General features: G+C 54.9%; 116 protein-coding genes, 6 tRNA genes and 1 other RNA gene. 74 read left to right on the forward strand and 49 right to left on the reverse strand.

What is annotated here, in order from left to right; translation table 11 throughout:
* The first annotated feature begins 353 nt into the window (after positions 1-353).
* The 6 genes from QZN75_RS05135 (at position 354) to QZN75_RS05160 (ending at position 9393) form a co-directional block, all read left to right on the forward strand.
* Positions 354-3539, forward strand: a complete 3186-nt coding sequence (locus QZN75_RS05135; RefSeq protein WP_292425637.1) for a DUF2341 domain-containing protein — start codon at positions 354-356, stop codon at positions 3537-3539.
* Positions 3540-3670: 131 nt separating this feature from the next.
* Entirely contained in the window at positions 3671-4246 is a 576-nt protein-coding gene (locus tag QZN75_RS05140) for a hypothetical protein (RefSeq protein WP_292425640.1), read from the forward strand.
* Positions 4247-4373: 127 nt separating this feature from the next.
* On the forward strand, positions 4374-5726 hold the full coding sequence (locus QZN75_RS05145) for a hypothetical protein (protein WP_292425642.1): 1353 nt from the start codon (positions 4374-4376) through the stop codon (positions 5724-5726).
* Between the two features lie 243 nt (positions 5727-5969).
* A complete protein-coding gene (locus QZN75_RS05150) occupies positions 5970-6539 on the forward strand; it encodes a hypothetical protein (protein WP_292425645.1) in 570 nt (189 codons plus the stop codon).
* Between the two features lie 125 nt (positions 6540-6664).
* A complete protein-coding gene (locus tag QZN75_RS05155; protein ID WP_292425648.1) occupies positions 6665-8017 on the forward strand; it encodes a hypothetical protein in 1353 nt (450 codons plus the stop codon).
* On the forward strand, positions 8014-9393 hold the full coding sequence (locus QZN75_RS05160) for a fibronectin type III domain-containing protein (RefSeq protein WP_292425651.1): 1380 nt from the start codon (positions 8014-8016) through the stop codon (positions 9391-9393). The genes QZN75_RS05155 and QZN75_RS05160 overlap by 4 nt, the downstream gene beginning before the upstream one ends.
* Positions 9394-9601: 208 nt before the next feature.
* On the opposite strand, the gene QZN75_RS05165 is transcribed toward QZN75_RS05160, so the two are convergent.
* Complete coding sequence (locus QZN75_RS05165) at positions 9602-10162, reverse strand: type IV pilin N-terminal domain-containing protein (protein WP_292425654.1); 561 nt, start codon at positions 10160-10162, stop codon at positions 9602-9604.
* A gap of 366 nt (positions 10163-10528) precedes the next feature.
* Positions 10529-11842 (reverse strand): PAS domain S-box protein, encoded by a 1314-nt coding sequence (locus tag QZN75_RS05170; protein ID WP_292425657.1) that lies wholly within the window; start codon positions 11840-11842, stop codon positions 10529-10531.
* A 403-nt stretch (positions 11843-12245) separates the two neighbouring features.
* Here QZN75_RS05170 and QZN75_RS05175 point away from each other — a divergent pair, with 403 nt between their 5' ends.
* Entirely contained in the window at positions 12246-14561 is a 2316-nt protein-coding gene (locus QZN75_RS05175; protein WP_292425659.1) for a PAS domain S-box protein, read from the forward strand.
* Between the two features lie 7 nt (positions 14562-14568).
* Here the strand turns inward: QZN75_RS05175 and QZN75_RS05180 are convergent, their stop codons facing one another.
* On the reverse strand, positions 14569-15438 hold the full coding sequence (locus tag QZN75_RS05180) for a site-specific DNA-methyltransferase (protein ID WP_292425661.1): 870 nt from the start codon (positions 15436-15438) through the stop codon (positions 14569-14571).
* On the opposite strand from QZN75_RS05180, the gene tsaA reads away from it, so the two are divergent.
* From tsaA to QZN75_RS05205, 5 genes are all read left to right on the forward strand, one after another.
* Positions 15437-15940 (forward strand): tRNA (N6-threonylcarbamoyladenosine(37)-N6)-methyltransferase TrmO, encoded by a 504-nt coding sequence (gene tsaA / locus QZN75_RS05185; protein WP_292425664.1) that lies wholly within the window; start codon positions 15437-15439, stop codon positions 15938-15940. The two genes, QZN75_RS05180 and tsaA, sit on opposite strands and share 2 nt — an antisense overlap.
* 72 nt (positions 15941-16012) lie before the next feature.
* Positions 16013-16498 carry a DUF2124 domain-containing protein gene (locus QZN75_RS05190; protein ID WP_292425667.1) on the forward strand — a complete coding sequence of 162 codons (486 nt, stop codon included), beginning with the start codon at positions 16013-16015 and terminating at the stop codon, positions 16496-16498.
* An 85-nt stretch (positions 16499-16583) separates the two neighbouring features.
* The gene (locus QZN75_RS05195; protein WP_292425670.1) at positions 16584-21182 is read left to right on the forward strand and encodes a PEGA domain-containing protein; all 4599 of its coding nucleotides are present in this window, start codon (positions 16584-16586) and stop codon (positions 21180-21182) included.
* A gap of 216 nt (positions 21183-21398) precedes the next feature.
* Positions 21399-24341 carry an AIR synthase-related protein gene (locus QZN75_RS05200; protein ID WP_292425672.1) on the forward strand — a complete coding sequence of 981 codons (2943 nt, stop codon included), beginning with the start codon at positions 21399-21401 and terminating at the stop codon, positions 24339-24341.
* A gap of 1 nt (position 24342) precedes the next feature.
* Positions 24343-25188 (forward strand): phosphoribosylformylglycinamidine synthase subunit PurQ, encoded by an 846-nt coding sequence (locus tag QZN75_RS05205; RefSeq protein ID WP_292425675.1) that lies wholly within the window; start codon positions 24343-24345, stop codon positions 25186-25188.
* A gap of 69 nt (positions 25189-25257) precedes the next feature.
* Here the strand turns inward: QZN75_RS05205 and QZN75_RS05210 are convergent, their stop codons facing one another.
* The 6 genes from QZN75_RS05210 to mptA all read right to left on the reverse strand — a co-directional run bounded on the left by QZN75_RS05210 (position 25258) and on the right by mptA (position 31649).
* Entirely contained in the window at positions 25258-25947 is a 690-nt protein-coding gene (locus QZN75_RS05210; protein ID WP_292425677.1) for a zinc ribbon domain-containing protein, read from the reverse strand.
* Between the two features lie 754 nt (positions 25948-26701).
* Positions 26702-27628 (reverse strand): coenzyme F420 hydrogenase subunit beta, encoded by a 927-nt coding sequence (gene frhB, locus QZN75_RS05215; RefSeq protein WP_292425680.1) that lies wholly within the window; start codon positions 27626-27628, stop codon positions 26702-26704.
* Positions 27629-27639: 11 nt separating this feature from the next.
* The gene (gene frhG, locus QZN75_RS05220) at positions 27640-28401 is read right to left on the reverse strand and encodes a coenzyme F420 hydrogenase subunit gamma (protein ID WP_292425683.1); all 762 of its coding nucleotides are present in this window, start codon (positions 28399-28401) and stop codon (positions 27640-27642) included.
* Between the two features lie 43 nt (positions 28402-28444).
* Entirely contained in the window at positions 28445-28987 is a 543-nt protein-coding gene (frhD, locus tag QZN75_RS05225; RefSeq protein WP_292425685.1) for a coenzyme F420-reducing hydrogenase, FrhD protein, read from the reverse strand.
* A gap of 11 nt (positions 28988-28998) precedes the next feature.
* On the reverse strand, positions 28999-30366 hold the full coding sequence (gene frhA, locus QZN75_RS05230; protein ID WP_292425688.1) for a coenzyme F420 hydrogenase subunit alpha: 1368 nt from the start codon (positions 30364-30366) through the stop codon (positions 28999-29001).
* Between the two features lie 302 nt (positions 30367-30668).
* Entirely contained in the window at positions 30669-31649 is a 981-nt protein-coding gene (gene mptA, locus QZN75_RS05235) for a GTP cyclohydrolase MptA (RefSeq protein WP_292425691.1), read from the reverse strand.
* 110 nt (positions 31650-31759) lie between these two features.
* Between mptA and ilvC the strand changes: the two genes are divergently transcribed.
* The 3 genes from ilvC to QZN75_RS05250 all read left to right on the forward strand — a co-directional run bounded on the left by ilvC (position 31760) and on the right by QZN75_RS05250 (position 34137).
* The gene (gene ilvC, locus QZN75_RS05240; protein ID WP_292425693.1) at positions 31760-32749 is read left to right on the forward strand and encodes a ketol-acid reductoisomerase; all 990 of its coding nucleotides are present in this window, start codon (positions 31760-31762) and stop codon (positions 32747-32749) included.
* Positions 32750-32853: 104 nt separating this feature from the next.
* On the forward strand, positions 32854-33345 hold the full coding sequence (locus tag QZN75_RS05245; RefSeq protein ID WP_292425694.1) for a flavodoxin: 492 nt from the start codon (positions 32854-32856) through the stop codon (positions 33343-33345).
* A gap of 177 nt (positions 33346-33522) precedes the next feature.
* Positions 33523-34137 carry a translation initiation factor IF-2 subunit beta gene (locus QZN75_RS05250; protein ID WP_292425696.1) on the forward strand — a complete coding sequence of 205 codons (615 nt, stop codon included), beginning with the start codon at positions 33523-33525 and terminating at the stop codon, positions 34135-34137.
* A 620-nt stretch (positions 34138-34757) separates the two neighbouring features.
* Here QZN75_RS05250 and QZN75_RS05255 read toward each other — a convergent pair.
* The 8 genes from QZN75_RS05255 to QZN75_RS05285 form a co-directional block, all read right to left on the reverse strand.
* Positions 34758-35162 (reverse strand): hypothetical protein, encoded by a 405-nt coding sequence (locus QZN75_RS05255; protein WP_292425699.1) that lies wholly within the window; start codon positions 35160-35162, stop codon positions 34758-34760.
* Positions 35163-35214: 52 nt separating this feature from the next.
* Positions 35215-36096: an Mrp/NBP35 family ATP-binding protein gene (locus QZN75_RS05260; protein WP_292425700.1), complete on the reverse strand. Its 882-nt coding sequence runs from the start codon at positions 36094-36096 to the stop codon at positions 35215-35217.
* A 43-nt stretch (positions 36097-36139) separates the two neighbouring features.
* Positions 36140-37735 carry a methyl coenzyme M reductase system, component A2 gene (gene atwA / locus QZN75_RS05265; protein WP_292425936.1) on the reverse strand — a complete coding sequence of 532 codons (1596 nt, stop codon included), beginning with the start codon at positions 37733-37735 and terminating at the stop codon, positions 36140-36142.
* A 23-nt stretch (positions 37736-37758) separates the two neighbouring features.
* Positions 37759-37905, reverse strand: a complete 147-nt coding sequence (locus QZN75_RS09965; RefSeq protein ID WP_366652800.1) for a DUF5320 family protein — start codon at positions 37903-37905, stop codon at positions 37759-37761.
* Between the two features lie 172 nt (positions 37906-38077).
* Positions 38078-38794, reverse strand: a complete 717-nt coding sequence (locus tag QZN75_RS05270; RefSeq protein ID WP_292425702.1) for a DUF169 domain-containing protein — start codon at positions 38792-38794, stop codon at positions 38078-38080.
* A 111-nt stretch (positions 38795-38905) separates the two neighbouring features.
* Entirely contained in the window at positions 38906-39265 is a 360-nt protein-coding gene (locus QZN75_RS05275) for a DUF134 domain-containing protein (RefSeq protein WP_292425939.1), read from the reverse strand.
* Positions 39266-39340: 75 nt separating this feature from the next.
* Positions 39341-39631 (reverse strand): hypothetical protein, encoded by a 291-nt coding sequence (locus QZN75_RS05280; protein ID WP_292425704.1) that lies wholly within the window; start codon positions 39629-39631, stop codon positions 39341-39343.
* A gap of 45 nt (positions 39632-39676) precedes the next feature.
* The gene (locus QZN75_RS05285) at positions 39677-39916 is read right to left on the reverse strand and encodes a hypothetical protein (protein WP_292425706.1); all 240 of its coding nucleotides are present in this window, start codon (positions 39914-39916) and stop codon (positions 39677-39679) included.
* Positions 39917-40092: 176 nt separating this feature from the next.
* Here QZN75_RS05285 and QZN75_RS05290 point away from each other — a divergent pair, with 176 nt between their 5' ends.
* On the forward strand, positions 40093-40947 hold the full coding sequence (locus QZN75_RS05290) for an MBL fold metallo-hydrolase (RefSeq protein WP_292425707.1): 855 nt from the start codon (positions 40093-40095) through the stop codon (positions 40945-40947).
* A 392-nt stretch (positions 40948-41339) separates the two neighbouring features.
* Here QZN75_RS05290 and QZN75_RS05295 read toward each other — a convergent pair whose 3' ends face one another.
* The 5 genes from QZN75_RS05295 to QZN75_RS05315 form a co-directional block, all read right to left on the reverse strand.
* A complete protein-coding gene (locus QZN75_RS05295) occupies positions 41340-41615 on the reverse strand; it encodes a DNA-directed RNA polymerase subunit L (RefSeq protein ID WP_292425711.1) in 276 nt (91 codons plus the stop codon).
* Positions 41616-41957: 342 nt separating this feature from the next.
* Positions 41958-42680, reverse strand: coding sequence for an MBL fold metallo-hydrolase (locus QZN75_RS05300; protein ID WP_292425714.1), 723 nt, complete (start codon positions 42678-42680; stop codon positions 41958-41960).
* Position 42681: 1 nt separating this feature from the next.
* On the reverse strand, positions 42682-43956 hold the full coding sequence (locus tag QZN75_RS05305; protein WP_292425717.1) for an ATP-binding protein: 1275 nt from the start codon (positions 43954-43956) through the stop codon (positions 42682-42684).
* Positions 43957-44003: 47 nt separating this feature from the next.
* The gene (gene map, locus QZN75_RS05310) at positions 44004-44879 is read right to left on the reverse strand and encodes a type II methionyl aminopeptidase (RefSeq protein ID WP_292425719.1); all 876 of its coding nucleotides are present in this window, start codon (positions 44877-44879) and stop codon (positions 44004-44006) included.
* On the reverse strand, positions 44876-46003 hold the full coding sequence (locus QZN75_RS05315) for a Xaa-Pro peptidase family protein (protein ID WP_292425721.1): 1128 nt from the start codon (positions 46001-46003) through the stop codon (positions 44876-44878). Before QZN75_RS05315 ends, map begins: the two co-directional genes overlap by 4 nt.
* Before the next feature lie 61 nt (positions 46004-46064).
* On the opposite strand from QZN75_RS05315, the gene QZN75_RS05320 reads away from it, so the two are divergent.
* The 7 genes from QZN75_RS05320 to QZN75_RS05350 all read left to right on the forward strand — a co-directional run bounded on the left by QZN75_RS05320 (position 46065) and on the right by QZN75_RS05350 (position 49776).
* Positions 46065-46289: a hypothetical protein gene (locus QZN75_RS05320; RefSeq protein ID WP_292425723.1), complete on the forward strand. Its 225-nt coding sequence runs from the start codon at positions 46065-46067 to the stop codon at positions 46287-46289.
* Positions 46290-46349: 60 nt separating this feature from the next.
* Positions 46350-46634 (forward strand): hypothetical protein, encoded by a 285-nt coding sequence (locus QZN75_RS05325; protein WP_292425725.1) that lies wholly within the window; start codon positions 46350-46352, stop codon positions 46632-46634.
* A gap of 134 nt (positions 46635-46768) precedes the next feature.
* Positions 46769-46841 (forward strand) — tRNA-Asn (locus tag QZN75_RS05330).
* A gap of 5 nt (positions 46842-46846) precedes the next feature.
* A tRNA-Ile gene (locus QZN75_RS05335) sits at positions 46847-46921 on the forward strand.
* Positions 46922-47312: 391 nt separating this feature from the next.
* Positions 47313-48344: a hypothetical protein gene (locus tag QZN75_RS05340; protein ID WP_292425727.1), complete on the forward strand. Its 1032-nt coding sequence runs from the start codon at positions 47313-47315 to the stop codon at positions 48342-48344.
* A gap of 99 nt (positions 48345-48443) precedes the next feature.
* Positions 48444-48755: signal recognition particle sRNA (gene ffs, locus QZN75_RS05345), an RNA gene on the forward strand.
* A gap of 13 nt (positions 48756-48768) precedes the next feature.
* The gene (locus QZN75_RS05350; protein ID WP_292425729.1) at positions 48769-49776 is read left to right on the forward strand and encodes a malate dehydrogenase; all 1008 of its coding nucleotides are present in this window, start codon (positions 48769-48771) and stop codon (positions 49774-49776) included.
* A 47-nt stretch (positions 49777-49823) separates the two neighbouring features.
* Here the strand turns inward: QZN75_RS05350 and QZN75_RS05355 are convergent, their stop codons facing one another.
* Genes QZN75_RS05355 through QZN75_RS05365 form a run of 3 tightly spaced genes read right to left on the reverse strand, consistent with a single transcriptional unit; the run spans position 49824 to position 50924 of the window.
* Positions 49824-50081 (reverse strand): elongation factor 1-beta, encoded by a 258-nt coding sequence (locus QZN75_RS05355; RefSeq protein WP_292425733.1) that lies wholly within the window; start codon positions 50079-50081, stop codon positions 49824-49826.
* Between the two features lie 3 nt (positions 50082-50084).
* The gene (locus tag QZN75_RS05360) at positions 50085-50246 is read right to left on the reverse strand and encodes a zinc finger domain-containing protein (protein ID WP_292425735.1); all 162 of its coding nucleotides are present in this window, start codon (positions 50244-50246) and stop codon (positions 50085-50087) included.
* 45 nt (positions 50247-50291) lie between these two features.
* Complete coding sequence (locus QZN75_RS05365) at positions 50292-50924, reverse strand: uridylate kinase (RefSeq protein WP_292425737.1); 633 nt, start codon at positions 50922-50924, stop codon at positions 50292-50294.
* 111 nt (positions 50925-51035) lie between these two features.
* Between QZN75_RS05365 and QZN75_RS05370 the strand changes: the two genes are divergently transcribed.
* Complete coding sequence (locus QZN75_RS05370) at positions 51036-52640, forward strand: phospholipase D-like domain-containing protein (RefSeq protein ID WP_292425740.1); 1605 nt, start codon at positions 51036-51038, stop codon at positions 52638-52640.
* A 108-nt stretch (positions 52641-52748) separates the two neighbouring features.
* On the opposite strand, the gene QZN75_RS05375 is transcribed toward QZN75_RS05370, so the two are convergent.
* Together QZN75_RS05375 and QZN75_RS05380 are read right to left on the reverse strand one after the other, a co-directional pair.
* Positions 52749-53057 carry a transcriptional regulator gene (locus QZN75_RS05375; protein ID WP_292425742.1) on the reverse strand — a complete coding sequence of 103 codons (309 nt, stop codon included), beginning with the start codon at positions 53055-53057 and terminating at the stop codon, positions 52749-52751.
* On the reverse strand, positions 53054-53299 hold the full coding sequence (locus QZN75_RS05380; RefSeq protein WP_292425744.1) for a helix-turn-helix domain-containing protein: 246 nt from the start codon (positions 53297-53299) through the stop codon (positions 53054-53056). The genes QZN75_RS05375 and QZN75_RS05380 overlap by 4 nt, the downstream gene beginning before the upstream one ends.
* A 70-nt stretch (positions 53300-53369) precedes the next feature.
* Between QZN75_RS05380 and QZN75_RS05385 the strand changes: the two genes are divergently transcribed.
* Entirely contained in the window at positions 53370-53735 is a 366-nt protein-coding gene (locus tag QZN75_RS05385) for a hypothetical protein (RefSeq protein ID WP_292425747.1), read from the forward strand.
* A 38-nt stretch (positions 53736-53773) separates the two neighbouring features.
* Here QZN75_RS05385 and QZN75_RS05390 read toward each other — a convergent pair whose 3' ends face one another.
* The 3 genes from QZN75_RS05390 to nadX form a co-directional block, all read right to left on the reverse strand.
* A complete protein-coding gene (locus QZN75_RS05390) occupies positions 53774-54364 on the reverse strand; it encodes a HEAT repeat domain-containing protein (protein WP_292425749.1) in 591 nt (196 codons plus the stop codon).
* A 347-nt stretch (positions 54365-54711) separates the two neighbouring features.
* A complete protein-coding gene (gene nadC, locus QZN75_RS05395; RefSeq protein WP_292425752.1) occupies positions 54712-55542 on the reverse strand; it encodes a carboxylating nicotinate-nucleotide diphosphorylase in 831 nt (276 codons plus the stop codon).
* Positions 55543-55562: 20 nt separating this feature from the next.
* A complete protein-coding gene (nadX, locus tag QZN75_RS05400; protein ID WP_292425754.1) occupies positions 55563-56321 on the reverse strand; it encodes an aspartate dehydrogenase in 759 nt (252 codons plus the stop codon).
* A 127-nt stretch (positions 56322-56448) separates the two neighbouring features.
* Here nadX and QZN75_RS05405 point away from each other — a divergent pair, with 127 nt between their 5' ends.
* Positions 56449-57711: a MiaB/RimO family radical SAM methylthiotransferase gene (locus tag QZN75_RS05405; RefSeq protein ID WP_292425758.1), complete on the forward strand. Its 1263-nt coding sequence runs from the start codon at positions 56449-56451 to the stop codon at positions 57709-57711.
* Between the two features lie 103 nt (positions 57712-57814).
* Positions 57815-58351 (forward strand): hypothetical protein, encoded by a 537-nt coding sequence (locus QZN75_RS05410; protein ID WP_292425761.1) that lies wholly within the window; start codon positions 57815-57817, stop codon positions 58349-58351.
* A 14-nt stretch (positions 58352-58365) separates the two neighbouring features.
* On the opposite strand, the gene QZN75_RS05415 is transcribed toward QZN75_RS05410, so the two are convergent.
* On the reverse strand, positions 58366-58821 hold the full coding sequence (locus QZN75_RS05415) for a hypothetical protein (protein ID WP_292425764.1): 456 nt from the start codon (positions 58819-58821) through the stop codon (positions 58366-58368).
* 41 nt (positions 58822-58862) lie between these two features.
* Positions 58863-58936 (reverse strand) — tRNA-Ile (locus QZN75_RS05420).
* 135 nt (positions 58937-59071) lie between these two features.
* On the opposite strand from QZN75_RS05420, the gene iorA reads away from it, so the two are divergent.
* From iorA to QZN75_RS05435, 3 genes are read left to right on the forward strand one after another with little or no spacing between them, the layout of a single operon-like run.
* Positions 59072-60844, forward strand: coding sequence for an indolepyruvate ferredoxin oxidoreductase subunit alpha (gene iorA, locus QZN75_RS05425; RefSeq protein WP_292425767.1), 1773 nt, complete (start codon positions 59072-59074; stop codon positions 60842-60844).
* Positions 60841-61425 carry an indolepyruvate oxidoreductase subunit beta gene (locus QZN75_RS05430; RefSeq protein WP_292425770.1) on the forward strand — a complete coding sequence of 195 codons (585 nt, stop codon included), beginning with the start codon at positions 60841-60843 and terminating at the stop codon, positions 61423-61425. The genes iorA and QZN75_RS05430 overlap by 4 nt, the downstream gene beginning before the upstream one ends.
* Positions 61425-62144 (forward strand): site-specific DNA-methyltransferase, encoded by a 720-nt coding sequence (locus QZN75_RS05435; RefSeq protein ID WP_292425773.1) that lies wholly within the window; start codon positions 61425-61427, stop codon positions 62142-62144. The genes QZN75_RS05430 and QZN75_RS05435 overlap by 1 nt, the downstream gene beginning before the upstream one ends.
* A 63-nt stretch (positions 62145-62207) precedes the next feature.
* On the opposite strand, the gene QZN75_RS05440 is transcribed toward QZN75_RS05435, so the two are convergent.
* The 3 genes from QZN75_RS05440 to QZN75_RS05450 form a co-directional block, all read right to left on the reverse strand.
* Positions 62208-62291, reverse strand: a tRNA-Ser gene (locus QZN75_RS05440).
* 57 nt (positions 62292-62348) lie between these two features.
* Positions 62349-63305 (reverse strand): RNA-guided pseudouridylation complex pseudouridine synthase subunit Cbf5, encoded by a 957-nt coding sequence (locus QZN75_RS05445; protein ID WP_292425776.1) that lies wholly within the window; start codon positions 63303-63305, stop codon positions 62349-62351.
* Positions 63302-63994, reverse strand: coding sequence for a uroporphyrinogen-III synthase (locus QZN75_RS05450; protein ID WP_292425778.1), 693 nt, complete (start codon positions 63992-63994; stop codon positions 63302-63304). Before QZN75_RS05450 ends, QZN75_RS05445 begins: the two co-directional genes overlap by 4 nt.
* A 78-nt stretch (positions 63995-64072) precedes the next feature.
* Between QZN75_RS05450 and QZN75_RS05455 the strand changes: the two genes are divergently transcribed.
* The 4 genes from QZN75_RS05455 (at position 64073) to QZN75_RS05470 (ending at position 67606) form a co-directional block, all read left to right on the forward strand.
* On the forward strand, positions 64073-65287 hold the full coding sequence (locus QZN75_RS05455; RefSeq protein WP_292425781.1) for a tripartite tricarboxylate transporter permease: 1215 nt from the start codon (positions 64073-64075) through the stop codon (positions 65285-65287).
* An 83-nt stretch (positions 65288-65370) separates the two neighbouring features.
* Positions 65371-66267: an NOP5/NOP56 family protein gene (locus QZN75_RS05460; protein ID WP_292425783.1), complete on the forward strand. Its 897-nt coding sequence runs from the start codon at positions 65371-65373 to the stop codon at positions 66265-66267.
* The gene (locus QZN75_RS05465) at positions 66264-66863 is read left to right on the forward strand and encodes a fibrillarin-like rRNA/tRNA 2'-O-methyltransferase (RefSeq protein ID WP_292425787.1); all 600 of its coding nucleotides are present in this window, start codon (positions 66264-66266) and stop codon (positions 66861-66863) included. Before QZN75_RS05460 ends, QZN75_RS05465 begins: the two co-directional genes overlap by 4 nt.
* 23 nt (positions 66864-66886) lie before the next feature.
* A complete protein-coding gene (locus tag QZN75_RS05470; RefSeq protein WP_292425790.1) occupies positions 66887-67606 on the forward strand; it encodes a DUF1614 domain-containing protein in 720 nt (239 codons plus the stop codon).
* 495 nt (positions 67607-68101) lie between these two features.
* Here the strand turns inward: QZN75_RS05470 and QZN75_RS05475 are convergent.
* Positions 68102-68174 (reverse strand) — tRNA-Gln (locus tag QZN75_RS05475).
* 70 nt (positions 68175-68244) lie between these two features.
* The gene (locus QZN75_RS05480) at positions 68245-68970 is read right to left on the reverse strand and encodes a thymidylate synthase (RefSeq protein WP_292425793.1); all 726 of its coding nucleotides are present in this window, start codon (positions 68968-68970) and stop codon (positions 68245-68247) included.
* 636 nt (positions 68971-69606) lie between these two features.
* Between QZN75_RS05480 and QZN75_RS05485 the strand changes: the two genes are divergently transcribed.
* From QZN75_RS05485 to QZN75_RS05495, 3 genes are all read left to right on the forward strand, one after another.
* On the forward strand, positions 69607-72354 hold the full coding sequence (locus QZN75_RS05485; RefSeq protein ID WP_292425795.1) for an MEMAR_RS02690 family S-layer glycoprotein: 2748 nt from the start codon (positions 69607-69609) through the stop codon (positions 72352-72354).
* 376 nt (positions 72355-72730) lie between these two features.
* Positions 72731-74257, forward strand: coding sequence for an AMP phosphorylase (locus tag QZN75_RS05490; protein ID WP_292425799.1), 1527 nt, complete (start codon positions 72731-72733; stop codon positions 74255-74257).
* An 89-nt stretch (positions 74258-74346) separates the two neighbouring features.
* A complete protein-coding gene (locus QZN75_RS05495; protein WP_292425802.1) occupies positions 74347-75705 on the forward strand; it encodes a carboxypeptidase regulatory-like domain-containing protein in 1359 nt (452 codons plus the stop codon).
* A 609-nt stretch (positions 75706-76314) separates the two neighbouring features.
* Here QZN75_RS05495 and QZN75_RS05500 read toward each other — a convergent pair.
* A tRNA-Arg gene (locus tag QZN75_RS05500) sits at positions 76315-76386 on the reverse strand.
* Positions 76387-76443: 57 nt separating this feature from the next.
* Here QZN75_RS05500 and QZN75_RS05505 point away from each other — a divergent pair.
* Both QZN75_RS05505 and QZN75_RS05510 read left to right on the forward strand, forming a co-directional pair.
* Positions 76444-76887, forward strand: coding sequence for a dCTP deaminase (locus QZN75_RS05505; protein ID WP_292425805.1), 444 nt, complete (start codon positions 76444-76446; stop codon positions 76885-76887).
* Complete coding sequence (locus QZN75_RS05510) at positions 76884-77837, forward strand: DUF128 domain-containing protein (RefSeq protein WP_292425807.1); 954 nt, start codon at positions 76884-76886, stop codon at positions 77835-77837. The genes QZN75_RS05505 and QZN75_RS05510 overlap by 4 nt, the downstream gene beginning before the upstream one ends.
* Here QZN75_RS05510 and QZN75_RS05515 read toward each other — a convergent pair.
* On the reverse strand, positions 77827-80232 hold the full coding sequence (locus QZN75_RS05515; protein WP_292425810.1) for a hypothetical protein: 2406 nt from the start codon (positions 80230-80232) through the stop codon (positions 77827-77829). The genes QZN75_RS05510 and QZN75_RS05515 overlap by 11 nt on opposite strands.
* A 337-nt stretch (positions 80233-80569) precedes the next feature.
* Here QZN75_RS05515 and QZN75_RS05520 point away from each other — a divergent pair, with 337 nt between their 5' ends.
* Positions 80570-81559, forward strand: coding sequence for a 5,10-methylenetetrahydromethanopterin reductase (locus tag QZN75_RS05520; protein ID WP_292425813.1), 990 nt, complete (start codon positions 80570-80572; stop codon positions 81557-81559).
* A 202-nt stretch (positions 81560-81761) separates the two neighbouring features.
* Positions 81762-82691 (forward strand): galactose-1-phosphate uridylyltransferase, encoded by a 930-nt coding sequence (locus tag QZN75_RS05525; protein ID WP_292425816.1) that lies wholly within the window; start codon positions 81762-81764, stop codon positions 82689-82691.
* A 6-nt stretch (positions 82692-82697) separates the two neighbouring features.
* On the opposite strand, the gene QZN75_RS05530 is transcribed toward QZN75_RS05525, so the two are convergent.
* Positions 82698-83540, reverse strand: coding sequence for a F420-dependent methylenetetrahydromethanopterin dehydrogenase (locus tag QZN75_RS05530; RefSeq protein WP_292425818.1), 843 nt, complete (start codon positions 83538-83540; stop codon positions 82698-82700).
* 353 nt (positions 83541-83893) lie between these two features.
* Between QZN75_RS05530 and QZN75_RS05535 the strand changes: the two genes are divergently transcribed.
* The 30 genes from QZN75_RS05535 (at position 83894) to QZN75_RS05680 (ending at position 101088) form a co-directional block, all read left to right on the forward strand.
* Positions 83894-84298, forward strand: a complete 405-nt coding sequence (locus QZN75_RS05535) for a Tfx family DNA-binding protein (protein WP_292425819.1) — start codon at positions 83894-83896, stop codon at positions 84296-84298.
* Positions 84299-84954: 656 nt separating this feature from the next.
* Complete coding sequence (locus QZN75_RS05540; RefSeq protein WP_292425822.1) at positions 84955-85968, forward strand: 50S ribosomal protein L3; 1014 nt, start codon at positions 84955-84957, stop codon at positions 85966-85968.
* Positions 85969-85974: 6 nt separating this feature from the next.
* Positions 85975-86721 (forward strand): 50S ribosomal protein L4, encoded by a 747-nt coding sequence (rpl4p, locus tag QZN75_RS05545; protein WP_292425825.1) that lies wholly within the window; start codon positions 85975-85977, stop codon positions 86719-86721.
* A 2-nt stretch (positions 86722-86723) separates the two neighbouring features.
* Entirely contained in the window at positions 86724-86975 is a 252-nt protein-coding gene (locus tag QZN75_RS05550) for a 50S ribosomal protein L23 (protein ID WP_292425828.1), read from the forward strand.
* 10 nt (positions 86976-86985) lie between these two features.
* Positions 86986-87702 carry a 50S ribosomal protein L2 gene (locus tag QZN75_RS05555; RefSeq protein WP_292425831.1) on the forward strand — a complete coding sequence of 239 codons (717 nt, stop codon included), beginning with the start codon at positions 86986-86988 and terminating at the stop codon, positions 87700-87702.
* A 5-nt stretch (positions 87703-87707) separates the two neighbouring features.
* Positions 87708-88127, forward strand: coding sequence for a 30S ribosomal protein S19 (locus QZN75_RS05560; RefSeq protein ID WP_292425833.1), 420 nt, complete (start codon positions 87708-87710; stop codon positions 88125-88127).
* Positions 88128-88132: 5 nt separating this feature from the next.
* Entirely contained in the window at positions 88133-88597 is a 465-nt protein-coding gene (locus QZN75_RS05565) for a 50S ribosomal protein L22 (RefSeq protein ID WP_292425836.1), read from the forward strand.
* The gene (locus QZN75_RS05570; protein ID WP_292425839.1) at positions 88598-89299 is read left to right on the forward strand and encodes a 30S ribosomal protein S3; all 702 of its coding nucleotides are present in this window, start codon (positions 88598-88600) and stop codon (positions 89297-89299) included. It abuts the gene before it with no gap.
* A complete protein-coding gene (rpmC, locus tag QZN75_RS05575) occupies positions 89300-89503 on the forward strand; it encodes a 50S ribosomal protein L29 (protein ID WP_292425842.1) in 204 nt (67 codons plus the stop codon).
* On the forward strand, positions 89500-89766 hold the full coding sequence (locus QZN75_RS05580) for a ribonuclease P protein subunit (RefSeq protein WP_292425845.1): 267 nt from the start codon (positions 89500-89502) through the stop codon (positions 89764-89766). The genes rpmC and QZN75_RS05580 overlap by 4 nt, the downstream gene beginning before the upstream one ends.
* A 17-nt stretch (positions 89767-89783) precedes the next feature.
* Positions 89784-90110: a 30S ribosomal protein S17 gene (locus QZN75_RS05585; RefSeq protein ID WP_292425848.1), complete on the forward strand. Its 327-nt coding sequence runs from the start codon at positions 89784-89786 to the stop codon at positions 90108-90110.
* Positions 90107-90505 (forward strand): 50S ribosomal protein L14, encoded by a 399-nt coding sequence (locus tag QZN75_RS05590; protein WP_292425851.1) that lies wholly within the window; start codon positions 90107-90109, stop codon positions 90503-90505. Before QZN75_RS05585 ends, QZN75_RS05590 begins: the two co-directional genes overlap by 4 nt.
* An 11-nt stretch (positions 90506-90516) precedes the next feature.
* Positions 90517-90882 (forward strand): 50S ribosomal protein L24, encoded by a 366-nt coding sequence (gene rplX, locus QZN75_RS05595; RefSeq protein WP_292425853.1) that lies wholly within the window; start codon positions 90517-90519, stop codon positions 90880-90882.
* Entirely contained in the window at positions 90882-91607 is a 726-nt protein-coding gene (locus tag QZN75_RS05600; protein WP_292425856.1) for a 30S ribosomal protein S4e, read from the forward strand. The genes rplX and QZN75_RS05600 overlap by 1 nt, the downstream gene beginning before the upstream one ends.
* A gap of 5 nt (positions 91608-91612) precedes the next feature.
* Positions 91613-92110, forward strand: coding sequence for a 50S ribosomal protein L5 (locus QZN75_RS05605; protein ID WP_292425941.1), 498 nt, complete (start codon positions 91613-91615; stop codon positions 92108-92110).
* The gene (locus QZN75_RS05610) at positions 92110-92265 is read left to right on the forward strand and encodes a 30S ribosomal protein S14 (RefSeq protein ID WP_012106085.1); all 156 of its coding nucleotides are present in this window, start codon (positions 92110-92112) and stop codon (positions 92263-92265) included. Before QZN75_RS05605 ends, QZN75_RS05610 begins: the two co-directional genes overlap by 1 nt.
* 14 nt (positions 92266-92279) lie before the next feature.
* Entirely contained in the window at positions 92280-92672 is a 393-nt protein-coding gene (locus QZN75_RS05615) for a 30S ribosomal protein S8 (protein WP_292425859.1), read from the forward strand.
* Positions 92673-92684: 12 nt separating this feature from the next.
* Positions 92685-93209: a 50S ribosomal protein L6 gene (locus tag QZN75_RS05620; RefSeq protein WP_292425861.1), complete on the forward strand. Its 525-nt coding sequence runs from the start codon at positions 92685-92687 to the stop codon at positions 93207-93209.
* A gap of 8 nt (positions 93210-93217) precedes the next feature.
* Positions 93218-93973, forward strand: coding sequence for a 50S ribosomal protein L32e (locus QZN75_RS05625; protein WP_292425863.1), 756 nt, complete (start codon positions 93218-93220; stop codon positions 93971-93973).
* Positions 93966-94418 (forward strand): 50S ribosomal protein L19e, encoded by a 453-nt coding sequence (locus tag QZN75_RS05630; RefSeq protein ID WP_292425866.1) that lies wholly within the window; start codon positions 93966-93968, stop codon positions 94416-94418. Before QZN75_RS05625 ends, QZN75_RS05630 begins: the two co-directional genes overlap by 8 nt.
* 1 nt (position 94419) lies before the next feature.
* Positions 94420-94944: a 50S ribosomal protein L18 gene (locus tag QZN75_RS05635; RefSeq protein WP_292425869.1), complete on the forward strand. Its 525-nt coding sequence runs from the start codon at positions 94420-94422 to the stop codon at positions 94942-94944.
* Positions 94945-95562, forward strand: a complete 618-nt coding sequence (locus QZN75_RS05640) for a 30S ribosomal protein S5 (protein WP_292425873.1) — start codon at positions 94945-94947, stop codon at positions 95560-95562. It abuts the gene before it with no gap.
* A complete protein-coding gene (locus QZN75_RS05645) occupies positions 95563-96024 on the forward strand; it encodes a 50S ribosomal protein L30 (protein ID WP_292425876.1) in 462 nt (153 codons plus the stop codon).
* 4 nt (positions 96025-96028) lie between these two features.
* The gene (locus QZN75_RS05650; RefSeq protein WP_292425879.1) at positions 96029-96457 is read left to right on the forward strand and encodes an uL15 family ribosomal protein; all 429 of its coding nucleotides are present in this window, start codon (positions 96029-96031) and stop codon (positions 96455-96457) included.
* A gap of 24 nt (positions 96458-96481) precedes the next feature.
* Positions 96482-97915, forward strand: coding sequence for a preprotein translocase subunit SecY (gene secY / locus QZN75_RS05655; protein ID WP_292425882.1), 1434 nt, complete (start codon positions 96482-96484; stop codon positions 97913-97915).
* Positions 97916-97933: 18 nt separating this feature from the next.
* On the forward strand, positions 97934-98506 hold the full coding sequence (locus QZN75_RS05660) for an adenylate kinase (RefSeq protein WP_292425886.1): 573 nt from the start codon (positions 97934-97936) through the stop codon (positions 98504-98506).
* Positions 98507-98525: 19 nt separating this feature from the next.
* Positions 98526-99137: a DUF106 domain-containing protein gene (locus QZN75_RS05665; RefSeq protein ID WP_292425888.1), complete on the forward strand. Its 612-nt coding sequence runs from the start codon at positions 98526-98528 to the stop codon at positions 99135-99137.
* The gene (gene cmk / locus QZN75_RS05670) at positions 99137-99685 is read left to right on the forward strand and encodes a (d)CMP kinase (protein ID WP_292425892.1); all 549 of its coding nucleotides are present in this window, start codon (positions 99137-99139) and stop codon (positions 99683-99685) included. The genes QZN75_RS05665 and cmk overlap by 1 nt, the downstream gene beginning before the upstream one ends.
* 90 nt (positions 99686-99775) lie before the next feature.
* On the forward strand, positions 99776-100201 hold the full coding sequence (locus tag QZN75_RS05675) for a GNAT family N-acetyltransferase (protein WP_292425896.1): 426 nt from the start codon (positions 99776-99778) through the stop codon (positions 100199-100201).
* Positions 100201-101088, forward strand: coding sequence for a DUF2156 domain-containing protein (locus QZN75_RS05680; protein WP_292425899.1), 888 nt, complete (start codon positions 100201-100203; stop codon positions 101086-101088). The genes QZN75_RS05675 and QZN75_RS05680 overlap by 1 nt, the downstream gene beginning before the upstream one ends.
* An 86-nt stretch (positions 101089-101174) precedes the next feature.
* On the opposite strand, the gene QZN75_RS05685 is transcribed toward QZN75_RS05680, so the two are convergent.
* Together QZN75_RS05685 and QZN75_RS05690 are read right to left on the reverse strand one after the other, a co-directional pair.
* The gene (locus tag QZN75_RS05685; RefSeq protein WP_292425902.1) at positions 101175-101780 is read right to left on the reverse strand and encodes a MarC family protein; all 606 of its coding nucleotides are present in this window, start codon (positions 101778-101780) and stop codon (positions 101175-101177) included.
* An 84-nt stretch (positions 101781-101864) separates the two neighbouring features.
* Positions 101865-103025 (reverse strand): APC family permease, encoded by a 1161-nt coding sequence (locus tag QZN75_RS05690; protein WP_292425905.1) that lies wholly within the window; start codon positions 103023-103025, stop codon positions 101865-101867.
* Positions 103026-103431: 406 nt separating this feature from the next.
* On the opposite strand from QZN75_RS05690, the gene QZN75_RS05695 reads away from it, so the two are divergent.
* The 3 genes from QZN75_RS05695 to QZN75_RS05705 all read left to right on the forward strand — a co-directional run bounded on the left by QZN75_RS05695 (position 103432) and on the right by QZN75_RS05705 (position 104989).
* On the forward strand, positions 103432-103815 hold the full coding sequence (locus QZN75_RS05695) for a rubredoxin (protein ID WP_292425907.1): 384 nt from the start codon (positions 103432-103434) through the stop codon (positions 103813-103815).
* A 163-nt stretch (positions 103816-103978) separates the two neighbouring features.
* A complete protein-coding gene (locus tag QZN75_RS05700; RefSeq protein WP_292425910.1) occupies positions 103979-104152 on the forward strand; it encodes a hypothetical protein in 174 nt (57 codons plus the stop codon).
* 126 nt (positions 104153-104278) lie between these two features.
* Positions 104279-104989, forward strand: a complete 711-nt coding sequence (locus tag QZN75_RS05705; protein WP_292425914.1) for a hypothetical protein — start codon at positions 104279-104281, stop codon at positions 104987-104989.
* 288 nt (positions 104990-105277) lie between these two features.
* Here QZN75_RS05705 and mtrH read toward each other — a convergent pair whose 3' ends face one another.
* From mtrH to mtrD, 7 genes are all read right to left on the reverse strand, one after another.
* Positions 105278-106315 (reverse strand): tetrahydromethanopterin S-methyltransferase subunit H, encoded by a 1038-nt coding sequence (gene mtrH / locus QZN75_RS05710; RefSeq protein WP_292425917.1) that lies wholly within the window; start codon positions 106313-106315, stop codon positions 105278-105280.
* Between the two features lie 15 nt (positions 106316-106330).
* Positions 106331-107068: a tetrahydromethanopterin S-methyltransferase subunit A gene (mtrA, locus tag QZN75_RS05715; RefSeq protein WP_292425918.1), complete on the reverse strand. Its 738-nt coding sequence runs from the start codon at positions 107066-107068 to the stop codon at positions 106331-106333.
* 11 nt (positions 107069-107079) lie between these two features.
* The gene (locus QZN75_RS05720; protein WP_292425921.1) at positions 107080-107286 is read right to left on the reverse strand and encodes a tetrahydromethanopterin S-methyltransferase subunit F; all 207 of its coding nucleotides are present in this window, start codon (positions 107284-107286) and stop codon (positions 107080-107082) included.
* A 6-nt stretch (positions 107287-107292) separates the two neighbouring features.
* Positions 107293-108015, reverse strand: a complete 723-nt coding sequence (gene mtrA, locus QZN75_RS05725; protein WP_292425924.1) for a tetrahydromethanopterin S-methyltransferase subunit A — start codon at positions 108013-108015, stop codon at positions 107293-107295.
* Between the two features lies 1 nt (position 108016).
* Positions 108017-108310 carry a tetrahydromethanopterin S-methyltransferase subunit MtrB gene (gene mtrB, locus QZN75_RS05730; protein ID WP_292425927.1) on the reverse strand — a complete coding sequence of 98 codons (294 nt, stop codon included), beginning with the start codon at positions 108308-108310 and terminating at the stop codon, positions 108017-108019.
* 1 nt (position 108311) lies between these two features.
* The gene (gene mtrC, locus QZN75_RS05735) at positions 108312-109163 is read right to left on the reverse strand and encodes a tetrahydromethanopterin S-methyltransferase subunit MtrC (protein ID WP_292425930.1); all 852 of its coding nucleotides are present in this window, start codon (positions 109161-109163) and stop codon (positions 108312-108314) included.
* Positions 109164-109172: 9 nt separating this feature from the next.
* A partial coding sequence (mtrD, locus tag QZN75_RS05740; RefSeq protein ID WP_292425933.1) for a tetrahydromethanopterin S-methyltransferase subunit D occupies positions 109173-109571 on the reverse strand: 399 nt, incomplete at its 5' end.

The raw sequence follows: 109571 nt of genomic DNA on the forward strand, positions 1-109571 counted from the left end.
CAAATAATCTCACCTGTCAAAATTTTAGAAAACCTATTATCTGTTCCCATTAACAGAAAATATTTTTGAATAGTTTTAAATATAGTTAAGAGAGAATAATTGATATTATTGGATCACCAATTGGTTAGCAGAAGTGGTCCCCCGATGATGATTCATTTTAAAATCTTAGAGCGATTCATATGTATTATGGGGATTTCCCTGTGAGCGCCCGACAGAACAAGGAAGAGATCTGGGATTTAACGCGTGGGAACCTGAACTCAGGTGTTGTCATCACTGCAACAAATTCTCTGTTCGGGGGTATTAGGAAAAACGGGGTTCTGTTTCACAAAACCCGGCTTCCGATATCGCGGCGGATGGTACTGCTTGCCCTCATTTTCCTCCTTGCACTTTCTGTTCTCCTCCCCCCTGCTGCCGCCGCCTGGTATGACTCAAACTGGCTCTACCGCCAAAATATTACCATCAATAAAGTGTATGTCAACGGCACGGGTATCACCCTGACAAATTTTCCCGTCCTTGTTAATATTCAAGATACGAATCTGATATCAAATGCACAGTCGAATGGAAATGATATTCTCTTTACCGCGTCTGACGGGGTAACTATACTCAATTATGAGATAGAGAATTTCACGCAGAGCTCAGGGAATTTGATAGCGTGGGTCAAAGTCCCCAGCGTCTACAATACCACCAATACCACCTTCTACATGTATTACGGGAATCCTTCGGCAAGCAACCAGCAGAATGCGGCCGGGGTCTGGGATTCCAAGTATATGGGTGTCTGGCATCTGGGGAACCTCATCAGTCCTTCGTCAGATTCCACCTCGAACAACTATTCCGCAACATGGAATAATAATCCAACACCATTTGCCGGCAGCATAATTGACGGCGGACTGAACCTTGGCGGGTTTAACCAGAACTATCTGAGTACAAATTATGTCCAAACGAGCGTCACCGCCTATAATGTCGAAGCTTGGCTAAAAACCTCGAACACCTCCCAGCTTCAGACAGCAATAGTGAATGATCGGGGTTCTGCTGGTTCAGGGACCAGCCTCACACTTTCTGTCGGGGGCACCTATCCGGGTGCCGCCGGTACTGCCGGCGATGTTGCCTTTGGAGTCGATAGTAACAACGTTTACATCGGTGTCTATACGACCAAAGTAGTGAATGACAATAACTGGCACCATATCGTAGGTACATGGAATACAACTTCCGGGACTGCGGTAGCTGCAGGCCAATTTGCTATCTACATTGATGGCGTGCCGGTGGCAACGACTGCTGTAACAACGGGAACCGCCCCCACGGCACCTATATCGGGAAGCGGCGGGACACTCATAGGCTACCATCAAACGTGGAACACCTACCTCAACGCGACACTCGACGAAATCCGTATCTCCAACAACAATCGTACACCCGTTTGGATTTCAACCGAATACAATAACCAGAAAAGCCCCAACACATTCCTCACCGTTTATCCGCAGGAATACTCGACAATCTCCTCCGGGTTCACCGGATCGCCAACTTATGGCATCCCCCCGATGACGGTCCAGTTCAATGTCACGAACATGGACGTTATCGCAAACAATGCAAGCTGGGTGAACTGGACATGGGGAGACGGCTCGGTAAGTAACACGTCAACGCCGCTGACGTTCAATGCCTCTCACACCTACAGTTCAGCTGGCATATATGCTGTCAGCGAGTCCGTCGCCAGTCCAGGGGCCACCAGCATTACGACCTTCTCTAACTATATCACGGCCGCTTCGTCCCCACCGTGGACGAATGCCAATGGCTGCTGGACGGCAACGTACGGCAATAATTATCTCGTGATGTGGAACGCCACCGTCGCTAACACATGGCCTGCACCATATGGAATAAATTCGAATCTCTGGTATCTTGTTATTGGCGGCGGCGGAGGAGGAGGGAGCTACGGTGGCGGCGGTGGTGCCGGCGGATTCCTCAACGGCACCTTCACCGTCTCACCCGGTTCGACATATACTGTAGCGGTTGGCAGCGGTGGAACCGCAGGAACAACAACTGCCAAAGGTGGTAATGGAGGCAACTCTTCGTTTGCAAATACGACCCCAACAAATGGTTTTCAGGCAATGGGTGGTGGCGGCGGCGGATCCAGCAGTAATACTGCTGCGACCCGAAACGGAGGAAATGGTGGATCCGGAGGTGGTGGCGCCCGGGGTACAGGTACTGCCGGAACGGGGATCGCTGGTCAAGGAATGGGTGGTGGAACGGGACAATCTTTGACATTCCCAACCCGTTATCTCGGCGGTGGCGGCGGCGGCGGCACTGTTCTTGGGGGTACTTCAACCGGTACTGCTGCCGGTAATGGTGGTAATGGGACTGTATCTCTGATTACTGGAACCTCAACGACATATGCTGGTGGCGGCGGCGGTGGTGCTTATGCAGGATTAACCGCGGGCAGTGGCGGTGCCGGTGGTGGTGGAGCCGGATCCAGTACTGGAGCCGGTACAGCGGGAGCAGCATATACCGGAGGCGGTGGCGGCGGTGGCAATAGCGCTCCCAGCAATGGCGGTGGCGGCGGCTCCGGTACCGTCATCATCAGGTATGCCTACGACCCGACGCTTGCCGGATTTACCCAAAATAAGACATCTGGTCTCGCGCCCTTAGCGGTTCAGTTCAACCTGACAAACATGAACAACAACGCAGCGTATGTGTGCTGGACATGGGGGGACGGCGCGGTAAGTAACATGACCCCCCCGAAGGTGAATTTCAACCAATCTCATACCTATACTCTGAATGGCACATATACGATCCTTGAGACCGCGGCCAATCCCGTGTATACCGCTAATGCACAAAATACCCTCACGGTCTATGGCATACCCTTCTCCGGGTTCACGGCAAACGTGACCAGCGGCGTTACTCCGTTGGCGGTCCAGTTCAACTGGACAAGGGTGGAGGAAAACGCCACCATGTGGAACTGGTCATTCGGTGATGGTTCTGCATGGTTCAATACAACCGATGTTTCTCAGGTCAACGCCACGCATATATATACCACCTCAGGAACATATACCGTAACTCAGATTGTTGCTAACCCATATTCCACCAGTACTGCGACGGGATCTATTCAGACATCATCGCCATCTGTTGCGATCACTCTGAACGAAGGCTCGATAGCGCTGGCATTAGTCGCGGGGTCTTCCGCAACTGATTCAAGCCTCGTTATGAACACCACAACCAATGTCCCGTTCGCCATTTTGGTTGCAGATGGTACCGTGCGCAATACAACACAGCAGGGATATATGGGAAGTTATACGAGTGGTGCGTATGACAGCGGGGGACCTGACTTAGGATCACCTCTTCAGCTGGCCGGAACCACAACCGGCACGACAACTGCGCAGACGATCACCCCGCCTATCACATCCACCGCAAAAACACTCTATTCCGGAAGTGCAGCAGTCACCAACCAGAACCTTCCCACGGTATTCACCCAGCCGGCAGCATATTCTGATCCGTACCTGCCAGGCGGTTCCACGTACAGGATTGACCTGGCGTTCATCATCCAGACTGTTTAAGTATAAATCGAGGGAGAAAGGGTAGCAATTTTATATAAAACTGGACAAAAACCGACTATCTTAACAAAGAAATATATAAATATTAGTTATGCATATTGAGTACACAACCAAAAAAAGAGGTGTGCAGAAACATGCAGAAGAACGTATTGATCCTGGCCGGGATTCTTATCATCGCATTTGCTGCGGTGGTTTCTCCAGTGATGGCAGCCACAGCGGGTAATGCTACAATTTCAGGAAATCCCCCGTTGTCGATGAATCTCACGGTCACCGGTACCATTACCGGGTGGAGTTTAGATCCATCTGTAAGTCAGCCATTAACAAATTCAACAGCCGTAACCATGACCGTGAAATCGAATGACCGGTCCTGGGTTGTTAGTGCCAAAGACGGTATGGATAACTCAAAAACTTCTGGTACCGCAGGAAAAATGGCAGACTGGAACGGGACCGCATATAATACTACATCCAGTATTTCATTGGGATCCGCCATGCTCGTTGGCGCTACTACTGCATCGGGTTTTACTGGCGCAACCGTTACATTAACCGGTAGCGATCAGGCCATTGCAACCGGGACCGGTGCCACAAATGCTGCCGGCACATTTAGTGCCCTACCTATTACCATCACGCAGACGGTCCAATACTCTGACCCGTCCCTCATCTCTCCCGATGTCTACCGGATCATTGTTACATTCACCGGTTCAACACCGTAATCTTTTTTTGAAAAAATCTATCCATTTTTCACCCATATCCGGGTATCTTACGTGATGAAAACGTACAAATGGTTATATGTTTTAGTACCCCAATTTATCACACAAGGGGTTATAGATGGGTAATTTTATGGATAAATCCCTGATGGTTGGGATCGTTGTATTGTGCCTGTTGCTGGTACTTCCGGCAACCGTATCCGCGATTGGCGTTTCGGGAACAAAGTACATGGGCAGTATCACGCCCGGAGGAACAGATATCCATACCATGACGGTGAGTCTGGGTTCCGAAGAAAATCCAACTGACCTCATGGTGGAAGTGTACGGTTTTGGCCAGAATATGGACCAGGGTTATTCTGCCTTAAATCCGGCAAATGATGTAAGTCCCTATTCTGCCAGGTCTTTTATCACGCTCGATAACAGCTCTTTTCACCTTGAACCCGGTACTGCAAAAAGCATAAATGCAAAAATCTCCGTCCCCGCAAATGCCGGCCCGGGCGGGAGATATGCGCTCATCTATATCCATGCCCTGCCGGGGAAGGGGCAGTCATTTACCACAGCAGTACTTGTCCCCGTCCTGATTACGATTACCGGAACCACACCAACCGTGACCGGCAGCATCACCAACCTCTCGGTGGGCGAGGTGACGGCGGGCCAGCCGATCACTGTTACAACAACGCTCAAAAATACCGGAAATTATCATTATTATCATACCGTAAATACCGTTACGGTAAGCGATGCAAACAATAATCCCTTTGGAAACTTCTCAACGCAACCATCGATATATGCAGTTATCCCGGGAAATACCGTCCAGTATACCGTAACGCCAAACCTGCAGAACCTTCCGGCCGGGAACTATACCGTTGATTCCAAAGTTCTTCTTGAGGGTGGCACGGTTCTCGATGAGAAGAACACGACCCTCTCAGTAAAGACAAATTACATCCCCCCGGTGACAGAATCCAGCATCACGCTCACACCGCAGGGTGGGGGGACCCTGATTTCCCCTGATGGCCGGTTCTCGGTCCTGTTCCCGCAGGGTGCGGTGCTGGGTGATGGTGTGGTGACCCTGAAACCCTATGCCAAAGACAAACTCGAGCCAGCTCCGGCAAATGCAAAACCGGGGGCAACCTGTTTTGAGATCACCGGGCTTACCGGGCTGCTCAGTAAGGACGCCACCGTCAAGGTCACGTATTCGGCAGATGATCTTGCAGCAGCAGGCGGGGATGCATCCCAGCTGAAACTCTCCTACTTTGATGCCGCACAGGGAGCATGGGTCATCCTGCCCACACAGGTGAACACGCAGGACATGACACTGACAACGACCACGAACCGCATGGGTGTCTGGGCAGTCATGGTCTCGTCCTCAACAGGTGTGGGATCTCCCGCCAGTGCGTCCACGAAGGCTTCCCTGCCCGCGGTGCTCAGTATTGTAGCCCTCGCTGTCACAGCAATCATTGTCGGCAGCACGGCCAGGCAAAGGAAATGACCAACCAGAATCTTCCCCCATTATTCACCCAGCCGGCAGCATATTCTGATCTGCACCTGACGGGCGGTTCCGGTTACAGGACGGACCTGTCGTTCATAGTCCGGACTTTTTAAGTATAAACTGAGGAAGAAAGGACGGCAATTTTATATAAATCTGGACAAAAACCGACTATCTTAACAAAGAAATATATAAATATTAGTTATGCATATTGAGTACACAACCAAAAAAAGGGTGTGCAGAAACATGCAGAAGAACGTATTGATCCTGGCCGTGATTCTTATCATCGCATTTGCTGCAATGGCAGCGCCGGTGATGGCAGCGCAGAGTGCTACAATCACAGCAAATCCCGCAAAAACGATAACTGTCACCGTAAACGGTGGTATTACCAACTGGGCCCTCGCCCAAGGACTGAATACAGATGCAACAAGCGTAACATTAGACGTGGCATCTAATTCCCCGAATTGGGTTGTTAGTGTTAAAGACGCTTTAGATCCTGATAGTGTTCCTACGGCAAAGCCCGACGCCGGACAAATGGTAGATTATAATACAGCCACATCTGTATATGGAACTCTTAAACTGGGCTCAAGTCTTGTCATTGGCGGTGCAACTAGTGCAACTCAGTATACTGGCGCAACAGTTACATTAACCGGTAGCGATCAGGCCATTGTAACCGGTGCAAATGCCTCAACTGCTGCTGGCACATTTACAGGTACCCCAGTTACCATCAAGCAGACAGTTGCAATTACCGATTCGGTCCTCCCGACAAACCATGTCTACAGGATCATTGTCACAATGACCGGTACCACCCCATAATTTTAAAAATACATCCAATCCTATTTTTCATTCTGTCCAAGCATCTTAAGTGATGAAAACTTACAAATGGTTATATGTTCCAGTACCCCAATTTATCACACAAGGGGTTATAGATGGGTAATTTTATGGATAAATCCCTGATGGTTGGGATCGTTGTATTGTGCCTGTTGCTGGTACTTCCGGCAACCGTATCAGCGATCAGTGTTACGGGATCAAAATATACGGGAAGTATCGCGCCCGGTGGAACAGATACCCATACCATGACGGTGAGTATCGGATCTGATGAAAATCCAGCTGACCTTCTGGTGGAGGTATACGGTTTTGGCCAGAATATGGATCAGGGTTATTCGGCTGTAACTCAGGCAAATGATGCAAGTCCCTATTCTGCCAGGTCTTTTATCACGCTTGATACCAGTTCAGTTCACCTTGTACCCGGTGTAGAACAAAGCATACATGCAAAAATATCCGTTCCCGCGAATGCCGGCCCGGGCGGGAGATATGCACTCATCTATATCCATGCCCTGCCGGGTAAAGGGCAGTCATTCACCACTGCAGTACTTGTCCCCGTCATGATTACGATTACCGGAACCGCACCAACCGTGACCGGCAGCATAACCAACCTTTCGGTGGGCGAGGTGACGGTGGGCCAGCCGATCACCGTGACAACAACGCTCAAAAATACTGGTAATTATCATTATTATCATACCGTAAATACCGTTACGGTAAGCGATGCAACGGGGAATCCCGTAGGAAACTTCTCAACGCAACCATCAGCCTATGCAATTATCCCGGGGAATACCGTCCAGTATACCGTAACGCCGAAACTGCAGAACCTCCCGGCCGGGACCTACACCGTGGATTCCAAAGTTCTTCTTGAGAGTGGCACGGTTCTCGATGAGAAGAACACGACCCTCTCAGTAAAGACAAATTACATTCCCCCGGTAACAGAATCCAGCATCACGCTCATACCGGCAAGTGCGGGAACACTGACTTCTCCCGATGGACGGTATTCAGTCTCGTTCCCGCAGGGAGCCGTGCTGAGCGATGTTGTTGTCACCCTGAAACCCTATTCAATGGACAAGCTCAGCCCGGCGCCTTCTGGTGCAAAACTGGGTGCAACCAGTTTTGAGATTGCGGGTCTCACAGGACTGCTCAGCAAAGACGCCACCGTCAAAGTTACGTATTCGGCAGATGACCTTGCAGCAGCCGGCGGGGATGCATCCCAGCTGAAACTCTCCTACTTTGATGCCGCACAGGGGACATGGGTCATCCTGCCCACACAGGTGAACACGCAGGATGAGACGCTGACAACGACCACGAACCGCATGGGTGTCTGGGCAGTTATGGTATCAGCCTCAACAAGTGCGGGATCTCCCGCCAGTGCGTCCACGAAGGCTTCCCTGCCCGCGGTGCTCAGTATTGTAGCCCTCGCTGCCACAGCAGTCATTGTCGGCGGCACGGTCAGGCAAAGGAAATGACCCCCCAAAAAAAATCTCTTGTTTTTGTCATCTTCTGCTGCTGTCTTATTACGGTACCGGTTTTCCTGGCAGGTCCTGCCGGTGCACTGAATTCCGGGAAAATAACGATAACCGCCAATCTCCAACTGATTACGTATAACCTGGCAGTCACCGGCGTCGACTTTTATGGTGCAACAGTCACATGGAAGACCAATGGCAATACAAACAGCACGGTTGAATATGGCACGACAACCAGCTATGACACCCTCATCATAGACGGGGTCATGGTAGAGAGTCACACGATATCCTTGCATAACCTGGTACCGGGCACAGTGTACCATTACCGGGTGACATCAATCGACATCTATGGTAACCGTGCCGTAAGCGCTGATTCGACCTTCACAACCATGGCCATACCTGTTACTGCAGTACCTGCGAGCCATGGCGCGGGTGGCGGCTACTCTAGCAATACGTTCACGGGATTTTTGGGATCACCCCAGCAACCCGTCAAGCCCGAAGGGTCACAACAAGCCGGTCTCCCTGTACAACCCGCCAGTCCATCCGGCCAGGCATTCCAGAGTTATCCGATAGGGTGGTCCCCGGGTATAATCTATAATGCTGATGGGCAGGGCACACTCTTCGTTGGAATCGACGGTGCACATACAGCCGGTGCAACCGTAACGATATTCGCTGACCGCATTGAGATTTACCAGCACCACTCGCCCGGCGTGCTCTTCACCTTCTGGGGATACAATCTCACGATCAAGAACAGGAATATCACGGCTCCGGTCTCACGGGCAGAGTTCGTGACTGACCCGATAAACGCCACGCTGGCACTCGGCAGTGTCTCCGGTTCGGTTCACGCCGTCCTGTCAGAACTCATCCAGCGGGGCAATATCGATCTTACACTATCGGGGGACGTGAGCACAGATACCCAGAACCAGTTCCGGGACATTCTCAACAGGAACGGTCTCCAGCTGGACACTGCTGCGTTCACCCTTGACGTGCACAAGGTCAACGTCACCACCGGCCCGGCGAACGTAACGTTTGCCATCCCGGCATCCTGGGTGGACGCGCATGGCGGGAAGGATGCAGTGAGGATAATCCGCATCAGCGAAGAGACCGGTGAGCAGGAACTGATCGACACGGTGTATGGGGGCGTTGATGCCCAGGGCGATATGATCTTCCGCGGGGACTCGCCGAACGGCACATCACTCTTCGGTCTCGTCACTGCCGGGACGACCGCAGCCGCTCAGGAAGCGCACCTGAATGGAGGTATGTTTGGCCAGAGCCTCATCGGCATCCCCATGCCCTACCTGGTGGTGCTCATTGGTGTAATTGCACTTCTCGCGGTGATCGCGTACTTCGGATGGCAGTATCGACAAAAGAAAACCTGATGTCACTGTCATTCGAAACCAGTCACGTTCAGGCCCGGTTCCATCGGGGGGTGACAGGGAATTACCCCCCGCGAATTTTTATCAATAGGGAACTTTCTCCCGATAAACCCGATGGGGAACCGGTGGGAAACGCTGATCGGATTGGCGGTAAAATAATCAGGTTCTTACAAAGAAAACTCCTTTTTTTCCCCGTGAAAAAAGGTTGAAATTATATCCGGGTATTCAGGATAACCTGCGAACTTTCATCGGTAAAATAACCGGTTACTATAATATTACATGATCCCGTAAAACCATTCGTAACAGAAGGGATTGCAATAACCTGATCTCCAACAACCGGTCCCAGCACACCTTGCGTGCTTCCCTGAGTAATAAAATTAGCAGTTATTGTAAAAGGACACGATCCTCCGGAACAACCCGTAGTAACAGAAGGGGTTGCAGTAACCTGGGATCCACCACCAGCAGCTGCCTGAGCACCGCCGGTAGTATTAAAATATGCCACAGTTTCAATAATGCCGCCGGGTGGAGTAACCGTTACAAGTCCGTAACTGAATGCTGCCGCATCCTGGCCACCTTCATAGGTGATTACGATCTCGTTTGAACTTAGTTTGGATGCCGTCGCCGCAACCATTTTGGTCTTCTTCTGGAGGTTTCCTGCCATACCGAATGCGAACGCAGCGATAACTGCTGCGAGAATTATCGTGATGGCGACCAGCAGAATGACGCCGATTACCGGTGAAGCTGCATCTTCATTCTTTCTTTTAAATGCCATAATTTCAAATACCGTTTATAGAATGCCCCGGGCAAAGGCATGACAATGTACAAGCAGACCAGTTTATGTTTTAGTCTAAATATATTTGTTATGCAGTTTGCAGATTATATGAGACATCAACAGGATTTGCGCCAATTTATTAAGGCAAACTCCGTATGCCGGGGAATTTTATATATTTATTCAGGCCTCTTACACTCAAATTTACGGGTTTTCATGCGTCCGGTCTGGCGATCAAACAAGAAAATATGGCATGGGAGATATGATTCTGAATGTGGCACGTGAAAAATTGGGAGGGGCCGGGAAAGGATTCCAGTGCGTTTTTTTGTTTACCAAGAGAATTTTAACGCGGGGATATATCGCTACCGTTCACCTGTCAGAACCTGACTGCAGAGGGGCGAGCCGGTACGCCCCTTTGGGGACCAGAATTTCAAACCGTGCACCGGTGCCGTACGTCCCGGTCTCCGTTATGCTGATCCCGGTTATCGCGAGGATCTCCCGGATCAGGAACAAACCGAGGCCGGTATTACGTCCGTGTCCCCGGAGGAATATTTTCTCTTTCTCTGACGGCAGAATTCCGACACCGTCATCAGAACAGCTGATCACGAGACCTTTTTCCGATTCGACCGCTGCAAACGATATCGCCGTGACATGCCCGCCGTGCCGGATCGTGTTTTCCATAAGGTTATAATAGACTTTGTTGATCAACGGGTCAGCGTAGATCGAAATCCCTTCCCTTCCCGGGTCGAGTGTAATTCCCTCCAGAGGTAACTGGCCTGCCTCATCAAGAACACCTTTCTGTACATCGTACCAGTCCGCTTTTGTTGCCCCCAGTGCCTCGTAATAACGGGTGAACTCGATCTGACGTTCGATGGCTTCGCTGCATTCCATCAGCTTATTGATGTGCTCGTGCAGGGTCGGGTCGTCCGGGACTTCATTTTTGACCAGCTGCAGGAATAAAACGAGACCCGTCAGCTTGTTCTTGATGTCGTGTCGCGTGATCGTCGAGAGCATCGTGAGTTTTTTGTTGATCCTCTGGAGGGCATCCTCCGCCATCTTACGGTCATTGATATCCACAAACATCGGAAGGAAATAGAGAGGAACAGCCTCTGCATCACGGAGGAGGGCGACCGACCGGCGCACCCAGATCCTGGCCCCGTCCTTCCGTACCAGCTGCATATCGTGTTGATCCAGCTCAATCGCACCGCTTTTAAGATCCTCCGTACCCGTGATAATCCCGGCGTTTTCGTCGGGAGCAACGATAGAAGAGAGTGGCAGCGAGAGGATCTCGTCCGGTGCGTATCCCGTAATTGTGCAGAGGGCTGTATTCACCTGGATAAAACGGAGATCGGGAGAGATGATCGCGGCCCCCACCGGAGACTGGTCAAAGGTTCTTCTCAGGCGCTCCTCGCGCTCCCGTAATTCCATCTCCACACTATGGCGTCTCTCCATTTCCGAGAGGAGCTGGACATTCTTCTCGTAGTAGGGGCTGAGCGTAAAGTAGGCGATAATGACGGCGATCCCGCTCGTAAAGAAGCTTGTGACCAGGTTCGAGCGCCAGTCGGGAGGATAGGGATAGAGAAACTGCCCGGCAAATTCGAACGCCGTCATCGTTGCAAACGTTGCGATGAAGATAACAAAGAGTTTCTGATCAAATGGTGTCGGTTCGGCTCTTGTATCCATTGGTGAATGAATATAAAATTGCAGCCTTTAAACCCTTCTATTCATTCCGGATGTGCCCGGACTGCGGACTCCGGAAAATTAATCCATTTCCCGTAGCAGGAAATCGCACAAATCGCCGTTTCCGGGAGTTTTCTCCACCTTTACAGAGATAAGGAGGTGAGACAAAAATGGAGGCCGGATTTTTTTCCGGTTCTCACGAATCTTTTTATGCTTTGATAAATTTATTATTATACCATACTCAACATGCGATCACAATCAGCATAGCTTATGCTATCACTTTCCCGCTTATGGTGAACCTATGGAAAAATCCACTACAATCCCCTGGCCGAAATACCCATCCCGCCCGGTCATAATCTCTGGCGAGAAAACCGGTATTCTAGCCGATGCTCCGTCGGGTATAAATATGCCCGGCACGAAGGGACAGGGAGAGGTGGCGGGCGGGATGGCAGGGGCAATCCGGGTCCTCTATGTAGACGATGAAACCTCCCTTCTTGATATCAGCAAGCTGTTTCTTGAAAAAGCCGGCGACTTCAGCGTAACGACAGCGTCGAGTGCGGCCGACGCGATCCGGTTGCTTAACCATGAACATTTCGATGTAATCATCTCCGATTACCAGATGCCCGGCATGGACGGCATCAAGTTCCTCGTTGGCGTGCGCAAGCACTTTGGGTCGATTCCTTTTATCCTGTTCACCGGCAGGGGCAGGGAAGAGGTGGTCATCCAGGCAATCAACAGCGGAGCAGACTTCTATCTCCAGAAAGGTGGTGAACCAACTGCACAGTTTGCCGAACTTTCCAACAAAATCCGCTATGCGGTCTCGCGGAGACGTGCGGAGGAGGCCATCCGTAAAAGCGAGGAAAAGGCCCGGGGTTCCGAAGAATTCCTGCTGGCGGTGATCACCAATGCAAAAGAGGGTATCATCGTCTATGACCACGAGCTGCGGATCACGCTCTGGAACCGGTTTATGGAAGAGTTGACCGGCATGAAGGCAGCAGACGTACAGGAAAAAAAGGCTGCCGACATATTTCCCTTCCTTAAGGAGAAGGGGATCGATCTCCTGATGCAACAGGCACTGACGGGCGTCACTACGGAGTCGTTCGATTTCGAATTTTCTATCCAATCCACGGGCAAAAAAGGGTGGGCAAGGAGCATTTACTCCCCAAACTACGACACTCATGGCACGATCATCGGTGTGATTGCGATCGTTTCGGATATCACCGAAAGGAAACGGGCAGAAATCGAGCTCAGGGCAGCCAACGAACAGATTGCTGCGGCAGAAGAAGTGTCGCGGTCCCGGTACGATGAGCTGAAACAGAACCAGCAGATCCTCCGGCAGAGTGAGGAGAAATTCCGGGACATTTTTGATCTCATCAATGATGGAATCCTGATCAATGAGATTGACCCGGAGGGAAGACTCGGGAAATTTGTTGATGTAAACAGCGTTGCCTGCCGGATGCTGCAATATACCCGCGAAGACCTGCTCGCTCACGGGCCCCTTGATTTTGTCACCGGGTACCACAGCCGGTCCTTTGACGAAATTCTCGGGGAATTAACTTCAAACGGCCACGCGATCTTCGAGATAGAGCACCGGAGAAAGGATGGGACCATCATCCCGATCGAGCTCAATGTCCACGTCGTCAGTCTCCAGGGAAGACAGGTGGCAATATCAGTGATCCGGGACGTCACCGGCCGTAAACGGATGGATGAGAAACTGCGGGAACGAACTTCCCAGATCCGGGCACTCATCGATAACCTCCCGTTTGATACATGGGCTATGGATTGTTCCGGCCGGTATATCCTGCAGAACAAGGCTTCGGTTGGGCATTGGGGTGACCGTATCGGCAAATATCCCTGCCACATTCCTCTCCCGGCAGACCTGCTCGAACACTGGCAGGCGAATAACCAGAGGGCACTCCGGGGAGAAACCATGCGGGGAGAATTTTCGGTGCCGGTCAAAAGGGGAGTCCGGACCTATGATGAGATCATCGCACCGATTTGTGTCGGTGATAAGATCACCGGGATCACCGGGGTAAATATTGACATTACCGAGCGCAAAACAACAGAGGAAGCACTTCGGCAGGCAAACAGGAATCTCGCCCTCCTCACCAACATCACGCGGCATGACATCAACAACCAGCTGGTGGCTTTGAATGGTTTTGTGGATTTACTTCACGAGAAGATCCATGATCCCGCTCTTGAGGAATATTTCACCTGGATCTTCCAGGTAAGTACCCGTATTTCCTCTATGGTCCAGTTTACCAAGACCTATGACGCAATCGGAGAAACGGCACCTGTATGGCAGGACACACGCACTCTTGTAGATACTGCAGCAAAGGAGGTCTCCCTCGGCAAGGTCCAGATAAAAAACGATCTCCCTTCTGGAACAGAACTATTTGCTGACCCGCTTATTGTCAAGGTAATTTACAACCTGATGGATAATGCGGTGCGATATGGCGGGAAGATTACCACCATCCGTTTCTCTGTCGAGGAACGCGATGGCGCTCATGTCGTTGTGTGTGAAGATGATGGTGAGGGTATCCCTGCCGCGGATAAGGAGCGGATCTTCGACCAGGGCTTTGGAAAGCATACCGGGCTCGGCCTGACCTTTTCCCGGGAAATCCTTAATATCACCGGTATCACGATCCATGAGACCGGCACACCGGGCAAAGGGGCACGGTTTGAGATGACCATTCCAAAAGGCACGTACCGGTTCCGGTAACTGCCTCTTATTCTCCCCGCCCGTCTGCTGCGATCCGGTGCACTGCGAGCTCGCAGTAATGCGGATCGATTTCGATACCCATCGCCCTGCGATTGCACCGCGAGGCGGCAACAAGCGTGCTCCCGCTGCCCATGAAGGGATCGAGCACGGTATCACCGACAAACGAGAAGAGTTTCATGCACCGCAGCGGCAGCTCGACCGGGAAGGGGGCAGGGTGGCCGATTTTCGTCTTGCGTTCACCGTTGAACGTCCAGAGCCCGTTCGTCCAGGCCATGAATTCGTCCCGGGTAATGTCCGACGTGCGCGAACCGCTTATCTTCTTCCACGAGTCCTTGTAGAGCACCACGACCAGTTCCACGGGAGCGATCACGTACGGCGCCGACGCGGAGAGCCACGAACCCCACGCGGTCCGGCGCGAGATATTGCCCTCGTTCCAGACAATCGTGGAGTGGTAGGCAAAGCCGCACTCCTTTGCGATCGTGGTCAGGTCGGCACCCACGCTCTGCTGGCCGTTCTTGTTCTTGTCAAGCGGGATGTTGAGGCAGAACCGCCCGTCACTTTTAAGCCAGCGGTAACAGCGTTTCATCCAGCGCTTCGAGAAGTCGAGGTAATCCGCGTACGTGAGATGGTCGTCGTGGGAGTTGTACTTGATGTCCACGTTGTATGGCGGCGAGGTGACCACGAGGTCGATCTCCTGTGCCGGGATCCGCCGGGTGGCAAAGATATCCTCGTTGATGATCGCGAGGTTATCCGTCTGGAAAAATGCTCCCCGTCCCATGCCGTCGTCCCTTATAGGAGCGTTGATCGTTGTACCTAAAGTAGTTCCCGGCCAGGGGCACCGGGATTTTTTACCCGGAAGCCCAGAATAGTACTCCATGCACGATGCGCCCGGCCCTGCCACGGCCTTCACGTACACACCGATCGGTACAATCCATTCGCCGTATACGGATATCGCCGGCATGCCCATCCAGCCTTCCGGGGCCCGGGGCGTCCGGGGCACGATCGAGATCAGGAGCGACCTCTGCGGGGGGCTTACCGATCTCGACGGGTTCTCCCATATCATCCTGCTGTACGCCCTGCACCGGTGCACGGGGTACAGCCTGACGGTCACTCCGTTCCTCGACCCCGCTCCCCACGGCATTTTTGCGACACGGTCGCCAAAACGCCCGAACGCGATCGGCCTCTCGGTCGTCCGGCTCGTGGGTGTTAACGGCTGCGTGCTCACGATCGAGGATGTGGACATCCTGGACGGCACGCCGCTTCTGGATATCAAGCCCTATGTGACGGCGTTCGATGCGCATACCGATACCCGCCACGGATGGTTTGAGCACGTCGTGGATAACGCAGAGACGGTGCGGTCAGACGACCGGTTCCGGTGAAACGTCCCGGGTGCCGGTCGGGCCGGATCGAGACGGAATTCTTAATACTCTTTTGCGCCGGATGGTAGATCTATGGCAGAACAAGAGCCCTTCCGCGGCATCCCCGGCATCCTGCGCCCGTATAAGGAATACATCAAAAGTCTTAACCTGAAGGAGGGCGATCAAATCGTCTACTACGGGTGCGTGGGCACCTGCACGCCATTTGTCGAACTGCTTGCCGTTGCGATCCGGAGCATGCACCTTAACCAGGTTTTTGTCCCGTTGCTTGATGAGAGCAAGGCCCGGGCAATCCTTGACGTTCCCGATGTGGGAATGCAGGCGGCTGGAGCACACGTTGCTGTTTCCCCGAAAGTTATTGTGATTATGGGCGGGCTTGCGATGCCGATGATGCCGACAACAAAGGAGCTGGTGCGGGACCTTGCAGGACGCCACCCGGAAGCAAAAGTGGCAGGCCTCTGTTTCCAGAATATGTTCGAGCGGGCCGGCTGGATGGGTGTTGTTCCGTTTGATTTTACCATCAGCGCGATGATCGAGCCGATAACTGTGACGAAGAAGTGAGTGCCTGCCGCTCCACCTTAACCGGGAGGTATATCCCGGAAAATATCCCGCAATCTTTATAATTCCTGCATGATTCAAAGGATGTATGTATCCTGAGAACAAACCGGCTCGGTTCCTCCTCCTTGTTCTTCTTCTCTGTATACCTGTAGCCATCCCGGCGACCTTGATCATTCCCACCGCAACAGCAACGCCCTCCCTTGCCCTCGTACCGATCCGGACAATCCCCGTGGTTCCCGTAGCAACGACCGCCGCCCCCGCGGCCCCGCAGGTCGGAGCAGTCAGTATCAGCAGCACTCCGACAGGTGCCAGCGTAACCATCGACGGCACAATAATGGGCGCGACTCCGTTCACCCTACGTACACTCACGGTGGGTTCCCACACCCTGGTACTGCAGATGAGCGGCTATCTCGATTATACCGACACGATTATGATCCAGGCCGACCAGCTGAACCAGCTGAGCTATACGCTCACTCCCGTGCCTGTCACTACCTCGCAGCCGGTCCTGGTCCTGCAGGTAACTGCCGTGACAACTACGACCGCACCACCGGCACCGACAATGATACCGACAACGATACCGACTGCGACAAGCAGTACCACCCAGGTTACACCTGTTCCCGCCACCACGGTACAGGCAACACCCGCGCCATTGCAGCCGATCCCGGCAAACAGCCTGTATTCGCAGCAAAACCTGTGTCATTACGATGCTGCGACAGACCAGTGTGCCGGGGTTTGCCCCCTTACCGGGAAGACCTGTGTCCCGGTAAAGGACAGCACGTGTGGTGACACCAGCGGGCCAACCGCAGTGAAGTGCGGTTGTGTCAACACCGGGTCACCGGTTTCCCTTGCAGCAGCCGGATTGCTGAACGTTTCCGTTAATTCACAACCTGCGTACCGGACGTATCAGGCCCCCGGGAAAGGTCTGGTAGATTCAATCGCAGGGTTTTTCACCGGGCTCCTGAACAAAAAACCGGATCTCAGTACCGCTGATCCGCGTGCATACACCCGGGACACGGCCCAGGCGCTGGCTGCACGGGCAACGGGTGTCTGCCCCCCCGACCTGTCCCGCACCACGCTTGTCTTTGCGGACAGCAACAGTGCCTTTATCAATACCGGTCCAGGATACCAGAAAGGCACTTTTATCTGGGACAGCATCGACCCCCGTGTCATGAGTGCGGTCTGGCAGGTATCGATATTTCCCTACCCGGTGAGCGGCGCCAACTGGTCCGATGTACCGGGCCTGCTTGCACAGGGAAACCTCGACGGCGACCAGCATACCTTCACCATCGATTTTTCAGAGAGTGTTCCGACCGCAGGCGATGCTGCACAGATATGGGAAGGTAAACCGGCATTCCTGCGGGTCGAGAAAAATATGCTGACTACAGTAAAGACCGGTCTCCTTGCCGTGGACAGCGGGACAGCCGGCCAGAACCAGTCGGCGTCAGTGTCAATCCGGCAGAAACAGGAATCAAATATCGAGAGCGCAGTGGCAAAAATGGATGCAGACATTGCAACTCCCGCATCATTCAGGCTTGCTACTCCTGCAATAACCGGGAATTATACGCCGTTCAATACGAAAGCAGCCGGATCTGCTGTTCCGTGGGAACGGGCGTCAGGCCCACTCCCCGCCACATATGTTGCAAAGGCCGGCGTGCTCGCGCCGGTACTGAACCTTCCGTCGATTACCAAACAGGGACTTGCAGGGACCCTGCCCCAGGCCCAGCGCACACTCTTTGTGCGGGTGGTGCCGTTTGACCAGAACGGGAATTATACGGGCAATCCCTCCAACACCAGGGAAGTTGTTGTCGGTGAACCCCGGTATAATACCACGGGCCCCTGGTCCTGGTGGGATTCCCTCTCTGCGCCGGACCAGAACGGGTTTGCAAATCCACCGGAGACGGTCAATTTCGGGGACCGCATGTACCTGTTCAATGTCCGTTCTGACAACCTGGTCTACATGAGCTCGATCGATCAGACCGGGTCGTCCACCGGATGGACGCAGGTCCCGGGCTCACCATCATCCGGCACGGCTATATCTGCTGTTGCATACGGGCTCCCGGGGAGGTTGAATTCGTTCCCCTATCTCTACCTTTTTGTAACCAGCAGGGATACCGGGCTCACCTGGTACGCGAAGATGGACAGATCGGGAACATGGAGTACATGGACCCAGGTACCCCAGCATGACACCTCACGAACCTACGTCTTGAAAAAAGCACTCCTTATTGGCGACCAGATCTACCTGCTGGCCCGGTACGATTACCAGAAATATAATCCCAACGACCAGTCGTACACCCATCCCCCGTCGAGTTTCGTGTACCAGCAGATGTACACTACAGGAACATGGATGAAGGACTGGCTGGATACCGGTGCCGGTACGGACAGCCCCGACCGGATCACCGGTTCTGACGATATGAGTTACAATGAGCATATCTTCGATGTATCCTACTGGAACTCGGCGGACGGCAATCCCCACTTCGATGTTTACTCGCTCCCCCGTACGCAGTCCTGTGCGTCGTGCACGCCGGGGACCATGAAGCGGGCAGAACGAATTGATGTGCCTGCAGAAATCCTCGGTACAACTCCTGGTACAGGTGACTTCTCGGCCGCATCCTACCATGACCGGATCTACTTCTTCGTCCGCGGGAAGGCCGGCCATATCTTCATGGCGTGGCAGAGCCTCATGACACCGGGGGTCGCTGCGGGCCCGGCATTCGGCGAACTGAGCGCATGGGAGGATATCTCCCCGGACCAGATAGCCACCGACAGCGGCATCACGGCCCTCTCATCCCCGGAGGGGGACCGGCTCGATCTCCTTGCAAACAATATCCAGCACACTCCCGTTGAGCACACAGGCCTGTGGGGGGCGGCCGTCAATACCCTCTCGGTCCTCTTCCCCCCGCAGTCTACCGGTCTGAACCGGGACTCGCTGGGCGGCGCCCCGGAAAACACCCAGCTGCTGGTGTCTGCTAGTGGGGATAAGGCAGGGTCCATGGAAAACGGCAATGGCGAATATTTCCCAAATTACATCTCAACTGACGCAAATGTAAGCTGGACGCGGACGACCCCGTTATGGTTTGCCTGGAATAGTTCACAGCCTGTCCTGTACGATGCCGAATGGCAGGTCTCCACCACTCCCTTTGATGAGGTTAACCCGACGTTCGATGACAAGGGCATCGTGGCCCGGGGGCGGCTTGATGTCAGCACTACCGATCCTGACTATGTCACGAACTCCCCGGGAACGGGGGGCCTGCCCACCTACACCGACAAGGTACACCTCTTCCCGGTCGATTTCTCCACGTTTGCAACCCCGGCCGATCCGGCCAACCCCTCGGTTACCCATTATTATATCCGGGTCGTCGCCGCTGCGCCGACCGGTACACCGGGGAGTTTTACGGCGAGTCCCTCCGAACAGATGGCGGTTGACTGGGCGCCGCAGGCCGCGTTCAAACTCTATAACTGCACGCCGCCGACTTTTTACGGGTACTCCTACGAAGTACCAAAGATCAGTATTGTCGGTTACACGCCGATACAACCGATGGCTCCCGATGCCAGCTGCCATGTTGTCGTTACCACGGGGTACAGCTGGTGGGTGCAATATTTCCTGAATAAAGGGTTTACTGAAAATAATGCAGAGGATTTTGCTCATGCGGCGGTTGGAAATGCCGAAAAAGGCTGGGTTGAGAACCTCTGCGCGAAGTCGTCGCACAGTGATTCATGGTGGGATGACTTTATCGGTGGAATCGAGGACATTGTCAGTTTCGCGGCGTCACTCGTGGACAACTTCGCCGATGCCTATGCCACGGTGAAGGCCGCCGTGATCTCGTCCGTTTGCGGGGGAAACAGTGACTGCGAGACCGTGATGTCCGCGGGGGTCGATGCGGGGCTTGCAGCGCTCGGTGTGCCCCCCAGCATACCGAACTTCAACCAGCTGATGGACAACGGGGCCAATTACCTCGCCGGAACCATTGCCGACGAGACCGGCGTGCCCGTTGACGACGCCGTGGATATTGCCAAGACGGCCCAGAGTATTCACGATATCGCCGCCGGCTCGCAAAATGTGCCGCATGCCGGAGATCCCTATGGCCTCCAGCCGGATCCGGCATACCAGTACCAGCCTGCGCGCCTGATGGTCCAGCTGGAGAACGATGACCCGGTCAACGCCACGCCCCCGGGCGAGTTCAGGTTCTCGGATTTCTTCGGCCTGTTCAAGACCACGCAGCCTGATACCCCGTTCCCCTCGCTGAAACCAGGCCAGGTAATGACATTCCCCCTCATCCTCGAAGAGAACCAGTGGCAGGACACGAGCTGCACCGAATGCATGGGGAACGAGTGCACCAGCGTCCCCTGCGATGACTGGTCGGCCGAGGGCCAGATCAACCCGGGATGGTGGAACCAGTACCAGCAGGCTGCGAATGCCGGGGACGAGTTCGCGCTGCACTATGATGGGCTGTCAGCGAATTTCACCAGCAACTTGACGCTGCAGATGGAGACCAAGTACCATGTGATCTTCAATATCCAGGGTGGCTCGTATAACCAGTACGGCTTATCGCAGACCAACTGCATGGCAGATAAATACGGACTGGATATTGATCCCATCGGCAGTGACGGGAATCTCCTTACGGATCCTCTTTCACAGGCCAGTGTCGATGCCCTGGTGCAGCCATGGGGTGAACAGGGTACACAATGATGGTCTGATCGATCATTTTTTTATGGGGACTACGTGTCAATAATCATGCTCAACTGCGTCTGCAGCTGATGACCGCTATACCCGCATGATCAGGGTCGTGTCCACGTTTGCTGGAGTCGGCCACGGGAGCAGACCGGAGGCTGCCTCTTCCGGCAGGACCCCCCTCACATCAGCCCATGAGATACCTATTTTCTCCTGCAGGGCACACCAGTACGCATGGCTTCTTTTGTCCACCGCATAGAAGTTCACTATAAAAAAGATCCCCGCCTGAAAATCCGTACGGACCGGATCCGGTCGCTCGGGTTTTTGATCGATGAGCTGCAGCTGACCGATGTGTACACGATTGCAACCGGTTCCCGGGATTTTACGCGCGATGAACTCCGTGAGATCGGTGCCCGGTTATCCAACCCGGTAGTACAGGAATTTGTGGTGGACGAAGCGACAACGGCATTTTTTGATTATGCGATCGAGGTCGGGTTTTTACCGGGCGTAACCGACAACGTGGGAACAACCGCCCGCCAGACTATCGAGGATTATCTCCGGGTGAAATTCTCTCCCGGGGACGCAGTCTATTCATCGCAGCTTTATTTTGTCCGCGGGCATCTCCCTCCTGAGACGATACGCCGGCTTGGCGATACGCTGGCAAACCCTCTCGTGAACCGTGTCATCATAAAGACCCGGCAGGAGTACGGGGACCGGGGGATGGACCGGGTGGTCCCCCGCGTGCAGCTCCACGAGATGCGGAATGTCGGGCTCGTGGACCTTGAAATCCCGGACGAAGATCTCGCACACCTCGGTAAAGAGGGAATTGTGGATCCGGAGACCGGCGTGCGCCGTGGGCCGCTCGCACTCGATCTCGCCCAGCTCCACGCGATCCGTGAATATTTTAACGAACTTGAACGGTGGCCGACCGATGTAGAGATCGAATCGCTTGCCCAGACGTGGAGCGAGCACTGCAAGCACACGATCTTTGCCTCGGCAATGGACGACGATGTGCCAAAAGGGCTGTACAAGACGTTCATCCAGGCCGCAACAAACGAGATCCGGAAGGAAAAAGGCGACCGCGATATCTGCGTGACCGTCTTTACGGATAACTCCGGCGCGATTGTTTTCGATGACGAGTTTCTTGTGACCCACAAGGTCGAGACCCACAACTCGCCATCAGCGCTCGATCCTTTCGGTGGTGCCCTCACGGGAATTGTCGGGGTAAACCGGGACACGATCGGCTTTGGCCTTGGCGCAAAGCCCTGCATGAACGTCTACGGCTTTTGCGTCGGCGACCCGGCAGCGGACCCAAAACTGTTCCGGGGAAAAGACCGGAAGAACCCGGTGCTTTCCCCCCGGCAGATCCTGGACGGTGTTGTCCGTGGCGTCGGCGTGGGCGGGAACTGCTCGGGCATCCCGACTCCGCAGGGATTCTGCTACTTTGACAACCGGTACGCGGGTAAACCGCTCGTCTTTGCCGGGACCATCGGCGTGATGCCCAGAGAGGCAAACGGGGTCAAACTCTACGAGAAAAAGGCCGAGCCCGGCGATCTTGTCGTGATGGTCGGCGGCCGGGTGGGAAAAGACGGCATCCACGGGGCCACGTTCTCGTCGGAAGCGCTTGACCCGGCGAGCCCGGTGACGGCAGTCCAGATCGGCGACCCGATCACGCAGAAAAAATTCTCGGATGTTTTGGTCAAGGAGGCCCGGGACCTTGGGCTGTACCGGAGCATCACGGACAACGGGGCCGGCGGTCTTTCCTGCTCGGTTGCTGAGATGGCAAAAGAGAGCAACGGCTGCCGGGTGGACCTTGACAAGGTCCCCCTCAAGTATCCCGGCATGGCCCCCTGGGAGATCTGGATCTCGGAGTCCCAGGAGCGTATGACGCTTGCCGTCCCGCCGGAAAAAATTGACGAGTTCATGGACCTCATGAAACGCCGTGAGGTCGAGGCGACGGTCATCGGGGAGTTTACCGGCACCGGCCGGTGCATTGTCGAATGCCAGGGAATTGTCGCGATGGATATCGAACTTGCGTTCCTCCATGACGGCCTGCCCAAAAAAGTCCTGAAGACAATACCGGTAACGGTTAACAATCCCGAGCCGGCACTGCCCTGCCCGGCACGGCTCGACGACATGGTGCCGGCAATGCTTGGCCGCAAAAATATCTGTTCCACGGAATTTGTGACGATCCAGTACGATCACACCGTGCAGGGCGGCCATGTCCTTGGACCGGTGCAGGGAAAAGGCAGGGTGCAGGCACCGGCGACACTGACAAAAGTGGTTCCCGGATCGAAAAAAGGCGTGGGACTGTCGCAGGCACTGTTCCCCTCCTACACAGAGATCGATCCCTACGGTATGGCCGCAGCCTGCATCGACACGGCGATCCGGGGCCTTGTGGCGCTCGGCATCTCCCCGGACGAGATCGCGCTTCTCGATAACTTCTGCTGGTGTTCTTCTGACGAACCGGAGCGGCTCTGGCAGCTCAAGGAGGCGGCAATTGGGTGTTATGAGTATGCAAAAGCATTCGGCACCCCGTTCATCTCCGGGAAAGACAGCATGTTTAACGATTTCTCCGGGTTCGATGCAGAGAATAACCGGGTGAAGATCTCCGTGCCCCCGACGCTCCTTATCTCATCCATCGGGGTTCATGCGGATGTTCTCAAGGCGGTCTCGATCGATGCGAAAGTCGCAGGCGATCTCGTGTACGTGATCGGGGAAACTGCAGAGGAACTTGGCGGCTCGGAGTATTTTGCCCATCTCGGGTATACCGGGAACATGGTACCAAAGCTGGACGCAGCAGCGGCAAAGGCCCGGTACCTGCGGCTCTATGACGCGATCTCTCACGAACTGGTTGCTTCGGCATTCCCGGTCAGCCATGGCGGCCTCGGTATCGCCCTTGCAAAAGTGGCAATTGCCGGCCGGCTTGGCATGGATATCACGATACCGTCTGCCATGCGGCCGGACTATTTCCTCTTCTCGGAGTCGCTTGGCCGGTTTGTGGTGACGGTTGCGCCGGATCATAAGCGGGAATTCGAGCGGATTATGGGAGCCGATGCACTGCTCCTCGGGAAAGTGGGCGGGAACCGGCTGCAGATCACAGGCCGGACACTTCTTGCCGAACTGGAAATTTCAAAACTGGAAGCGGCATACAAGGCGCCGTTCGGGGGGTTCTGACATGGCAGTCATTTCTCCGGCCGATGGCGGTAAACCCGGACACGGCCTGATCCCGGAAAAAGCCCTCATCATGAGCGGGTACGGGATAAACTCCGAGATGGAGACCCGGGAGGCACTTCTCCGGGCGGGTATGGACTCTGACATCGTCCACATCAACGACCTGATCGCGGGACGACAGCGTTTGTCGGATTACCGGTTGCTGGTCTTCCCCGGCGGGTTTTCCTACGGGGACGACACCGGCGCCGGCAACGCGTATGCGAACCGGGTGCGAAATAATCTCTGGGACGACCTGCGCGAGTTTCTTGACGGCGATAACCTGGTGCTTGGGATCTGCAACGGTTTCCAGATCTTAGCAAACCTCGGGCTCGTCCCAGCGTTTGATAAAAAATATTCGCGGGATATCGCGCTCATACCCAACCGTGGCGGGCGCCTTGAGTGCCGGTTTGTGACGATCAGGCCCGTGGCCGAGAACATATGGACGCATGGCATCGCGAAGCTCTGGTGCCCGGTTTCCCATGGTGAAGGCAACCTTTCCTGCTCACCGGAGACCCTCCAGCACATGAAAAAGCACAAGCAGATCGCATTCACCTACTGCCGGGAGGACCTGACCCCGGCCGGCGGGGAGTATCCCTTCAACCCGAACGGTTCAATTGAGGACATCGCCGGCATCACTTCGGCTGACGGCAAGGTGCTGGGCATGATGCCGCATCCCGAGCGGGCAATAGAATTTGTGAATCTCTACAACTGGCCGCTCATAAAGGAGCAGATGCGGCGGAGCGGGGAGCATATCCCTGAAGAATCGCTCAACATGACGATCTTCCGTAATATCGTGGAATACTTTGCGTGAACGCCAGTCAGTGAAGGTCTAAAAAAAGAGCGTCTCTTAAAAACTGCTTTCGGCGTACTCTCTGGCGGGTCATTTGAACCCGAACGTGCCTTTCTTTTTCCACCTGCTGCCCGTACCGTCGTGATCAGCGCGGTGTTCAGCGTCCTCTTTTAGTTCGTCGGCGATCAGGGGCAGGTGGGAATACTTTTTTTTGGGCACGGAAATCTGCGCCATTTGCGTTTCCTGATAGGGGGCATAACCAGTGGATTGTGCCATTTCATCGGCAACATGCTGGAGGTCTGTTAATTGTTTTTGTGACTGCGGTGGTGACGATATCGATATATCATATGCCGGGTCACCATCCGTCCAGGGGTCCCATTCTTCTGCAGGATTCTCCGGCACCGACAGGCGCCCTTTCCTGATCTTGACTATGACAGGTTCGGGTTCCGGTTCAGGTGCTGCTGCAGGTGCGGCGGGGGGGGCGGCACGATTTTTCCACGGGGCTGCCGGTACAAACGTTGCACCGCACCGGGTACAGAACCTGGAGTGGGTAGATGGTGCCGGGTTGCCGCAGACCGGACAGACCGGTTTTGCCAGCGGTGCACCGCACACATCGCAGAACTGAGCTTTCTTGTCAGAGACGATGGCCCCGCAGGCCGGGCAGACCGGAAACCCCTGCGATGGTGCCGGTTCTTCTTTAAGCGGCGCGCCGCACAGGTCGCAGAACCGCGAGTTGCTGTCGGGAGCGGGTGCGCCGCAGTTCCCGCATTTTTTTGTCATGTGCTTCTTAGTGAATAACTACGGCAGCGGCATAAAGACTGCGGTTTCGTGGTACGCGGGCAGTACTGGTTTAGGTTTCACGCTGTGAAAATACACGGTTTTCGGAGTATGTGATATCCGTTTATGTCACGGTTAGTGTAAACCTGCCGGTGGTTTATTAAGCATGTGGCACCAGAAACCCGGGTATTGGAAGCATTCTGCCGGGCACACGACCCGTGGCAGGGAAAAGAGGATCTCTTTTTTTATTTCCGGCAGGGGTGTGGCATCAGCACCGGATGATGACTTTGTCTGGTAAATATCCAAAACGGTTAGGATCTATGAGATGAAGGTAAGGGAACCTTCCTGAAATTTTCTATTAATAATTTTGGCTCTTCGCAAAATTGTGGAGGTAAATCCACTATTCTTAAATAAGTTGATGGGGGCTAACGCCAGAGGAAACGCCTATTACGATGACTCCGCCGCCCCCGGCGGGGCGCCCCCGCGGCGGATCAGGATATAAGATTAACACGAAAGAGCAAGACTAAAAAACTCTCTTGCCCCGCCGGGCCCCTCAAGAGGCCCTGAAGCGGGGCACCCTCCTGACCGTTTCTATAAACGATTTTCATGGTTCCCGTGTGAACCCGATCGGTTCATGACGGTTTCTCCAGAGATTTTTATGATCGTTTTAAAAAGACGTGACCGGCCGTCCTTAAATGAGCATTCATACCGGGTCTTTATCGCGCCACGTGGAGATGTGGCAGTCCAAAAAAAAAGTTTAGATGTAGGGGCTCCGGAGAGCCTTGCCCACACCGAAGGTCTTGCGAGCTTCGAGAGTGTTTTTGTTCTTCGTGATCTTCTCGTTTGCGAGCTTGGTCACGAGTTCAAGGCCGGGCTTGACCTTTTCGATGGGCTGGGTCTCAAAGACGCCAGCGGCCATTGCATTTGCCCAGACCGAGTCACCGATCTTTGACCTGACAAAGACGGTTGACCAGCCATCGGGGCTGCCAACGGAACCGGTGGAGATATCGCCGAGGTTTGCCACGTAGTCGAGGCAGACATGGCAGCCGGGCTGTTCGTACTTGTGGGTCACCTTGAGCGGCAGCTGAACGACCTGTCCGCGCTTGCCGTAGATCCAGAACTTGCCCTTGCCGATCTCCATCTTCTTGACGGATTCCATCTTCATCGCCGCGTGGTCTTCCACGAGCTGGAGGATGCTCTGGTACGGGAAGTTCTCCATGCAGAAGATACCGACTGCAAGTGCAACTGCGGCGCCGACATCACGGGCACCGATCGGGTAGAGCTGGAGTTTCCGGACTGCCTGCATCTGGCAGGGGGTACCGACGATACCGACCTTGTCCAGACCGAAGCTGCGGGTTGCCTCCTTGATCATGGAGACGTTCGGGCTGATGTTGTACTTGGTGCCTGCTGCTGCAAGCAGATCAGCCTTGGTACTGACGACTGCCGGGAATGGTCTCCAGGGCTCAACCATGTCCCAGTTGGTGTTGTCTCTCATGATGAGCGACTGGTGCTTGGCTGCAAATTCCTTGTTTACAGCGACAATTGCGCCGTCAATGATACCCGTGTCGAGTGCATATCCGAGAAGGGATGTAACAATGCCGCCGTCCTGGGCGTGCTTGAGAATCTCCTTGTCGGTGCTTCGTGCGGAGACGCATGCTTTGTATTTACCGAGTTCTGCTCCCATTTCAATCACCTTCACTGGAGTGCCGCCATAATGGCCTCGTTGATCGCCTCATAGTTCTCGACAACATCGAAGCTGAACCAGCTCCGCGGGCACTGGTTGTAGCACGCACCGCACTTGATGCACAGGTCGCGCTCGCCCTGGGGTTTGCCGTACTCGTGGGTAATTGCATTGACCGGGCAGGCTGATGCACAGCTGCCGCATCCCATGCAGAGACCCTGGTTGATGACTTCGGTCATCAGTTCGCAGAAGCAGGCTGTTGTCCCCCTCTGGGCTGCCATCATCAGCGGCTTGAGGAATGCAGTTGCGAGCTCTTTCTGTTCCTTGGTTCCCTTGAGGAGCAGGTATGCCATGACCGCAACGTTCCTGATCATCTGGGGAGTTGGAGCGCAGCCGGGGATGTACACATCAACCTTGATAATGTCGCCAATCGGCAGGTACGCTTCATGCTGCGGCTGGTTCTGCTGGCCGCCACGGGAGAACCGGGTGATGTTGCCATAGCAGGCGCAGCCGCCAAGGGCGACGACTACCGTTGACTTCTCACGGGTTTCCTTGAGTTCTTCTACTGCGAGTTTGTCGTTAATACAACATGACCCCTCAACGAACGAGACATCAACCTTCTGGACGTGCCTTACATCTGCAAGGGTCGGCATGTATTTCAGGTCGACATATCTGTCGAGGAGTGTTAATAATCCGGCATAGTTGTCTGCGAGTGCCACAGTGCAACCGGTACACCCACTTAGGTGCGTGTAACCTAATGTAATCTTATCAGCCACAGGCTTAACCTCCTTTTTCGTTTCTGCTGGTTTTGCTGCTACGTCAGCTGATTTTGAGGGAGCCGCAGCTGGTTTTGGCGGTTCCGTGCTGACGTTCTTCTTGAATACACTTGATAGTAGTCCCATAATCCACTCCTATAGTTTCCAGTATCACCCGGATAGTCTTCGGGATCGCTTTCTGGACTTCTTCCGAAAGCCCTATCTCAAATTCCGGGGATGTAACCCGCGCCGGCTGGCATCCGATGACCGTAATTTCGATCTGGTCCTTGATACGCTGCAGCGGTTCGGCGAGGTCCCACGAGTGGGCGTCGCGATACGACCCCGGGGGGAGATCCTCGACCCGGAGCTTGGTAATCGATCCCGGCTCCGCGCCATAGTCAGCGATATCAACGATCACGAGTTTTTTCGTCACTTCCGGGTCGAGCAGTGTAAAAATAAAGTGCGGACCGCCAAGGCCTGCATCTACTATCAGTACATTGTCGGGAAGTGAAAGTTTCTCCATCTCTTCAATTACTGCCGGGCCAAAGCCGTCATCGGCAAACAGGGGGTTTCCACACCCTGCGACCACGATCTCCGGATACAGCATGGTGGGGTTACTCACTGGATGAGCTTCTGAGCCACTAACTTGTTGTCCTCATCAACGACGATCATGTGGGTTGCACATGATACACAGGGGTCGTACCCGCGCATGATGACTTCGGCAAGCTGCCAGGGTGCACCGGTGAGTGCAGCGCTGCAGGTTGCAAAGTTCCAGGTTGTCGGAACGAGCATACTGAAGTACTGGACCTTCCAGTCCTTGACCCGTGTAATATGGACATCGGTCCCGCGGGGCGCCTCGTTGGATGCCCAGCCGAGAGAGCCGTCACCGTCAGGGATATAGTCTGCAACGACTTTGCCGTCCGGGTTGAGTGCATCGATGCAGTCGATCATCTCGTACAGGCTGTCGGTGTACTCCATCTCACGGGCAATGTTCTGGCCGACCGTGCCTTTCTCGTCATAGTTTTTGTAGGTGACGAGACGTGCACGCGGGCCGACTTCGACGGGCTGGCCGTCATACATCGGGATGCCTGTGCAGGCTTCCATCTGCGGGTTGACCTTGGTGCCGAGCTTGGTGGTTCCGCCAACGGGGTACCGGGGCTCTTCGAGCGAGACTTCCATCTCACCCATGTACCAGTCCCATGGCCGGACTTCCTTGAACCGGTCAATGTCCCAGGTGGGGCATTCGTCCAGGCTCGAGCTGCCATAGAACGCATCGGTTGCCAAATAGCCCTGGTTGTGGTACCCGAGGGTCTTGGGCAGAGCGACCTTCATGCCGCCGACGGTAACAGACTCCCGCGCCTGATAGTTCCTGAGGACAGCGATCATGAAGTCCATCTGCGCCTTCGCGAGGACAAGTCCTTCCTTCGCGAGGTCGTACATCTTGGTCTTGGCCTGCTCGGAGCAGTTCCGGTACATACCACCGACCCGGGTGTTTCTCGGGTGGATGCAGTCGCCACCGGCGATCTGGCCAACAGTCTGGCCGATCTCACGAAGGCGCTGGATGCGCTTCGCAACGGTGCGCACCGGCTCTTCTGCCGTGAACGGGTTGATCATTACCTCGGTGCCTGGGATATACAGGTCGGGCAGGATCAGGATGTCGTGCAGTGCAATGCTGTGCAGCCGGTTTGCGAGCTGCAGGATGTGACGGAGCATCTTTGCGTCCTTCGGGATCTCGCACTTGATGGATGCTTCCATCGCTTCAGTAGCCGCAAGGTTGTGGGCAATCGGACAGATACCACAGACACGGGATGCGATCTTCGGCACCTGTTCGGGGGTCTTGCCAACGGCAAGCTTCTCGACGCCCCTCACCGGGGTAATGGAACACCAGTTACCCGTCTCGATGATACCCTGATCGTTGACCTTCAGGACCAGTTTGGAGTGTCCTTCATGTCTTGTGGTTGGGGAAATCTCTACAACTTTCGACAATATTATCGCCTCATTAGAATGTTGAGTTGTTCGTAACGCGTTACAAAAATTACTCTATACTCTCTCATCTCTAGAGATAATTGACCGTACAAAGTACGTTCAACACTATCTTCTACTGACCCTTTTATAACGTTTATTGTTTTATCTTCCCAATGCCAAAATCAGGAATATGCGCGAGAATCGGCCATTAAACTAAAAACGGTGTAAAAAATACCGTTCTTTTCCGGCCGCGCCAGCGGGCTGGAAAAAAACTACAATTCCTTTATATTAACGATCCATTATTATATCCGGTTTTTTATCATTTAATCCCATGATTTCCTGTCGCCATTGAGCTCGTCCAGCAGTTCTGCGAGCGTAGCTCTCCGTTCGGCGTACGCGTCATGCTGGTGGATGCTTTCTTCATTGGTCTGCTTGATGGTAACCACGGCATCGCCCGGAAGATAGTCAAATCCGGTCAGGACTTTTTTGGCCATCTCCCGTACGCAGTCTTCCACAAACCTCGGATTTTTATGCGCGGCAAGTACCACCGCACTTTCATCGCCGCGCTTGAGGAGCTCGTAGATACCTGCGCTCATGGACTCCTTGATGATCCGGATAATCTTTTCAAGGTCGACATGCTCGTCGTCATCGGTCTCGATACAGAGGAAGCCCCGGCCCCGCTGGTTGTGGGTGGCCATCGGGACTTCGGCAAAGAATGCGTCGATGGTCTTCTGGTCAACCCCGAGCCCTTCAAGGACGTTGTTTGCCCGCTCTTTCATGATGTTCTGGGCACAGGGACACGCGGTCATGCCCGTGACTTCGGCACCGATGCTTTTCCGCACCATCGGTTCGCGGAAGGTTCTTTTTGCAATCGCCCGCGCGTGCACCTTGACGACTTCATGGCAGGTTGTGTGGCTCACGGGTGTCTCGCGTTTGACCATGAATTCGCTGCGCATGAGTACCTCCGTGCGATCGGCGTACTCGTGACGGTCGAGCAGTTTGCGTGCCACCGCGCTGCAGAGGTTCTCGATCTCGCTGACCTTGCCATCGATCGCCTGCTGGAGCACTTCATCGATCACCTCAAAGTTCCGGGACAGGTTAGCACCTTTCAGGCTGCCGGGCAGGTCCACGTAGACATCGAAGTTCGAGATAAATATCATCGGCCTTTTATCTGGGCGGGAGACTTCCACAAGTTTTTTTACATTTTTTACCCCGACCCGGGTAAGGTTGATCCTGACATCGGGCGATGTTGCCTGGACATCGGGCAGTTTCCCGCTGAACGGCTGATCCGGGGCGTTGTCCACTGCTGCGTCTTTAATAAGTCATCGCATCCATGCTGATTTTCGAATGTTCTTCTTTAGTTTTTCCATATAATATTTATGTGCATTGTTGCTGATATCAAAGGGATTAGCATATGATGAAGAAATACTATGAATCCGATGCCGATCTCTCGGTGCTGAAGGGCAAGAAGATCGCGGTGATGGGATACGGTTCCCAGGGGCGCGGACAGTCCCTGAACCTGCGTGACAGCGGACTTGATGTGATCATCGGCCTGCGCAAGGGAAAGAGCTGGGACGCCGCGACAAAAGACGGCATGACCGTTCTCTCCGTTCCTGAAGCGGCAAAGAAGGCAGACATTATCCAGATCCTCCTGCCCGATGAACTTCAGGCATCAGTCTACAAAAGCGAGATTATGCCGCACCTCTCCGAGAACAAGACATTGATGTTCTCCCATGGGTTCAACATCCACTTCGGCCAGATCGTGCCGCCAACAAATATCGATGTCATCATGGTGGCGCCAAAGGGGCCCGGCTTCATGGTGCGCCGGCAGTACGAGGAGGGCAAGGGAGTTCCCGCGCTTATTGCCGTCCAGCAGGATCACTCGGGCAAAGCCCACAAGACCGCGCTCGCGTATGCAAAGGGTATCGGCGCGACGCGTGCCGTCGTCCTTGAAACCACCTTCCGCGAGGAGACCGAGACCGATCTTTTCGGTGAACAGGCAGTCCTTTGCGGGGGAGCGTCCTCGCTTATCAAGGCAGGGTTTGAGACGCTCGTGAATGCCGGCTATGCGCCCGAGATGGCATACCTCGAGGTCTGCCACGAACTTAAGCTGATCGTTGACCTGATCTACGAAGGCGGTCTTACGAACATGCGCCAGTATGTGAGCAACACGGCGCAGTACGGGGATCTGACAAGAGGCCCCCGGGTGATCGGGCCTGAAGCCTATGAGGCGATGGAGGAGATCCTTGGCGAGATCCAGAGCGGCGAGTTCGCAAAGGAATGGATGCTCGAAAATATGGTCAACCGCCCGGTCTTCAACGCGCTCACGAAGGCTGACGAGGAGCACCTCCTTGAAGAGACCGGTAAGGAAGTACGGGCCATGATGCCCCAGTTCAGAAGATAACAATACCCGTTTTTTATACCTTTTTTTAATCTGGTTCCGGTCAACGTTTGCGTATTCCATTCACGTGTGAAACTTTTTTGGGCAGGAGGTACGTTCTATTCTGTATGAAGATCTGCATCATCTATCATTCCGAAACGGGAAACACCCGGCACATTGCACAGCATATTGCATCTGCCACTGTTGACAGTCACCTTGTGGAAGTGACCGATACTGCACAGCACTCCTCGCTGACGCGGTTTCTTATGCAGTGCAAAGCGGCAATGAGTGAGGATAAAACGACGATCGAGCCATCTCATCTGGACGTAAAGGAGTACGATCTTCTTGTGTTCGGCTCGCCGGTCTGGGCGTTCAGGCCGACGCCGGCCATCCATACAATCATCGATACCCTGACCGGTTGTGAGAATAAGCGGGCAGTTGCGTTTGTCACCTGCGGCGGCCGGCCCGGCCAGAGCAAGGAAGTATTCAAAAAATGGATCGAGAGCCGGGGTATGAAATTTATGGGATTTACATCGATAGACCAGAAGGATATCGAGGACGATGCAAAGAACGCCGGGGTTGTTGCATTTGTGTCGGCAGCCGCACCAAAACTGGTGTGATCTTCCGGGGGGACATTCTTGATCGGTCAGTGAGACCGTTCGCTCAAGTCCTTTTTTTGTGATCTCTTTTATGTCTCCCGGTATGCCGTCAATTGTGTACCTTTTTTCACCGGGCAGATCAGGATCCGGTGCTTGAGAAAGACTTTTGCACCTATGCAGCCCTTATAGTATACACGTATGACGGACTCTTATGATGATCTCTTAAAAAAGGCCTATTCCCATATATCGGAAAAAACCGCCTCCTCTGAACGTTTTGTAGTCCCCGAGGCAAAGGCATACATTGAGGGTAAGACCACTATCCTTGAAAATTTTGCCGAGATTGCCGACAAAGTCCGTCGCGACAAGGATCACCTGATGAAGTACATCCTCGGGGAGCTGGGAACGTCGGGAAAGATCGATGGCACCCGTGCGATTTTCAATGGGAAATTCGAGATCTCGCTGTTCCGGATGATCATCAAGAGTTATGTCGACGATTACGTGATCTGTTCCGAGTGCGGTAAGCCTGACACGCGTCTCGTCAAGGATGACCGGATTCTCACCCTCCGCTGCGATGCCTGCGGAGGTCACCGTCCGGTCAGGAAGCGCAAGGTGAGAACCGAACCTGTCTCGGAGAACCTTGAAGAGGGACAGGTTATAGATGTTGAGATCCAGTCGCTTTCAAAGCGTGGCGACGGGGTCGTGAAGATGGGCCGCTACATCATGTACGTGGCAAACGCGAAACCCGGCCAGAGCGTGAAGATCAAGATCTCGCGGATCTCCGGATCGATTGTCTTTACCGAACGGGCTGAATAAATCAGGATCGACCGGGGCATTCGGGCGGCGTGGGGAAGGCCGGGTGATTCCCTACACCCCCGCCAATACCCTCGCCCAATCCGGGCTCAATCCAGGTTCCGATTGCCCTTTGATCACCCCAAAAGAAGCCCGTATCGGGCTCCGTTTCAAAATACCCCCAAATCGGTCTTATTTTGCCAAACGGACAAATTATAACAACCTCATATTGCGATTTTAAGGCCCGAAACAAGGTCCGGATGGGTATTCTGTTGATGAAAGAAATAATGGCCGTTACAAGGCCACTATAAAGCGGCGAGGGGCATTATATGGGGTTCAATTTGGGCCTTATCTGGCAAACAGGGTAAATATAAGGCCGCATTTTCGGCCGGATCAAAACAGGCGGTTTTACGGCTGTTTTACGGGAGCAATCAAGATCTCGCGGACGCTCCAATCGTATGCAATGTTCAGGAGCGGTACTGAATTTTTCTGATTTCCTCCTCCATCTTACCGGTCGAAATTTTTCCATGCTCCCCAAGACTATCCCGGAGCTGGTCTTTTATCCGCCCCGGGGGATGGAACGATTTTCTTAAGATGAAACTGTCATTATTCCGCAGATGTTTCTTAATCCTTGCACATGGTCTTCAAATTAAAATTGTACCATGATCATCCGGATGAGCGCCTTGCTGCGAAGTAGCTCCGTTACCGGTATTGCCTCTCACTGATATGGTTGCGCATTCCGGCCCCATCTCCCGTTGTTTGCCGGGCAGGTCTTCCCTGCGGGAATGTTTACATTTAATGAGATACCGGCATTTCGGGGGATCCGAAGGTCCGGCCCCTTTCACTTGCTCGATCTTGAGCACCCTGTAGGAAAACCGGCCGAACGTGCCAAATTCCAGCCGGCGCAGGAATCCGGAAACGGTGTTGCACTGGTACCGTGTCAGGCCGAAGCGGTCACGGAGTTCCTGTACCGTGATCCAATGCTCCTCCGCGTCCTGTTCCTGCATGAACTGCTCCAGCAGTTCCGGCATCCCGGGATATTTTCTCATAGTAGTTTTGGATCTTCTGTATGACCGGCTCTGATCTCAAGTGGCCATCTCATTATTTCAGATCAGATTCGATCAGTTCCACGAGATGCTCCATAACCTCATCCACGGCTTTTGCTGTCGGGGAATCCGCATGGCGGAGGATATAGGGACGCCCCTCATCGCCGGCTTTTACCATCTCCGGATCGAGAGGGATTGCCCCCAGGAACGGGACTCCCAGGTCCCCGGCCGCCTTTTTTCCGCCCCCCGTGCTGAACAGGTTGATCGTCCCGCCGCAATGGGGGCAGACCATCCCGCTCATGTTCTCGATAACCCCGAGAACCGGCAGTTCCAGTTTCTCAATGAACTTTGCCGCCTTTGTGGCATCCATGACGGCGACATCCTGCGGCGTCGTCACGATCACGGCTCCCCGCACGTTCGGCGCGAGCTGGGCGATCGTGAGCGCCTCGTCCCCGGTACCGGGCGGCAGGTCGACAACGAGATAATCGAGGGCACCCCAGTTCACTTCAGCAAGGAACTGCTGGATGGCGCCCATCTTCATCGGGCCGCGCCATACCACCGGGGTGCTCGTGTCCGGCAGGAGGAACGCCATTGACATGACCGCAAGGTTCCCGGTCACATGCACGGGCTCGATAGTGTGTGCAAGGACCGTCGGCCGCTGGTCTTCGATCCCGAGCATCTTGGGGATGTTGGGGCCGTGGAAATCGAGATCGAGCAGGCCGACCTTTTTCCCGTGGTTTGCAAGGGCGTACGCCAGGTTTACCGAGACGGTGGATTTCCCCACGCCCCCCTTGCCGCTCAGGACGAGGATGACGTGCTTCACGTCGATCTTTGCTTTCGGTGGCAGCCCTTTTGGAGTGCTGTGCGGCTGTGCCGGGGCACAGGTACTGCAGTTTTCAGTACAGGTTTGTTCTTTCTTTGTTTTGTGTGCAGTCATGGTATCCGTATCTCTGGAATCGTTTGGGAATCACTGGCGCAGTTCAATCATGCTTCTCATCTTCGGTCACTTGACGAAGGACTTCAGCAGTCGGGCCGATCTGGATGATCTTCCCGCCCCGCATAAAGGCGAGCCGGTCACAGATGTCCCGTACGAAACCCATGTCGTGGGAGACCACAATGAAGGTCTCGTCCATCTCATCGCGTGCGTTTAAGATCGAATGTTTTACATCCTGCTTGGTGATCGGGTCCATCGTGCCGGTTGGCTCGTCGAGGATCACGATCCGCGGTTCCCGTATCAGTACCTGGGCAAGCGCCACCCGGTGCCGTTCGCCATCAGATAATTCACCCGGGAACCGGTGAAGGATCTCTTTGCTCTTTCCCTCGGAAAACCCGGCCGTCTTTAAGGTGACAATGGCTTTTCTCATGGCCAGTTCCTTGGGAAATTCAAGGCCGATCGCATCGGTAAGGTTATCGAGAACCGTCCGGTGCGGGAACAGGTCGTATTCCTGGTGCAGGAGGCCGATATACTCCTTTGCCCTTCCCCGTTCGTTAATACCGGGTCTGGTCATGTCCACCCAATTCTCCCCGATCAGGATGTTCATCTCCCCGCTTGTCGGTTCGATGATGCCGGCAATAATCCGGGACAACGTGGTTTTTCCCGCCCCGCTCTTCCCGATGATGCCGAAAATTTCCTTTCTTGCCACATCGAACGTTACGGAATTTACTGCCCGCACAACACCACGGTCAACCGAAACGTACCGTTTGGTCACATCCCGCGCAGAAAGGATCTTTTCTCCCAACTTAGCGGGGGCTGATTCCTCGATCTCCTGATAGTCCTTCACAAACGAATGGATCACGTCCTTTGGTGAACCTATTGCGACGATCTCACCGTTTACGAGCAGCATCGCACGATCCGCCATCTCCTCGATCACCTGCGAGAAGTGTGAGGTCACCACCATGCCCATGGTATTCCGCCGTGCCGCTTCGATAAGCATGGCATGTACCAGCCGGGCGGTCTCCGGGTCGAGCGTTCCCGTCGGTTCGTCAGCAAAGAGCATTGCCGGGTTCTTTGCCAGCTGCCGGGCAAGTACCACCCGCTGTTTCTCACCGCCGGAGAGGTCCCGGGCGATATGCATCATACGGTGGGAGAGTTTCACCTGGTCAATCAGGTCGGCTGCCCGGTTTATCGCCTGTTCCTGCGGGTACCGGATATCGTCGAGCGCATGCAGCACATTCTCGATTACCCGGTCATCGCCATAGAGTGCAAACGTGCGCTGGAACATGATCGCGGTCCGGTTCATGACCCGGGACTTCATCCCGTTGCTTTTCTCGTCCCAGAGGTCAACATCCACCGCGACCAGGTCCCCGCCGCACTCCGGGCACCGGCCACCGGCCCGGCTCTGCATGTCCATATATGTGCAGCGATTGCAGGCGGTCATGTGATAGACGATCGAGCCTTTGGTCGGAGGTTGTTCGACGCCCCTCAAGAGGTGCATCAGGACACTTTTTCCCGCTCCGCTCCGCCCGATGACTCCCATGATCTCCCCTTCCGGGATCTCAAATGATACGTTGTTTAAGACCCGTGTATCATCGAAGTCCATGAAGAGGTTATTCACGCTGATGAATGGTTTTGGCATCATCTCATCTTCTCAAATAGGTGTTATTCTTTAGCAGTCTCGTTCCGGACCGGGGTTTTCCTGTTCTCTGCCTTTTGTGTACAATCTTCAGTACATTGCCTGCAGGGTCCACGTCCCCGCCCGATTACCCGTCCCCGTTTCAGCGGCCCGGTCCCGTCAAAGTTCGGCATGTAAAATCCCCCGATTTGTTTCTAGTGGGATTATTACACATATGAGCATAAAGATTTAAGGATCAAGTGCAAAAAAAGAAATCGTGCGGGAGGGAGCTTCGTACGTGCATCTCCCTGTCGCCACCGTAGCGCCGGCATTCACTCTTCCGCCATGATCCCGTATCCCGGGTACTTATTTCGAACCGGCTGCACCGATCACAATCTTTAACGCGGCAGTAATCTCGGGGAGCATCTCGGCCGGGAACCCCATCACCATCTCATCATCGGTAATTCCGGAGAACTTCCTCGATCCGTCACAGCCGAGAGAGAAGTTCGGCCGCCCGGTCAGGTAGGTCTGTGTTGTTGCATCCGAACAGACAGACTGGATACCGGAGAACTCTGCGTAGATTCTCCCGCCAAGCCGGAAGAGCGTGCTCTGGGCGAGCTTGAGCATGTTTCTGGGCGTTGTCACGATCAGGATGACCTGCGGGGTGAATGGCGTTCTCTCCAGCGGGGCATAGAGCGTTGCATACGTCTCACCCGGGCTAAGGTGCGTGACCTTCTCGATGGTCCGTTTGCAGGCAGCCGCACTGTCAAATTTGCCCAGCTTAAAGTAAAATTCGCCGTTCTTTAAGGTCGGCGTTATCTCCTTGAGACCCAGCGCCCATGCGCCGCCGTTGCACTCATGTTTGTCCGCAGGAGCGTAGAAGATCTTCCCCTCGCTCCGGGCAAGGTTCACCATCGAACAGTGCCGGATGGTCTTGTCGAGCTCCGCCATCCCGGCCGGGATATCCTCTTTTGATGGTGCGAATCTGATGGCTACCGGGGAGCCTTTCAGGCCCAGTATTTTTTTCAGGGTTTCCGCAGCCTCATGATAATCCACAGGTATTTTCATTGGTTCGTTGCTCATAAGAGTTGCCTCGCAATCCTCATTTCGGGAGGGGGTAATTACCCATATGAGCGAAAACATAAAAAGATGACGGAACTGTCAGAAACGGTCAGGAAAAAAGGCTGTGGCATCTTACCGGGGACACTTCGGGCACCGGCCTTCCGCTGCTTTCTGGCAACCGGCCATCTCGATCCCTTTCCCGTTCACCAGTGCATCGGCAATCTTGCGACGGGCCTCGTGCAGGTCCCGCCATGCGGTCTTACGGGAGACACCGAGTTTTTCCGCCGCTTCTTCCTGCTCCAGGCCCTCCAGATCGATGAGCCGGATGAGCTCGATCTCATCGGGCTGCAGCAAGATCCCGGTCCCTTCCTCCTCCGGACAGCAGCAGGGCTTGTAGCAGCGCGATTCTGACGTGCTGGTGATGGTACGCCTGAGCCGGGGTCTTCCCCGGCGGGGGCATTCATTTTGGATGGAAATCTCATCAGGCACTATCGCATGCTCCTTGATAGAATGTATCCGGAATAGTATAACAGTCTTACCGGGACAGTTTGTTTTATTGATTTGTCCCTACCGTGTGTGGTTTTGCCGGACCGGCCGTTCCTGCACGAAATACCTCCTGAAGACCCGGTAGGGGGGTATCGTGTCCTGAAATTTTTCAATCTTTGTCACCTTATACCGGCAGGCAGCAAAGGCCCCGTTGTGGTTCCTGCCAAGAAACCCGGAAATTGCCTGACCTGACGGGCAGTCCGGTTGAAAACGGGCACGGATCTCCTGGACGGTAATCCAGCGTTCCGTGTATCCACTCTCCTTCATGTACTGCTCAAGCAGGTCAGGGATCAGAAAAGAACCGGCCGTCACTCTCATCGTTCCGTGCTGGTCATCTTTTGTAAAAACGGGATGATCTTAGTGACAACGCGGTCCATGCCCGCAGGGATGGCGTGCATTTTTGGCATCCTCTTCGGACTGGCAGCAGCAGGTATCGCCGAATTTTAAGGGGGACGTGCAGGCTTCCCGGTGGCTGACCCCACTTTCATGTTCTTCGTGTTTTTCACCGCACGCGCAGGTATGTTCATCGATACACCCTCGCCGGGCGGGGGCGGCTGGTTTCTCGGTGTTGGTTGTGCTGGTTGTTGGTTCTGGCATTGTGTCACTCTGTAGTTGTGTTGTTATAATTACTCATATGCGCATAAATCATTTAAAATGTCGCACCGTGACAGTGCAGGAGTAGAGGGGGGGCGTGAAATCATCGCGCCAGCATTCTTCCCTGCAGAGTCGCCGAAAAGAAAAGTCTAATTTCTTCTCCTGCGTGATATCTCTCCATGACAGCCCGGGTTTCCCTTTCAGTGCTGGTCGATAACAACACGCTCATCGATCGGTATTTCCTTGGGGAACCCGGTCTTTCGATCCTGATCGAAACAGGGGACCGGCGAATCCTCTTTGATACCGGTTATTCGGATGCATTCATCCGGAATGCTGAAACGATGGGGATCGACCTGCTTGACCTTGATTATGTCGTGCTCTCCCACGGTCACCTGGATCATACCTGGGGTTTGGTGCACCTTGTACAAAAACTGGCAGGGGCAGAGATTCATTCTCTTTCTCATAAAAAACCAGTCCTAGTTGCCCATCCGTATTGTTTTTATCCAAAACCCAGCCCCCCGCTTCCAAACATCGGTTCCCTTATACCGGAAGAAGAGGCAGGACGCCAGTTTTCCCTCAGTCTTTCCGCAAAACCGTTCTGGCTTACCCCGGATCTGGTGTTCCTCGGCGAAATTCCCCGGAGGTTCGGGTTTGAACATACCGCCCCGGGCAAGCGCAGGATCGTGATGCCTGACGGGCAGGTCGAACAGGACCAGCTCCTTGATGATTCCGCACTGGCCTGCCGTACTCCTGAAGGACTCGTGATCATTACCGGGTGCTCCCATGCCGGTATCTGCAATATCACCGAATACGCACAGGAAGTTTGCGGGGAGCGCCGGATCATCGATATCATCGGCGGGTTCCACCTGCTCAAGCCATCACCGGAACAGATGAAAGGCACCTGTACCTATCTACGGGATCTCGCGCTAAAGGCGGTACATGCCTGCCACTGCACATCGTTATCGTCTAAAATAATTCTTGCAGAGTTTTGTCCGATCCTGGAAACAGGCGTGGGAACGAATATCGAATGGTAAGGCGTTTCATACAATACCCCATCTGGTTTGCCTAAAATGCCGGCAATAGACCAGCTAGGCGATCCCACAGAATGAAATTACCGCGTATCGTTGTAATTTTTTTCCAAAACAAAAGTCCCAATAATTGTGCTTCTTGGAATGTCCGGTGCGACCTATGCCGTCAATATCGGGGATTCCTCTCAAAGATTAAGGGTGTGTCAGAGGATCAGGTGAATGTTGGCACTGATCCTGCCCATATCGGGTTGGATCCAAAAATCTTTCCCTCTTCTCTTCCCGTTACAGAAATTCAAAAAAAAAGGATTATTGTTTTAGTTTTGCCGGCTTGTGACGTCGAATAATATGCGTGCTGATAAGAGCCAAAAAAGAATATTAAGAACTATTTTTGTGGGCACTTATTTCTGTTTTGCAAGGCCTTTGATGAGGGCGTCGCAGTTGCCGGATAGTTTTTTGCAGGCCTTCTTTATGACGGTCAGGGGGTTTTTCTTAGCGCTCTTGGTGGTCACCAGCAGCTCCGGGTCTGAGAACTGGAACTCGATGGTGTATTTTGCGACATCGACGTCCGGATCGGTCAGGATTTCCTCGACAAGGGCGTTCATGAACGTGTGGCCCTCCCCCTGGATGACGAGTCGTGCCTTGTCTTTTTCGAGTTCAAGTACTTTTACAATCATGCACCTATGTTTGGGAACCTGTAAACTATTAAAGTATGGGTGAGTGCGGCATGGTGCCGTAAAAAAAATCCTCTCTAACCGGTCCGGAATAAAAGGATGGTTTCCTACGAAACTCGAATCAATCCGATGTGATGAGGAGATTGTTCCCTTCCTCCCCATGAACGATGAACGCCGCCGCACCCGACAGGGCTCCCCCTCGGCGGATCAGTGACTATGAAATAATAAAAAAACGTCCCTGCCCCGCCGGGTCTCTTAAGGGGCCCTGAGGCGGGGAACCCTCACACCCGTTTAAACGATTTTTCATAATTCCGGTGTTAACCAGATCGGTTTAAGCCTCTTTTTTTATGGAAACTCGAAGATTTCGCCGTCATATCCAAGATGCGGGTACTCCCAAGGCATCACGTGGCTGACGTGGACGCACCGGAACGCCTTCGGGTGCAGACTTTCGGCAAGCGTGCAGGCATCGAGATAGTTCATGTGCTTCGTGATCGTGATATGCGAGGGCACGAGGGCGTCAAGCAGGAGCAGGTCGAGGTTTTCGAGCAGGTCGAGGCTTTTCTGCGGGATGTCCCGGTTGGTATCCGATGTATACCCAACCCTCGCCCCGCCCGCTTCAAAGACAAATCCGCAGGTATAGGCCGGGGGATGCTTTACCAGAAACGGCGTGATCGTGATCCCGAAGAGATTAAACGGCACATAGGGTTCCACCGGCATCCGGTCAAAGTTCAGGAACCTGAACGTCTCGCCGCAGTACCGGAGCACCGTGTCGGCGGCAAAGACCGGGGGTACCTTCTGCACCCGGTAAAACTCGCCAAAGCCCATGAAATGATCGTAGTGCCCGTGGGTCCAGATCACCGCGTCGATATGGGGTGAGCCGTGCCGGAGGAGCTGCTGCCTGAGGTCGGGCGAGGAATCCACCAGGATGTGGTGGCCGTCCTTTTCGATGAGGATGGATGTCCGCAGCCGGCCGGTGCCGGTCTTTTGCGCACGCATGCACTGGGGGCAGTCGCACCCGATCTTCGGGGTCCCGATTGCATCCCCGGTACCGAGCAGTGTGAACTTCATCCTACATCCAGTTCAGGTTCCGGATCGCTTCACGGTTTTTGACCATGCGGATCCCTGTTTCGAGATCCTTGTGGTCGATGGCTTCGCGCTTGTCCATGAGCGCCGAGAGAAGCGCCTCTTTTACCATGAGTCGTATATCGGCACCAGAGAAGCCCTCGGTCAGTGCCGCCATCTCCTGGTAGTCGCAGGTGCAGGCCATGGATGATGTGACGTTCTTTAGGATCTCTCTTCGCATCTCCTCATCGGGCAGGGCAAACTCCACGACCTCATCAAACCGTCGCCACGCGGCTTCATCAAGCAACTGCGGGTGGTTGGTGGCACCGATCAACAGGACGCTGTTTTTGATCAGGCTGATACGGTCGATATTTTTCAGGAGTGCGTTGACCGCCCGCTTCATCGCGCCATGGTCGTCGCTGACCCGGCTCTTTGCGACAAAATCGAACTCGTCGATAAAGAGGATCGAGGGCGAGATTTTCTTTGCAAGCTCGAAGATCTTGTCGATGTTTTTGGAAGTCTCCCCGAGGTACTGGGATGTGATCATCGAGAGCCGGACTTCGAGAACCGGCATGTGCATATCATGGGCCATCGCAAGGGCGAGCGAGGTTTTCCCGGTGCCGGGCGGGCCGACGAAAAGAAGTTTTCCCACTTCGTAAATCCGGTGGCGGTTCAGGAAATCACGGTGGTGCAGTGCGTGGTGGATCTTTTCGATGATCGCGGTCTGCTCCGGCGAGCAGACAATATCGTCCATCCGCTGCTCGACCTCTTCAGGAGCGCTCACGATCACAAGATCGAGGGCTCCCCTGATTTTCTCATCCTCACCGATCAGTTTGGTGATTTTGGCATCGAGACTGGCTTTGGTGTCTTCGTAAGGCGGGTTTGCCTTCCGTACTTCCTTGTAGGAGATCCCCGTGCCGTTGAAAGATTCAAAGAAAAAGGCAAGGGCCGGGTTTTGCCCGATGAGCGACTTACCCCCCTGTGCAAGAAACCATTCCGCGGCCGGTTTGAGGGTAGTAATCTTCAGACGCTGGCCGAAGTCCTCGTACGACACGAACGGGTTTTTGGCGATCTTCTCATGCGCAGCCGCGATGTCGAGCGTACGCTTGATCAACCCGTCGCTCACATAAACCGGGCGCTTGATGCTTTTGGTATCCCCGGAACAGAACATCTCCCGGCACACGGGTGTCAGGTCATTGAGATCGAGCGTCGGGTTCTGGTTAAAAATTTCGGCAGTCAGCAGGACTTCCATGATGCGCAGGCTTTCCAAATCTCCGGACATGGCTGTAACCTTTACTATTTAACGCCTGAATCTTTATACCTATCCCATCACCGGGTTGTCACGATGCAGCCATCGGCAGTCACGATCAGGGTGTGCTCATGCTGGGAGACAAGCGAGCCCGGGATATCTGAAAGGACCGGGTAGCCGTGGACAATCTGGGACCTGGCCAGACCGAGGAGTGCGAGATCCTTCTTTTTATCGTTGAGCGAGCGGCGGGAGAAGGGAAGTCCGTGAAGAGCACTGATCTGCTCCATGACTGCACGGGCTGATGGGATCCGGACAGGTTTTTCTGCGATCTGGGAGTAGATCTCGACCCGTGTCTTCTCGCCGACACGCCCGCTCCCGGTCGTGGCGAATGGTTCAATGGCAATCGCCATGCCTTCTTCAAGCACCGTGCCGCCATGGATGCTGATGTTGGGGATTGTCGGGTCCATGTGGGCCACGTACTGGTCGAGACCGTGACCGGTGAGATTTGCAATGGGCCGGTATCCCCTGCCCAGGATCTCCTTTTCGACCGCTGCGCCCAGTTCTCCGGTAGTAACACCCGGACGGACCAGTTTTATCGCCGCTTCGAGCGCCTCGCGGGACGCTTCAAGGAGGAGCTCGTTGTTTCCCAGGTCGACTGTTGTTGCGGTATCCGCGATGTAGCCGTCGATCTGCACCCCGAGATCGAACTTGACGACATCTCCTCTGGCAAAGACCCGCTCATCACCGGTCGATGCGGTATCGTGCGCCGCGTCCTCGTTTAAGGAGACGTTGAGCGGGAAGGCAAGATCTGCGCCCTCGTTTTTCACCCGGGCCTCCACGGATTCTACCAGTTCAAGGTAGGACCTGCCGACCCGTATTTCCTGTCTGCTCTCTTTTAAGATAGTGGCGGCAAGTTTTCCTGCAGTCACGTATTTTTCGAGTATCTCGTCATTCATACGATCAGGTTCTCCTCATATTTCGTGAAATCCGTAAATTTCTTTGCGCGCACCGCGCCCATGTCTTCGAGCCGGATACCGCCGACCCCGGGGTAATAAAGGCCCGGTTCGACCGTGACGACAAAACCCTCTTTTAGTGTTGTGCCCGCCGCCCCGATCGTGGGGAGTTCGTGGACCTGGAGCCCGACGCCGTGACCGAGGTTGTGGATGAACCCCCGGGTATCGCTCTCATAGCCCCGGCTTTTGAAATAGTCGACGACAGCGTTATGGGCATCCGCGCCCGACACCCCGGCTTTTATACGGGAGATCCCGATCTGCTGGGCCTCTTTTACTGCCTCGTACATATCGATAATCTGCCGGTCCGGTTTTCCTTTCGAGACGGTGCGGGTCATATCCGCGTAATATCCCGTTGCCTCGTCCCGGGGGAACATGTCGATCACGATGGGAACATTTGGCCTGAGCGGGCCGCTCCCGATGATGTGCGGAAACGCAGTATCCTCGCCGCACGAGATGATGGTCTCCACCGCACGGCAGCCGTCATCCATAAGCTGCTTGTGCATCGCTGTCCGCACCAGTTCCGAAGTAAGCGGTGTGCCATCATGGTACAGGATGCCTTTTTTTGTGGTCGCGTTTCTGATAAGTGAGATCCCAAGTGCCATCACGCGTTCGGTTTTCTTCTGCACCGTTTGAATGAGCCGGATCTCTTCGGGCGTTTTTTTTGCACGCATCTGTTCAATGGTCCCTTCGTCAACGATCACCCGGGCAGACTCTTCGAGCGCCCGCAGGAGCGCCGCGGGAAGGGTGGGCGAGATGAGCAGGGTCTTTCCGGCCTGTCCTGCGATCATCTGCGCGGCCGCCTTCCATGGGTTCTTCTCTTTTTTTGCGATCCCGGGAAGGCCTGCCTGCGTCCGGGTCATGACGGCGGCGATCGATTCACGGGAGGCCCGCTCGGCTTCCATCAGGGGGACAATGATGGTCCCGGGCTGCCGGTGCTTTTTAAAAAAGACAAAGGGGTCATGCATCACAAACCTGGAAAGGTAGCGCATATCGGCGTCCTCTCCTCCGGCATAGTGCACAAAGGCATCTGCCCTGCACTTCTTCATTGCAGCGTCCAGTGGATCCATTGCCGTACATTTACGCGCTGAAACGTCAAGTACTTTTATTCCCGAATTCAACGTACGAGTCATGGACGAAACAACAAAAGAACAGTTCAAGTGGAAATTTTACCGGCTAGCCGTCCAGCTCAACGCGATCATCCTGCTCGTGGCGCTTGCGGTGCTCGCGATCTTCCTTGTCCCGGACCCGTACCGGCTTCCTGCCGTGGCAGTCATGCTGGCCATTGCCGTTGTGCTTTCATGGAACTTTGTCCTGAAATACCGGTCGACCAAAGCATGGCTTGATGAGCATTGAAATAAAGGTAAGAAGAGAGGAACAGAATAAAAGGAAGCGGGATTGTTCCGTGGCGATACCATGCTCAAGAGAATGAAGGAAGAGATTGAACTCTTAAGCCGGCACATCGAAGTGGCCCGGACGGTGGCGGAACACCAGCCGATCGGGATCATGAAGCTTGCCGAGATCCTCGATCTCCCGTCGCACCGGATACGGTACTCCCTTCATGTGCTCGAACAGCTGGGGTACATCCGCGCATCATCTGAGGGAGCGGTCGCAACCGAGCGGACCTTGGAACTCTTTGCGCACTTAAACGAGGACCTGGACGATATCATCCGGCTCGTGAACGCGATGAAAAAACCCTGACCGGCAATTCCCCCGCGGATTTCTCCCGTATTGTCCACGTCCCGTGGTTTCAGGCAGACCGGTAACGTCATTCCCCCCCCTTAGTTACCTTTAAAAAGCCTCACAAAGAACCTATTAAGGCACAGAAGTCTGTTGCCGCCATAACTCAGTTGGTAGAGTGGCTGGCTGTTAACCAGCATGTCACAGGTTCGAGTCCTGTTGGCGGCGCTTATGGGCCTGTAGCTCAGTCCGGTTAGAGCGCCCGGCTCATAACCGGGCGGTCATGCGTTCGAATCGCATCAGGCCCATTGTAATTATCGCTCTGTCCTTTTTCTCGTAATCTTTCTTATGAAAATCATCCAGATATGGTGATGGGATTGTTATCTCCCTCTCCCATGTATGATGCGTGCCGCCGCCCCCGAAGGGGCGCCCCCGCGGCGGATCAGGACCTGATATTTACACGAAAAGCCAAACTAAAAAAAAATCCCTTGCCCCGCCGTGCCCCGGAGGGGCCCTGAGGCGGGGAACCTTCGTACTGTTTTACCGGTTTTCATAGTTTCGGAGTGAACCTAAGGTAGTTTATGTGCGTTCCTACAGATGGTGACATATTGGACATTTTTCCGGACGCCTATCATCACTACCCCATTCGTGAAAGTATTTGGCAAAGTTTCTATGGCAGGAGATTCCAAGCACCCTTTTATGGAATGTCCCGTTTGCGGCAGTGATTGTGTTCATTCAGCGCCGGAGATCCTCAAAGATCTTCCCACGCGGTTTCTTCCCTGTGCAGAGTGCAGTATGCGGGTTCTTGACAAACGTGCGCCGCTCCCTGCACTTACGTATGCAGCACCATGTTCCTGCGGGAAACGGTTTATCGACGAAGTTTTTGCGCACATGTACGTGATCATGCGGGAGGAAGGCGATCTCACCTCCAGCGATCCGCTCATCGCTGTCGGATCGCCGCTCATTCATCCCGGCTTTGCGATGGACCTTCCCCCGTTTCTTCCGGCAAAATCACTGCTGCTGTTGTCAGGGAAGGTGCAGGAGAAGGCGGCCCGGCGGATCGTCGCCGAAGTTCCCGAAGTCCGGGGCGTCGTTAAAACCGCGGATTTTGTTCCCGGGCTTGTCTCCCACGATGTGGATACGGTACCGCGGGTCTATACGCTCCTTGCCGGTTGCGATGTCAGGGCAGATATTTATCCGCTTGCCTCCGGGCCTCTTGTTGTGTACAAACAACAGTCCCTCATCCATATCGAGTTTCCGCGCTCAGGTTATCCCAAATTGCGGTCGGTTGCGGCCCACGTGGGAAAACCACCGGTTCCCTTCTTTGTAGATGCATGCTCGGGGCCGGGGACGCTTGGCCTTGCAGCAGCGTGCCTTGGTGTGCCACATGTGGTCATGAACGATGCCTGGTACGCCTCAGCGTTCTGGTCGGCGTTTAATCTCGAAGTCAATCGCGTTTACTTCGATGCAAAAGAGGTGCGGATCTACGGGCAGCTCGGGGATATGGCCCGTCACCCGGTCGCCCGGGAACCGGTGAAGATTGCCGAGACCGTGGGCCGGCAGACCATCGAAGTTTACCAGGGGGATTTTCGGAAACTGGATCGCGTGATCCCCGGGGATGCGCACCCGGTGGCTGCGCTGGATATTTTTGACAAGAACAACCAGAAGGAGGTATCCATACTGCTCGGCAACTGGCAGAGACGTATAGGCGGAGATGTGTTTGTTCCCTGAAAAGAGAGCCCCTTCGGCGGGGTTAGTTTTAAGGTCCATTCCGGAAGGGCACTTGGGCATACGAGTGACAAGGATTTATTGACCGGTAGACAAAGCTATATGGGGACTAGCCCGGGTGGCTCGGCGTCACTTGTAACCCGAAACCGTCGGTACGCGGGGGGCGAAGTTTGACGAAGGCTGCAACGATCTGCTGGAGCCTCTCGTATTCTGACGTTGAAACCTCGTCCCATGAGGTCGATGGCCAGGTATCAAAATTCCGGAGGGAATGGCGACCTGTCGCTGCGGGAACCGGTTCAGGCCCGGAAGGGAGCAGACTTACCGCTGACATCCGGCGCCCATGGGGTAACGGGGCGGAGGATGAGTACTTGGGCAAAAGGAGTGACGTACAGTCGACCGATAACACGTCCCCAATTCTTGTGATACCATGTCAAAAGTCACCATGATCGGTGCAACCGGCAATGTCGGTATTTTTGCCGCATATGCTATTTCCGCAGATCCTCATGTTAACGAGATCCAGCTGTACGGGCGCGAAGGGCGCGAGGCTCTCTTAAAAGGCATCGCGCAGGATTTTATTGATTCATTTGCGGCCCGGGGGACAAATATCAGGATCACCTGGACAACCAACCTCAAGGATGTGGCCGGGTCCGATATCGTGGTTATTACTGCGGGAACTCCCCGTGGCCCGGGACAGGATCGTCTTGATCTTGCGCTCGGGAATGCCCGTATTGTCGCGCCTATGGCAAAGACGATTGGCGCTGTTGCACCTGATACCAAGATCATCATGGTGACAAATCCGGTCGACGTGATGACATGCGTCGCCCTGAAATATTCCGGCCTCAAACCCAATCAGGTCTTTGGCCTTGGCACGCATCTGGACTCGATGAGGCTAAAATCGCTGATTGCGACCTATTTTAAAGTACATGTGAGCGAAGTCCACACCCGTATTATCGGGGAACATGGCGACAGCATGGTGCCGCTCTGGTCGGCGACCACAATCGGTGGGATCAAGATCTCCAACCTGCCGGCGTTCGCGCACCTGCCGGTGCAGGATTTCATCCAGTCCGTTAAGTCCAGCGGCGAACAGATCATCAAAAACAAGGGATCGACAGTATACGGTCCCGGCGAAGCAATCGCGTCGCTGGTAAGAACGGTCCTTGGCGACGATAACCGGATCCTGACCGTCTCATCCTATGTGAAAAGCGAGGTTCACGGGATCGGCGGTGTCTGTATCGGCGTTCCTGCCCGGATCAACCGGAACGGTGCGTTCCCGGTGACCATCAGGATCGATGAGTCCGAGGTTATTGCATACGGTGAATCAGTCGAGAAGATCCGCGCGACCACGAAGCAGGTTATTGAAAAACTTGATAGCGAAAAGGAGCCGTGCGCTCCTAAAAAGCCGAAGAGATCCCCTTCCGGAAAATCCGGTCTGTAAAGTTAAACGATTAAAAACAGCGGGAATAAGGATAAACGATCCCTATTCTATGTGAGCGTTACTTCAACAATTTCTGCCCGCTCGACGCCGGGGATTGTGTTCAGTTGTCCCTCAATTGCATCCGTCTCGCCACCGGCGTCGTTGACGATAGCGGCAAGTTTGAGCGCCTTGAGTCCGAATCCGATCGGCTCTTCCTGGATATCCTGGATACCGGGCAGTTTCTGTTTGAGCGCGCTTTTGAGTTTTTCGAGGTCAACTTCCGGTGATTCCGGCATGACCCTGACAATTACGGCAACTTTGCCCATGCCTCACGGTCCCCCGAATCCACACTTCGGGCAGACGTAGGGAATACTCTGCTCCCTGCACCGGTAGCACCGGGTGATCTCGACACCGCACGCGGGGCACGCAAAGACTGTTGAGCCCTCTTCTGCAAGCGGAGCGCTGCAGGACGTACACTTTTTATCTGACATGATATCGCTCCTTTAAGGATTCCTATAGTATCTCTTTTAGTACTTTTAAAAGGTTGTACCAATGCCGGTACCGCGAACCTGCTCCCCACGAAGCCAGCGGCAGATCCGCACCGGGTCGGTACCGTTGAGGATAAACGTCCTGATCCGGTGTTCGAGTACATAAGGAATAAAACAGGGATCGACGACATCGGTTGCCACGGGGCTTTCTATGCGGGCCATGAGTTTCCCGGCGGCTTCGATACCATCTACGGATTTGAGTACCAGCAGATCGCCACCGAGCCTGCCGGCGACCCATGCGGCGATGGTATCGGATGTAACATCCCATGAATGGGGGAGGGGATCATACCTGCGCAGGGCACAGTAGGGGAGGAGGACGCATGTATCCCGGGGACGTGCGATCTTCGTGGTTATTCCTATACCCTGCGCGGAAAGCATCCACCCGTACTGGTCCATAGCGGCGCAGGCCATCCAATGGGCGGCGTCAGCATTAGTGCCGGCCTCTGACTGCCGGACCTCATCGGCAAAAGTTCCCCCTCCCGGGACGATTAGCAGGGGACGATGAGTGGATCGCAGGACCGGGACGATCTCAGCGATGCGGGGAGAAAGGCTGCCGCCCAGTTTCACTATGGTGACGGGCGATTTATGATTGGGAGATCCATGCCGCGCCTGCGCTGTCATCTCCCAAGGGTTATATTCCCTGATTATAAAAAGAGAAGATACCGGGTTTTTATGCGTCGTCTCTCCCTTGTCCTCCTGTTTTTCTGCACTTGCGTGATATCGTGTGGTGCGGTGCAGATCATTGAGTTCTGTCCGGACCCCTATCAGGCCGATGACATGGATGAGTACGTTGTCGTGTCCGGTACCGGGTCTCTTGATGCCATCGCCATCTCCGATAACCACGGCGGTTTCCGGTTTCCTTCCGGAACGGTCATCAACGGTACCCTGACGGTTGCACGGAGTGCCCCCGCGTTTGAAAAGACCCACGGGAGGCTCCCGGATTTTGAATGGCAGAATTATTCATCGCAGGTACCGGATGTTGTCTCCGGTACGACGATGAGGCTGGCTAATACCCGGGATGAACTGATGGTCTATGAGAACAGCCGTCTCGTGCAGAAGATTACCTGGCCCGGGGATGTCAAACCCCGGGAAGGCCAGGTACATTTTCTCGAAAACGGTGTCTGGGACCTCCGCCCGCTTATGCTCGGGCAGTCGCGGCTTGATAAGGAGACCTTTGAGAATGTGACAGTTACCGCCTTTGTCTCCCCTGACAGTTCCCTTGAGGTATTTTCCGGTGCGGTTTCGTCAGCGCAGCAGCAGGTGCTGGTGAACGTCTACGAACTCTCAAGCGTCAATATCACCGGTGCCCTCATCGATGCAGAAAAACGCGGGGTGGATGTAGAAGTCCTTCTTGAGGGTGGACCGGTCGGGGGGATCAGTCCTGAAGAAAAAGCGGCAATCTGGCGGTTGAACCAGAGCGGGATCCCTGTCTTTGAGATGGCGACATCTGAAAGCGGGCATGCGCCGTACCGGTACGATCATGCAAAATATGTTGTCATCGATGACCGTGCCGTCCTTGTGACCAGTGAAAATTTCGGGCACAGCGGGTTTCCCCCACCAGGGGAGACCGGGAACCGGGGCTGGGGTGTTTATCTGGAGGATCCCAATATTGCGGTATATTTCCGGGATATTTACCAGACCGATACCGGAGGCCCGGCGATTGTTCCCGTGTATGGTAGTGAAGGGCCGGCCGAGGTATACACTGTAGTCCCCTATCCAGCGCCATTTGCCCCTGCCACCTTTACGGGCGCACGGGTGACACCTGTCATCGCCCCGGATACCAGCAGCGCGATAAGCGGCCTGCTCGAGTCCGCACAGGAAAGTATCGGGATTGAGCAGGCGTATATCACAAACGAGTCAAAGACCGGATTAAATTCCTACCTTGCGACAGCGATCAATGCCTCGCGGCGCGGGGTGCATGTAAGGGTGCTCCTTGATTCCTACTGGTATAATACGGAAGATGAGGCTGACAACGATGAAATGGTTGCGCTGATCAACCATATTGCCGCCACCGAACACCTGCCGCTTGAAGCGCGCTGTGCCGATCTTAAGGTAAGCGGCTTTGAAAAGATCCATAACAAAGGCGTGGTTATCGATGACCGTGCGGTGCTGGTGAGCAGCATCAACTGGAACACGAACTCCCCCGGTTTCAACCGGGAAGCCGGTGTCATCATAGAACAGCCGGAGGTAGCGCGGTATTTCCGGACGGTGTTTGACGCCGACTGGAGTCCGGCAGTGCGCTCGCCACAGCCATCAACCGATTACCTGAAAATCGCGTGTGTCATCGCGGTCATCGGCCTGCTCCTTGTCCTGTATTACCGGCGGCATATCCGGTAAGGGACGGGTATTTTCCGGACCGACGGCACAGAGTCCTTTCGGGCAAAATCCTTCAAAAACAGGAATAACAATCAGAACTGGCGTTTCATATGAATTTCTGAGGAAATTTCAGAATTTTTTGAGTGCGCACTGGCATACGTCACAGAGATTAATATCGCTCTCTCCGGTGACTACTGCAAGTGCCCAGCGATCGATCATCGCATCGAGTTCAGATGACAGTTCAATTGCCCCGTAACCCCGCTTCTTACTCATGTACTGGGATACCGCGGCGCGGGTAACGCCCAGTTTCTTTGCTGTATCGCTCTGGCTGAGGCCCTCTTTGTTGACAAGCCGGGAGACCATCTCTGCTCTCATGGGCGGGAGGAGGTTTCTTACCATGCTGTCGCAGTGCATGAGCGTGCAGGTATGCTTGGTCATACGAGTGCCGGCTGGGATTCGGGGATGGTAACTGGTCTGTTCTGATAGATGATCTGCCGTGCATCCCGGAAGTTGAACTTCTCGATGATGAGGTGGCGCTCTTTGAGTTTTTTCAACGCGTACCGCACAGTTCGCGGTGCAAGCCGGCTTTTCTTGACGAGGTCCTTGTGGGTCATAGCACCACCGGTGCCCAGTATCTCCAGAACCGTCCGTGAGGATGGAGGTAAGGTTTGCTGATACATGATCGTTATGTTAACAGTGTTAACATATCAACCTGTCGGTAATTTATATCCCCGCTTTCAACCATCACCTATGTTCGGGCACCAGGAGCGGGTCGCGATCCTGCTGTTGATCGCGGTAGCTATTGCGGTCATTGCCGCCCACATCATGCTCGTGCAGATCGGGAAAGAGCCATTTGCATCCGCATATACTGATCAGTCTGCCGACGGAACGCTTGTCCACATATCGGGCATCATCGATCAGGCGACCGTTCTCAAAAATGGCGGGCACGTGCTGCTCACCATAGATAACGTCACGGTTTTTGTACCCGCAACCGTTGCCGGTGATCGCTCCTTTGCGAAAGGGACGACCCTCTCCTTGTACGGGACCGTCCAGACATACCAGGGTAAAAAAGAGATCCTCATCAGTTCAGCGGAGGATATCAGGGAAATTCAATAATTTCCGGGGCGGGACAAAAAGTCCTGCGTACAAATCATTTACAATACAGCAGCACCCGGAGCGGCTTTTACTTTTGTCCTTGCGATGGTGTCAAGTGCCTCCTGTGCAGCAGTGCGTACACCGTCATCAGGACCCTCCAGTGCGCCGGTCAGTGCCGGCACCGCACGATCATCACCTATTTCACCCAGTGCCCATGCGGCAGTTTTCCTGACACCCCTTTTTGGATCGTTTAAGAGCAGGATCAATGGCCCGACCGCCCGGTTCTCCCGGAGTTTCCCGAGCCCCCACGCGGCGCCTGTACGGAGCCACTTTTCATTGGATGTAAGGGCAGCAAGCAGGGGTTCGACCGCCCGTGGATCGCCAATCTTCCCCAGCGATTTTGCGGCAAGCCACGCGACATCCATATAAGGGTCTTTTAACGCTGCAATAAGCGGCTCAACGGCTGCAGGATCGCCTTCATCTCCAAGGGCCTCCGCCGCATGCCAGCGAAAGTGAAGACGCTCGCTTTTGAGCAAACGGATATATTCCTGCACCCGTCGCCTGCGGTTTTCTTCACGTGCAGCCAGTTCTTCCGGTGCCGGTGGTTTTTCGTGAAGTGTTGCCGTGGCGGATGTTCCTGTGGTATCCATCCGGATCCCCTCAGGCCAACCCTAAGCCATGGGGGATAATTAATTCTCGTATGGATTTTGGAGATGCCGGCTCACCTGGTCCCGGACTCGCAATCGTCTAAAAAAAAACAACCATAAATCGATCTGGTTACACAGGAATTATGAAAATCGTTTAAATGGGTGCTGCGGGTTCCCCGCCTCAGGGCCTCTTGAGAGGCCCGGTGGGGCAAGAACGTTTTTTTTATTATTGTATTGTCCCTAATCCGCCTCAGGGGCTTTCTGACGGGGGCGGCGGCGTTCATCGTTCATGGGGGTGGAAGGGAACAATTTCCTCATCATATCGGAATGATCCGATTTTCAAAAAGAAACTACTTCAGGATCTCCAGCGTTACCGAGAAATTCCGGACCGTGTGGGTGAGTGCGCCAAGACTGATCACATCAGCCCCGGTCCGCGCGTACTCACGGATCGTCTCTGCGGTAATCCCTCCCGAAAGTTCGATAGTGACCTTATCGCGGAGATCTGCCTGTTCAAGTTCACGGATCGTTGTCCGGACACTGTCCGGTGTCATATTATCGAACAGCAGGATATCTGCGCCGGCCTGTGCAGCCAGAAGTGCATCATCAGCGTTCTCCACCTCGATTTCGATCTTCCGGTAGGTACTTGCCGCCTTTGCCCGCCGGACCGCTTCTTTGACCGGCACAAGGACCAGGTGGTTGTCCTTGATGAGCACGCCATCGCTCAGGCTCGACCGGTGGGGATCGCCGCCCCCGAGAGCCACGGCTTTTTTATCAAGCGCCCGCAGGCCCGGGCAGGTTTTGCGCGTCCCTGCCACCCGGCAGCGGGGGTTTTCAGTCTGCACGAGGTCCACCATCTTTTGTGTCTGCGTGGCAATCCCGCTCATCCTGCCGATGATGTTGAGCGCGGTGCGTTCCACAAGCAGGACCTTCTTTGCATCTCCCGAAAGCGAGAGGAGGACGACCCCGGTCTTTACAACCTCACCGTCGCGGGATTCCTGCTGCACGTCCACCCCGAAATGGGAAAAAAGGGCCGCCGCCTCCAGAAGACCGGCGGCGACGCCCTCCTGTTCGGCCCGGATCACTGCGCGGCAGGTGACATCCGGTATGATCGCATCTGAAGTGACATCCCCGGACGGTGCATCCTCCTCTATGAATTTTAACAGGTATTCCAGCGATACCATAGCAGCATCCCTGTGCATCATCACGTCCCGATGACGAGCGGGCTGTCGAGATTTTTCAACAGGGATAGGATGGAGAGTGCCGCGAGGTAACTTGTCGCCGGGTTGTCGGGACTGGGAACGTTGGTGACCTTAATGTATGTCTCACCGAAACTGCCCTCGATAAAGAGTTCGTGGATGTTTTTGTCTACCGCAGGGTCTGCCCAGAGTTCCACATCGGCATCCTGGCCGGCGGCAAGTCCCATGGCGACCGAGACGTTCACGTTCTTGGGATAGGACTTGATGCAATCGTGCGCTTTGCCGGAGAAGATCCGCTGCCGGGTGGTTGCGGTAAGGCCCAGAGACTGCGGGCTTTTGGTGGTCTTCAGGAGCAGTTTTGTGATCGGTGAGATCTGCCCGATCTTCAGGTTATCCAGCCCGAAGATTGCCCCGCTCGGGATATAGATCTTCGTGCCGGTTTTTCGTGCGGTTGCCACGAGATCGTCCTTGAACACCGGGTCGGTGAGCGCACCTACGCTCATGATCACGAGGTTTTTTTTGTTCAGGAGGACCTCTCTGGCATGCGCCCGCGCCGCACTGACCGATGCCGCCTCGACAACGAGATCGGTATCGGCGTCGAGAAACGCTGCAAAATCCCCGTATGCCTTCCCGTGGCAGATACCGGCGATCTCTGCGGCCCGTTCGGGGACTTTATCGAAGACTGCTGAGATCACAAACCCCTCTGCGTGCTGCGCAATGATATGCCCGATATTGCCGCAGCCCAGCAGCCCGATACGTAACATGGTAAACAGGTTATGGGCATCATGGATTAATGGTTATCCTAAAAGGAAGCGCCGGCACGCGAAGAGCAGGGGTGATGCAGAAAAATGACCTTTAACTGCTCTGTCTCCAAACGATGAGAATAGACACATGGAAGAGAACCGATCAGGATATCCATCCCGGGACACAAAGGACGTATTTGCCGCGCTCGCACAAAAGCGGGTCTATATCGAGACATACGGGTGCAGTTACAACTTCGGGGACACGGCAAACCTTGTGGAGGTGCTTAAACACTACGGGAGCACCCGTGTCGCATCTCCCGATGATGCGGACGCGGTCATTGTTAACACCTGCACGGTGGTCGGGTCGACCGAACGCCGGATGCTCCGTCGTCTTTTTGCACTTCAGGAAAAGCCACTCTTTGTCACCGGTTGCATGCCGCTTGTCCAGCGCGAAGCGATCCTCTCGGTCTGTTCCCCGCTCATTATTCCCCCGGATGCTATACGCAAGGCGTACCTTCGCGTAAGAACGGTTGCTCCCGGAGGTATCGGAATCGTCCAGATCGCGCAGGGCTGTCTCGGACGTTGCACGTACTGCATCACGCGCAGGGCACGGGGGCCGCTTGCAAGTTTTCCCAAACATGAGATCAGAGAAAAAATCCGGTCGTTTATCGGTGCAGGTGCATACGAGATCCAGCTGACGGCCCAAGATGTCAGTGCCTATGGGAGAGACACGGGAACAGACCTCCCCACCCTTCTCTCATCCCTCAGTGATCTTAAGGGAAATTACCGCATCCGCATCGGGATGATGAACCCGGCGACCGTTCTCCCTGTCCTTGACGATCTTGTGGATGTATATGCCAGCGACCGGATCTTCAGGTTTGTGCACCTGCCGGTCCAGTCTGGGTCCGACTGTATCCTCGAACGGATGGGCCGGGGATATACGGTAAAGGAGTTTCTTGAGATCGTTTCCGCGTTCCGCAGGCGGTATCCCGGCATCAGCATCGCCACGGATTTCATTGTCGGTTTTCCCGGGGAGACAGAAGATGATTTTTCCCGGTCCCTTGCACTTGTCGGGCGGACAAAACCTGCAAAGGTCAATGTCACACGGTATTCACACCGCCCGTTCACCGGCCCGTTTGCGGAAAATGACTTTCCGGATTCGGTAAAAAAAGACCGGTCCCGGCTCCTGAATGCATACGCGGAAGAACAGTACTCCGCTGTCAACCGCCCGCTCCTTGGAACCACGGTTTCCTGTGTTGTAACAGAGAAACTCCGCCCGGGATCGGTCATGGCCCGGACTGCCACCTACCAGGGTGTTGTCATTGGAACAGATCTCCCGATCGGGGCTGCCGCAGAAGTCATTCTCAAAAAAGACCGGAAGTATTTTTTTATGGGCGATCTTGTTGGATGAGTCCCGCTTAAGAAATGGCGGTCATTTAAAGACGAGTGATTTTATAGCCGGAACAATAACTATTCTTGTTTTGCGCCGGAAGGCGGAGTATGGTGATACTAAAATGGATGAGATCGAGGCCGGTTTTGAAAAGATCATGCAGAAGATCGAGGATATGAAAAAGACGGATGCCAAACTATCCGAACAGGTAAAGGCCCATGACGGTCAACTGCTGGAGCGCATGGCCGCCATGGTAAAACCGGTGGTCAAATCCGTTGGCCTCAACATGCTCAAGATAGGTAAGCAGGATACGAAAAATGAGATCTACGATGCCAATTATTACACGGAGAAGATGATCGTCCTCGGTAAGACCGATCCCGCCGCGTTCCGCCCCGATGACCCTTCAAAAAAGATCACCGACCAGTTCTGCGTTCTCTCTGAAAAGGGAAAATTCTACGAACTGATGTACAGCTCCGACGGGTTTATCACCGATTCGTATCTCAATCCCATCGACCCGAAGTCTGCGATAGATCAGTACGGGTATGACATCATGTTCATGCTGTACCAGGCAATGCACGATTACATGAAATCGGAAACAGAACTTATCGCAGCGCTTGAAAAAGTAATGGGGTATGTCTTTGCCGCGCCCAGTAAAGCCTGACCGGCGCCCCTTTTTTACTTCCACTTGAACAGCGGGAACATCGGTTTCAAGGGATCGTCATCGCCCTTTCCCAGCGCTGACAGGGTAAACGTGCGGCTGGTCTTCCCTCCTTTTGCATCGTCGAAGGTGACCGCGGCTTTTGCCTCATCTATCATGCGGGTGAGGGGATACTCGTACCGGGCGTCAGCCGCAAGTTCGGGAAGATCGAATTCAATGTCGAGAGGAACGAGGGCGACATGGATCCGGTATGCCGGTGCATTTCCCGAGTTCTCAACCACGATCTTTTTTGCATCATCACCCAGCCTCACCGTGAGCTCGGGAAGAACTCTGGAATCTTCCATGATGAAGACCGACATGGCAAGAGCAATAAGGACGATCACTCCCGTCGCGCCGAGATAGGTATCGATCCAGAAGAGGAGTATGCAGATAAGGGCGCCTGCCGTAAGAAGAATCTTATGAATTTTCTCCATGCACTCCTTTAGGCTTAAAAACTATATCAAAACGTGGGGAGTGGGCCCGATGCGATTCGAACGCATGACCTCCCGGTTATCAGCCGGGCGCACCACCGAGCTATGCTACGGGCCCAAAAGGCTTGCCTGAAATTTACCTTATTACTTCTCCCACCAGAGTTTTTATAGGTTGTGAATGGTCGGGTGGACAGGATAATGCTATAGGGTTCTTGAGTTAAAAAATAACATAACTATCGTTCGGACTGGGATTATGCAACGCCACTATCTCCTCGGAAATGAAGCCATCGCCCACGCGTGCCTCGAATCAGGTATCGATTTTGCCAGCGGATACCCCGGCACACCTTCGTCGGAAGTTATCGATGTCCTCCGCGTACAGAAAGACCCCGCATACTATGTGGAATGGTCGGTGAACGAGAAGGTCGCGCTTGAAAATGCCCTTGCCGCGGCATGGTGCGGGATCCGGGCGATCTGCACCATGAAACATGTCGGCCTCAACGTCGCTGCCGACCCGCTCATGACAAGCGCCTATACCGGCGTGACCGGCGGCCTTGTCATCATGAGCGCGGACGACCCGTTCGCTCATAGTTCACAGAATGAGCAGGACACCCGGTGCTACGCCCATTTCGCCCGGCTCCCCTGCCTCGATCCCGCGGGCGTGCAGGAAGCGCACGACATGATCCGCACCGCGTTTGAAATTTCCGAGGAATTCAGGCTGCCGGTGCTGTTCCGCCCCACCACCCGGATCTGCCACTCGAAAGGTGACGTGGAACTGGGGGCTGTCGTCCCCAGCACGCGGAAAGGAGAGTTCCACAAGGACCCCCGGCAGTACGTGGTGATCCCGGCCCACACCCGGCTCCTGCACAAAAAACTCAACGAGAAGCAGCCTGCCCTCAAAAAACGTCTCGTGGAACGGGGGCTCAACCATTCCACGATCAAGGGAAAGACTGCCATTATCGCGAGCGGGATCGGTGCCTCCTACGTGCAGGAACTCCTGCCTCCTGATGTCTCGTTCATGAAGATCGGGGCGTACCCAATAGATGAAGAATGGCTCGGGGAGTTCGCCAGAAAGCACGAGAAGATCCTCGTGATCGAGGAACTCGCACCGGTGGTTGAGGAGGCCGTCCGGCAGGTCGCCGGGTGCGTGCCGGTCTTCGGGAAGATCAACGGGTACGCGCCGTACGAGGGCGAACTTTCACCTGCGGTCGTCGCTGCCATCATGGTAAAGGCCGGATTCCTGCCGGAGAACCCGTTTGCCGCCATGGAGCCCGTGCAGAACCTCCCGCTGCGCCCGCCCATCCTCTGCGCCGGCTGCCACCACCGCGCCGCGTTCTATGCGATAAAAAAGGTGTTTAAGGAGTCCGCGATCTACCCGAGCGACATCGGGTGCTACACGCTCGGGCTCCAGCTGCGGGCCGTTGATACCACCATCTGTATGGGTGCCTCGATCACGGTCGGGAGTGGGATTGCCCATTCCGGTGAGCCCCGGGACGTGGTCAGTACGATTGGCGATTCCACATTCCTGCACACCGGCATACAGGGGCTCATGAATGCGGTTTACAACGGCGCGAACATGACCGTGGTCATCCTCGACAACCGGATCACCGCGATGACCGGCCACCAGCCCAATCCGAATACCGGGGTAACGGCAACAGGTGTTGAATCTCCCCCGGTATCCCTCGATGCGATCTGCCGCGCCTGCGGGGTGACCTTTGTCGAGACGGTAGATCCCTACGATACGACCGGAATGGTCCGTGTTCTTGAAGCGGCAAAGGCAAGGAAGGGTGTCAAGGTGATCATCGCAAAGCAGATGTGCGTGATCGTGGCCCGCCGCGCGGGAGTAAAGCGGGGCCGCTATGCGGTGAACCCGGAGATCTGCACCGGGTGCGGCATCTGCGTGCGGTTCGGTTGTCCTGCGATCGAGTTCGCTGATGAGAAGGCCCGGATCAACGAGTTGTGCAGCGGGTGTGCGGTCTGCGCCCGGCTCTGTCCTGTCGGGGCGATCTCCCGGGAGGCAAAGAAATGACGAAAAGTTTCGATATCCTGATCGTCGGGATCGGCGGGCAGGGAACGATCCTCGCCTCCAACATCCTTGGTGAGGCCTGCCTTCTTGAGGGCCGGCACGTGAAAGGTGCCGAGACCCACGGGATGGCACAGCGCGGCGGGTCGGTGGAGACCCACATCAGGATCGACGGGCAGTACGGCCCGCTGATCGTGCCCGGCACGGCCGATCTTCTGATCTCCTTTGACCTCCTCGAAGCGCTCCGGTATTCCCACTTCCTCAAATCCGGCGGGACAATGGTGGTCAACCGGCACATGGTACTTCCCACCTCGGTCTTTACGCAAAAGAGCCCGGTACCGACCGAAGACGAGATCGTCGCGCAGCTTGCCCGGTTCAACCCCTGCCTGATCGACGCCGATAAGATTGCCATTGAAGCGGGCAGCAGTCTGTCCCAGAATGTCGTGATCCTTGGTGCGGCCTCATGGTCGATCCCCTTAAAGGCAGCGTCCCTGCTTGCCGCGGTCAAAAAACTCGTCCCCAAAAAGACCGTTGAGATTAACGCAAAAGCCTTTGAGATGGGCCGGGCGTTCAGCAGGACGCGCTGATGGGATCGCTTGGCGCATTTGAACCGGATACCCTGTACGAAGGGGATGCGCTCGCGCTCATGGAGAATCTTCCCGAAGGTGCAGTTGATCTCATCGTGACCGACCCGCCGTTTGCCATCGATTTTACGGCCCAGAGGCTCAATTACAACCGGACCGGCAGCAACGTGATCGAGGGCTACCAGGAGATCCCGGCAGAGGAATATGGCGAGTTTACGCGCCGGTGGATCGCGCAGGCCGCCCGGGTGCTTTCGCCTACGGGAAGCATGTACGTTTTTTCCGGCTGGAACCGGCTCCGCGATATCCTTGAAGGCATTGATGCGGCCGGCCTCTGCACCATCAACCACCTCATCTGGAAGTACCAGTTCGGGGTATTCACGAAGAATAAGTACGTCACCAGCCATTACCACATCCTCTTTGTCGTGAAAAACAAAAAGAAATACACTTTCAACAAACTCGACCACTATCCTGAGGATGTCTGGATGATCAACCGCGAGTACTGGAAAGGAAAGAAGAAGACCCCGACAAAGCTCCCGCAGGAACTGGTACAGAAGATTATCCGGTATTCGAGCAACCCCGGCGATCTGGTCTTTGACCCGTTCCTTGGCTCGGGCACGGTCGCGGTTGTCGCGCAGCAGGAAGGCCGGCATTTTCTGGGTTTCGAGGTCGTCCCGGAGTACGTTGCATTTGCACGGGAAGGATTGCGTGCCGCCCGGACCTGATCGTCCTGCACGGATCTGCAAAAAACCCCAACACGGGCACAAATTTATTAGAAAACAGCGATACGCTGAGGGGGGGAATTGAACCCCCGAGGCACTTTCGCACCACAGGCTTTCCAGGCCTGCGCCCTACCGCTAGACTACCTCAGCAAAAAGTGTATCCCATATATTTGCCGGGTATTTTTTTAATGCTATCCCTTCATGGGGTCAGGACTTTGCTGGTTTTTCCGGCTTAACTGCTTTCTTCCAGCCTCTCGGATAGGTGCCCGGGGCAAGGAAAACTGTGGTCATGGCAACAAACAGCCCGGTCTTTCCGGGTTTCCAGGTCGTGGATGCCGCAAGCGCCTTCCCGAGGCCGACAAACTCCGTTTTTTCTGTGAGGACAGCAACGATCTGATCCTTCCTGAACTCGTCGCAGCGGAGCACCCCTACGCCCGCCAGTGCCGCACCGTGGCAGAGTGCGTCGGCGGCGGTATCGCGCACAACGACGGAGGGGAGATCGGGAACCGCCGCATCGACCGAGACTATCATGGCATCCAGTGCGGCCCGGTTCCCGACCGCCGCAGCGCAGCAGGCGTCCTGCAGATCGTGGAGCGTGTGCATGGTGCGCTCATCAAAGACGCCCGACCGGGTCCGGCGCAGTTCCTGCATGTGCGCCCCGACGCCGAGCGCAAGGCCCATGTGGTGGCAGAGCGAGCGGATGTAGGTCCCTGCATCGCACCTGACCTTCATGAGCACCAGTTTTCCCTCGACACCCAGTATGTCAAGCTGCTGGATGGTGCGGATGCGCAGCAGGCGTTTGACCGCGCTCCTCCGGGGCGGGCGCTGGTAGATCCGGCCGGTAAATTCCTTTGCGACTTCATCGATGCGCTGCCGCTCCACATCCTTGTGCAGCCGCATCAGGCAGACATACTCCTTGTCGTGTTTTAAGAGCAGCGGCGCGAGACGCACGGCGTTTCCGAGCATGACAAGGAGAATACCCGATACCTGCGGGTCGAGCGTGCCCGCATGGCCGACCTGGCAGCCGAGTAGCTTTCCCACCCACGCGGCCACCTGGTGGCTCGAGGGCCCCCGGGGCTTGTCGATCACGATAATGCCCGCGCCATGCCAGAGCGGTGTAATGTCTGGTTGTCCCGGCTCCAGGGTTTCCTGTGGTGTCGTCATCGTATTATCCGTATCTTTCCCCGGTATTCGTTTAAGGTGGCAAGAGTCCCCTCAAGAGAGCCGTCCCCGACAATTGCGGGCAGCGTTCCCCCGCACATCATCGCTTCAGCCGTCATATCCCCGATGGCCATCACCAGCAGGTCCGGGCGCGGGGTCCATATCGCCTTCTTATACGACATCGCGCTCGTAAAGAGGATGGCCTCGGCCTTGTCAAGGTCGAGCGGCTCGTTCGTGGGCACGAGCCGGTAGCAGCGGAACTCCCGTGGGATCCCACCGGCGTGCGCAATCGCATCGATGAGAGGGGCGTTCGGGACATCGGCGCGGGGGAGACCGATTTTTTTCCCTTTGATCCAGTCACCCAGGAACGGGACGAAGTCGCGCGAGTAGAACCCGGGCAGGGTCTCACAGGCAATCCCACAGCGCTCCAGCTCCCGTGCCGTCTCGGGGCCGATTGCGATGACCCGGGGGGTCTTTTTGAGGTGCGGGGCAAGGATTTTTGCCGGAAGTGCGCTCGTGAAAAAGATGCAGTCGAACTCCCCGCGTTCCACGGCCTCCGCAAATGCAGAGACAACTTCCGTCTGGATTTCGGACCGGAGCGGGTGGACGCTGTAGCACGCGTGCCCGAATGCTGCGCACCGGGCTGCGTCCCTTACCTCCTTTCCTGCAAGACGGGTGACTGCGATCTTCATTTGAGGATTCATCATCCCTGTATGATAAGATGGTATGCATTTCGGTTGATTTATGTCCATCCTCCTGTACCTTCTGCTATGATCGAGATCGTGATCGGGACACTGCTGGGAGTCCTCCTCGGCACCATCAGCGGTCTTATCCCCGGCGTGCACGCGAACACGCTTGCTGGGATCCTGCTTGGTGCGCAGGCAGTCCTCCTCGCCGTGCTCGGGCCGCTTGCCCTTGCAGGTGCGATGTTTGCCGCCCTGATCACGCATACGTTTGTCGAGTCTGTCCCGTCCACGTTTCTGGGGGTTCCCGATGCGGATACTTCTCTTTCTGTCCTCCCGGCACATGCCATGTGTCTTGAAGGGAATGGCGAGGAAGCGGTCAGAATCGCAGCGCTCGGGAGCGCCTGCGCTATCATCATCGCCGTTCCGCTTTCGGTGCTCTGTTTTCTTTTCCTTCCCGCACTCCAGCCGTACTTTGACTGGGGCATCGGGATCCTGATCGTCGCGGTCATCGGGTACATGATCGTGATGAGTGAATCGCCCGGCTGGGCGCTCTCGATCTTTGCGGTCTCCGGCCTTCTGGGGGTGTTTGCCATGCGGTACGAATTTTTAAGCTGGCATACGCTCGGGGGAACAAGCGCAGTTCTTATGCCTCTCCTTACCGGTCTCTTCGGGATATCAGTCCTGCTGGTCGCGTCGCAGGGTGAGCTGCCGGTGCAGCAGTTCCGGGGCCTGCGGGTGGAGAACGGGACCGTGGTAAAGTGTTCAGTCCTTGGCACGCTTGCCGGGATTGCGGTTGGCTGGCTGCCCGGGCTCTCAACGGCAACCGCGAACGGCGCACTGGCGTCGGTGATCGGGTACGAGAAGGACCGTCGGGCCTACATCCTTGCCACGAGTGCGGCAAATACGGCAAATGCGTTCATCGGGCTTGCCGCGCTCTTTGCTCTCTCACGGATGCGGAACGGTGTGATGGTCGCGCTCGCGGAACTGCCCCTGCCGTCCATGAGCGAACTGATGATCATCGGCGTCCTTGCGGCCTGCCTTGCGTATGTCCTAACGGTGGGACTCTCCCGCTCCGCAGGTTGGTTCACCGGGATCAACGGCCGGATGCTCAACCGGGCGGTGATCCTCTTTGTGGTGGGTCTTTGCATCGTCCTCACCGGGCCGTTTGGGATTTTCATCCTTGTCCTTGCCACGATCCTCGGGCTCGTGCCGCATATTGTGAATGTATCCCGGGTCTACTGCATGGGCGCGATCATGATCCCGGTGATCCTGTACTCGTTTGGCATTGCGTGGGTTTGATACGGGTGATGTGGCGAGCGGCCCCCTCCCCCCTGTTCCCGTGAGCCATTGTTTTTTTAGCCGGGCGTCCCTTAGTTTGTATCATGCAGTCCTGCTGGTTTGGCGATGTGGAGGCCGGGCAGTGCACGCCGTTTACCGGTGATGCAGCCGCATGTGCCCGCCGCGTTCGGGAGATCCGTACCAGCATGGACGCCTTTGTGCCTCTGGACTGGCAGCAGGCCGTCGCCTGCGGGGTCTGCCGCGACCGTGCGGAATACCTTGCGCTCCTCCAGAAAGTCTGTATCGCAGGATCGGAACAGGCCGTCCGGGAGCAGTACGCGGCAAAGGATGTGGAACTGCTCCAGATGGTCAGGACGCTCGATGAGATGGATACGGTCACAAACGTCCTCTCAGAAAGGGTCGCGGACTGGTACCAGATCCGTCATCCCTCGTTTTCCCGCAAATACCGCAGGACGCCGGCGCACGTGCTGGTCAAATCGATCAGCGAGCTGAACCGGGAGCGCGGCGGAGGCGGGGGAGCGCTCGGGAAAGTTGCGACAGAGATCACGAGCCTTGCCGATGCCCGGACCGCGCTTGCAAAGGAGGTCTCGGCCCGGGCGTGCGACGTGATGCCCAATACGAGTGCGCTCATCGGTGGGCTCGTTGCCGCCCGGCTCCTCTCCCACGCAGGGGGCTTAAAGGAACTCTCCCGTCTTCCCGCAAGCGGGATCCAGGTGCTCGGCGCCCGGACTGCACTCTTTGCGCACATCCGGACCCATGCTCCCTCACCCAAGCACGGGATCATCTTCCAGCACCGGCGGGTGCACAACGCTCCCCGCGAAGTGCGGGGAAAAGTCGCCCGGGTGCTTGCCGGGAAACTGGCGATTGCGGCACGGCTCGATTATTACCGGGGTTGCGCGGTACCTGCATTCCTTGACGATGCACAGGCTCGCATCGACCGGGCGGGAACGGTGGAAGGGGAGGGTGACAAACAACAATGATCCGTGTCGGCGACGTGCTGGTCTCGAAAGGCGAGGGGGGGGTCTATGGCGAGAGGATGCTTGACGGGTACCGTGTCTGGGACCCGTACCGGAGCAAGCTTGCCGCCCTGTATCTCGTGGGAACCGGTATTGAACTCCCCCCGGATATGAAAGTCCTCTATCTCGGGGCGGCAAACGGGACGACGGTTTCCCACGTTGCCGATTACGTTGAAGTTGTGTATGCGGTGGAGTTTGCCCCGCGCCCGATGCAGGACCTGCTCGAAGTCGCACGACGGCGCAAAAACGTGATGCCGATTCTGGCGGATGCCTCCTGCCCGGAGCAGTACGCGCCGCTTGTGGAAACGGTGGATCTCCTCTACCAGGACGTGGCCCAGCCGGACCAGGCGGCAATCGCCCTCAAGAACTGCGTGTTCCTCAAAGACGGAGGGTACCTTATCCTCATGCTCAAGACCCGGAGCGTGGATATCAGGAAAGAACCGGCTGAAGTATTCCGGGACACGCTCGATATCCTCATGTCCGCAGGACTCACAGTAACTGAGAGTACCTGGCTGGCGCCGTACCACCAGGATCACGCTGCAATACTCTGCACTAAATAAAGCCAACATCCCGGGAAATTATCATGCCGAACGATATCCGTGTTTATTCTGCAGGTCCCCTGACCATTCTCGCACTTATCGTCATCATCGGGCTTCTTGTCATTGTCGTACCGCTGTTGTTCCTTGGCTTTGTTGGCAAAGCGTTCACCAGTCTTGTCGGGCTTTCGTGGCTCACGGCGACCGCCCTTGTCATCCTGATCCTGCTGTGCAGCCTTGTGAATATTCCGGTCTGGAAGATCCGGCGGGAAACGATCCGGATGCCCCACAACGAAACCCCCGATGCGTTTACCCCGAATGAAGAGGGGGGGCTCTGGGAGACGACCATCGCGGTCAATCTGGGCGGGGCGATCATTCCCCTTGCGATGGCCTGCTATCTCCTGTACCGTGCGTCGGCAGTGATGAGCGGGAACACGTTATACTTCCAGGTGCTTGCCGCTACCCTGATCGTTGCTGCGATGGCCTATGTGACGACCCGGGCGATGGTCGGTGTGGGGATACGTGCGCCTCTCTTTGTTCCCGGCCTGACGGCGCTTCTCTGTGGTATCCTGCTTTCCGGGGGCTTTGGGCTTTCTGCCGGCGTTATCGCGTTTGTCAGCGGGACTCTCGGTACCCTGCTTGGCGCTGACATCGCACATCTTCCCCATGTGGGAGATCTCGAAGTGCCGCAGGTCAGTATTGGCGGTGCGGGGACGTTTGGCGCGATCTTTATCGGGTGCATCCTGTCCGCACTTATTGCATCGTAACGGTGCCTTCTTTTTTATGGAAAAGTCTGGACAACCGGATTTTTTTGGGTGCGGCCTTGCGTTGAACCGGGTGCCGCCGGTTCTGTTGCGAAACCCCGGGATCCGGGAGCTATGGGGGTCTTGCAGGCCGGTACCTTTTCGGGACTGAAATTTTTGTGACCGCATTTTTTGTGGCCCGAAAGTTTTTGGCCGGGGAAATATTTGAATTGAAATTTTTAAAACCCAAAAATTTCTGGTGTGAAAGTTTTGCAGCCGCAAAATTGTCGGTACAACCTTTTACAGGGTCTGAAATTTCTGGGACGATGGGTGTGGCCGGAAAACTGGTGGGTCGTGTGCCCATGAAGGGGACCTTGATTGGGTCGTGTGCCCTGCAACTTCCCATTCTCCCCATTCCATCTGTTCTCGCATATCTGAACGGGACGCCCGAAAGGATCACACGCGGTAAGCCTGATACAAAACCTCGTGAACCTCTCAAAAAGGTACATACGAAAAGAGTAGCCCGGAGCAGATTCGAACTGCTGTCGCGAGATCCAGAGCCTCGCATGATTGACCGCTACACTACCGGGCTATGTTGCCTCATACTTTTTGCCGCTGGAGCCTAATTAAAGTGATGGATATTCGTGCCCGGGACTGGTGCATCAGGCTTTTTTCGACCGGTCACAGCGCCCGCAGGCACGGCAGACTTCCTGTACCGGCTGGATGAATTCACCTCTGCCGCAGAACGGTTCGATGTCGTGCGTATCCCTGATATAATAGATGTGCGGGACAAGCGAGATGTGGGTATAGGTCCCGCACGGCACGCCGAGCCGGTCCGCGATGGATTTCTGGAGCTGGACGAGGGCGTACATGTTGGCACCGGCCGCGGTGAGCATGTCATTACTGCGGAAGATCACCCGCATGCTGAGTTTGCCGTCGCGGAGGATGCACTGCACGAGCTGGAGGCAGGGGCAGTCGTCGAGTTTTTCATCGATCACCGGGTTCCACGTGATGGCAATGGCCCGCCGGCTCACGGGGGACTGCCGGAGTTTTTCTGCAATGTATTCGATCTGGTCGACGTGTACTAGAGTTCCTTCAACTGAAAGGCGCTCGCCCCAGTCAAAGAGCCGGCCGTGGTAGTCGTACTCAAAGGAGGCCGTCGAACCGTGCAGCAGGTCGGTTGCGTACTGCTCGACAAACCTCTGCTGGAACCGGGAGTGCGGGCTCACCATCGGTTCTGCGAGCGGAGTATCCACCTGCAGGGCGATTTCCTCGAATTCAACGGTGGCTTCGGCATCTTCGGTACGGAGGGTCCAGCCCTTCTCCAGGATCATCTTGATCACCAGCTCGTGTGCATGGCCGATACTTGGTGCCCGGATAATTCTCATACCTAATGCTGGGCAATAATACCTAGTATATTTGTTGAATCAGCTGCCGGGGTTCGTCCGGGATTTTAAGGATGCTTTTCTCCTCACTATCTCAGCAATGAACAGGACGGTGAAGTTGATCGGATTAACGGGGAGTTTTCCTTTGAACGCCGGGTCGGGACAACCGGGCAATACCCCGTACCGGCATTATCGCCACCCGATCCTATGGATTGTCGGCTGGGTACATTCTGTGGAAAGGTATCAGGAATGAATGGTGTCTGAGAAACACATCCAGAGCCGGCAGGATTTTCAATGATGACATGTGTACTATAATGTGCAATATCTACGCTATAGTATAGTACGAGCATGCGCGATGTGTATAGATTTACCATTATCAGGAAATTGGAAAAAAGGCTCTGTCAGGTTGCTGCAAAGATGGTGTAAAAACCGAGAATTACGGCCGAATCATTAAAAGGACTGAAAATCAAGCCTGTAATGGTCCCAAAAAACAACCACAAAGGATATATTGGCTCTTTTACAAATACTGTTTCATATTCCGTCTAAACGGAGTATGGGGCTCGTAGAATCGTTATTCGTCAAATGTCGAAACGGTTCTCCGGCTTGAAATGTATGATGATATACTTTGGAGGAAAACGAATGACTAAGCGATTAACAATTGCATTGATTGCACTTGTCGCGTTGGTCCTTGTAGCCGTACTGCCGGCATCGGCAACGTACTACCAGGTTAACAACACGATTAACCAGGGTGCAACGGTGTATATTGGTGAACAGCAGTTGAATCTCTCCCCGCTAGCAGCCAGTATAGCTCCTAATACTATAATCGGGCACTGGAACGCGGGTAACGACCCGAGTAGCACACAGCCGGCCAATACCGTAGATCTGTCAACAGCCAATATCAACTCGTACAGTGTCGACGCGGCTACGTACGGCAATTACCCGGGACTCTATTATCCTGTAAACAAAACTACTGGATATGCTAACGGCTCCGTTGCCATCAATGCCAAGGACCCGTCCATCAGCGTAGATGTCTGGGATATCAACACGAGTCAGATTGTTACCGGCGCCTCTGTTATTCAGGGTGACGCACTTACGTTCCGCATCCAGACCAACCTGAACGAGGTATATCTCCTCCGTTCACAAATTAACTCGACTGGATCTGCGGTTGCTGCACCCGGCAACATGGATATCCGGCTGAAGTCCGATGCAGGGAACATTTACAGTGCAGTCGCAGATAGCGCCGCTGCTGGTACCGTCGTTAATCTGACGCAGGTACACGTAAACCAGTCGACCTGGTACTTAGGTACTGCTAACAACCAGGCCCCAGGTACCGTGCTAGACGCATGGGACACCGGTGCATTGTATGCCAGTTCCATCCAGTACATGTACCCGTCGGGCGTCTACACCGTCTACGTTGAGTCCCGTGTCAACGGCATGCTTGATAACTACAAGCCGAGCACTGGCGGACAATATACCGGTAAGACGGTCAGCGCGGCCGGAACGGTCACCATCGCGTCCAACACGGTGTCGCTCTCGGCCAACAAGGACTCAGTCGTCCGCAGCAAGTCGTTCTCGGTCACCATTACCGGTAGGCCCAACACGTACTACAACCTGTGGCTCAAGGGCGTCGGCACCATGGCCTTGGGCGCCTATGATAACGAGCCACCTCTGATTGCTCCGAACCAGGTCGGCGTGATTCCGGATCCTGCCAACTATCCAGCAATAGCAGCTTCCCAAGTACTCAGCACGGCTTCCGGTGTCAATAACACTGCCGGCCAGTATTATGGTGGGTACCAGTTCCAGAACGCAGGGTCTCTCTTCAACCTGTATGCAAATGAGGGCGGTTCAAGTACCAATGGCGCGTTAGCGACCTCTGTCTATGCGGGCGTCATGCTGAGCGCTTCGGGTACGAGAACCATTATGTTCACGACCGACAACATGACCAAGGCGCAGCAGTACACTATCCGTGTCGAGCAGAATTTCAGCGGACAGTTCAAGAGCGACGAGGTTCAAGTGCAGGTCGAGAAGGGCGCAGTCACGATTGTGGCCGCCGGCGACCAGAGTTACTACCTTGGAGAAGAGGTTAAGTTCTCCGGTACAAACACTGAATCGCAGGAGACCTACCTGTTCATTGTCGGACCTAACCTGCAGCAGTATGGCTCGAAGATCTCAAGCTCTGACCCAAGGAATTCCCCCGTAACAGACGGTGTTACGAGCACATTCCAGGTAGCTGACGTTCTTGGAGACAACACCTGGTCCTGGAAGTGGGGAACATCAGCCGTTGCCCTCGATGCAGGTACCTACACGGTCTATGCAGTCAGCCAGCCATTAGATGCGAACAGTCTCTCCACTGCAGCGTACGGCACGGTTTCCATTATCATCAAGAAACCGTTCATCAGCGCGACTGCATCACAGTCTACCGTTGCAAAGGGTGACTCCGTCTTTATCACCGGTACCGCGCAGGGCCAGCCCTCGTCCGGTGTCATGATCTGGCTCCTCGGTAAGAACTATGCCGGTGTAACTACAACCTCCGTGAACTCCGATTCTTCGTTCTCGTACGAGATCAAGAAGGAGGCCACCAAGACCCTGTACGCTGGCCAGTACTTCATCGTCGCCCAGCACCCGATGCAGAACAACCAGTTTGATGTCTATCCGGCAGTGACTCCAGGCACGGCGGTTTCCGGCATGCCAGTTACTGCCTCCGGTGTTAGCGTCTTTACAGTAAACCAGACTTCTGGCAGTCTGGGTATCTCTGACTCCGCAGACTTCAGACTCACCGGATCCGGCAGCCTGCAGGGCTCCGACGCAGCAGAGGCACTGATTGAGGCCATCAACAGTGCAAACGTCGATGATACCTACACCAAGCTCCAGATCCTCCTTGAGGAACCGGTCATCACCATCGACCCCGTTGGCGACAGGCATGTCGGTGACAAGTTCACCATCACTGCAACGACCAACCTCGCCGTAGATGACGACGTCCTCTTCGAAGTCTATTCATCATCATTCCAGCCGACTCAGAAGAGCCAGAGCGGGGAGTTCAGCGGCGCATCAGGCACCGTGAAAGTTACGAAGGGTGACAGCGGCCTGAACAAGCTCTCGTTCGATGTTGACGCATCCACGTTCAAACCCGACGAGTACCTTGTCAAGGCATCTGCCGTCCTTCAGGTTGCAACCGGTACTGCACTGTTCAACGTTCTCGAGGCACAAGCCCCGACCGCAACGCCGACAGTTGCAGCAACCACTGCAGCCCCGATAACCACGGTCGCAACCGCAGTCCCGACCACCGTAGCCACGCCCACCAAGACCCCGACACAGCCCGGGTTTGGTGCACTGGTTGCCCTGATTGGTCTCGGTGCAGTTGCGCTCCTTGTTGTGCGCAGGCACTGAACTAAAATCTAAATTTTTCTTTTTTTATACCTCTGGTTCCTTAATTCAGATGTCATGTCTGTGGCGGGGTAATCTGTCAACTCTGGTTTAACCGGGTATGGCGCCGGGAGCTCCCCCGAAGAAAACCGACTGCAATTCCCGTATTTCACGTATCCCGTATTGGGTGGATGCCGGGGCTATGTGGGAGATTTAGCCAACGGCATGCGGGGGCCAAAGGCAGCACGTGCCGAATCTCCTAAAAAAGCGTAAAAGAGAATTTCTCATCTCTCCGGAATCGATCCCGGAACGATTTTTTATGATGAACCGTCATATGTTTCAGTAAAGAGGATCTGTCTCTTTCGGGAACGGGAGACCTCCTGATGCGTGGCGAGTCTGTATGAAACTTACCGTAAAAATCCTCGATATTGCAACAAGACGCGGCGTTTTGCTCAACCGTCTCGATGCATGGAGTATTGGTGTGATGGATGGCGACCGGGTGCAGATTATCAACCCAAAAAATGGCGTGGCAGTCACCGCAGTTGTGGCGACAACCACCACCCTTGCAGGACAGGGTGCCGCCGGAGTTTACCGGATCACCAACGAGCGGCTGAACCTTGCCGATGGTGAGGTGGCTGAAATACGGGAGGCCAACCGGCCGGCGTCGCTCGATTTTATCAAGAAGAAGATGGACGGGGGCCGGCTCTCGAAAGACGAGACCCTGACGATCATCAAGGATGTGGTCAATGATGATATCTCCGCAGCAGAACTGACCGCGTTTATCACCGCATCGTATATCAACCCCCTTGACATGGATGAGGTGGAACATCTCACCCGTGCCATGGTCGAGACCGGCGAACAGATAAAATTCGCGTCACGCCCCATTGTCGACAAACACTCCATCGGGGGCGTCCCGGGCAACAAGATCTCTCTGCTAGTAGTTCCTATCATTGCCGCAAGCGGCCTCAAGATCCCCAAGACCAGTTCCCGTGCCATCACCGGGGCAGGGGGAACCGCTGATCTCATGGAAGTGCTCGCACATGTCGAGTTCTCCGCACGCGAAGTACAGGAGATGACCGAAAAGGTAGGTGGCGTGATCGTCTGGGGCGGCGCTACTAACATCGCCCCGGCGGACGACCGTATCATCCTCCAGGAATACCCGTTCAAGATCGATGCCCGGGGCCAGATGCTCGCGAGCGTCATGGCAAAGAAGTTTGCAGTCGGCGCAAACATTGTGGTCATCGATATCCCGGTGGGCAACCACACCAAGGTGCCGACCATGCAGGACGGCAGGAAACTTGCCCGGGAGTTCATCGAACTCGGTGAGCGTCTCGGCATGAAAGTCGAGTGTGCTCTGACCTATGGGGATATCCCGGTCGGGCACAGTATCGGCCCTGACCTTGAGGTCAGCGAAGCACTCCGCGTTCTGGAGGGTGCTACCGAGCCAAATTCGTTAATCCAGAAAAGTATCTCGATTGCCGGTATCGCCCTTGAGATGTCCGGCAAAGCGGCACGGGGAACCGGTGCTCTCATGGCACAGGAAATTCTCTCCAAAGGAAAAGCCCTGGAGAAATTCCGGCAGATTATCGAGATCCAAGGCGGTGACCCGAAAGTAAAATCGGATGATATCAAGCCCGGCGAACACCAGTTCGTCGTCAATTCCCCTGCATCAGGATATGTCATCGAAATGAACAACCAGTCCCTGATCACGCTTGCGCGTATGGCCGGGGCGCCCCATGACCCCGGGGCCGGTATCCTGCTCCATGCAAAGAAAGGAAAACTCATCAAGGCCGGGGAGCCGCTCTTTACTATCTATGCAGACCGGGACTGGCGTCTCCAGAAGGCCCTTGAAGAGGGACGGCATCTCATGCCGGTGATCGTGGAAGGGATGCTCCTTGACCGGGTGCCCTCGCTTTCGGAACTCTAAAAATGAAATGGATATCTGAACCGATGGGATAAAATACGAGCAGAGGGGGATATTTTACTATGTATAAACATCGTATTCGTTTCCTTTTTGTGCTGCTGTGTCTTATCGCGTTCTGTAGCGCAGCACAGGCAACGAACCTGCTGATTACGGTGCAGGACAATCTTGACAACACGACCGTTCCTCATGCAACGGTATACCTGAGCGGGGCCAATGTCGGCATGACCAATAATGCCGGCCAGTTCCTGCTCAATTCCGGCCAGGGAGATCTCAATCTCCGTATCTCAATGGATGGCTACGATGACTGGGCCAGTACCGTGAGCGGGAATACCACGTTGCTTTTAGTCTCCCTGAACCGGAGAACCCTGAACCTGAACGTGGCTCTCTATGACTCAAATTCGCTCCAGTCTGTGTCCGGGGCAAACCTGTATTTAACGTCTGCCAATTCCACCCAAGTCAAGACTTCGGATGCATCGGGTGCAGCATCCTTTGGAGTAACTGCTTATACCTATTATACTCTCAATATCACGGCATCGAACTACCAGCCCCGCAGCGAAACGATTGACGTGTCCAATAAGGATCAGAATGTCCAGTACTGGCTCCTGTCCGGTAACCAGTACTCCTTTGTCGTCAAGGATAAGAACAGTCTGGCAGCGGTGGCCGATGCAAGCATCAGTGTCAATTCTGTACTCCTGGGAAAGACCGATTCACGGGGGATTCTGATCGCCCCGATAAGCCGTGATACGCCCATTACCATTGAAGTGCAAAAGACCGGTTACCAGATGGTAACCCAGGTAACAACCATCAGCACGAACGAAGCAGTCGATGCGGTTCTGCTGAGCCCGGTACCAGTCAGCGCCTTTGTCTTTGTGTATGATCAAAAGAACCAGTCAATCAACGGTGCAGACGTCTATGTTAACGATACTGTCCAGGGAACTACAAATCCATACGGCCGTGCCACGCTCCAGAACCTTGTTCCCGGCAATTATATATTCGTGGTGAAAAAGACCGGGTATACACCGGCAAGCCAGCAGGTCACCCTCTCCAATGATTCCAGCGAATTCCAGATGGTATTATCGCTTGCTACGGTAAGCCAGACGCTCTTTGTCCAGGATACCGACCAGAAGAACCTTGCTGGTGCAACCGTTCTCCTTAACGGGGTTGTGGCAGGAACTACCGATTCGCACGGTCAGCTGGACACGCAGCTCACGTACGATACACCTTACAATATCACTGTGACCGATGACGGGTACCGTCCCCTGTCGGTCCAGCAGAATGTTCCTCTTGGGAATACCACAACCCCCCTTACCATCACACTTGAAAAGAATATGGACTGGGGATTTGTGACCCTGATTGGGGTGGGGATCCTTGTGCTGCTGATCCTGTACGCCGTAATACGACTGTTTGTGCGCAGGAGCCGTCACCATGCAACGAAGCGGAATGAAATTTAATTAATCATACCTCTCCTTTTCATTTTATTGGTTCAAGCTGTATCCTGTTCTTTTAATGTGTAAAAACGGCTCCCGGAGAAAAACAAAAAATTTCATAGGGCTTCCCCGGAGTTTTGGCATGTATCATCTTTTGCCATCATCAGCATCCTCGTTTCAATTCTCCAGTTTCGCATCCGGGCGCAGGTCTCAAGGGGTACGGCATGATCAGGAGCCGGAACACCCGGTATTCAAGCGCGTTACGACCCGTGGGGATACCTACCGCTCACAAATAAGAACCCCCCCACATCATTATCTGCCCGCTTTTTGCGCTTTTTTCGTGGAATCACTTGTCGGAAGTCCCTGTTTTACGGCTCATGTCTTGTCGGGTATAGTGAAGTCGCACGTATTTTCCGTGCGATGGGACGAGAGAATCCCGTTTCACGAGGGCCTGACCTCCAATTGTATGATCTCCAGAACCCGAAGTGCCCATCGCAGCCGGATGCCGGGCACATGAACTGATCACTAAGGTTTTCAACAGAGCTGTTTTTAGTGGTTTAAAGTTCTGATCCCGTTTTTTAGAGATCACAAAAACGACAATATACCGGATATCAGATCTTTCTCTGCATTAAGCGGACCCAGCGGGAATCGAACCCGCGTCCTTGGGTTCGAAGCCCAAGAGGATGTCCTCTACCCCATGGATCCTTCCCCAACGTATCTTTATCAAAAGATATTAAGTATTCTCTACCGATAAACTAATGGATGATTCTGTCTGCGCAGGAGATTACCCGCCGGCTTCAAACTGAGTGTACACAGGAAAAACTGGTCATCACACCCTATGCCGCGGAATGCCAGCAGCCTGCCTCCTATGATCTTCGTGCCGCAGATGATATACGTCTGGTCCGGGACTCATGCACGCTCGTGCCGAGCATGGAATGGGTTGAGCTGCCGCCGGATGTTGCCGGGACACTCCGCTGTCGTTCATCGTTTGGCCGGCGGGGGGTACTTATGGGCGCAGGTTTTGTCGACCCGGGATTCCGGGGTCAATTGACCCTCTGCCTGACGAACATGGGACCTGATGATATCGGGATCCGCCGGTCTGAACGTATCGTCCAGATGATCCTGCATGAGGTCAGGAACGGGAACGACCGGTATGCCGGGCGGTACCAGGACAGTACCGGGGCTGTGGGGGCAAAAGGAGTATGATACGGACCGAACGCAAGTATATCGAGCTTCTGCGTATCTTAAAGGAGCACCGTGAACCGGTGGGGGCAAAGCGGCTCTCGGAACTGATGGCAGAAAGGGGTTTTGTCTTAAGCGACCGGGCCGTGCAGTATTACCTCAGTTACCTGGATTCGATGGGATTTACCGAGAAGATCGGCAACCGGGGCCGGATCCTGACGCCTGCTGGTTTTCTTGAGACGGATCATGCCCTTGTCGATGACCGGATCGGCTTTATTATCTCCAAACTCGAACGGCTCGCGTACCGGAGTACCTTTGACCCGGCAACGGGTACGGGGGATGTGGCGTACAACCTCTCCATCGTTCCAAGGGAAACCCTGGACCGGGCGCTGGCGGCATTTGACGAAGTCATAAAAGCCAGGTGCGGGTTCTTTAATTCCTACCGGATTCTCGATCACGATCCCCGGGTGCCTCAGGATTGTGTCGGGGTGATCACCCTGTGCAGTATCACCATGGACGGTGTTTTCCAGAGAAAGGGTATCCCGGTGAAGATGGCATTTGGGGGGAGGCTTGAGATCGAGGATAACGTACCCCGACGCTTCCACGACCTGATCGGGTACCGGGGAACGACCATCGATCCGCTTGAACTCTTTATCTCCTCTGGTCTGACCTCGATCAATGCATTTGTCCGTACAAAAACCGGGATTGCCCTCGCAAACGTCCGCGAAGTTCCCAACTCGGCCAGAAGCGAGATCGAGGAAACCATCCGGCTGATGAACGATTGCGGGTTCGCCTTTCCGGTCACGATGGGCAACCAGGTATTCAACCTGCCTGACAATCCCTACCGGCTCTCAATTGTCGCTTACAGCGGCCTCAACTATATCGGCAACTGCGTTGAACAGGGCATCGTGATCCGTACGGAGATCGGCGCCGGGAACATTCCCTTCTCAAAAGTAGCGGATATCAGTCATTGACCCAGGAAATTTTATCATCCTGTGCTGACGATTTTCCTGTCTTCTTCTTTGCAGGTGCGGGGATGCTTCCGGGTTCTGCGGCGGGTTCATCCTCCTCCTGCCCGGGCCTGCCTTTTTTTGTTTTGATATCCGTATGGAGCAGTGCTGCGTCTTTTACACGTAATGGTTCTTTTTGGGAAACGGACTTTCCCAAAAAAATATCGTCGCGTGCCGGCTGGAGACGATCTTTGAGGCCGAATTTCGTCTTTTCCGGAAGAGGTGCCGGAATGAATCCCTCCGTTCCTGCGGCGAGTCCGAGTTCCTCCTGGTGAGCAGGACCGGATCGATCGTCGGGTTCTTCATATACTCCCTCATCCTCTGTTCTCGTCACCTTTTTCCGTATCCTGATGATCGTTCTCTCACCCTGTGCAGGGGAGGGTGCCATCGGCTCCGCAGGAGGCACCGACCCGCGCACCGGTGCCTTTGATGAAACTCTCCGGATGACGGTTTTTGTTTCCGATTGTGCGGGAATCTGCATCTGTTCAGGTTTTCTTACCGTTTCCCAGGTCTTTGGGCTCTCGGATTTTATCGTCACCTGCTGTCTCTGCAGCTCGCGCTCAATTCGTTGATGAGCCGGATCCCTGCTTTTTACCAGCGTATGTTTTAAGGGGAGAATCCCTTCGTATCCCGATTCGAGCGATCTCTTCACCGGGGGTTGTGACTCTCTTTTTTGAGGTGATACTGCGGGCGTCTCTCTTACCGGGGGTCGGTGTGCCACTCCCTCATCTCTTCCCGCAGGGATCGTGTGTCGTTGTACCGGTGTCTCAGTAAACACCGGGCCTGCCGGTCGTGTCTGCGGTATTCTCTGCGCCGCAGCAGGTTCCGGAGGCGACCTCGGTTGCTCAGGGGATGATATACGAGTTCCCGTTGCAGGTTCTTTCTCTTCAAGAACGGGAGGAAGCCGCCGTACTGCATGATGTTGTGAACCCGCCGGAGCACCCGATGGCGGCGCCTGAACCGGTTTTAACGAGGCATCCGAATACACTACAGTTTTCTCTGCAGGGTAATTGTCGTGACTCCTCTTTTTTGGTCTCTCACCCGGCAGACTGATCATCTCATCTCTGAGTTCCGGGCCATCCCATGACGCCGCGATCTCCGACACTGCACCGGCTTTTCGCGAGCCTGCCCCCGACGGGAGGTTGAGAGAAGCGGACACTCCCCCGGAGACACCTGACCTGTACTGCTCCCGGATCTCCTTAAGTTCGGTAATCCGGGGAATGTTTTCAAGACCACTCAGCACGATGATGATTGCCACGTATTTCGAGTTGGTGACCGGGTAATCCCCGGATCTCATCTCCATGCCTGCAATGCTGCGGTCAATCCATTTCCGGACCGTCATGACACCTTTCATCGAGATCTCATGGGACGGACCCGCAATAAGGATCAACGCCTTCGCGGCGCTGGTCATGTCGCAGGGTATGGACACCTCCTGGTAAATAGCCTGCTTGGCAAGTTCGATGATCCGTTCTGCACTTTCTCTCTGTTCCATGGTGGCATTGGCCGGGCGCAGCCTTGAGAGAAACGCCTGCGGCCCCTGTGGGAGGTGCTTCACGGCATATCCGATCGATATAAACCCCATTCCCCTGATAGTATTGAGGATTTCGCTTGAGTCCATCACGACTTCGGCAAGATCGATGCCCCCGTCGGCCCGAAACTCCCCGGCGCGCAGGATTATGCTGATTCTCCGGATTATGCTCTGGTTCAGGAGTTTATAGGTGATGTCCAGGGCGGACAGTTTTGGCTTGTTCTGGCCAAATCCAAAGAGTCCATGCCCTCCGGATTCCTCTGCAAGCAGGGCGTCGCGCCGGGCAGCGATCTTTTTTGACCATGTTTCGTTGTCAAACAGGATGATCCCGTCGAGCAGCGGGTCAATGTTTTCGATATCGTCTGCCGCTTTTGCCGACCGTTTTTCCCCTTCGGACAGGGTGGGCAGTGTGACCAGCCCGAAGATAGGCTCGGTAACGGATGCCCGGAGAGCGGCGATGAGGTGCGGCACCATGTCCGTCATACTGCCGCCGAGCCCGCAACAGATCAGGAACGCATCAGTTTCACCTCTCTCCATATTCTGGATGCGGGCGATAATCTCCCCGATGTCGATCTTTGCATGCTGCGGGGTTTCGTTTCCCGTCCGGGAGAGATCGGACTCAACTGCCATAAACCCGATCTTCGCCTGCTCTGGCAGTGCCCGGAGCTGCGCCAGGGTATCACTGTCAACATCGACAGCAATCGCCTGGACGCAGGTCACTTTACTGCTTCTCCGGTCATTGGCATAGAGGGCAGTAGCAATCCGGCAGCCGGCGCCTCCCAAGCCAATCGCAAGTACCCGCATGGTGATCTCTCCCGTCAGGTAACCCAAAAGGGTACCCCGCATATATCAGAGTAAATATTTTCCTCTGATGTTCAATATCTTATAGGATATACTCATCTAAAAAATGTATACCGGTCAGTTCTGGAGATCCACCCGATTGAAACGAACCGGGTCTCCCCGGCCGGGAGGCAGGTAAACCAAAAATTAGGGTTTAAATGACGATTTCTTCCTGCGTTGTTCCCGAATTGGCATATCTTTTTCGGATCACGGTTCTCAAATACTACCATATCGGGCGCGAATCCATGCCGCTTATCCACCGGGCCCAGCGTTAAATGATAATTTATTTAAATGCGCGGACGGTAATACTCCATGAGGTGAACAAGCCTTGACATATGGAATTGAATTTGTACCAGGAAATGTCAATGTAAAGCAGGTTGTCAACTTCTGTAAACTTGCTGAAAACAAAGATATAGACTTTGCGTGGATCACTAACCACTACAACAACCGCCACTGCTATGCAGTCCTTGCCGCCGTAGCACAGGCAACCACCACCATTAAGATGGGTCCGGGCATCATGAACTCGTTTACTGACACCCCGGCCGCAATGGCATCGTTCTTCTGCACATTGAACGAGATTTCCGACGGCCGTGCAACGCTCGGTATCGGACCCGGTGACCTCTCAACACTCCCGAAGATCGCTATCCAGGGAGATAAGCCAGTCGCCCGCCTCGAAGAGGCTATCGTCCAGATCCGGAAGCTCTGTGCCGGTGAACAGGTTAACAAGTCCGGCATGAAGTTCTTTGATTACGATGGTGCGAAGCTGACCGGTGTTACGCTCCCCGACAAGAAGAAGGGCGTTCCCATCTACATCGGTGCACAGGGACCCAAGGTTCTTGAGCTTGCCGGAAAGGTTGGAGACGGTGCATTGATCAACGCATCCAACCCGAAAGACTTCCACATCGCTATCCCGATCATCAAGAAGGCCAGCGATGCAGTTGGCAAGAAGAACTTCGATATCGGTGCGTATACCGCAATGTCAATTGACCGCAGCGAGAAGAAGGCACGGAATGCAGCAAAGATCGTCGCCGCATTCATCGCCGCAGGGTCACCACCCGCACTGCTCGAGCGCCACGGTCTTGACCTCAACAATGTCGCCAAGATCAAGGCAGCACTCGGGAAGTTCGACTTCAAGACCGTCGGAGAACTCGTAGGAGACAAAGAGATCGATGCATTCACCATTGCAGGAACTCCTGAAATGGTCAAGGCGAAGTGCGATGACCTCACAAAGGCCGGCGTTACCCAGATCATCTTTGGTTCACCACTTGGTCCCGACATGACCACCTCTATCCGCCTCCTCGGCAAGTATGTCGTATAAGCAGATCTAAACCATCTGCTTTTAAATACCGCCGAAAAAGTTCCCTTTGGGGACTGTGGCAGATAGTAAAAAATCCTTTTTTTCTTTTGACGTTGACATCCCGTGTGGGGGAACCGGTGTATACAGAAATATCCTGTCTGCTTTAAGGGAAGATTGCAAATGACTATCTTGTCCCGAAGAGTACTCCCATTAGGATAAGGACATGTTTACCGTCTCTGACGTTGTAACCGGGAGAGGAATCCTCCAGTACCGTGAGGAGAACCTGACCGGCCTGCGCTGCCGGATCAGCCCGGAACGACTTAAACGGCATATCGATCAAACCTTCAGGGTACCAGAAGGTTCGGGAACCTGCCCTTTCTGCCGGGAGAATATTTTTTCAATCACGCCCACGTTTGCTGACGGGAACCGTATCCTTAAGGGTGAGAGCGTCACGTTTCCCAACATGTTCCCGTTTGCGGAGTGGCACACGGTCACAGTGATAACCCGCGATCATTCAGTGCCAGCCTTCACCCGGCAGCATATCGCGGATGCACTCATGGCCCAGACCGAATCGCTTCTCCGGTTCGATGGGTATCCCAGCATCAACTGGAATTTCCTGCCCTCTGCCGGGGCAAGCATCGTCCACCCCCACATGCAGGGTATCGCCGATCAGCGTCCGACATGGATGACAGAGCGGTACCTCTCGGCGTGCGAAGAATACCATAAAAAGCATGGAAACCGATACTGGGATGCCGTACAGGAACAGGAACGATCGTCAGATCGGTACCTCTTTGGCGATGAGATCCTCTGGTCTGCCCATGCGGTGCCGGTGGGAGAGCGCGAGGTGAGGGGTATCCTGCCGATCGCATCCCTCATCGAAATGGACCCGTATATCGATCTCCTGGCACGGGGGATCCTCGAGGTGCTCTCGTTCTACCGGGCCTTGGGAACGTACGCGTTCAATATGTCGGTTTTTTTCGACAAGGCCGGAAAAGATAACGGCTTCCGTGCGTTCTGTTCGCTCGTTTCCCGGATTAATCCAAATCCGGCATCGATGAGCGATTCGGCATTCATGGAACGGCTCCACTTTGAGCCTGTGATCATGACGCTCCCTGAAGATATGGGGTTATTCTACAGAAAAGAAAAAAGATAAAAAAATTTACTCGAATTTTGCAACGAGTTTGGTCTTGCGGACGAGCGTGCCATCCTTCTTGTGGGGCTGGCGCAGGATGCAGTCGCCTCCTTTCTCGAGCTCGCGGGCCTGGTCGCAGAGATCTGCGGCGCATCTCATCATCTCATGAGCGCTTGCAACGATCGGGATGTATTTCTCCCATTCCTTGGTCATGAAGCAGCCTTTGACGTTCTGGCCTGCAACAGCCATGGCGATCTCATGGGCTGCGCGTGCCTTTGCAAGTGCGAAGGGGTTGGTGAACTCGCCGTCGACCGCCTTATCGGTGGTCATGATGATCTTGGGGAGCTCGATTTCCGTGCCCTTCTTTCCTGCCTTGACCTGGTCGATGACCTTGTCGAGAGCGATCTGGAGTTTGCGGAATGCACCGGTGAGTGCCAGGACTTTGACGAGGTTGCTGTTGTAGTCTGCCATCTCGACGGGGTCGAGGAACTCGCGGCGTGCGCCGATCATGGAGTCTGCCTTCATGATGATATAGCCGAACTTGGTGTCAGCCTTGACGCCTTCCCACTCCTTCTTCGTGGTTACATCATCAGTGATGATGATAGTCGGGATACCTGCTGCAGCGAGCTGTTCGCGGGCTCCGGTCGGGCCGGGAAGAACCCCGTTGGGGGAGACTACAATACAGAAGTCCGGTTTATATGCCTTCAGATTGGAAACTACACGGTCGACGTCTGCCGGCTCGAGTTTTGTTCCGCTGGTCGCCATGAATGTCTGCATGTCTTCACGGTCTGCTCTCTCGTCGAGAAGCAGTTCTGCCATCACACCACTTGCAATATTGCCTAACTTGGCTACGCCTACTTTAACAACCATTGAAATTTCACCTCTATTTTGTTTTATAACACGTTATTATGACCCGGTATTCTTATAAAGATTTTGAAATCATTTTTTACGCCGGATATGCAGTTCTTTGTTTTTGAGTGCTGCGTTTTAGCGTTCTCCTGAAACCCGGTGCGTGCCGGGAGAAAGGGGAATGCATGGTACCTACGAGGTCCCCGGAGTCACTCCTCGCGTGTCCATGACCCCCCACTGTTCTTGCTCTGCGGTAGATTATCTATAAGAGTGAATATCCGGCCCGCACAAATCAGTGAATTTTTCCTGTGGATTCTTACAGATGGTGCGATGTTAACGAAAAGTGTTTAAGTCAATGTGATGGAATGGATAGTATGAAAGATGGTCTGCTTACTGACAGGCAGAGGGAAGTGCTCCGGTACCGGAAACAGGGGATGACCCAGCAGCAGATCGCAGACATTATCAAAACTTCAAAAGCGAATGTCTGCACGATTGAAAAATCTGCAATGGAAAATATACGGCGGGCAAAAGAGACGCTCGAATTTTTGTATACCTTGGATGCCACACATCTCTGCACTATTCCATCAGGAACAGACCTGTTCGAAGTTCCGAGTATGATCTTTGCCGAGGCTGAAAAGGCCAAGATCAAGGTGAAGTACGATACGATCTCGCTCATCAACCGGCTCCGGGAAGCCCGTCCACAGTCGTACAAGGCCCGGTGTATCTGCGAGGATGTGCAGATCTATATCACCGATGAAGGAGAGATCTATTTCGGATAACCGGAAGGATGGTAGATCACATCTGTTCCATCAGGTACAGCCTGTTGCTGCGGGAGCGGCGTGTGATCCCCGGGACGCTGGCATAAATATATATGCTTTTTTAATCTATATTTAAGGAAGCCGATATGGGGGTATCCCTGCGGTACATACACATATGGTGTGTGCAGCACCGGCGGAATCAGACCCGAAATGACACAGGGGATGATGTTGCCGTGGGTATTTCCCCGATTGGTGACCTCCGCATCCATGCGGAGGATCCCGAGAAGGAGTTGTGAATCGTCACAACGGGCTGACAGAGTTGGATCTGACCGTGACGTACAGGTGGACGTTTTTGTAACGAGCCTGTTCTCCTGATTAAAAATCAGGGGATGCGTCAATGTCAGGGTCTTCTTTCGCGAGAAAAAGAAAAAACACCGGAAATTCTTCGGATGATGGGATGTGTTCATCCCAGTCATCCGGTTTCCGGGGCAACCGGTACACGGGCAAGACGGATAGTACCTGCAAAGTGCGGGTAGTGTTTGTATCCTGTACGGTGTTTCCGGATCGCGTGTTGGCTTACCAGACAGGCAAGTGATATCACTTCAGTCTCGGATTCATCTCAAGAGTTCGTGTCAAGTAAAAAACCAAAAACACGAATGTAAAGGATTGATTGACACATGCCAAAGATAAACAGACCACGCCGAGGCTCACTGGCATTCAGCCCACGAAAACGTGCACAGAGCCCCATACCCAAATATAAGTCCTGGCCACAGCACACCGGCGCACCCGCGTTGCTTGGCTTTGCGGGCTACAAAGTGGGGATGACGCATGTTCTCATGGTTGATGACCACAAGGACAGCCCGACAGAAGGCAAGGAGATCATGGTTCCGGTAACGATCATTGAGGTCCCGACTATGAAAGTTGCCGCCATCCGGGCATACTCCCAGGATACCTACGGCAAACACGCATTCACGGAGTTCTGGGCAGAACCACTGGACAGCCAGCTCTCCCGCAGGGTGACCGTACCCAAGAACTACGACAGTGCGGCGGCAAAGAAGAAATTTGCAGACGCCATTGCCGCAAACCTGGTGGCAGAGATCTATGCGGTTGCGTACACGCAGCCGGCAACCATAACCGGTGTGCCAAAGAAGGTACCCGATATCATGGAGATCAAGATCGCCGGTGGAGATGTTGCAAAGCAGTACGAGTTCGCCCTCGGGCTGCTCGGAAAAGAGATCCGGCTCAACAATGTGATTGAAGCCGGTGCGTATGCCGACATCACTGCAATCACGATCGGTAAAGGTACGCAGGGACCGGCCAAGCGCTGGGGAATAGCTCTCCGAAAGAGGAAACATTCTGTCGGTGGGAAAGAGCGTCACGTTGGTACGCTCGGGCCATGGAACCCCCACCATGTGCGGTGGCAGGTCCCGCAGAGCGGGCAGATGGGTTTCCAGCAGCGCACCGAGTTCAACAAGCGCATCCTGAAGATTGGAGATAACGGAGCTGAGATCACACCCGCAGGAGGCTTCCTCAATTACGGTGTGCTCCGGAGTGCATACGTTGTTGTCAAGGGGTCCATTCCGGGCCCGGCAAAGAGACTTATCCGTATCCGCCCGGCAATTCGACAGGGTGAACACGTTGTGCGGTCGCCCGCGATCCAGTTTGTGAGCGTCCAGAGCAAGCAGGGGTGATCAGAGATGAAAGCGCAGGTTAAGACAATTGAAGGCGGAGTGGTAAAGGACATAGAACTCCCGGCCATGTTTTCCGAAGAGTACCGCCCAGATCTGATCAAGAAGGCAGTCATGGCGCTCCAGAGCGTCCGACGTCAACCGCATGGCTCATACCCCTATGCCGGTATCTGCTCATCAGCAGTCGGCTGGGGAAGCGGCCGTGGCGCATCGCATGTACCCCGTCTCAAGAACGGTTCCCGTGCAGCGAAGGTCCCGCAGGCAAAAGGCGGCCGTGAGGCACACCCGCCGGTCACCGCGAAGGTGCTGATTAAAGAGATCAACCAGAAAGAGAAGCAGAAAGCGTTCCGGTCTGCGGTTGCAGCAAGCATCCGTGCCGATCTCATCAGCAGCAGGGGACACACCTTTGACGGTGCGGTTCCGCTCATCTTCGAGGATAAGTTTGAGACCCTCGGACGCACGCAGGATGTCATCTCCGCACTGACCAGCATTGGAGTGTACAAGGATGTCGAGCGTGCAAAAGACAGCCGCACGGTCCGTGCAGGCAAGGGCAAGCTCCGTGGCCGCCGGTACAAGCAGAGAAAGAGCCTGCTTATCGTTACCTCGGGCCCGGAGTTCCGCGCCGCACGCAACCTCGCCGGTGTCGATGTCGTGACCGTTGACCAGCTTAATGTTGAGCATCTTGCTCCGGGTATGCAGGCAGGACGCCTGACCGTCTGGACCGAAAGTGCAGTCATACGCCTGGAGGGAAGGTAACTATGTCGACCTTGAAATACCCGTTTGTCACAGAAAAGGCCATGGTGCTTCTGGAGAACGAGAACAAACTCCAGTTCCTTGTCGACAACAGGGCCACCAAGCAGGACATCAAGCGCGACATCGAGAAGGCGTTTGACCAGAAGGTAAAGCGCGTCTACACGCTCATGACCATGCACGGTGAAAAGAAAGCCGTTGTGAGTTTCGAGAACGAAAAGGCCGCCGAGGAAATCCTGAGCCGGCTTGGCATTATGTAAGGTGGGGAACATGGGACATCGAATTACAACACAGAACCGGGGCAGGGGAGGCCCGACCTATCGCGCCCCATCCCACCGGTACAAGGCTGAGTTAAAGCACGTAGGTGACGGCACAACGAAGATCACCGGTGCGATCATCGATATCGAGCATGATCCGGCGAGAAACGCCCCGATCGCCCTTGTGCAGCTCGAGGACAAATCGAAGGTCTACATGCTGGTGACCGAGGGTATCGGTATCGGCGAGATTGTATCATGGGGGACCGATGTCGAGGTCAAGAACGGGAACACACTTCCGCTCCAGAGCATTCCGACCGGGTCCTACATCTGCAACATCGAGTCGCGCCCCAACGATGGCGGCAAGTTTGTCCGCTCAAGCGGGGTCCAGGCAGTTGTTGTCGATAAGATTGAAGACCGTGTTGGCGTCAGGATGCCCAGCGGCAAGACCAAGTGGTTCAACGCACGCTGCCGTGCCACCATTGGCATTGTTGCCGGTGGCGGGCGTGTGGAAAAGCCGTTTGTCAAGGCCGGTAACAAGTACCACAAGATGGCAAATACAGCGTCGAACTGGCCGCGTGTCCGTGGTGTCGCAATGAACGTCATCGATCACCCATTCGGTGGCGGTGGCCACCAGCACACGGGTCGCCCGAAGACCATTGCCCGGGGTACTTCTCCAGGCAGAACTGTTGGATCTGTGGCAGCACGCCAGACAGGTAAGAGCAGGAAGTGAACGGTATGGCAGCACCAAAAAAGACACAGAAGAGAATGCCCAGACGGCGTGAGGAGTTCACCTATCGTGGGTACAAGATTGACGAGCTCAAGGCGATGGGGCTGAGCGAACTCATCCCCCTGATGCCAGCCCGTGCACGCCGCAAATTTAACCGCGGACTCAATCGCGGCGAAGAGACATTGCTTGCAAAGGTTCGGGGCGGGGACGAGAAAGTCAGGACCCACCTGCGTGAAATGATTGTCATGCCCGAGATGATTGGAAAGAGCATTGAGATCTACAACGGCAAGGAATTCCTGAAAGTTGAGTTCCAGCCCGAGTCCGTCTTCCATTACCTCGGCGAATTTGCGCTCACCAGAAAGAAGGTTTCCCACGGTTCCGCCGGTATCGGTGCAACGAGGGGCAGTAAGTACGTACCGCTGAAGTGATGGAAATGGCACGCATTGCATATTCAAAGAAGATTGAAGGCGACAATGTCGCCAGAGGCAAAGCAAACGAGCTTTCCGTCTCTCCCAAGCACTCGATCGAGATCGCCGGTTTCATCCGGCACCAGCGCGTCAACGATGCGCTCAAGTACCTTGCCGATGTGGTCGCGCTCAAGAAAGCTATACCTTTCCGGCACTTTACCCGGAATGTCGCGCACAAGCGCGGCCTCCCGGGCAACTGGGATGCAGGCAGGTACCCGGTCAAGGCTTCCAAGGCCTACATCAGGATCCTTGAATCAATAAAAAAGAACGCGGAATACATCGGTCTTGACACCGAGAATCTGGAGATCATCCACGTATCGGCAAACCGCGGGCGCGCCCAGAAGGCATTCTTCCCCCGGGCAATGGGACGTGCATCCCCCAAGGCTCGCGAGACCGTCAATATCGAGATTGTGGTTCGTGAGGTGGCATAAATGGCCGTTGAAAGGAAATTTATTTCAGAAGGTGTCCGCAAGGTCCGTGTCGAGAAGTACCTGACAAAGGAACTCAAACGCGCAGGGTTCGGCGGCATGGACATCGCTCGTACGCCTCTTGGAACCCAGGTCACCATCTTTGCTGAAAAGCCGGGGATTGTGATCGGCAAAGGCGGGAAACTCGTCCACCAGCTGACCCAGGATCTTGCCCAGAACTATGGGGTTGAGTCTCCGCAGATTGAGGTCCAGCAGGTCCAGAATCCCAGTTTCAACGCCCAGATCATGGCGGAGAGGCTGGCAAACGCCCTTGAGCGCGGCTGGTACTTCCGTAAGGCTGGTTCGAGCATCATGCGCCGGGTCATGGAATCCGGTGCACTGGGCTGCGAGGTTATCATCGCCGGTAAGTTAACCGGTGCACGGGCCCGTACCCAGAAGTTCACCGAGGGCTACATCAAGCATTGCGGTGAGCCAAGCATCAATATCGTCGAGAAAGGCTATGCGATTGCCATCAAGAAGCTTGGCGTTATTGGTGTGCAGGTCAAGATTGTGCCCGCGGATGCGAAGATGCCCGATCACTTTGCGATCATCGAACAGGTGAAGAAACAACCGGCAGTACCAAAGGCAACCGTCACCGCGATTGGCGACATTAACACCGAGGAGCCGGCCCTTCCTGATGAGAATCTCGGTGAAGAGGTGCGGTAAATGGCAATCTTACGGGCGCACGATGTCCAGCAGCTCACTGATGTCGAACTGCAGGAACAGATGGGAAAACTCCGGATGGAACTTGTCCAGCACTACGGAAAGGTCAGTGCCGGTGGTGCGACTGAGAACCCCGGGCATATCCGGGAACTCCGGCGCACCATTGCCCGCCTTATGACCGAGAAGACCCGCAGGAGCCGCGTATGATCTCCTGCCAGAACGTGATAAGGCACGAACTGATCGGCCTTGACGTTCTGGTAGCTGGAGCCGCAAATCCGTTTCAAACGGGGGTAAGCGGACACATCATCGATGAGACAAGGAATCTTGTTGTCATACAGACGCACACCGGAATTAAGAAGATCCCAAAACTTGGGAGCACCTTCCGGCTCTCTCTGCCTGACAATACCCTTGTTGAGATTAATGGATCCGCACTGATACTGGCTCCAGAAAAGAGGCTCAAGCGAGCATAAAAAAAGAGGATACCATAATGGCACAAAACATTGGATTGAACGTCCAGGCTCCCAAACAGGAGTGCAAGGACGTTAATTGTCCGTTTCACGGCACTTTACCGGTACGCGGCCAGGTGATCACCGGTAAGGTCGTGAGCGACAAAATGATGGGAACGGTCGTAGTTGCCCGGGATTACCTGCACTACGTCCGGAAATTCAACCGGTACGAAAAGCGCATCTCCAAACTTCACGCCCACAACCCGCCCTGCATCCAGGCAAAGGTGGGGGATCTTGTGAAGATCGCTGAGTGCAGACCGTTGTCGAAGAGCACGACGTATGTCGTTGTCGAGGTGCAGCAGCCATGAAGGCAAAGCAGTCCAAGATCCCACGGGCTCTTGCGACGGGAACAAGGCTTGCATGCGCCGATAATACCGGTGCGAGGACCGTGCAGATCATCTCTGTCTTCGGCTACCATGGTGTAAGGCGCCGCCAGCCCAAACTGGGCCTGGGGGATCTCTGCACGGCGAGCGTTCAGAAAGGTACCCCGGACATGCGCAAAAAGCTCGTGCGGGCGGTTGTCATCCGCCAGAAAAAGGAAATGCGCCGCCCCAATGGCATCCGCGTCTCCTTTGACGACAACGCTGTTGTCGTGGTGGACGAGAAGAACGAACCCAAAGGGACCGAGATCAAGGGACCGGTCGCCCGTGAAGTGGCAGAGCGGTACCCGAAGCTCGGCTCCATGGCGACGATCATTGTGTGAGGTGGCATGTCATGGTAAGAATTGAAAGTTCACAACCGCGCAAGCAGAGAAAGGCGCGGTACGATGCACCTGCACACATGAAGTCAAAGTTCCTCAACGCACCGCTCTCGGCAGCACTCAAGGAGAAATATGCAAAGAAGACGATCCGCGTTATCAAAGGCGATACCGTCAAGGTCACCCGCGGTGACCATGTCGGCGAGGAAGGACTCGTTGACGGCATTGACACCCGTAACGTGAAGATCATTGTCCACGGTGTCTCGTCCACCAAGGTTGACGGTACCGAAGTCCCGCGCCCCATCGACGCATCCAAGGTGGAGATTACCAAGCTCAAGCTCGATGACAAGCGCCGCGTCGAAAAACTCGGGGAGAAGGAATAATGTCAGATCATCTGAAAAGGCTCAACGCGCCCGATTCGTGGCACATCACCAAGAAAACCACGAAGTTTGTCGCAAAGACGGCGCCCGGCCCGCACAATGCAAATGCCATGCCGGTAGCCGTCTGGCTCCGGGATCAGCAGGGCCTTGCCCGCACCATGAAGGAAGTCAAGCAGATCCTCAAGCAGAAGGATGTCGTCATTAACGGCAGACCCTGCCGGGATCCCAAGATGGGCATCGGGATCTTTGATGTCATTGCCCTTCCCCGGATCGGCAAGTACTACCAGATCATCCGTGATGTCAAAGGCCGGCACAAAACCGTCGAGATTGATGCAGAATCCGCCCAGAAAAGGCTCTGCAAGATCGAGAACAAGACCACAATCCGCGACGGCAAAGTCCAGTTAAACCTCAGGTATGGGGCAAACGTCATTGCCGACAACACCTTCAAGTCAAACGATTCGGTTGTCATCTCCCTCAAACCCGAGGACCGGTTCAAGATCCTTGAACACTATCCGTTTGCCGCAGGCAACATGGCGACGATCATCGGTGGCCGGCACTCCGGCAAGGTTGCACGGATCGTCGAGATCATCAAGACCCCGGGCAGTGTCCCGAACAAGGTCATCCTTGAAGACGAGAAGACCAAGGAACGATTCGATACCATCGCGCCCTACATCTACATGATCGGAAAAGAGACCGTCTCAAAAGCAAATTGGGGGCTTGAACAGTGACCGCAATGCGAGAGATCCACATCGATAAGGTTGTTGTCCACATGGGCGTTGGCGAGAGTGGTGAAAAACTCGTCAAGGCCGAGAATATCATGAAGACGATCACCAAGCAGACCCCGATCCGCAGCATCGCAAAGATGACGCAGCCTGCGTTTAATATCAGGAAAGGCGCCCCGATTGGCTGCAAGGTCACGCTCCGCGGAAAAACTGCGGAGGACTTTATCAAGACTGCCTTGAACATCGTCAACAAGACGATCTTTGAGAGCCAGTTTGACAAGAGCGGGAACTTCTCGTTCGGCATTGAAGAGCACACGGATTTCCCCGGGATGTCCTACGATCCGCAGATCGGGATTTTCGGGATGGACGTTAACGTCGTGCTCGAGAGGAACGGCATCAGGATCACCCGCCGGAGAATGCAGAAGAAGAAGCTTCCCGAAAAGCAGCGCGTGAAGAAAGAGGATGCAGTTGCGTTTCTCAAAGAAGCATACTCGGTGGAGGTGCGCTGATGGGTGGCGAAAGAAAGAAGATCTACGGTCGCGGTGCAAACGAATGCAAGATGTGCGGGCGCAAGCAGGGGCTTGTCCGCCGGTACCATATCATGTTCTGCAGGCAGTGCTTCCGTGAATGGGCACAGAAGATGGGCTTTAAGAAGATGAATTGAGGAGTGACTGCACAATGACACGATTAAATACCATTGCAGACGCGATGAGTGCGTTAAAGAACGCAGGTGACACCGGAAAGTCCGAGTGCATCATCGAACCCGCAAGCAAGCTCCTCGGCTCAATGCTGCGCATCATGCAGGACGCCGGCTACATCGCCGGTTTCGAGTTTATTGAGGACGGCCGTGGCGGCCAGCTCAAGGTGCATCTCACCGGTAAGATCAACAAATGCGGTGCAATCTGCCCGCGTTTCTCGGTCCAGCTGGATGAGATGGAATTCTGGGAGAAGCAGTACCTGCCAGGCAAGAACTTCGGGCTCATGATCCTTTCCACCTCGCATGGCGTCATGTCGCATGTGCAGGCGCGCAAGGAAAGCATCGGCGGCGAACTGCTCGGGTATGTCTACTAGAGGGTGCGAATCATGGCAAGTGTAAGAAAAGTCAGGATCCCCGAAGGCGTCAAAGTAACGCTTGAGGGAACGCAGCTTGTAGTGACAGGACCAAAGGGCCAGCTGGTGCGCAGCGTCCGGTTCCCCCAGGTGACCGTGACTTGCGATGACAAAGAAATTGTCATCTCTACAGAATCCAGCCGTAAGGAAATTACCTCTATGGTCGGAACGTATCAGGCGCATGCAAAGAACATGTGCCGGGGCGTTTCCGAGGGATTCGAATACCGGATGAAAGTCGTTTACAGCCATTTCCCTATCCAGCTCAAACTGCAGGGAAAGCGGCTTGAGATTGCCAATTTCCTGGGCGAGAAGAAGGCCCGGTACGCCGACATTGCAGAGGGTGTTACCGCAAAGGTGGCAAACGACGAGGTCGTGCTGACCGGCATCGACCGGGAACTGGTTGGAAATACTGCAGCAAATATCGAGCACGCAACCCATATCCGTTACCGGGACCCCAGGGTCTTCCAGGACGGCATATACATGGTACAGAGGGGCTGAACTGAGCAATGACAACTGAAACCAAGCGACTGATCCGTGTGCGCACAGAGAAAGGTGCCGTCTTCAAGCGCGACGGGTTTGGCAAGAAGAGACAGCTCTCCGATTCATGGAGAAAGCCCCGCGGACAGCACAACAAACAGCGGGAGCAGAAGAAGGCGAAGGGAAACCTCCCCAAGCCCGGCTTTGGCAGCCCGGTTGCGGTGCGCGGTATGCACCCCAGCGGGTTCTTTGAAGTACTGGTTTTCACCCAAAAAGATCTTGAAAACCTGAACACGAAGACCCAGGCGATCCGGATATCAGCCGGCGTCGGTGGACGCAAGCGCAAAGCCCTTCAGGAAAAGGCGACAGAAGCAGGATTCAAGATCCTTAACCCCCGGGTCATCAAGGAACCCGTTAAGAAGGAGATACCTGCTGAAACGGAAAAAGAAGCGGTAAAGGACAAGAAAGAGACCAAGGCAAAAGAGGCCAGAAAAGAGGCCCCGGCAAAGAAAGGCAGTTCCAGGGCAGGAGATGCCAAAAAGAAAGGCGCTGTAGAGAAAAGGCCGGTAAAAGCCTCCGCATCCAAGTCCAAGCCCGCGGCGAAAGAAACTGAAAAGAAAGTGGAGAAATCCGCAAAGCCTAAAGCAAAAGAAGCGGCAAAGGCCCCGGCAAAGAAAGCCGCTCCTGTAAAATCGGAGAAGAAGCCCTCTGGCGGGGAGAAAGCTACGGCAGAAAAGGCCAAAGCAAAGAAAAAACCTTCATCCGGGGTGAAGAAGAATGACTGATGTTGCCAGCCAGAAGCGGCTTGCCGCATCCTTACTCAAATGCGGTGTCAACCGTGTCTGGTTCGACCCCGAGCGTATCTCGGACATCGAGAATGCAATCTCACGTGAGGACCTGCGCGGGCTCATCACCGATGGTGCGATCAAGGCGCACCAGAAGAAAGGCGTCAGCCGCGGCCGGGCACGCATACGCACCGCGAAGCGGGCATACGGACACCGCAAGGGAGTCGGGAAACGGAAAGGCGCACAGGGCGCACGGACCCCCAGCAAGCGGGCATGGATCCAGAAGATCCGTGCAATCAGAAAAGCACTCGTCGCACTCCGCGAGGCCGGTACCATAGACCGGCACCTCTACCGGGTCATCTACCGCAAGGCAGCCGGCGGGCAGTTCCGAAGTGTCGCGCACATGAAAGCACAGATGGAGATCATTGCCGGGAGGCTGAAGTAACATGGCGACCGGACCACGGTATTTAGTCCCTTTCCGCAGGCGGAGAGAAGGCAGAACCGATTATTACCAGAGAACCAAACTCGTTGTCGCTGATGCGCCACGTATGGTCGTACGCAGGACAAACCGGCATATCCTCGTGCAGCTGGTCACCGCCGAGATGGACGGGGACAAGACCCTTGTATCGGCAAATTCCGCCGAACTTGAAAAGTACGGATACACCGGGGCAACTGCAAACACACCTGCAGCATACCTTACGGGAATGCTCTTTGCTGCAAAAGCAAAGAAAGCAGGGCAGGGCCGTGCGATCCTCGATATCGGGCTCAACCGGGCAACCCCGGGAGCACGTGTCTTTGCTGCGCTCAAGGGCGCAGTCGATGCAGGTCTTGAGATCCCGTACGGCGAAGGGATCGTTCCCTCAGAGGAACGGCTTATGGGTGCGCATATCGCGGCCTACAACGATAAAGCCAAAGATATCGTCAAGAATGTCGAACAGGTGGCAGCCGCCATAAAGAAGGAGCTGGTGTAAATGGCATACGAAAAGGCAGAATGGCGCCCGGTCACCGGTCTTGGCAAGCTTGTTGCATCAGGGGAGATCAAGAGTATCGATCAGGTCCTTGAGTGCGGCAGACCGATCAAGGAACCCGAGATCGTCGATATGTTCCTCCCGGACCTTGAAGATGAGGTTCTTGATATCGCCATGATGCAGAGGATGACCGACTCGGGCCGCCGTGTCCAGTTCCGTGCTGTCGTGATTGTCGGCAACCGGAACGGGTACATCGGATTTGGCCAGGGAAAAGACGTCCAGGTCGGTGACGCAATCAAGAAAGCGATCACCAAGGCAAAGATGAACCTTGTAAAGGTGCGCCGCGGGTGCGGCAGCTGGGAATGCGGATGCGGTGTTATGCACTCCATCCCGATGCAGGTTGTGGGAGCGGCCGGTAGTGTCCGGATCACCCTCAAGCCCGCACCGCAGGGTATCGGCCTTGTCACCGGCGATATCAGCAAGAAAGTGCTCGAACTCGCCGGTATCAAGGATGTCTGGACATTTGCGCGCGGACAGACACGTACGACGATCAACTTTGCAAAGGCGACGTTCAACGCGTTAAAAGAAACCAACATGATCCGCACAGGGGGGTCAGAGTAAATGTACGCAGTCGTGCAGGTCCGCGGCGTGGTTAACACCCGCCAGGACATCAAAGACACGTTAAAGATGCTCCGTCTGCACCACATCAACCACTGCGTGCTCGTGGCAGATACACCCGAGAACCTCGGAATGATCCGCAAGGTACAGGATTACGTTGCGTATGGGGAAGTGGATGCAGCAACCCTTGAGACCCTGCTCAAGACCCGTGGCCGTGTGATAGGCGATGATCCCTTAACGGACGAGTACATCAAGTCCAACTCGACCTTCAGCGGTATCATCGAATTTGCGCAGGCACTGGCAAAGGGCGAGTCGAAGTTGCGCGACATCCCGGGCCTCAAGCCGGTCCTCCGGCTCCACCCGCCACGCAAGGGATACAAGACCACGAAGCGCACGTTTGTACAAGGCGGAGCGCTTGGCTATTATGGTCCGGAGATCAATACTCTCCTCTATAAGATGAGGTGAAGAGATGCCAACCAACAAACGTTCAAAATACCGCGGAACGCGGACGTGCGGCGGTGGAACCCACAAGAACCGCCGGGGTGCAGGCAACCGTGGCGGAAGGGGACGCGCAGGCATCAATGCCCACCACTTTGTCAAGTGGTATATGGAAATGGGAGGACCTGTCTTTGGTAAGAACGGATTCTTCCATAATCCTGCCGTCACCGTTTCCTCAATGGATATCGGGATTATCGATCAGATCGTACCCTCGCTCCTTGCACAGGGAATCGCCAAACAGGAAGGAGATGCAATTGTCTTAAACGCCGCCGATATCGGCATCGAAAAGGTGCTGGGCAGCGGTAAAGTCACAAAGAAACTTCACATCTCCGCAGCTGCGTTTTCTGAACAGGCAAAGGCAAAGATCGAGAAGACTGGTGGAAAGACGCAGGTCGTCTGACCCACCTGATTTTTTGGTGAAATAATGGGAGACCTGCTGGATCGAATGGAACCCATTCTTGCTGCGATGCCCGCAGTCAAGAGCCCGGACGGGCATGTCCACTTCAAGAATAAACTGCTATGGACACTGGGAATTTTAATTCTGTATTTTGCACTCACGAATATCCCGGTATTCGGGCTTGCATCCAGTTCACAGGATGTTTTCATGTACTGGCGTGCCCTGCTCGCCGGTGCAAGCGGTTCGATCGTGCACCTCGGTATCGGGCCGATCGTCACCGCATCCATCGTGCTCCAGCTCTTAAAAGGTGCCGATATCCTCCATATCGATACGAGCGAGGCCCGTGGACAGGTCATGTACATGGGTCTCCAGAAGATCCTCATTCTCGTTATGATCGTGATCGAGGCCGCGCCTAACCTCATCGGCGGGTTCATGCAGCCCGATCCCACCATTGCAGCACAGTTCTTCGGCGGCAACCTCTTTGCGGTCTCGCTGTTGATCTTTATCCAGATCTGTATCGGTGGTGTCCTTGTCTTCTTGATGGATGAAGTGGTTACCAAGTGGGGTATCGGTTCCGGTGTCGGACTCTTCATTATTGCCGGTATCTCGCAGGCCCTCGTGAACGGGTTCATCAACTGGACCGCAGTCAGCGATCCCTATCCGGTCGGGTTCTTCCCGCGCCTGTTCGCGGTCGTATTTGATGGTGCGAATTTCCTCCAGTATTTCGGGAATGATCTCCTTGCTTTTGCCACAACGATTGCAATCTTCTTAATCATCGTCTACGTGGAATCCACCCGTATCGAGATCCCCCTTGCCCATGCACAGGTGAGGGGTGCCCGGGCTCGTTTCCCGGTCAAGCTGATCTACGCCAGTGTCCTGCCAATGATCCTCGTAAGAGTGCTCCAGGCAAACATCCAGATGGTGGGGATGTTCCTCTCCAATGTGGGTATCACCATCCTGGGTAAATTCAATGGCCAGACGCCAACCTCCGGCCTGATGTACTTCCTTGCGCCTATCAACGGCCCGTCCAGCTGGATGTGGTGGGCGACCGATCTCGGGCATGCGCCGTGGGAAGTCCTCCTGCGTATGGGGGTTGATATCACCTTCATGGTGGTGGGCGGTGCGATCTTCGCGCTTTTCTGGATCAAGACCGCAGGTCTCGATTCAAAGGATGTGGCCCGGCAGATCCAGTTGTCCGGCATGTCGATCCCCGGTTACCGGAGAAATCCCCAAGTGCTGGAGAAGTACCTGGACCGGTACATCCCCCGTGTTACGATCATCGGTGGTGTGTTCATCGGTATCCTCAGTGTGGTCGCGAACCTCTTTGGTGTCATCGGGTCTGTCAGCGGTACGGGGTTGTTACTGACCGTGAGTATCACGTACAGGCTGTACGAAGAGATAGCGAGCCAGCAGATCATGGAGATGTATCCGTTCATGCGGACATTCTTTGGCAAAGACTGATTTGAGGAAGGGACGGGCATGGCAGGAAAAAAGGTCATTATCACGGGTGTGCCGGGTGTCGGTAAGACAACGGTCATTAACAAGGCATTAACCCAACTCAAAAGCGAAGGGGTGGACTACCAGCCTATCAATTTTGGCACCTTCATGTTCGAAGTTGCCAAGAGCGAGGGGCTCGTGCAGGATCGCGACCAGATGCGGACGCTTGACCGGGCCGATCAAAAACGGCTCCAGCAGCGCGCGGCGCAGGCGATCGCAAAGATTCCCGGTAACGTCATGATCGACACGCACGCATCGGTGAAAACCCCCAAGGGCTATCTCGCCGGGCTTCCGGAATGGGTGCTCCGCGAGATCATGCCCGATGTCATCATTCTCGTTGAAACGGATAATGACCAGATCCTCATGCGTCGCCTGACCGATGAGACGAGAACCCGGGACAAGGAGGGTGCGCGTGCGATTGCCGAGCACCAGGAATTCAACCGGGCTATCGCCGCCGCGTATGCCATGCTAACCGGGTGTACAATCAAGATCATCACCAACCCCGATCACCTGCTGGATCTTGCCGCTGCGGAGATGGCGGACGTCCTCAGGTAATCTCATTTAAGGTGACTTCATGGACTTAGGAAAATTCTGGGACAAGTACGGGTTGTACGTCGCATTGCTCTTTATGATGCTGATGATGGTCTCGTACAGCATCGCGTGGCTGCGGGTCGGCGTGGGGCAGGGTATTGATTCCCTGTTTGCGCCGCTCGTGGAAAGTTTCAAAATACCGTTTTTCATCCTGATCGTGATCCTCTCTGCAGCCACCGGCCTGTACTCCTCGATTATCCAGAAGTACACGATCGATTACGAGCGGATGACAGATGTGCAGGACCGGATGAAGGTGTTTCAGAAAGAATACCGGGAAGCCATGTTATCCCAGGATGAGAAGAGGATCAAGAAACTGGACACAAAAAAAGACCGCATGATGAAGGAGCAGCTCGAACTCTCCCAGCAGCAGTTCAAGCCGATGGCATACATCCTGGTCCTGACGGTCCCGATCTTCTTCTGGCTCCTGTACCGGCTCAGCCAGATCCACAATACGATCACGCTCCCATACTACGGGACGCTGAGCCTGACGGCGCCCCTGCTCTGGGTTATTCCTGCATGGATCATCTGGTATATGATCTGTTCGATCACGATCAGCCAGGTGATAAGGAAAGCCCTCAACATCGGGGGAATCTGATGCGGATCACCGTGAGCGGGCTTCCCGGCAGCGGGACCACCTCGCTCTCACGGTATCTTGCAGAACACCATGGGTTTACCATGATCTCGGCCGGCGAGGTCTTCCGTGAATGTGCGAAAGAGCACAACATGGGACTTGCCGAATTCGGTCGGCTTGCCGAACAGGACCCGGCCTATGATAAGATGATCGATGCCCGGCAAAAAGAGATTGCGGAGCAGAGAGACAATATCATTATTGAGGGCCGGCTCTCCGGCTGGATGGTGGATAAGGCTGATCTCAGGATCTGGCTCTTTGCCCCCATCGGCTGCCGACTCGAACGGATCGTGTTCCGCGACCAGATTGCCGATGTTGAGACGGCAAAGACGATCACGCTCGAACGCGAGCACTGCGAAGCGGTGAGGTACCGGCAGTACTACGATATCGACATCAACGATCTTTCAATCTACCACATTATCCTCAACTCGGAGCACTGGGGAATTGGTGAACTCGGGGCGATTGTCGATACTGCTATCGGGCAGTTGCAGGCAGTTCGCGGAAAGTCAGCATAGCCGGTCTCCAATGACAGCGATGGCCCGAAACCTGCAAAAAAATTTGGTCTCTTCTTATCCGTTGTTTTTTGTCGGGGGAGGTCGCGTGCGATGAACACGGATGATATCTGCGTCTCGCTCGTGCGCTCGTGGGATGCAGAGGAGATCGTCGCACTGTACCAGGCCGGCGGCTGGTGGAAGGACGAGTACGATCCTGCCGAGATCTCCCCACTTATCAGCGGCAGTTTTGCATTCGTGGTCGCGGCCGAAAAAAAAAGCGGCCGTGCGGTAGGGATGGGGCGTGCGATCTCGGACGGGGTATCGGATGCATATATCCAGGATCTCGTGGTGTTCCCCCGGTACCGGCGGCGTGATCTGGGTACGGCGATGGTCTCCCTGCTTGTTGCGCGGTGCAGGGAAGCGGGGATCTCATGGATCGCCCTTGTTGCCGAGCCCGGTTCGGAAAACTTCTACGTTCCGCTGGGATTTGCCCGGATGGAGGGGTATATCCCCCTGATATACCAAGGTGATCCGTGATGCTTGGACAGGAAGATTTCAGGCCGGTGACCCTTGCCGACCGGGCATTTTTCGAGCGCCACTACGCGCTGTACCCGCAGACCCACAGCGATAATACATTCACGAACATGGTCTGCTGGAACCATTTTGCCCAGTATCGGTACGCGTACGTGAACGGGAATGTGATCCTTGCAAGTACGATTGCCGGGGTGACCCGGTTCCGCCCGCCCATCGGCCCCCGCGACCCGGCGCTCATGAAGGATATCATCCGGTTTGCGATGGATATCGGTGACGACATCCCGATCGTCCTCATCGATCCGGCAACAGCACAGTGGATGCGGGAGCTCGATCCCACCCTCACTCTCGTCCCGGACCGGAACCACTTCGAGTACGTGTACCGGGCTCTGGACCTTGCCGAGCTCCCGGGAAAGAACTACCTCAAGATCCGCAGCCAGATCAACAAATTCCGGAAGAACTGCCGTCACACGGTCGAGCCGATCTCGCCCGCCAACCGGGAAGAAGTGATGGGATTTCTGGTGAAGTGGTGCGAGTGGAAGGGGTGCGAGAACGATCTGGTGCTCGCCCACGAGAAGGAGGCGGTATTCTATGCCATCGAGCATTTCGCCGAACTCCCTCTGCGTGGTCTCCTGATCCGGGTCATGTCGCAGGTCGCTGCCATATCTCTGTTCGAGCACCTTAACTCAGATACTGCGCTCGTCCATTTCGAGAAAGGGCTGCCGGACTGCGAAGGGATCTACAAGGCGATCAACGCAGAGACGGCGGCTTTTCTTGCCGGTGAAGTGGAATACATCAACCGGGAGAGCGACCTTGGCGTTTGCGGTCTCCGCGAGGCAAAGCAGCGGTACCACCCGCACCATATGGTCGAAGTCTGGTCGCTCAAACGGTGATGTTTTAGATCTCTTGCCCCGGATCTTTTTTCATAGCCTGATACACGGGAGCGGAGATACCAAAAAAAGAGGGCGTTTTGTTCGTTTCAGATCGTAATGGGCAGGCCCAGCGTCCCGATAATCCCTGAGAAAATGATCTTTATGGCAATGGCCGCGACGAGCATCCCGAGGACCTTTCCCATGATATCCGTGACAACGGTACCAAGAATCCTCTGGATACCCGCTGAAAAATACAGGATGATCCAGGTCGCCGCAAGGCAGAGTGTGATCGCGATAAACGGGATGAGAATGCCATAATCCTTTGAGAGGAGCATCACGGTCGTGATCGCGCCGGGACCGCAGAGGATTGGCGTACCTATCACGACGCCTGCTGCGGTAGGGGCCGCATCCTTCGACCTGCAGAGATCGATGCCAAGCGCCATCTCCATTCCCAGCAAAAAGAGCAGGATCCCCCCGGCGATCTGGAACGTGGAGAGCGTCAGGCCGAGGATACTGAAAATGGCGGTATTGAAGATGAGGAAGATATACATCAGGATCCCGGCCACTGCCACGGCAATGAATGCCTGCTTGTGGATCTCCCGCGAGGGCTGTCCTTTTGTCATGCTGGCAAAGATCGGAACCGATAAGAGCGGGTCGAGGATCACAAAAAGCGCCGCAAACGCATAGATTATACCTGAAACGAGGTCCGCCATATCACTACTGCAGATCATGTGCGGTTCTGATGGATAAATTCACGGATTTTGTCATCGTGGTCCGGGCCTAGGAGAGGGCGGGGCTCATATCAGGAAATAGAGTATCAGGATGGCGAACGTGGAGAGGGCGCCAGCCGCAGATACCAGCCGCATCCGTGTCTCCGTGATGAGGATCCACGAAGCGATACAGAAGAACAGGTACGGAATGAGGGTCGTGATCACGGAGATGCTTGCCAGCTGGTCAAAGTGATTGGAGAAGAGCAGGAGTGCTGCGGCAACGCCGCACCCGGCGACCAGTGCATATACCGGTGTGCCCCGTGCACCCAGATCGCGGAGCCGGGGGATACCAAACCGTGCCGAAAGGTTCTGGAGGATCCTTGAAGTGCCGACAATGTACGCGTTGATTGCCGAGAGCATAGCGACGATGCCGATACAGGCCACCACCGGCCCGGCGTCAGCCATAAAAAGCGCCGCTGCGGTTGCGACGGGTGCTGGTGATGCGGCGAGTACGCCGGTGCCAACGCTCCCGATCAGCGCGACGTTGAGGAGGAGATAGACCGAGACGACGATCACCATGACGCAGGTCAGGGCTTTTTTAATGAGCCGGGGATCGGTGGTCTCCTCGACGGGGATGGCGCTGATTTCAAAACCGGTAAACGGCCAGTACACGATAATAACTGTCGCAAGCAGGCCGGCGGTGGTGAGTGGGGCCGCGGGAGCAAGGTTCTCCAGCCTGACAAACGGGAGAAGGAGGAGCGCGATCAGGATCAGGGGGACGATCTTGATGAGGGTGAGGATGGTTTCGGTCTTTCCCGCAAGGGAGATCCCGATGATATTGATGCAGCAGAACCCGGCGATGATCCCGATCTCGATGAGGAGTACCTGCGCGAGCCCGAAGTAGCCGATATACTGCCCGATGCCGGCGGCGATAGTCGAAATCCCGAAGATGGATGAAACGAGGTACAAGATGATCAACGGGGCTGCCGCCTTCCGCCCAAAGACGGACTCAAAGAGGGAGTAGAAACCCCCTGAGTCCGTGAACCGGGTAGACACCGAGGCAAGGGAGAACAGTACGCAGGATGCGGAGACGGCGACGATCAGCCACGCGCAGAGCGACCAGACGCCGGTGAGCCGTGCGGCAATGCCCGGGACGACAAAAATACCGGAACCGATCGTCCCTCCGACCCCGAGGCTTACGAGCTCAACAAGCCCGAGCGATCGCCGGTAGGAGGTGATTTCTGCCATGGTGTTTTGCCTCATCTGGTTTGCTGGTAAGGGAGGTGTTTGGTATAACAGGTGTTACGCGTCTGGATGGTGCATATCACTATCTCCCGTCGATCCGGTTGCATCATTCAAAATATATAATATCCGGTAGTTGCCATCATCCGTTATAGCGGGCGTTTCCCGGGCCGGCCTCATCCGCCCGGATCGCCCGGTTCGGAGAGTACCCATGCCAGGAACGAAGAAAGTTTCCGGATCTTCCGGATCTAAAGCGGGAAAGCGGGTCGTGCGCCCGGCAAAATCCCCGGTACCGATGAAAAGAGCAGTCACTCAAAAAACGGCCGCATCGGCAAAGGAAACCACAGGACTAAAAAAAGGAAAGGCCGGTGGGAAAAAAACCGTAAATAAATCTCCTAAAAAGAAGGTTTCCGTGTTCAAACTGAAGCGGTACAAGTGCCGGCTCTGCGGGTATATCTACTCGCCGCTCCGCGGGGAACCGCACAACGGTATCCCGGCGGGAACCCCCTTTGAAGACCTTCCCGAAGACTATGTCTGCCCGGTCTGCGGGTACGAGGGACGCGGCAAGATCGGCACATGGGGTTTTGACGAGTGGGTGCCCACCCGGTACATCTGTGTGATTTGCGGGTATGTGTATGACGAGAAACGCGGTGAACCCCACAATGGCATAAAGCCTGGTACAAAGTTCGAAGATCTTCCTGATGATTATAAATGTCCTGTCTGCAATCAGGACGCGAAGATCAGAGTCCAGTTCGGGAATGTGTTAAAACAGGGATTCGATGCGCTTGATGTCTGACAGAATGTAATCCAGGACTCTTGTAATCTCTCTTTTTTCCTGGTTGTTTATTCCCCTTGGCCATTCAGGGTGTAAATGACGTGTCTTGATACCTTATACATCCATGCTGAATGTGCACAGATTACGCATATGATTTCATCTGATGAGGATATGGGGGTGTCAGATGCACAAAAGTCATGATCCGGTGATGCAACAGAAGCGTGAGGAGCTCGCCCGGTTCCTTGGCGTGGACAAAACCTCTCTCCGCATCTCCTTCGGCAACCAGAAGAACCTGCTCGCCGACTACGACCAGCTCGAGCATGTACAGGACGGGTTTTACATCTATCGCTTGTACTGACCGTTCAGGCACGTTCCTGATACCCCCGCTCTTTTTTTTCCAGGCAGCTCTCGTCGTAAATGTTTACAGAGATGATTCCCTGTCGGCCTGGCAACAAATATACTTCTTGGCAGTTTATATCCTGTAATGACCCAGATTCACTCGTTGTTCTCGTACCGTCTTGGAGCCGCCGCGATCGTGTTGCTCTGTATGGTGTCCTGCCTGCTGGTGGCTGGTGTCTGTGCGGCCGATGAATACTATGCCGGCTATCTCGGTGATGTCATCGACCTGCACGGCTATTCTTACCGGGGTACGGAGGTCTACCTGTTTATGACCGGCCCGGGTCTTCCCGCAGACGGCGTGACACTCACCGATGTGACCCAGCGTGCCGACCAAGGAGAGTTCACCATCGTCGACCTCGACAGCAGCCAGCAGTGGGCGATGAAATGGGATAGTTCAAGGATCTGGAACAAGATCGATCCGGGAACCTATCTCGTCTACGTGACCATGGAACCCGTCGATTACTCGCATCTGGGCGGCAGCGACAGCTACAAGACGCTCTCGGTGTACCTGAAGGACCCCGGTACCCGCACCGGAAGCAGCAGCACGTCCTACACATTGCATCCCGAAGAGCATATCTCCACCCTGACAGAGACCACGACCACGATGCAATCCGCGGTGATCACGACCCCGACGTTCCCATCTACCCCCGCCCGGGAGCCGACCACACCGGTGCCTGTTGTTTCCACCCGTGCAGCCGCGAAAACCACTACGCGGGCCGCAGCGCAGCCCATCACCGCCATTATTGCGGTGCTGGGTGGCACCGGTCTGCTCCTGTACCGGACGACTCGCCGGTAATGGCTCCCCCCCTCTCAAAACCACCTTTTTTCATACGCGGGTTTTATATCAGCTGGTGCGGATCAATGGATGATGGGATATGGACTTGACGGCGATGCATGAGGTGGCGCATCACCTGGCCTGGGCCGAAGCCCAGCGCCGGCTGGGGCGCAGTGCAGATTCAGAGGAGAGCTGTCGGCACGTTTTCGACACATAATGGAGTCGGCACCACGGGATAATGGGAACTAACATCCTTTACAGGGAAAATTTTCTCTTTTTTAAATATGCCCTGCGGCACCAAAAAAAAAATTAGATGAGTTTAAAGATTGGGTGGTTTTCAGCCTTGACATCGATACCCAAGGGGCGCATTGCCTCGAGGACAGCGATATCCGTGTATGCCTGTGCCGTGATCATTGCTTCGACGTTCTCGATTGGACCGTACATAATCAGGTTAGCACCGAGCGTGCTTGCGATCATGTTGCAGCCGATATCTGGAGCAGACCATGCAGCCTGCTTGATGCCCTCGATACCGCCAAGGTAGTGTTTGGACATCTGCTCGAGCAGCACATCGTTGCCCTTGTAACCCTCTGCCAATAATGACGGGGTTTTGTGTGTACCCTTCCAGCGGCGGAGCCATGTCCAGGCAACGGTCATGTTGTGGTATGCACCACCGGTCGGGAAACCGTGGATTGCCTTACAGGCAAGAATCTCACGGTATGCACTACCAGAACCAAGACCGAGAGGGGTTGCTGCCGTATCAAGGATCGGGCGGGTGATTCCGCACTCTTCTGAGATTGGGATCATGCCCATCTTCTGACCTGCGACGCCGCCTTCGGTGAGCACTTTCTCCCTGCCGGCAACTGACGGGTCTGCCGGGTTGAATGCGAGGACAATCGCAGCATCCACGTCACTGTTCTTCAACGCATCAATGTTCTCCTGAGCAATAGAACCGTTGATCGAGTTGTAGATCGCACGGTGTGCGAGCCCGACATCAGTCACGTACTTGCATGCATGAGCCAGTGCCTTTGGTACTGAAGAGTCCATCAGGAATGCAGTCTTGTTGTCGATACTGTCGAACCAGCTGATGTAGCTTTCGAACGCCTCCGGGTATTCAGCAAGGATCTGGATCATATGCGGAATACCGGTCGCGTCAGAGAGTGTCTGACAGCGGTTCCAGAGTGCTTCAGCCATTGGCTTGTTAATCTTTCCTGTCTTGTCGTCCAGCACAGCCTCATGCTTGTTGTAGAAGATTGAGGCTGCAAGAACGGTCGGGTACTCCCCGGGTTGTCCACCGAGTTTAGTGCCGTTGAAGTCCCAGACCTTCTGTTCTTTTTCGAATTTGAACATTTTTTTACACCTCCATTACACCAATGCCATCAATTTCTGGAGCATGAACAGCAGCATGACAAATACGATTAATCCTGCAACGAGGCCGTACAGTATGCCGATATCTCTCCCGATCTTTCTCCCAACACGCTGTGCCACTTCAGCATCCGCGAACTCGATTTTCTTCTCGATCTTGTCGAGTCTCTTCTCGATTTCGAGGAACTGGGGATTTGCTCCTGCAGCAGCGACTTCAGCGCCACCTGCAGCTTCTTTGACCTCGACGACGATAGCGTCAGCCGCGAATGCGCCGGGGTCTCTGGCCTTGAGTTCATTCATCTTGGCCTTGATGGCGTTCAGATCCTCACTTTCCATGATGTTGACGACTTCGATCTGCTCCTGGAAGCGCTTGATCGCCGCATCATTGAGATTCTCGATGAAGGGGATAGCACCTTCAGCGCCGACGACCCTGCCATCTTTGACACCACCTTTATGGAGGGCGATCATAGTCTGACCGGCGAGGTGGCCCTTGACCTCGGTACCGCAGCAGAGCATGAACCGGATGTTGGGGTTCGCGATGTAATTGGCGATGACCTTCTCAAGACCGAGGTTCTCGGTCTTACAGGACCCGCACATCGCAGCGCCTGCAGCACAGATACCTTCTTCGTCGAGGTGAGATCCGAAGGTGACGACAGCAACACAGCTGTTTGCGTCACCGGAGTGGAAGTCGCCCTTGACGAGCGGCCAGCCACTTGCTGGTGATTTCTTGTCTGCCATTTGTCTTCACCTCATATCAGTAATGCCGGCACCACAATCAGGATCATAGCACAGAGCAATCCCAAAACGAACCCGATGACACCGGTTGCGGTGACTGATGAGTCCATCTTGTTGGTGCGTGCCAGAATCTGCGATTTGTAGCGGATGTTCTCAACCATATTGTCGATTGCAACCATCCTGACTGGTCCTGCAGCAACTTTTGCTTCTTCTTCTGCCATCTCACTTCACCCCATCCACATGAATCCGAGCAGGGCGAACGAGACGATCAGACCGATCATCAGACCCTCGATCTTGCCTGCGTAGACACCGGAAGCAAACTTGTCCCGGTATCCGATATCCGTCACCATCTTCTCGATGACCTTCATACGGGCAGTGATGATCGCAATCTCGCCGGAGATTGGGGCAACTACGCCACCTGCCTCCTCAGCGCCACCTGCAGCTTCTTTGACCTCGACGACGATAGCGTCAGCCGCGAATGCGCCGGGGTCTCTGGCCTTGAGTTCATTCATCTTGGCCTTGATGGCGGCGAGATCCTCACTCTCCATGATGTTGACGACTTCGATCTGCTCCTGGAAGCGCTTGATCGCCGCGTCATTGAGATTCTCAATGAAGGGGATAGCACCTTCAGCGCCGACGACCCTGCCGTCTTTGACACCACCTTTATGGAGAGCGATCATAGTCTGACCGGCGAGGTGGCCCTTGACCTCGGTACCGCAGCAGAGCATGAACCGGATGTTGGGGTTCGCGATGTAATTGGCGATGACCTTCTCAAGACCGAGGTTCTCGGTCTTACAGGACCCGCACATCGCAGCGCCTGCAGCACAGATACCTTCTTCGTCGAGGTGAGATCCGAAGGTGACGACAGCAACACAGCTGTTTGCGTCACCGGAGTGGAAGTCGCCCTTGACGAGCGGCCAGCCACTTGCTGGTGATTTCTTGTCTGCCATATCATCTCACCTTGATCAACTGGAATGCAATGACTCCTGCAATGAGTAATCCAATCGCAAGTCCATACCAGAACGAGTTGATACTACCGGCAATCTTGAGCGACTTCTCACGGTTCGGGAAGGATGCAAGATAGATCCCTTCGCCAGAAAGCATGTTGACCAGATCGTCTGCCGAGGCTTCGAGGGTTGTAACCCTGTCAATCACCGGAGAGAACGATTCACCGGCAGTAGTTATGATCCCGACGAGGGGATCGGCTACGAGCCCGTACTCCGGGAGCACCAGAACGTATGCCATTTTAGTGTCCCTCCATCTCAGGAATTGGTTTAGTGTCGAGCCATGCTGCCGCGTCACGCTTCGAGAGTCCGATGTACTCGCAGTAGGTGTATCCCCATCCGACCAGTGCGATGATGAGCGAGATGAGGGCTGCTCCGGCGCTGATGAGGGCAAACGACATGATGGCTGCCACGATCATGCTCAAAAATCCGCACTCTGCGGTGAGCATGAGCATCCGGTCCTGTTTCCAGCCGGGTCCCAGGCACGCGTTGAACGGGTGCTGGACTGCGATTGCACCGAGCAGGAAAGCAACGGCCGTAAGTCCGCCGCCGATGAATGAAACCTGGTAACTGGGCATGGTGAGCGCACCAAACAGCGTCACCGTTCCGCTGGTGAGGCCGGTGAACGTAAAGCTGCCGGTGATAAGGACAGCAAAGCCCATCAGGGTAAGTGCCCCGACAACGGCGAGTTCAGTAAGTGACTGGATCATTACCGGGATCTTCATGTTGAGGACGTCGTTTGCGAGATATCCCAGGATGAGCCCGATGACGGCTGCAAGGACGAGCGCAACGATAGGTGCTGCAATGCCGAACTTGGTTGCAAGGAGCATCGCGATGACACCGGAACCGAATGCGATCATACCTGCTGAAGGTACACCGGTACCGATACCGTAACTGCAGAGCACCTTGATGGTGTTGCTTCCCCAGATGAGGGCTGCAACTACAGCGAGTCCGCCGAAGAACGAGAAGTACGCGGTGTTGGTGTATACATTGAGATAGGAGAGGTACAGGCACACGATCGTGCAGACGAGTCCTGCCACCATGATCTTCGGGTGCGGGATGCCTCCTTCGATTACTTCAACTTTAATGGACATTTCAACACCTCAGATCGTGACGATCAGGATCGCCACAAGACCGCAGAGAGCCGATGCGACCGCGGATGCAACGACTGCCCGTGGCCAGCGCTTGAACTTGGGGTCGTGCGGGCCCTCGATTGTTCCTGTGATGTTGTAAGCAGTCAGCACCGAGTTCACAAGGAACATACCGATGGCAAAGATTCCTGCAACGGAGATTGCGATCGGGAGGACCTGAGCTGCGGATGCACCCATGACGGTTGGGAGTGTTGCCTTGTAGAGGTCGAGAAGCGCGATATAGATGAGCGTTCCGCCAGCCCCGCCGAGAACACCACCGACAACACCGCCTACAAACGAGACGAACGGAAGACCGTGGCCTTCTGTACCCTGCGATTTGTATTCAGGCTGGGTGTCCCCGGTGATCGGGTC

This window comes from Methanoregula sp. (genome assembly GCF_003170075.1).
Lineage (GTDB): Archaea > Halobacteriota > Methanomicrobia > Methanomicrobiales > Methanospirillaceae > Methanoregula.

Coding starts and splice junctions, on each gene's coding strand:
- QZN75_RS05135 (WP_292425637.1), top strand. CDS start 354: ATGGTACTGCTTGCCCTCATTTTCCTCCTTGCACTTTCTGTTCTCCTC.
- QZN75_RS05140 (WP_292425640.1), top strand. CDS start 3,671: ATGCAGAAGAACGTATTGATCCTGGCCGGGATTCTTATCATCGCATTT.
- QZN75_RS05145 (WP_292425642.1), top strand. CDS start 4,374: ATGGATAAATCCCTGATGGTTGGGATCGTTGTATTGTGCCTGTTGCTG.
- QZN75_RS05150 (WP_292425645.1), top strand. CDS start 5,970: ATGCAGAAGAACGTATTGATCCTGGCCGTGATTCTTATCATCGCATTT.
- QZN75_RS05155 (WP_292425648.1), top strand. CDS start 6,665: ATGGATAAATCCCTGATGGTTGGGATCGTTGTATTGTGCCTGTTGCTG.
- QZN75_RS05160 (WP_292425651.1), top strand. CDS start 8,014: ATGACCCCCCAAAAAAAATCTCTTGTTTTTGTCATCTTCTGCTGCTGT.
- QZN75_RS05165 (WP_292425654.1), bottom strand. CDS start 10,162: ATGGCATTTAAAAGAAAGAATGAAGATGCAGCTTCACCGGTAATCGGC.
- QZN75_RS05170 (WP_292425657.1), bottom strand. CDS start 11,842: ATGGATACAAGAGCCGAACCGACACCATTTGATCAGAAACTCTTTGTT.
- QZN75_RS05175 (WP_292425659.1), top strand. CDS start 12,246: ATGCCCGGCACGAAGGGACAGGGAGAGGTGGCGGGCGGGATGGCAGGG.
- tsaA (WP_292425664.1), top strand. CDS start 15,437: ATGCACGATGCGCCCGGCCCTGCCACGGCCTTCACGTACACACCGATC.
- QZN75_RS05180 (WP_292425661.1), bottom strand. CDS start 15,438: ATGGAGTACTATTCTGGGCTTCCGGGTAAAAAATCCCGGTGCCCCTGG.
- QZN75_RS05190 (WP_292425667.1), top strand. CDS start 16,013: ATGGCAGAACAAGAGCCCTTCCGCGGCATCCCCGGCATCCTGCGCCCG.
- QZN75_RS05195 (WP_292425670.1), top strand. CDS start 16,584: ATGTATCCTGAGAACAAACCGGCTCGGTTCCTCCTCCTTGTTCTTCTT.
- QZN75_RS05200 (WP_292425672.1), top strand. CDS start 21,399: ATGGCTTCTTTTGTCCACCGCATAGAAGTTCACTATAAAAAAGATCCC.
- QZN75_RS05205 (WP_292425675.1), top strand. CDS start 24,343: ATGGCAGTCATTTCTCCGGCCGATGGCGGTAAACCCGGACACGGCCTG.
- QZN75_RS05210 (WP_292425677.1), bottom strand. CDS start 25,947: ATGACAAAAAAATGCGGGAACTGCGGCGCACCCGCTCCCGACAGCAAC.
- frhB (WP_292425680.1), bottom strand. CDS start 27,628: ATGGGAGCAGAACTCGGTAAATACAAAGCATGCGTCTCCGCACGAAGC.
- frhD (WP_292425685.1), bottom strand. CDS start 28,987: ATGCTGTATCCGGAGATCGTGGTCGCAGGGTGTGGAAACCCCCTGTTT.
- ilvC (WP_292425693.1), top strand. CDS start 31,760: ATGATGAAGAAATACTATGAATCCGATGCCGATCTCTCGGTGCTGAAG.
- QZN75_RS05245 (WP_292425694.1), top strand. CDS start 32,854: ATGAAGATCTGCATCATCTATCATTCCGAAACGGGAAACACCCGGCAC.
- QZN75_RS05250 (WP_292425696.1), top strand. CDS start 33,523: ATGACGGACTCTTATGATGATCTCTTAAAAAAGGCCTATTCCCATATA.
- QZN75_RS05255 (WP_292425699.1), bottom strand. CDS start 35,162: ATGAGAAAATATCCCGGGATGCCGGAACTGCTGGAGCAGTTCATGCAG.
- QZN75_RS05260 (WP_292425700.1), bottom strand. CDS start 36,096: ATGACTGCACACAAAACAAAGAAAGAACAAACCTGTACTGAAAACTGC.
- atwA (WP_292425936.1), bottom strand. CDS start 37,735: ATGCCAAAACCATTCATCAGCGTGAATAACCTCTTCATGGACTTCGAT.
- QZN75_RS09965 (WP_366652800.1), bottom strand. CDS start 37,905: ATGCCGAACTTTGACGGGACCGGGCCGCTGAAACGGGGACGGGTAATC.
- QZN75_RS05270 (WP_292425702.1), bottom strand. CDS start 38,794: ATGAGCAACGAACCAATGAAAATACCTGTGGATTATCATGAGGCTGCG.
- QZN75_RS05285 (WP_292425706.1), bottom strand. CDS start 39,916: ATGCCAGAACCAACAACCAGCACAACCAACACCGAGAAACCAGCCGCC.
- QZN75_RS05290 (WP_292425707.1), top strand. CDS start 40,093: ATGACAGCCCGGGTTTCCCTTTCAGTGCTGGTCGATAACAACACGCTC.
- QZN75_RS05295 (WP_292425711.1), bottom strand. CDS start 41,615: ATGATTGTAAAAGTACTTGAACTCGAAAAAGACAAGGCACGACTCGTC.
- QZN75_RS05300 (WP_292425714.1), bottom strand. CDS start 42,680: ATGAAGTTCACACTGCTCGGTACCGGGGATGCAATCGGGACCCCGAAG.
- QZN75_RS05305 (WP_292425717.1), bottom strand. CDS start 43,956: ATGTCCGGAGATTTGGAAAGCCTGCGCATCATGGAAGTCCTGCTGACT.
- map (WP_292425719.1), bottom strand. CDS start 44,879: ATGAATGACGAGATACTCGAAAAATACGTGACTGCAGGAAAACTTGCC.
- QZN75_RS05315 (WP_292425721.1), bottom strand. CDS start 46,003: ATGGATCCACTGGACGCTGCAATGAAGAAGTGCAGGGCAGATGCCTTT.
- QZN75_RS05320 (WP_292425723.1), top strand. CDS start 46,065: ATGGACGAAACAACAAAAGAACAGTTCAAGTGGAAATTTTACCGGCTA.
- QZN75_RS05325 (WP_292425725.1), top strand. CDS start 46,350: ATGCTCAAGAGAATGAAGGAAGAGATTGAACTCTTAAGCCGGCACATC.
- QZN75_RS05340 (WP_292425727.1), top strand. CDS start 47,313: ATGGAATGTCCCGTTTGCGGCAGTGATTGTGTTCATTCAGCGCCGGAG.
- QZN75_RS05350 (WP_292425729.1), top strand. CDS start 48,769: ATGTCAAAAGTCACCATGATCGGTGCAACCGGCAATGTCGGTATTTTT.
- QZN75_RS05355 (WP_292425733.1), bottom strand. CDS start 50,081: ATGGGCAAAGTTGCCGTAATTGTCAGGGTCATGCCGGAATCACCGGAA.
- QZN75_RS05360 (WP_292425735.1), bottom strand. CDS start 50,246: ATGTCAGATAAAAAGTGTACGTCCTGCAGCGCTCCGCTTGCAGAAGAG.
- QZN75_RS05365 (WP_292425737.1), bottom strand. CDS start 50,924: ATGACAGCGCAGGCGCGGCATGGATCTCCCAATCATAAATCGCCCGTC.
- QZN75_RS05375 (WP_292425742.1), bottom strand. CDS start 53,057: ATGACCAAGCATACCTGCACGCTCATGCACTGCGACAGCATGGTAAGA.
- QZN75_RS05380 (WP_292425744.1), bottom strand. CDS start 53,299: ATGTATCAGCAAACCTTACCTCCATCCTCACGGACGGTTCTGGAGATA.
- QZN75_RS05385 (WP_292425747.1), top strand. CDS start 53,370: ATGTTCGGGCACCAGGAGCGGGTCGCGATCCTGCTGTTGATCGCGGTA.
- QZN75_RS05390 (WP_292425749.1), bottom strand. CDS start 54,364: ATGGATACCACAGGAACATCCGCCACGGCAACACTTCACGAAAAACCA.
- nadC (WP_292425752.1), bottom strand. CDS start 55,542: ATGGTATCGCTGGAATACCTGTTAAAATTCATAGAGGAGGATGCACCG.
- nadX (WP_292425754.1), bottom strand. CDS start 56,321: ATGTTACGTATCGGGCTGCTGGGCTGCGGCAATATCGGGCATATCATT.
- QZN75_RS05405 (WP_292425758.1), top strand. CDS start 56,449: ATGGAAGAGAACCGATCAGGATATCCATCCCGGGACACAAAGGACGTA.
- QZN75_RS05410 (WP_292425761.1), top strand. CDS start 57,815: ATGGATGAGATCGAGGCCGGTTTTGAAAAGATCATGCAGAAGATCGAG.
- QZN75_RS05415 (WP_292425764.1), bottom strand. CDS start 58,821: ATGGAGAAAATTCATAAGATTCTTCTTACGGCAGGCGCCCTTATCTGC.
- iorA (WP_292425767.1), top strand. CDS start 59,072: ATGCAACGCCACTATCTCCTCGGAAATGAAGCCATCGCCCACGCGTGC.
- QZN75_RS05430 (WP_292425770.1), top strand. CDS start 60,841: ATGACGAAAAGTTTCGATATCCTGATCGTCGGGATCGGCGGGCAGGGA.
- QZN75_RS05435 (WP_292425773.1), top strand. CDS start 61,425: ATGGGATCGCTTGGCGCATTTGAACCGGATACCCTGTACGAAGGGGAT.
- QZN75_RS05445 (WP_292425776.1), bottom strand. CDS start 63,305: ATGACGACACCACAGGAAACCCTGGAGCCGGGACAACCAGACATTACA.
- QZN75_RS05450 (WP_292425778.1), bottom strand. CDS start 63,994: ATGAAGATCGCAGTCACCCGTCTTGCAGGAAAGGAGGTAAGGGACGCA.
- QZN75_RS05455 (WP_292425781.1), top strand. CDS start 64,073: ATGATCGAGATCGTGATCGGGACACTGCTGGGAGTCCTCCTCGGCACC.
- QZN75_RS05460 (WP_292425783.1), top strand. CDS start 65,371: ATGCAGTCCTGCTGGTTTGGCGATGTGGAGGCCGGGCAGTGCACGCCG.
- QZN75_RS05465 (WP_292425787.1), top strand. CDS start 66,264: ATGATCCGTGTCGGCGACGTGCTGGTCTCGAAAGGCGAGGGGGGGGTC.
- QZN75_RS05470 (WP_292425790.1), top strand. CDS start 66,887: ATGCCGAACGATATCCGTGTTTATTCTGCAGGTCCCCTGACCATTCTC.
- QZN75_RS05480 (WP_292425793.1), bottom strand. CDS start 68,970: ATGAGAATTATCCGGGCACCAAGTATCGGCCATGCACACGAGCTGGTG.
- QZN75_RS05485 (WP_292425795.1), top strand. CDS start 69,607: ATGACTAAGCGATTAACAATTGCATTGATTGCACTTGTCGCGTTGGTC.
- QZN75_RS05490 (WP_292425799.1), top strand. CDS start 72,731: ATGAAACTTACCGTAAAAATCCTCGATATTGCAACAAGACGCGGCGTT.
- QZN75_RS05505 (WP_292425805.1), top strand. CDS start 76,444: ATGATTCTGTCTGCGCAGGAGATTACCCGCCGGCTTCAAACTGAGTGT.
- QZN75_RS05510 (WP_292425807.1), top strand. CDS start 76,884: ATGATACGGACCGAACGCAAGTATATCGAGCTTCTGCGTATCTTAAAG.
- QZN75_RS05525 (WP_292425816.1), top strand. CDS start 81,762: ATGTTTACCGTCTCTGACGTTGTAACCGGGAGAGGAATCCTCCAGTAC.
- QZN75_RS05530 (WP_292425818.1), bottom strand. CDS start 83,540: ATGGTTGTTAAAGTAGGCGTAGCCAAGTTAGGCAATATTGCAAGTGGT.
- QZN75_RS05535 (WP_292425819.1), top strand. CDS start 83,894: ATGAAAGATGGTCTGCTTACTGACAGGCAGAGGGAAGTGCTCCGGTAC.
- QZN75_RS05540 (WP_292425822.1), top strand. CDS start 84,955: ATGCCAAAGATAAACAGACCACGCCGAGGCTCACTGGCATTCAGCCCA.
- rpl4p (WP_292425825.1), top strand. CDS start 85,975: ATGAAAGCGCAGGTTAAGACAATTGAAGGCGGAGTGGTAAAGGACATA.
- QZN75_RS05550 (WP_292425828.1), top strand. CDS start 86,724: ATGTCGACCTTGAAATACCCGTTTGTCACAGAAAAGGCCATGGTGCTT.
- QZN75_RS05555 (WP_292425831.1), top strand. CDS start 86,986: ATGGGACATCGAATTACAACACAGAACCGGGGCAGGGGAGGCCCGACC.
- QZN75_RS05560 (WP_292425833.1), top strand. CDS start 87,708: ATGGCAGCACCAAAAAAGACACAGAAGAGAATGCCCAGACGGCGTGAG.
- QZN75_RS05565 (WP_292425836.1), top strand. CDS start 88,133: ATGGCACGCATTGCATATTCAAAGAAGATTGAAGGCGACAATGTCGCC.
- QZN75_RS05570 (WP_292425839.1), top strand. CDS start 88,598: ATGGCCGTTGAAAGGAAATTTATTTCAGAAGGTGTCCGCAAGGTCCGT.
- rpmC (WP_292425842.1), top strand. CDS start 89,300: ATGGCAATCTTACGGGCGCACGATGTCCAGCAGCTCACTGATGTCGAA.
- QZN75_RS05580 (WP_292425845.1), top strand. CDS start 89,500: ATGATCTCCTGCCAGAACGTGATAAGGCACGAACTGATCGGCCTTGAC.
- QZN75_RS05585 (WP_292425848.1), top strand. CDS start 89,784: ATGGCACAAAACATTGGATTGAACGTCCAGGCTCCCAAACAGGAGTGC.
- QZN75_RS05590 (WP_292425851.1), top strand. CDS start 90,107: ATGAAGGCAAAGCAGTCCAAGATCCCACGGGCTCTTGCGACGGGAACA.
- rplX (WP_292425853.1), top strand. CDS start 90,517: ATGGTAAGAATTGAAAGTTCACAACCGCGCAAGCAGAGAAAGGCGCGG.
- QZN75_RS05600 (WP_292425856.1), top strand. CDS start 90,882: ATGTCAGATCATCTGAAAAGGCTCAACGCGCCCGATTCGTGGCACATC.
- QZN75_RS05605 (WP_292425941.1), top strand. CDS start 91,613: ATGCGAGAGATCCACATCGATAAGGTTGTTGTCCACATGGGCGTTGGC.
- QZN75_RS05610 (WP_012106085.1), top strand. CDS start 92,110: ATGGGTGGCGAAAGAAAGAAGATCTACGGTCGCGGTGCAAACGAATGC.
- QZN75_RS05615 (WP_292425859.1), top strand. CDS start 92,280: ATGACACGATTAAATACCATTGCAGACGCGATGAGTGCGTTAAAGAAC.
- QZN75_RS05620 (WP_292425861.1), top strand. CDS start 92,685: ATGGCAAGTGTAAGAAAAGTCAGGATCCCCGAAGGCGTCAAAGTAACG.
- QZN75_RS05625 (WP_292425863.1), top strand. CDS start 93,218: ATGACAACTGAAACCAAGCGACTGATCCGTGTGCGCACAGAGAAAGGT.
- QZN75_RS05630 (WP_292425866.1), top strand. CDS start 93,966: ATGACTGATGTTGCCAGCCAGAAGCGGCTTGCCGCATCCTTACTCAAA.
- QZN75_RS05635 (WP_292425869.1), top strand. CDS start 94,420: ATGGCGACCGGACCACGGTATTTAGTCCCTTTCCGCAGGCGGAGAGAA.
- QZN75_RS05640 (WP_292425873.1), top strand. CDS start 94,945: ATGGCATACGAAAAGGCAGAATGGCGCCCGGTCACCGGTCTTGGCAAG.
- QZN75_RS05645 (WP_292425876.1), top strand. CDS start 95,563: ATGTACGCAGTCGTGCAGGTCCGCGGCGTGGTTAACACCCGCCAGGAC.
- QZN75_RS05650 (WP_292425879.1), top strand. CDS start 96,029: ATGCCAACCAACAAACGTTCAAAATACCGCGGAACGCGGACGTGCGGC.
- secY (WP_292425882.1), top strand. CDS start 96,482: ATGGGAGACCTGCTGGATCGAATGGAACCCATTCTTGCTGCGATGCCC.
- QZN75_RS05660 (WP_292425886.1), top strand. CDS start 97,934: ATGGCAGGAAAAAAGGTCATTATCACGGGTGTGCCGGGTGTCGGTAAG.
- QZN75_RS05665 (WP_292425888.1), top strand. CDS start 98,526: ATGGACTTAGGAAAATTCTGGGACAAGTACGGGTTGTACGTCGCATTG.
- cmk (WP_292425892.1), top strand. CDS start 99,137: ATGCGGATCACCGTGAGCGGGCTTCCCGGCAGCGGGACCACCTCGCTC.
- QZN75_RS05675 (WP_292425896.1), top strand. CDS start 99,776: ATGAACACGGATGATATCTGCGTCTCGCTCGTGCGCTCGTGGGATGCA.
- QZN75_RS05680 (WP_292425899.1), top strand. CDS start 100,201: ATGCTTGGACAGGAAGATTTCAGGCCGGTGACCCTTGCCGACCGGGCA.
- QZN75_RS05685 (WP_292425902.1), bottom strand. CDS start 101,780: ATGGCGGACCTCGTTTCAGGTATAATCTATGCGTTTGCGGCGCTTTTT.
- QZN75_RS05690 (WP_292425905.1), bottom strand. CDS start 103,025: ATGGCAGAAATCACCTCCTACCGGCGATCGCTCGGGCTTGTTGAGCTC.
- QZN75_RS05700 (WP_292425910.1), top strand. CDS start 103,979: ATGCACAAAAGTCATGATCCGGTGATGCAACAGAAGCGTGAGGAGCTC.
- QZN75_RS05705 (WP_292425914.1), top strand. CDS start 104,279: ATGACCCAGATTCACTCGTTGTTCTCGTACCGTCTTGGAGCCGCCGCG.
- mtrH (WP_292425917.1), bottom strand. CDS start 106,315: ATGTTCAAATTCGAAAAAGAACAGAAGGTCTGGGACTTCAACGGCACT.
- mtrA (WP_292425918.1), bottom strand. CDS start 107,068: ATGGCAGACAAGAAATCACCAGCAAGTGGCTGGCCGCTCGTCAAGGGC.
- QZN75_RS05720 (WP_292425921.1), bottom strand. CDS start 107,286: ATGGCAGAAGAAGAAGCAAAAGTTGCTGCAGGACCAGTCAGGATGGTT.
- mtrA (WP_292425924.1), bottom strand. CDS start 108,015: ATGGCAGACAAGAAATCACCAGCAAGTGGCTGGCCGCTCGTCAAGGGC.
- mtrB (WP_292425927.1), bottom strand. CDS start 108,310: ATGGCATACGTTCTGGTGCTCCCGGAGTACGGGCTCGTAGCCGATCCC.
- mtrC (WP_292425930.1), bottom strand. CDS start 109,163: ATGTCCATTAAAGTTGAAGTAATCGAAGGAGGCATCCCGCACCCGAAG.